The following is a 111,935-nucleotide window of genomic DNA, read 5'->3' as shown; positions in this document are numbered from 1 at the left end:
CGGGGCGCCGGCATCGCAGGGCCTCGGAGGCATCCTCGGCGATGGCAGCTCCGTGTTGGGCGAACAGCGCCTGCCTCAGGACGGTGGGTGTTGTGATGGCCAGCGGCTGCGCGAGCCGGTCCGACGCCGCGATCAGGCGCGCGACCGCAGCCCCGCGCGGCGCGGCCACGATGCCTACGGCTCCCCCGCCGCTGGCGAGCGGCGCCGCGCCCGCCGCGAAGCAGCGCGACCGGGAAACGCCCTCCGCCAGCGTCAGCGCTCCCTCGAGAAAGGGCACGCCGAGCCGGCGGGCGAGCGCGCGATAGAACACCGCCTCGGACACGAACCCCTCGTTGAGGAGGGTGGTGGCCGCGTCGGCTTTGCAGCGGCGGGCGATGAGGGCGGCCCGGCTCAGGATGTCGAGCGGAACACCTTCGGCGGCGAGGAAGCCGATTTCCGGCGGGAGCGCAGCAGCCCGGCTGCTCCAACGGCGGGCAAGGTCGGACAGGGGAACGGCTCCCTGCAAGCCCGCGCCGTGCTAGGGAGAAGCATGGGCCAGAACCTCTCCGTCGGCGTGTATTGCTCCACTCGCGCAACCGTGGCGTCAACGCGCCATCCTCGGCTGTGGTGGCTGGCCGGCCTGTCCATTTACTTTTTGTTAACCTATGTTGCTCAGGCACAACAGGCGCCGATCTCGACGCCCGCTCCGGCGATCGCCATCCCGAATTTCTGGAACCCGCGTGCCCGCGGCGAGCGGGTCGAGGCGCCGCAGACCGGGCGGGCGGTGCGCTTCATGACCGACGACGAGTTCCCGCCGCTGCACTTCGCGGGACCGGACGGCACGCCGACGGGCTTTGCCGTGGAACTCGCCCGCGCGGTCTGCGAGCGCCTGACGATCACCTGCACGGTGCAGGCGCGCCGCTTCGACACCCTGCTCGATGCGCTCGCCGACAAGCAGGGCGACGTGGTGGCGGCCGCCATTCCCCTGACCGCCGGTCTGCGGGCGCGCTTCCTGGCGACACGGCCCTATTTCCGCTGGCCCGCCCGCTTCATCAGCCGCAGGGACCGCAACCTGCCCGCGGCGTCGGCGACCGCTCTCGCCGGGCGGAGTATCGGCGTCGTGGAGGGCAGCGCCCACGAGGCCTATCTCAAGGCCTACTTCCCCAAGGCGACGCGCAAGACGTTCACCGAGCTGTCGGCGGGCGAGAGCGCTCTCAAGCGCGGCGAGGTCGAGTACCTGTTCGCCGACGGCCTGAGCCTCGCGCTCTGGCTCAACGGCCAGGAGGCGGAGGGGTGCTGCGGCTATTCCGGCGGCGACTACTTGGAGAACCGCTATTTCGGTGAGGGTATCGGCTTCGTCACCCGCACCGAGGACGCGGCCCTCGCTCGCGCCCTCGACGACGCGTTGCAGCGGGTGTGGGACGACGGGAAGTATGCCGAGCTTTATCTACGGTTTTTTCCAATCAGTCCGTTCTGACGCCGCACGGACCGGGGTACCTTTCGCGAAGCGGTGCGGTTGCCTAATTAAAAGGCGAATCCGGGCTCGAACGCTGGACCGAAGGGAGCGCCTGAATGCGGAAGCCGTACAGCACACCCCCTACGAAGGGGCAACGGCAGATCCGGAACGCACACCGCTTCCACCAGGGCAGCGAACTGACCTCTGAGAGACGGCAACAGCTCGCGCTCAACCGCTTCACCTACAGCGGCGGCTACGACGGCTTCGAGGGCCGCATGATCCTGGGTCCCATGGAAGACGAAGGGCTGGATCGCAAGAAGTAGATCTCCCGGCGCGCCGCCACGCCAGGATGCAGCCCCGCATCGGGCATCACGCGCGGCGGAACCTCAGGCGAGACCTGCCTCCCGCTCTTCCGAGGGGTCCGAGATGGGTGTCGTTGAAGCCGGTGCCATATTTGAGCCCGTACCCCACGGCGCGGTCGAGCCCGATATGGGCCAGCCAGATGAGGGTGAGACCGGCCGCCGCGTGACTTCCGAACGCCCAGGAGGCTGTCAGCAGCAGAAGCGGTACCGTGGTGGTGTGAGCCGCGTTGTAGCTCACCGCGCCGATCCTGGGACCGGCCAGATAACCGATCATGCTGAGGTCGGGGAGAAGGATGAGGGCAGCCAGCAGCCACCAGGACTGACCCGCCCAGGCATATCCGGCGAGAGCACAGACGAGTAACGACGCTCCCTCGATTCTCAGGAGCAGGCGCGGCGCGCCGCTGACGTCACCGGTCATGGTGCATCCTCGCTCGAAACGAACCGCCCTGCGGGCCGGTCGGCCTGCGCGGGATGATGGCCGATCGGCCGGCGCTCATCCCCCGCGATCCGGTCTTCAGCGGCGTCCGGCCGCCCGCCGCATCCCGCCGCCGCTGCGGGACACGCCGCCATCTTCCTCGAACAGCTCGGCGAGCTTCTCCGTCATCGCGCCGCCGAGTTCCTCGGCGTCGATGATCGTCACGGCGCGGCGATAGTAGCGCGTCACGTCGTGGCCGATGCCGATGGCCAGAAGCTCCACCGGCGAGCGGGTCTCGATCTCCTCGATCATGTAGCGCAGGTGGCGCTCGAGGTAGTTGCCGGGATTGACCGACAGCGTCGAATCGTCGACCGGCGCGCCGTCCGAGATCACCATCAGGATGCGGCGCTGCTCGGGCCGGGCCAGCAGGCGCTTGTGCGCCCAATCCAGGGCCTCGCCGTCGATGTTCTCCTTCAGCAGGCCCTCGCGCATCATCAGCCCGAGGTTCTTCCGTGCCCGGCGCCAGGGGGCGTCGGCGCTCTTATAGATGATGTGGCGCAGGTCGTTGAGCCGGCCCGGGGAGGGCGGCTTGCCGCCGGCGAGCCACGCTTCGCGAGACTGGCCGCCCTTCCAGGCGCGGGTGGTGAAGCCGAGGATCTCGACCTTCACGCCGCAACGCTCCAGCGTGCGCGCGAGGATGTCGGCGCAGGTGGCGGCGACCGTGATCGGGCGCCCGCGCATCGACCCGGAATTGTCGAGCAGCAGCGTCACCACCGTGTCGCGGAAATTGGTGTCCTTCTCCTGCTTGAAGGAGAGCGGCTGAAACGGATCGGTGACGACGCGCACCAGCCGGGCCGGATCGAGCTGGCCCTCCTCGAGGTCGAAGTCCCAGGCACGGCTCTGCTGCGCCAGCAGCCGGCGCTGCAGGCGGTTGGCGAGGCGGCCGACGACGCCCTGGAGATGGGCGAGCTGCTTGTCGAGATAGCTGCGAAGGCGCGTCAGCTCCTCGGCATCGCACAGCTCCTCGGCCTCGACGATCTCGTCGAAGCGCGGGTTGTAGACCTTGTAATCGGGGCCTGTACGCTCGTTGCCGCGCTGGCTCGGCGGGCGCCAGGATTCGGACGCCTCCTCGGATTCCGAGTCCTCGGCCTCCTCCGGCAATTCGCCGGAGGGTGCGTCGGCGGATTCGGTGGCGCCCTCGTCGAGATCGTCGGTCGCCTCGTCGCTGACCTCGATCTCGGCCCGGTCGCCCTGGGACTGCTCCTCGGCCTCGCCCTCGCTCGGCTGCTGCTCGTCGTCCTGGGCCTGGTTCTCGTCATCGTCGCTCTCGTCGTCCTGATCGAGCGGCGTCTCGTCGGCCATGTCGAGGGAGGAGAGCAGGTCGCGCACCGAGCGGGCGAAGCTGCGCTGATTCTCGATCGAGCCGAGCAGACCGTCGAGGTTCTTGCCCGCCCGCGCCTCGATATGCTCGCGCCACAGATCGACGATCCGGGCGGCGGCGGGCGGCGGCTTCTGACCGGTCAGGCGCTCGCGCACCATCAGCGCGACGGCATCCTCCATCGGCGCGTCGGCGCGGTCGGTGATGTTCTCGTACTTGCCGCCCCGGTGGTAGCGGTCTTCCAGCATCGCGGTGATGTTGGCGGCGACCCCGTCCAGCCGCCGCGAGCCGATCGCCTCGACACGGGCCTGCTCGACCGCGTCATAGACGGCGCGCGCCGCGGCGTTCTCGGGGGCGAGCCGGCGGTGGACACTGGTGTCGTGGCAGCCGAGGCGCAGCGCCATGGAGTCGGAATGGCCGCGCAGGATCGCCGCGTCCTCGGCGGTGATCCGCCGCGTCGGCTCGGGCAGCCGCGCCTTGTCGCCGATCAGCGCCGGCCGGTCGCTGGCATAGGTGACCTCGATATCCGGCCGCTTGGCGATGGCGCGCAGGCAGCCGGCCACCGAGCGCTTCAGGGGCTCGGCACCGGGTTCCTTGCGATCGCCGGTCTTGGGGCGGTTGGTCAGGGCCATCTCTTCGCCATGTCTTCGCGGCCATGTCTTCGCGGACGCGACCGGATCGAGTTCAAGGGCTCGGCCGGCGCATCGCCTCGATCCCGGAGGTGCGAGCGCCGTCCCCGCCGCGAGCGCAGCGCGGGGACGGGCACTCGATCAGCTCAGCGCGACATTGAGCGCGCTCTCGGGCAGCTCCTTGCCGAAGGCGCGCTGGTAGAACTCGGCCACCAGGGGCCGCTCCAGCTCGTCGCACTTGTTGAGGAAGGTCACCCGGAAGGCGAAGCCGATATCGCGGAAGATGTCGGCGTTCTCGGCCCAGGTGATGACGGTGCGCGGGCTCATCACCGTCGAGAGGTCGCCGTTCATGAAGGCGTTACGGGTGAGGTCGGCCACGCGCACCATCCGGTTCACCGTGTCGCGCCCGCTCTCGCTCTGGTAGTGCGGCGACTTCGAGAGCACGATGTCGACCTCGCGGTCGTGCGGCAGGTAGTTCAGCGTGGTGACGATCGACCAGCGGTCCATCTGGCCCTGGTTGATCTGCTGGGTGCCATGATAGAGGCCGGAGGTGTCGCCGAGGCCGACCGTGTTGGCGGTGGCGAATAGGCGGAAGGCCGGATGCGGGCGGATGACGCGCTTCTGATCGAGCAGCGTCAGGCGGCCGGAAACCTCCAGAACGCGCTGGATCACGAACATCACGTCGGGGCGGCCGGCATCGTACTCGTCGAAGACGAGGGCGACGTTGTTCTGCAGCGCCCAGGGCAGGATGCCGTCCTGGAAGGCGGTAATCTGCTTGCCGTCCTGCAGGACGATGGCGTCCTTGCCGACGAGGTCGATGCGCGAGACGTGGCTGTCGAGGTTGATCCGGATGCAGGGCCAATTCAGCCGCGCCGCCACCTGCTCGATATGCGTCGACTTGCCGGTGCCGTGATAGCCGGTGACCATGACGCGGCGGTTGCGGGCGAAGCCGGCCAGGATCGAGAGCGTCGTCTCGCGGTCGAAGATGTAGTCCGGGTCGAGATCCGGCACGTGCTCGTCGGTCTCGGAGAAGGCCGGCACCTTGAGATCAAGGTCGATGCCGAAGACCTCGCGGACGGAAATCTGGCGGTCGGGCAGGGAAGCGGGCGTATCGTCAGACAGCATACGGAACCTCATCGGGGCGGCCGGAAGCGTGCCTGAGCCCGCGCGACCGCGCATCTTCGTCGTCAACTCACCTGCCGGGCAGCCCGACCGGAAGCGGGCGGATGCCTTCCTTAATCGCCGCCCCTCGGCATCGCCAAGGGGGCTCAGCCAGAAAGAGGGATCGGACCGATGGACGGTTCATCCGGGATTCCCGCTCCGCGTGGAAGCGGTATTCCAACAATATAGGGCACGCACGGACATTTGCTGCCCCGGGCACCGCCTGACAGGCCGGCACTCGGTGCATTTCGGGCGCATCGCGGGTCTGCATCCCCTGTGCCAACATCACCGGCAGCGGCGGTCCGGCCAGCCGGGATGCCCGTTGCCCGGGATGTTGGCCGGGATTTTCCTCGCGGAGATCCCCCGTCGCGAGCGGCCGGAGCGGTCGCGCCGCGCTCAGCCCCTGCTCAGCACATCCCGGCGGCGCGCAGCGCGTCGTGGGCGCGGATGATGTCGCGCAGGCGATCCTCGAACGAGCGATCGCCTCCATTGGCATCCGGGTGGAAGCGCTTCACCAGCGTCTTGTACTGGGCCTTGATCGCCGCCGTATCGGCGTTCTCGTCGAGGCCCATTACATCGAGCGCCTTGCGCACCGCCGCCGAGTGGCGCGGCCGCTGCGGTTCCTGGGGCGCCTGGCGCCGGTTCGCACCGCCGCCGAGGCCGTTCGCCCGCAGGATTCCGAGCGGATCGGCATAGGCCCAGTCGCGCTCGGCCTCGGGCTTCGCTGCCTTGGCACCCTGGCCCTGGCCTTTGCCCTCACCGCCGGCCGCCGGGTTCACGCCCATCGACCATGTCGGCCGGTGGCCGATCATCGCGTCCTTCTGATAGGCCTCGACCGCGGCGTCGTTCATGCCGTCGAAGTAGTTGTAGGCGGCGTTGTAGGCGCGCACGTGATCGATGCAGAAGCGCCAATACTGCCCCTCCTGCTTGCGCCCCTTGGGCGCGCGGTAGAGCCCGGGATGCGTGCAGCCGGTCGCCTCGCAGGCGGCCTCGGCCGCGGCGGTCCCGGCGCCGGCACCCGTCCGCGCACCGGCCCGCGTTCCCGCCTTCGCTCCCTGCTTGGGATCGTCACAGGTGGGCTTGATGCGGATGCGGTCGAACAGCGGCGAGTTGAGATCCATGACGGGCCGATTATGAGGGGCGGACGCGCCGACACAAGGCCGTCGGGCCTGATGCCGCATGCATCGATCCGGGGTTGACGCTTTTATGTCCGGATCGGGCCGGACCGGCAGGTTCGCGGCGCGTCCGAGACCCCACTTCGCGCCGCGGGGAAACAGCGAGGAAACGATGACCGGGACCCTGAAGGACTGGATCGCCGGGCGGCTCGACGCCGAGCTGGCGCCGACCGCGCTGGAAGTGATCGACGAGTCGCACCTGCATGCCGGCCATGCCGGTGCCCGGCCAGAGGGCGAGACCCATTTCCGGCTCGATGTCGTCTCGTCGGCGTTCGAGGGCAAGAGCCGGGTCGAGCGCCACAGGCTCGTCAACGGGCTCCTCGACGAGGCTTTTAAACGCGGGCTGCACGCCCTGGCGGTGCGGGCCCGCACGCCGGGCGAGGCGGGTTGAGGCGGAACGCCGGACGGAAAGGTCGACCGCCGTGGCGCTCCGCTGCACGCCGCAGATCGAGATCGACGAGGCCGAGATCGAGGAGAGCTTCGTGCGCGCCTCGGGCCCGGGCGGGCAGAACGTCAACAAGCTCTCGACCGCGGTGCAGCTGCGCTTCGACGTGCGCCGCTCGCGCAGCCTGCCCGACGCCGTGGCGGTGCGGCTGATGCGCCTCGCGGGCCGGCGCCTGACGGGGGAGGGCGTGCTCGTCATCACCGCCCAGCGCTTTCGCACGCAGGAGCGCAACCGGGCCGATGCCCGCGAGCGGCTGGCGGCGATGGTGGCGGAAGCGGCGGTGCCGCCGACGCCGCGCCGCGCCACCCGGCCGACCCTGGCCTCGAAGAAGCGGCGCCTCGACGAAAAGAGCCGCCGCAGCAGCGTCAAGCGGCTGCGCGGCGGCCCGGGTGACGACGGATGAGAGATCAGCCGGCGGCCGGAACGGTCGCCGTCGGCTTCGCCTCGGGATGGGCGTCGGGCTGCGGGGCGGCGACGCCCGAGACGTAGGGCGTGTCCTTGAGCCAGACCGTCAGCACCAGCGCGACCACCGCCAGCAGCGCGGCAAAGCCGGCCGGGAACAGGAAGGCCCGCTCGCCGTACCATCCGTGGAGGAATCCGCCGACCACGGCGCCGACACTCAGCGCACCCCAGAGCGGCGCCTGCAGCCAGAAGGACGGGGCGGGCTTGTGCAGGATCAGGTTGGCGACGCCCGCACCGAAGCGCACCACCGTTCCCGTGACGTAGGTGATGGCGAGGCTGCGGCCCGCCTCGTCCTGAAGCGTCGCGTTCTGGATGCCGAGTGCCAGCACGATCGGGTAGGCATGGAGCGGGAAGGCCGTCGTGCCGAAGGGCACCAGCAGGCCGACGGCGAACAGAACCGCCTGGATGATGAGCAGGACCGACAGGCGGAAGCGCCCGGCCCAGGCGGCGATCAGCGTGCCGAGGAAGGCGCCGAAGCAGAACAGGGCGATCACGCTGGCGAAGCGGGTGGTTCCGTCCCAGTCGAAGCCGGACACGGCCACACCGAAGCGCGTGGTGTTGCCGCTCATGAACGACATGAAGAGTTGGGAGAATTCGAGGAAGCCGATCGAGTCGGCGGCGCCCGCTGTGCCTGCCAGCATCAGCGCGAAGGGTACCCGCGTCACCGGACTTGCTGGAAAAGCCTTGTTCGAGTCGTCAGCCATCGGTTTCCCTGGTTTTTGCTCCGCAGCACAACGGTATTACGGCTTTCCGGTTGCATCCATTTCATGAGTTCCGATCAAGTGTTTGTGCAGGATTAAGATCCGCCCGGGAACGTCTAGCCTCTTCTGGCGTCGGATCGCGGCCGAATGCATCTCGACGATGGTGAGCCTCGCCCTCTCCGCCTCGGCTTTCAGGTAGGTGTCGGCATGGGCGTAGCGGCCGTCGGCGCCGAGGACGACACCCGTTTCCCCCTCCGGCGGCGATTGGACGGTGAACACGGCAAACCCGCCGGGCCGCAGCACACGGGCCATTCCCCCGAGGGCGGATGCGAGGTGCCCCAGATAGATAAAGACGTCCGCCGCCACGATCAGGTCGGCCGAGGCGTCGGGTTCGCCGGCGAGGAAGGTGACGAGATCGGCCTCGACGAGGCGCTCGTAGAGCCCGGTTCGGCCGGCCAGAGCCAGCATCGCGGGGGAGAGGTCGCAGCCCGCCAGACGTCCGACACGGCCCGCGAGCGCCCGCCCCATCAGCCCGGTTCCGCAGCCGAGATCGAGCACGCTCGGAAAGTGTTGCGGCGCACAAGACGGGTCCGCCCCCGTCAGCGCGTCGAGCGCCGCGACGAGCAGCGCAGGCCCGCAATAGCCGAGCTCGTCGACGAGATGCTGCTCGAAGCGCGGAGCGTAGCCGTCGAACAGCGCGCGGATATAGGCCGGCGACATCGCCGCGAGCGCGTCGCCGCCGCCCAGCGCCGCCCGGTGCAGGCGGCTGCCGAGCGTGTCCGCCGGATCGAGGTCGAGCGCCCGCTCGAAGGCCGCCAGGCCCGCCTGCCGGTCGGCCTCGTCGCGGCTGAGCTCGAACAGGGCCTCACGGGCGCGGCCGAGCAGGAACCAGGCCGGCGCGTAGCCGGGCGCGAGATCGAGCGCTTGGCCCGCCATCTCCGCCGCCGCCCCGGGATCGCCGTCGGCAAGGCAGGCTTCGGCATAGGCGTAGCGGCGGTCGGCGAGAAGGTCACCGGAGGAGCGCTGGCGTGACATCGCGGCAGAATGGCGGGTGGTCGCTGTTGCGGAACGATCCGCCCTATATCCCGGCCGATGTCGCAGCGCGCCTCCGATCTCCTGACCCTGACCCGCGAGGGCCTCTATTGTCCGCTCGGGCGCTTTCACGTCGATCCGACGCGGCCCGTCGAGCGGGCGCTGATCACCCACGGCCATGCCGACCACGCCCGCGCCGGACACGGCACCGTGCTGGCCACGCCGGAGACGCTGCGGATCATGGCCGTGCGCTACGGCGAGGAGTTCTGCCGCGCCCGCCAGGAAGCGCGGCTGGGGGAGCGGATGCGCGTCGGCGACGTCACCGTGTTCTTCGCCCCCGCCGGCCACGTGCTGGGCTCGGCGCAGATCGCGATCGAGCGGGATGGCCAGCGGATCGTCGTCTCGGGCGACTACAAGCGCGCCCCCGACCCGACCTGCCTGCCGTTCGAGGTCGTGCCCTGCGACGTGTTCATCACCGAGGCCACCTTCGGCCTGCCGGTCTTCCGCCATCCCGATACGCGGGGCGAGGTGCGCAAGCTGATCGAATCGGTCACGCTGTTTCCCGAGCGCGCCCACATCGTCGGCGCCTACGCGCTCGGCAAGGCGCAGCGGGTGATGGCGCTGCTGCGGGAGGAGGGCTGGGACCGGCCGATCCACCTGCACGGGGCGATGGAGAAGCTGACCGAGCTGTACAAGCGCGAGGGCGTGCCGCTCGGCGAGACGCCGAAGGTCGTGGCCGCGGACCGAAAGGACCTGCACGGCGCCATCGTGCTGTGCCCGCCCTCGTCGATCCAGGATCTCTGGTCGCGCAAATTTCCCGATCCCGTCACCGCCTTCGCCTCGGGCTGGATGCGGGTGCGCGCCCGCGCCCGGCAGAAGGGCGTCGAGCTGCCGCTCGTCATCTCCGACCATTCCGACTGGCCGGACCTGTGCCGCACGATCCGCGACACCGGCGCCGAGGAGGTCTGGGTCACCCACGGTCAGGAGGATGCGCTGGTCCACTGGTGCGGGACGCAGGGGATCCGCGCCAAGCCGCTGCACCTCTTAGGGTATGGCGACGACGGCGAGGCCGAGCCCGATCCCGGGCACGATCCGAAGATGGAGGAGGCCTCGGCGTGAACGACTTCGCCCACCTCCTCGACCGCCTCGCCTACGAGCCGCGCCGCAACGCCAAGCTGCGCCTGCTCCAGGATTTCTTCGCTGGCACGCCCGACCCGGAGCGCGGCTGGGCGCTGGCCGCCATGACCGGCGGGCTGACGTTTCGCGAGGCCAAGCCGGCCCTGATCCGCGCCCTGGTGGAGGAGCGGGTCGATCCGGTGCTGTTTTCGCTCTCGCACAACTACGTGGGTGATCTCGCCGAGACGACGGCGCTGATCTGGCCGGGGCCGGATGAATCGCCGGACGCCTCCCCCTCTCCCCGCACGCGGGGAGAGGGTCGAGCTCCCCTCGGCGGGAGCGAGACAAGCGGCAGCGGGGGTGAGGGGGCCTCGAAGGACAAGGCTCATTCGGAATCGCCCCCTCACCCTCGGCTGCCGCCTCGCTCTGCCGACGACGAGGTCGGCACAGCCCTCTCCCCGCAAGCGGGGAGAGGGGAAACACCGGCCATCGGCCACAACAACCCGCCCCCGTCCGTCCCGACCCTCGCCGAGGTCGTCGAGACGCTGGCCACCACGCCGAAGCGTGCCCTGCCGCAGCATCTCGCCCGATGGCTCGATGCCCTCGACGAGACCGGGCGCTGGGCGCTCCTGAAGCTCGTCACCGGCAACCTGCGCGTCGGCGTCTCGGCCCGGCTCGCCAAGACCGCGGTCGGCGCGCTCGGCGGCCACGAGGCGGACGCGGTGGAGGAGGTCTGGCACGGGCTGAAACCGCCCTACACCGAGCTGTTCGCCTGGGTGGAGGGGCGGGGCGAGCGGCCCGAGAGCCGCAACCCGGCCCCGTTCCGGCCGCCGATGCTGTCGCACCCGGTCGAAGAATTCGAGGATCTCGACAAGCTCGATCCCGAGGCCTTCTCCGCCGAGTGGAAGTGGGACGGCATCCGCGTCCAGCTCGCCGGCGGGCGCGACAATCAGGGACGCCAAGTCCAAAAAATCTACTCGCGCACCGGCGAGGATATTTCCGACGCCTTCCCCGACCTCGCCGAGGCGATCACCTTCGAGGGCGCCATCGACGGCGAGCTGCTGATCCTGCGGGAAGGCCGGGTGCAGAGCTTCAACGTGCTGCAGCAGCGCCTCAACCGGAAGGCGGTGACGGGCAAACTCTTGGACGAGTTCCCCGCCCATGTCCGCGCCTACGACGTGCTGTCGGCCGAGGGCGAGGATCTGCGGGGTCTCCCCTTCGCCGAGCGCCGGCCCCGGCTGGAGGCCCTGGTGCGGCGGCTCGACCATGCCCGCATCGACCTCTCGCCCCTGGTGCCGTTCACGACCTGGGACGACGTGGCCGCGGCGCGCGCCGACCCGGCCTCTGCCGGGGCGGGGGCCGATGCGGACGCCATCGAGGGCGTGATGCTCAAGCGGCTCAACAGCGCCTATCTGCCCGGCCGCCCCAAGGGCCCGTGGTGGAAGTGGAAGCGCGAGCCCTACGTGGTCGATGCGGTGATGATGTACGCCCAGCGCGGCCACGGGAAGCGCTCGTCCTTCTACTCGGACTACACCTTCGGCTGCTGGCGCGAGGGGGCGGAGGGCGAGGAGCTGGTGCCGGTCGGCAAGGCCTATCACGGCTTCACCGATGCCGAGCTGCAAAAGCTCGACCGCTACGTCCGCAACCACACGACGAAGCGCTTCGGCCCGGTGCGCGAGGTCGCCTACGGCCGCGACGCCGGCCTCGTGCTGGAGATCGCGTTCGAGGGCGTGCAGCGCTCGACCCGGCACAAATCGGGCGTGGCGATGCGCTTCCCCCGCGTCAGCCGCATCCGCTGGGACAAGCCTCCGGCGGAGGCCGACCGGGTCGAGGTGCTGGAACGGATTCTGGCCCGCGGCGAGCGCGAGGTCGCGCCGGCGGCGGCGATGGAGGCATCGGAATGAGGCAGGTGGGCAGAAGCGCCGGGAAGATCGGGCCGCTCGAAGGGTTTTCGGCCGGTGACGTGACCCGGCAGGCGAGCGCGCGGGTGACGGTGGCCACCCCCGGCCCCGGCTTCACCGACATCACCGAGGCGGTGGCGGCCTTCGTCACCGAGAGCGGCATCCGCACCGGCCTCGTCAGCGTGTTCTGCCGGCACACCTCAGCCTCGCTGACGATCCAGGAGAATGCCGACCCGGACGTGCGCGTCGATCTGATGACTGCGCTCGACGGCTTCGCGCCCCGCCACGGACAGTATGTCCACGGCATGGAGGGGCCCGACGACATGCCGGCGCATATCCGCACGATGCTGACCGATTCGGGCCTCGCCGTGCCGGTGCAGGGTGGCCGCCTCGCGCTCGGCACGTGGCAGGGGATCTACCTGATCGAGCACCGCGACCGGGGGCATCGGCGGGAGATCGTGCTGCACGCCGTCGGCGCCTGACCCGCTTCAGCGCCGGATCAGGATCACGCCGCCGACCAGCAGCGCGACGCCGACGAGCCGCGGGCCGTCGAGCGGGCGCTGGGCGAGGCCCATCCAGCCGAAATGGTCGAAGGCGACCGAGGCCAGCATCTGCCCGGCCACGAGCAGGGCGATGAAGGCCGCCGCGCCGAGTTGCGGCACGAGGACGATGGCGAGCCCGATGAAGAGCGCGCCGAAGACGCCGCCGCTCCAGGCCCACCACGGCAGCCGGGCCGCCACGCTCGCGGAGGGCAGGGGATCGCGCAGCGTCAGGATGAGCAGCGCCATGCAGGCGAGGCCCACGGCGTAGCTCGCGAAGCCGGCCCAGGCCGCCGAGCCGAGATCCGTGCGCAGGCGCGTGTTCAGCACCTGCTGGACGACGATGCTGACACCCGCCGCGACAGCGAGAAGAGAGGGAAGCAGGAGGCGGAGCATCGGCCCTCGGTATCATCGATCGGTGGTCGAACCGCCGGTGGGATGCGGCCGCGGCATTGACACCATCGAAGGGCCATGCCGTCAAATGCCTCTCACAGTGGCTTCCATGCAGACGAGGCATGATGAACCCGGCTCATCTCGACCTGTTCCGGGCGGTGCTTCGCTACGGCGGCATGACGCGAGCGGCGGGGGCGCTGGGCATCGGCCAGCCGCATGTCAGCCGCGCCATCGCCGGGCTCGAAGCCGAGCTCGGATTCGCGCTGTTCGTGCGCGGCCACGGCGCTGCCCTGCCGACGCGGGAGGGCGAGGCCTTTGCCCGCGAGGTCGAGCGCAGCGATGCCGGACTCGAGCGCCTGCGCGAGGCGGGACGCCGGATCCGCGACCTCGGCACCGGCCCGCTGCGCGTGGCCTGCCAGCCCTCGCTCGCCGCCGGCCTGCTGCCCCGCGCCATCCGCGCGTTGAGCGAAGACAGTCCCGGCATCCATGTCGCGGTGCATGTGCCGAGCCCGGAGACGATCTGGTCCTGGACGGCGTCGGAGCAGTGCGACATCGGTCTCGTACGGCCACAACCAAGCCATGAGGGGGTCGTCAGCGAGCCCTTCCTGGCGATGGATGCCGTCTGCGCGCTGCCCCGCTTGCATGTGCTGACGGCCCAGACGACGATCACCCCTGCCGATCTCGCCGATGCGCCGCTGATCGCGGGCGCGCCGGGCCTTTTTCAGCACCGGGTCGAGGCGGCCTTCGCGGAAGCGGGCGTCACGCCGCGCATCGCCTTCACGGCGCAGTACACCGCCGCGCGTTGCGGTCTCGTGGCCGAAGGTCTCGGGATCGCCATCGTCGATCCGCTGCCAGCGCGGAACCTCGCCGGCCTGCCGATCGTGCTGCGGCCCTTCCGGCCGCGCCTGCCGATCGAGACCGTGATGATCCACCCGGCGGGCCGTCCGCCGGGGCGGATCGCCGAGCGGCTGATGGATCACCTCAGGGCGCAGCGGGACGTCCTGAGGGATGAGCCGTAGGTCTGCTCAGCGGTCGCGCAGCAGCAGGTAGAGCGCGTGGATCGAGCCCGGCAGGTAGAACAGCAGGCAGAGCAGGATGTTGAACAGGAACTGGATCCCGATCCCGTTCGTCATCAGCACCGAGATCGGCGGCAGGAAGAACGCGATCAGGATCTTGATGAGGGTCGACAAGGGGAACTCCGGTTCGCTCACTGCGGTCGGGCGGTGAACGAAAGCGGAGCGGTTGGGTTCCGTGCCGGGCGGCCTTCCCGGAGGGCGGCCGCCCATCGGTCGGTCAGGCTGCCTGCTTCAGCGCGTCGTAGAAGCGCCCGCCGGATTCGGCCATCGCCAGGAGGTTGTCCGGCGGGCTGAAGCGGGGGCCGTGCTTGGCTTCGAGCGCGCGGGCCAGCGCCACGAAGGCACCGGCCCCCATGAAGTCGATGTAGGATAGCGCACCCCCGGTGAACGGGGCGAATCCGAAGCCGAGGATCGAGCCGACATCCGCCTCGCGGGGATCGGTGACGACGCCCTCCTGCACCGTGCGGGCGGCTTCCAGCGCCTGCGCCACGAGGAAGCGGTGCTTCAGTTCCTCCACGTCGAGGCTGTCGGGATCGAGCCGGTTCGGCTGGATCTCGGCGAGCCCCGACCAGAGCTTCTTCTGGCCGCCCTCGGGATAGTCGTAGAAGCCGCGCTTGTTCTTGCGCCCGAGGCGGCCGTGGGTCTCGACCATCGCGACGAGGAGCTGCTTCTGGTCGGGATCGACGGCGCCCTCGCCGAGCTGCGCCTCGGTCGCCCGCATGATCTTGAGGCCGAGATCGAGCGCCACCTCGTCGTTGAGCGAGAGCGGTCCGACCGGCATGCCGGCCATCCGCGCCACGTTCTCGATCATCGCCGGGGGTACGCCCTCGGCGAGCATCTTGTGGCCCTCCCGGATGTAGGCGAGCACGCAGCGGTTGGCGAAGAAGCCGCGGGCATCGTTGACGACGATGCCGGTCTTCTTGATCGCCCGCACGTAGTCGAGGGCCGTGGCAACAGCGCGGTCGCCGGTCTGGTTGCCGCGGATGATCTCCACGAGAAGCATCTTCTCCACCGGCGAGAAGAAGTGGATGCCGACGAATTGCTCGGGCCGCTTCGAGGTCTGGGCGAGGCCCGAGATCGGCAGGGTCGAGGTGTTGGAGGCGAAGATCGCGTGCTCCGGCAGCGCCGCCTCGACCCGACCGATCACCTCGGCCTTCACCTTCGGGTCCTCGAACACCGCCTCGATGACGAGGTCGCAGTCCGAGAGCGCGGCATAGTCCGGCGTCGCGGTGATGCGGGCGAGCAGGGCGTCGCGGTCGGCGGTCTTGGCCTTGCCGCGGTTGATCTGGCCCGTGATGAGCTTGTGGCAATGCGCCTTGCCGGCGTCGGCCGCCTCCTGGTCGCGGTCGATCAGGACGACCGCCATCCCGGCCTGCGCTGTGACGTAGGCGATGCCCGCGCCCATGAAGCCGGCGCCGATCACGCCGACCTTGGCCACCTTCGTCGGCTCCACGTCCTTGGGCCGGCGGGCGCCCTTGTTGATCTCGCCCATGGAGATGAAGAGCGTGCGGATCATCGCCTGCGCTTCCCGCGTGCGCAGGATGTGGGCGAAGTAGCGGCTCTCGACCTTGAGGCCGAGATCCATCGGAAGTTGCAGGCCCTCATAGACCGAGGCCAGGATGGCCTTGGCGGCCGGATAGTTGTCGTGGGTCTCGCGGCGGTAGATCGCGTTGGCCGGCGGCCAGATCATCATGCCGGCGGGCGAATAGACTTTCCCTGACGGCGCCTTGAACTTCGGCACGTCCCAGGGCGCCACCGCCGAGCCGCCCTCGCGGATCCACGCCTTGGCCCGCTCGACGATCTCGGCCGCCGGGGCCACCGTATGGGCCAAGCCCATGTTCTTGGCCATGAGGGGCCGGATCTGCTCGCCCTTGAACAGCATCTGCAGCGCGTCGCCGGTCTGCATCAGGCGCGCCACCCGCTGCGTGCCGCCGCCGCCGGGAAACAGGCCGACCTTGATCTCGGGCAGCCCCACGCGGGTCTTGTCGTCGTCGGCGAGCACGCGGTGGTGGCAGGCCAGCGCCAGCTCGAACGCGCCGCCGAGGCAGAGGCCGTGCACCGCGGCGGCGAAGGGCTTGCCGCAGGTCTCGAGCTTGCGGAACACGAGGCTCAAGCGCCGCGACTCCTCGAAGAAGTGGCGCATGGCCACCTCCTCGCCCTCGGCCGCCTTGAGCCGCTCGTACTCGACCCCGAGGCCCTGGAGCATGGTGAGGTCGGCGCCGCCGGAGAAGTTGCTCTTGCCGGAGACGATCACGCAGCCCTTGACGCCCTCGTCGGCGACGACCGCGTCGACGATCCGCTCGAGCTCCGCCATCACCTCCATGGTGATGACGTTCATCGAGCGGCCGGGCATGTCCCAGGTCGCGAGCGCAATGCCGTCGGCATCGATCTCGAAGCGGAAATTCTCGGTGGCGGTCATCGCGGAACCTCGAAGGAAAAGAGCCTGGCCGTATCGGAATCTTAAGGGGAAGCGCTCGTCATGGCGGATGGAACGGATGCGCGAACCGCCCCGTCCCTCCATGACCACCTCCGGACAGACCATGACGACGGACGCCCGAGCGCGACACGCCTGCCGAGCCTGCCGCGACGGGGCGGAGCTCGACTTCGCCTTCACCATGGCCTTCCAGCCCATCGTCGACGTCGCCAACGCGCGCGTCTGGGGCTACGAGGCGCTGGTGCGCGGACCGGGGGGCGAGCCCGCCGGTTCGATCCTGTCGCGGGTCACCGAGGAAACCCTGTACCGGTTCGATCAGGCGGCGCGGGTCAAGGCGATCGAACTCGCCGGCCGGCTGTTCCCGCCGGAGGGCGATACCAAGCTCTCGATCAACTTCATGCCCAACGCGGTCTACGAGCCGGCCGCCTGCATCCGCGCATCGCTGGAGGCCGCCCGCCGCGTCGGCTTCGACAACGGGCGCCTTAATTTCGAATTCACCGAGAACGAGCGCTTCCACGACACCGCCCATGTCCGGCGCATCGTCGAGGAATACCGGCGGCAGGGCTTTCTGACGGCGCTCGACGATTTCGGCGCGGGCTATGCCGGCCTCGGCCTGCTGGCCAATTTCCGCCCGGACCTCATCAAGATCGACATGGACCTCGTGCGTGGCATCGAGGCGGATGCCGGGCGCCGCACCATCGTCGGCGGCATCACGCAGATCGCGCGGACGCTGGGCGTCGCGGTGATCGCCGAGGGCATCGAGAGCGCGGCCGAAGCCGAGACGCTGCACGGCCTCGGCATCGACCTGCTGCAGGGCTACCATTTCGCCCGTCCGGCCCTGGAGGCCCTGCCGCCGGTCGCGGGCTTCGCGGCCGACGGCGCAAAGGTGAAGCGCGTCGCCTGACGCGCCCCCTCCGAAGCTGCCCGTCGCACCGCTCATCCTCCGCCTCCGCCGGCTTACTTGGCGGGCGTCGGCATGCCGCCGGGCAGACCGCCCGGGGCGCCGCCCGTCTGGTCGTTGGCGGCAGCGAGCGTCAGCATGTGCAGGAGCCGCGTCACCACCGCCTGCGACAGCAGGTTCACCTCCGATTTCGGGTCGGCATTGACGGCCTGGAACTTCTGGTAGGTCTTGTCGTCGTAGATCTTGTCGAGTTCCTTCAGCTCGTCGAGGCTGAATTTCTCGGCGTATTGCTTGGACAGGCCCTCGAGCAGCGCCTGGCGCTGCTTGTCGAACTCGGCCTTGGCCTCCTTGCGCACCTTCTCGGCCTTGTCGTCGGGCATCGTCGAGACGGTCTTCTCGAGGGCGCCGCCGAAGCCGGTATCGAGGTTCTTGAGCACCGTCTTCTCGGTGAGCTTGGTGGCGACGGCGAGCTTGTCCGTGTTGTCGTCGGCCCGCGCCGCGAGCGGCAGGGCCAGCACGGCAGCGAGGCACAGGGCGGCTTTCGTCGTCTTCATCGTGGCGTCTCTCCCATGGTTGTTCTGGGACCGCACCCGGTCAAAAGGGCACGGCGTGGGAGGCCCTTAGCAGCGTTTGCGGGCGGATGGCAGGGCGGGGCGGCGGCATGACGCCGCCCGGCTCGATCACACCCGCTCGATGATCGTGGCGGTGCCCATGCCGGCGCCGATGCACAGCGTGACGAGCGCCCGCTCCTTGCCGGTGCGCTCCAGCTCGTCGAGCACGGTCCCGAGGATCATCGCCCCCGTGGCACCGAGCGGATGCCCCATCGCGATGGCGCCGCCGTTGACGTTCACCTGTGCCGGGTCGAGGTCGAAGGCCTGGTGGAAGCGCAGGACCACCGAGGCGAAGGCCTCGTTGATCTCGAACAGGTCGATGTCGGAGAGGCCCATGCCGGCCCGCGCCAGCACCTTCCGGGTCACGTCGACGGGGCCGGTCAGCATCAGCGCCGGATCGGAGCCGATATTGGCGAACGCCCGGATCCGGGCCCGCGGGCGCAGCCCGGCCCGATCGCCCGCCTCGCGCGAACCGATCAGCACGGCGGCCGCGCCGTCCACGATGCCCGAGGAATTGCCGGCGTGGTGGACGTGATCCACCGCCTCGACATCCGGGTGCGCATCGACCGCCACGGCGTCGAAGCCGCCCATCTGGCCCATCTGCACGAAGGAGGGCTTGAGGCTCGCCAGAGACTGCATGTCGGTCGACGGCCGCATGTGCTCGTCGCGGTCGAGCAGGGTGATGCCGTTGATGTCCTTGACCGGCACGACCGAGTTCCGGAACAGGCCCTCGTCCCAGGACTTGGCGGAGCGCTTCTGCGACTCGACGGCGTAGGCGTCGCAATCGTCGCGGCTGAAGCCGTACTTGGTGGCGATGAGGTCGGCCGAGACGCCCTGCGGCATGAAGTAGGATTTGACCGCGATCGCCGGATCGACCGGCCAGGCGCCGCCGGAGGCGCCGAGGCCGACGCGGCTCATCGATTCGACGCCGCCGCCGACGGTGAGGTCGTGCTGGCCGGCCATGACCTGCGCGGCGGCGAAGTTGATGGCGTCCAGCCCCGAGGCGCAGAAGCGGTTGATCTGTACGCCGGGCACGTGGTTCCCGTAATCGGCCACCAGCGCGGCGGCGCGGGCGATGTCGCCGCCGGCCTCGCCGACCGGATCGACGCAGCCGAGCACCACGTCGTCGACCTGACGGGTGTCGAGCCCGTTGCGGTCCTTGAGGGCGCGCAGCGCCGTCTCGGCCAGGCGGAGCGCCGTCACCTCGTGCAGCGAACCGTCGGGCTTGCCGCGGCCGCGGGGTGTGCGGACGTGATCGTAGATGTAGGCCTCGGGCATCTCAGCGCTTCCTCGTGTCCTTCATCACCGCCGGTGACGACCCTCCCCCCTCTGCGGGGCAGTGTGCCCGCGGAGCGGGCGGGAGAGGGGAACGACGGTGCAGGACTCGGCGCCCGTCATCCGCCCCACCCGATCCCCTTCGGGGGCCACCCTCACCCGCAGAAAGGGGGAGAGGGCTCGGTGTGGAGCGTTTAAAACGCCTCGGCCGGCAGCGCCATGGTCGTCTCGGCGCCGGCCTTGATCCGCGCGAGGCGCAAGGACGTCTCCGGCAGCATCCGCTCCATGTAGAAGCGGCCGAGGACGAGCTTGGCGTCCATCCGCTCGACGTCGGAGCCCTCCGCCTTCCGCGCCAGCGCGGCCTTGGCGATCCTGCCCCACATGTAGCCGAGCACGACGGTGCCGAGCAGATGCATCAGGTCGGTGGCCCCGGCACCGGCATTGTCGGGCTTGGCGAAGGCGTTCTGCATCAGCCACATCACCGCCCCCTGGAGGTCGTTGAGCGCCGGCTGGAGCGGGGCGACGAAGGGCTTCATCGCCTCGTCCTCGCCGTGGTCCTTGATGAAGGTCTGCACCTCGGTGAGGAAGGTCATCATCGCCCGGCCGCCATCCTTGGGCAGCTTCCGGCCGATCAGGTCCATGGCCTGGATGCCGTTGGCGCCCTCGTAGATCATGGCGATGCGGGCATCGCGCACGAACTGCGACATGCCCCATTCCTCGACATAGCCGTGGCCGCCGAACATCTGCTGCGCCTCGACCGCGTTGGCGAAGCCCCGGTCGGTCAGCACGCCCTTCACCACCGGGGTCATCAGGCCGAGCATGTCGTCGGCCGCCTGCCGCTCCCCCGCATCCTGCGAGCGATGGGCGATGTCGGAGTTGAGCGCCGTCCAGAGGATCAGCGCGCGTCCCGCCTCGTTGAAGGCGCGGATCTGCATCAGCGTGCGGCGCACGTCCGGATGGACGATGATCGGATCGGCGGCCTTCTCGGGCGCCTTGGCACCGGTCAGCGCCCGGCCCTGGAGTCGCTCGCGGGCATAGGCGACCGCGTTCTGGTAGGCGACCTCGGACTGGCCGAGCCCCTGTACGCCGACGGCGAGCCGGGCCTCGTTCATCATCACGAACATCGCGGCCAGCCCGCGATTCTCCTCGCCCACGAGCCAGCCCCTGGCGCCGTCGTAGTTCATTACGCAGGTGGCGTTGCCGTGGATGCCCATCTTGTGCTCGAGGGAGCCGCAGGACACCGCGTTGCGCTCGCCCAGCGAGCCGTCGGCGTTCACGAGGAATTTCGGCACCACGAAGAGCGAGATGCCCTTGGTGCCCATGGGCGCGCCCTCGATCCGGGCAATGACGAGGTGGACGATGTTCTCCGAGAGGTCGTGCTCGCCCGCCGAGATGAAGATCTTGGTGCCGGTGAGGCTGTAGGAGCCGTCGCCGTTCGGAACCGCCTTGGTCTTGAGGAGCCCAAGATCCGTGCCGCAATGCGGCTCGGTCAGGTTCATCGTGCCGGTCCAGGCGCCCTCCACCATCTTCGGCAGATAGGTCTTCTTCTGCTCGTCCGAGCCGTGGACGAGCAGTGCGGCCACCGCACCCTGCGTCAGGCCGGGATACATGCCGAGCGCGAGATTGGCGCCGGAGACGAATTCCTGCATCGCCGTGTTGAGCACGTGCGGCAGGCCCTGGCCGCCGAACTCTTCCGGAACCGAAAGCCCCATCCAGCCGCCGGCCGCGTAGGCGTCGTAGGCCGCTTTGAATCCCTTCGGCGTGGCGACGCTGCCGTCCTCGCGGCGCGTGCATCCCTCCTGGTCGCCGGACAGGTTCAGAGGCGAGAAGATTTCGGCCGCGAGCTTGCCGCCCTCGTTGAGCACCGCCTCGACCACATCCGCCGAGGCATCGGAGAAGCCCGGAAGATTATCGTACCGGTGGATCGCGAGAACGTCGTTGAGGAGGAAAAGGGTGTCCTCGACCGGAGCCCGGTAGCTCGGCATCGCGTCAGCCTCCCGCATCGTTTTCAGGTGAACCAAACCGGTCCGGCCGGCTCAGATCCAAGATAGTTCATATGTAAACTATCTCGCGGACGATCCGCAAGGCCCACCCCGGTTGTATTCTCGGAAATTGCACCCCTGGGCACCCTTTCGAGCGCACGCCCCGACCCGCCCGAGCGCTCCGCTGCCTGAAGGTCCCGGAAAAGCGCTCTCAACGCCCGGCTGTCTTAACTGAGCATTTACCAAGATTGGAAAAGGTCGGTCCTGTCCGTTCCGCAATCCGCCGCCTCACGCCCCCCGCGCGAATCGGCAGCCCGGCGGACACCGGAAGCCGCCGACTTCGGATCTCCGCGAGATGAAACAGACTGCCCCGATCAGCCTCGACAGCTTCGACCCGGAGGTGCTCGCGGCTGCCCGCGAGGTCGCCCGGCGGGCGGGGGTGCCGCTTGAGAGCTGGATCGCCTCCGTGGCCGCGCCCGAAACGTCGAAGCCGGGACCGAGGCGTCGGCGCGCGGACGCGTCATCTCCGGCCAAGGAAGCAGGCGCGGATCAGGCACGACAGGTCGGAGGACGTGCGGCGGACAAGACCGCTGCGCCCCGGAAGGAGCCGCCGCAGCACAAGCGCCGCGATGCGGCTCTCGCTGCTTCGCCGTCTGAGGCTCCCGCCGCGCTCCCGCCGGCAGCCTCGCTCGAAGCCTCGATCGGCGCGATGATGCGGCGCCTCGACGCGCTCGACCGTTCGATCAGCGAAGAGCGCGAAGCCTCGAAGGCCGAGGCCGCCCGGATGATCGGCGACATCGAGCGCAAGGTGGGGGAACTTGCCGGGCAGCTCAGCGCGCCCCGGCCCCTCGGCCGGCGCGGCCGCCCCCTCGCCACCGAGGTCCGCGACGCCGTCGCCGAGGTCCGCCGGCGCCAACGCGAGCTGGAAGAGGGCATTGCCGAGTGGAACGCCGCCGGCACGACCGGGCCGGAGATGGCTGAGACGGGAGCGCTCGCCGCCGGCCCGGACGCGGAGGGGGCGCACCGCCAGGAGCCGTCGCCGGCCATCGCCGAGTTGCAGCGCGAGACAAGCCGGCTGCGTGACGTGCTCGGCGGGCTCGCCACGGGCCGCGACGTGGGCGAGCTGGAGCAGACCATGCAGGCCGTCGCCAGCGATCTCCGGCGGGCACGCGACCCGCAGGAGCTCGCCGCCATCGCCGCACCGATCGAGCTGATGCGCGTCCAAGTGGACCGGCTGGCCGGGGACGTAGCCGACGACGTCCATGCCCGGATCGCGGGCGAAGTCGAACGCGTGGCCGCCAAGGTCGATGAAGCCCTGTCCGGCGCCCTCGCCGGCACCCTGTCGGGTCCGGCCGACCAGAACGCCCTCGACGGCGTGTTCCGCGAACTCGACGAGATCCGCCGCCTCGTGGCGGCCCTGGCCGGCCCGGAGCGGATCCAGAGCCTCGCTCAGGGCGTGCAGGCGATCAGCGCTCAGATCGCCCAGCTCCAACGGGACGAGGATGCGGGGATCGCCGCCATCAAGCCGCTGCTGGAGGAGATCCGCGGCGAGCTCAAGACGCCCGATCCCGCCCGGGCGCTGCCGAGCGAACTTCTCGGACGGTTCGAGGCGCTGGCCGAGCGGCTCGGCCACGCCAAGGCCGGCCCCGTCGGCGAGTTGATCGAACGGCTCGAGGCGGTGGCCGAGAAGGTCGATCGCGTCAGCGCGGGCGGCAGCGGGCTCGACGCCCTGGAACGCCACGTCCTCGCCCTGGCGAGCCGGCTCGACGCTCCGCGCGACACCGACCCGGCCGTGGCGCGGCTCGAACGCGCCATGGGCGACCTGCTCTCTCAGGTCGCCGCCCTGCGCAGCGGAGCCGACGTGGAATCCGCCGTCGAGCGTGCGGTCCGGGAGGCCGTGGCTGGCTCGGCCGCCCCGCTCAGGGACGCCGGCGGCGAGTTCGCGCTGCTGCGGGCCGATCTCGCGGAGCTGCGCGCCAACCAGAAGGGCTCGGACCAGCGCCTCCAATCGACGATGGAGGGCGTCCAGGCGGTGCTGACGCGACTGAGCGAGCAACTCGACCGGACCATGACCTCCGCCGCGGCGATGACCCTTGCCGCCCCGCAGGACCGCGCGCCCCGCGGGCTGCCGCCGAGCGAGCGCCCGTCCCAGAATCGGCCCTCGCAGGAGCGCCTCTCGCAAGAGCGCCTCTCGCAGGAGCGTCCCGCCGCTCCGAAGGCGGCTGCCGCGGCGCCGGCCCGCCCACGCCCGGCGGCGGCGTCCGAGGAGGCCGGCGGGATGGAGGCGAGCCGCCTGTCCGACGAGTTGCTGGAGCCCGGCGCCGGCCGGCCCGCGCCCGGCCGCCCGGCCATGCCGGAGGCCGGCCCGACGGTCGGCAGCACCGACATCAAGACGAGCTTCATCGCCGCCGCGCGCCGCGCCGCGCAGGCGGCCCAGGTCGAAGCCGCGGCCGAGGCCCCGCTGGCGGCTCGGCTGCGCGACAAGGTCGCCCCGGCGGCCCGTACGCCGGGCGCCGAGTCGGCGCCCCTGGCGCGGCTCCGCGGCGCCCTCGACGGCCGCCGTCGCACGCTGCTGCTCGGCCTCGCCGCCGTCGTCCTGGCGCTCGGCGCCTACCAGGCCTTCCTGGCCGGCAAGAGTGCGCCGAACGGCGAGGCGGCCCCACCGGACTCCCGTCCGGTGGCCGGCACCGCTCCCGCCGCATCCTCCGATGCTTCGGCGACCCGCAGTGCCGAGACCGCGGCCGAGCCGAACCCGGCAGCCCCCGCTCAGGCTCAGGCTCCCGCCGCCCCGGCTCCCGCCGAAGCGACGGTCCCGACCGGAGCTCCGACGAGCGTGGCCGATCCGGCGACGACGCAATCCCTCGCCGAGCCGAAGGCGGCCAAGCGCGGGCTGCCCCAGGTCGCCGGCATGGCCGCGCTCGGCACCGACCTCGCCGGCCTGCCGCCGGCCCTTGCCAAGCTCAAGCAGGACGCGCTCGACGGCGACGGGGCCGCCGTGTGGGAGATCGCCTCGCGCCAGGCCGAGGGCCGCGGCGTGACACGCGACCTCACGGTCGCTGCCCGGTTCTACGAAAAGCTGGCGATGGCCGGTTACGCGCCGGCCCAATTCAAGGTCGGCAACGCCTACGAGAAGGGCTCCGGCGTCACCCGCGACGTCGAGAAGGCGAAGGCCTGGTACGGCCGCGCTGCCGACCAGGGCAATATCCGGGCGATGCACAATCTGGCGGTCCTGCACGCGGAGAACCCGGCCGCCAACGGCAAGCCCGACTTCACGAACGCCGCGAACGCCTTCCGCCGGGCGGCGGAGCACGGCGTGCGCGACAGCCAGTACAATCTGGCCGTGCTCTACGCCCGGGGCCTCGGCGTCGGGCAGGATCTCGTCCAGTCCTATCTCTGGTTCTCCGCCGCCGCGGCGCAGGGGGATCAGGAAGCGGGGCGCAAGCGGGACGAGGTCGCCACGAAGCTCTCGCCGAAGGATCTCGGCGAGGCCAAGGGCCTTGCCGCGGGCTTCAGGGCGAGGGAGGTCGATCCGGCCGCGAACGAGGCACCGTCGCCGAAGGCCACCGCCGCGGCACCGATGTCCCTGATGGGCGCGCCCTCGCCGGGTATGCCGAACAGCACGTTCCAATCGTCGGCGCAGAAGCGCGTCGGGGTCTAGAGGCGTTCCCGCCCAGTCGCCGGCCCGTCACCGCGCAGACGACAACGAGATCGGACAGGCCGCATCCCGGACAGGGGCGCGGCCTGTCTTCGTCTCCGCACCGGGTCAGCCCGCATCGTCAACCCGCACCCGCCCCGGCCGAAGCGAGGCCAGGACGATCGTCCTTGAGAGTGGGTGCGCATCGCCGCAGGACCATCGTCGCGCGGCGCGATCGAGACACCCGAACAGCCGAGCGTCCGCCGAGGACGCCTGAAGCGGCATGACCAGAGCGCCGCAGCAACGCTCCGTATTTCCTGTATACGTCCGAGCAAAAGATCTAATCCACATCGATTTATTTATATTTCTGCGGATTAAAATTTATCACGACATTGTGCTCAATCGCACTTTTCTTGCCTAAACTGCATGTTACGTGTGCTCTTGCTTCGAAATTAAGCGACACTTGAACAAGAGAGGAGCACGACATGCTGCGCTTCGCGTCCTTCGCGTCAGTCTTTCTGATGGCGTTCGCGACCACGAGCCTGCCGGCTGCCGCGCAGTCGGCTCGCGCCAAGAACGGCACCTGGACCGCCTTGCCGTCGCAGGTCCTGCCTCCCGCCCCACCGCGCGTCGCCAATGGCGGCTTCGGCGCATTGCCGCTCGCAGTGGGCGGCGGGTCGGGCTACTGCGACATCGTGGTGAAGCGCGGCGGCGGCAATCCGACCCAGGACATGACCGGCTCGATCGGCCACGCGAAGAGCTACCAGGCCACCGGCGGCGGCCCGGCCCGCCAGCGGGTCTGCGCCCGCTAGAGCCGGATCCGACCGGTTGGCATCAGGTCGGCGCCTCGAAAGGCTTGCTTCGACATGCGTTCTTCCGACGAGCCGGTGACCGCCTCGTCGGGATGCGCTCCCGGGGGCCGATCCGTTGGAAAGCGATCCGGCGCCCCTTTCTCGAGGGGCGCCGCAGCGCGTCAGACCAGGGGCGCCATCTCCGCCTGGCGCACCGGCTTCTCCATCCCGGGCTTCTCGTAAGCCGCGACGTCGAAATCGTCGCTCGGAATGCGCACGAGGAAGCGCTCGGCCATTTCGAACATCAGAATGTCGGGGCGCACCCGCTCGACGTACCCCCAGTCGATGCTCGACGACCAGACGAAGTGCATCTCGCGAAACGTCTCGGCGAGGAAGCTCGTCAGCATGATCGGCGCGAAATGCGCGTAGGAATCCCCGAACAGCACCAGGGTGCGCGGGTCGGCCTGGGGGGAGGGGTTCCGGTAGATGACGTGGGCGCCGACATGCAGGTCGCCCGCCTTTCCCGCCGCCTCGTAGGATTCGACCAGCGGACTGGCATAGGCGCGCGACGCGTCGCGATGCACCGCCCAGTTCACCACCGTCTCCCGCGGCCGCTCGGGCAGCTTGTCGCCGAGATCCCACAATCCGTCGTGGGGAAAGCGCGGGCGCTCGGCGATATCGGGCGGCGCCACGGCACCGCAGGCGCGCAGCAGCGCCCGGTAGCCGATCAGGCAGCCCTCATAGGTCCAGTGGGAATCGGTGCGGCGGTAGAGCGGCTCCCCGTCGTCCCGGGCCGCGCGCAGGGGAGCGACGAGATCGACGTAGCCGCTCATCCGGGCGAGGCGCCGGGCGAGCCGGCGGGCCGGCGACAGGCGCGGATCGAAATCGAGGTCGAGGGTGCGGTCGTCGTAGATCGACAGCTTTTCCGGCACGATGGTGTGGACGTAGCGGATGCCGAGCGCCTGCGCCCGGGCGGCGCGCGCCTCGATCAGCCGGGCCCAGCGACGCAGGTGCCACCAGCCGGCGAGCGAACGCCGGTATTGCAGGAGCACCCCGTTGGTGCCCCCGATCAGGAACAGCCACCCGTCGCGTCCCCGGTGGATGATCTCTCTGTTCCTGCGGGCCATCCCCGTCTCCTAGACGCCGCAGGACCGGCTGAACAGCGCAGCCGCACCACAACCGGCCCGCTGGATACGCGTTCCCGCCGCACCATCTTGCCCGGGGTGCGCCGGGCGACCGGCCCCGATCCGAGAGTGCGAAGCGTTGTCCGAGGCCGCCCCGCTGATCCTGACGCTGCAGATGGACGCGGCGGCCTTCGCCACCTTCGACGGTTTGAGGCGGCGGCATTTCCCCGAGGCGCTGAACCACATCCCGGCCCACGCCACGCTGTTCCACCACCTGCCGGGCGAGGATGCAGCGGGCGTGACCGAGACGGTGACGGCGCTCGCCCGCACGCAGAGCGCGCCGGACGTGGCGGTGACGGGGGTGCGCTTCACCGGGCGCGGCGTCGCCTACGTGCTGGAATCGGAGGCGCTGTCCGCCTTCCGCGGGCGGATCGCGGCGGCGTTCCGCGAGCATCTCACGGCACAGGACCGCCAGGGCTGGCGCCCGCACGTCACCGTGCAAAACAAGGTCGCGCCTGACACCGCCCGCGCGCTGCACGCCGCGCTCAGCCAGGATTTCAGACCGTCGCACTTCCACGCCCCGGGCGTGCTGCTATGGCGTTACCTTGGCGGTCCGTGGGAGCGGGTCGCGACCATCGCATTCGGGGATGCGGCATGAGACTGCCCGGTATCGCGCGAAACAGCGGCGGCGCCCTCTGGCGCGGCTCGTCCGCCGTATGGCTGCGGCTCCACCTCAACGAGGTCGGGCCGCTGGTCTCACTGCTCCTCGTCAGTACCCTCGGCTACGGCTTCTTCGCGCTCGCCCGCGAGGTCGGCGAAGGCTCGACCGCGGCGCTCGACCGCAAGATCCTGCTGTCCCTGCGCAACCCCGCCGACCTGTCCGACCCGCTCGGCCCCGCCTGGCTGGAGGAGGCGATGCGCGACATCACCGGCTGGGGCAGCGTCGTCACCATCGTGTTCCTCACGGCGGCGGCGGTGATCTATCTCGCCCTCTCCGGCCGGCGGCGGGTGGCGGTGTTCGTGCTCGCCGCGGTCGGGGGCGGCGAGGCGGTCTCGACGGTGCTCAAGCTGTTCTATCACCGCCCGCGGCCCGATCTCGTGCCGCACGGCATGGAGGTGTTCACGGCGAGCTTCCCTTCCGGCCACGCCATGATGTCGGCGATCGCCTACCTCACGCTCGCCACGCTGCTCGCCCGCGTCGAGCGGCGGCGCCGGGTCAAGGCGCTGCTGCTGGTGCTCGGCATCGCCATGACCGTCCTGGTCGGCATCAGCCGGGTCTATCTCGGCGTGCATTGGCCGAGCGACGTGCTGGCCGGCTGGTGCGTCGGCGCCGCCTGGGCGGCCCTGTGCTGGTTCGTCGCCCTCCAGCTCCAGCGCCGGGGCGAGGTGGAAGACCCCGATCCGACGCCCGCGTCGACCGGCCCCGGCCAGATCAAAGGAACCACCGCCGCGGGCTGACGCGTTCCGGCCAGGTGCGAGCAAGGCACCCAATCAGCAAGGCCGGACCCGCTTCATGACCGATGACCTCCGACTGTCCCGTCGCCTCCTCCTCGCAGGAGGCGCCGGCCTGACCGGCGCGGCCCTCGGCCTGAGCGGCGGCGCGCGGGCCGCCTCCGGGCCGCCGGCCCCCTCGGTGCCGGCCGATACCGGTGCCCTGCAGGACGGCCGGATCGTGTTTCCGAACTGGCGCGATGCCGGCGACGCGCCGCCGCCGCCGCCGCCCGCACCGATGCCGCCCTCCGAGCGGGTCGGCTTCGCCGTCGTGGGGCTCGGGCGCCTCAGCCTGGAGGAAATCCTGCCGGCCTTCGGCGAGGCGAAGAAAGCGAAGCCGGTGGCGCTGATGTCCGGCTCGCCGGAGAAGGCGCGGCTCACGGCGGCGCAGTACGGCATCCCGGAGGATGCGATCTATGCCTACGATCAGTGGGACCGGCTGAAGGCCAACCCCGCGGTCAAGGTCGTCTACATCGTCACGCCGAACGGCCTGCACCGGGATCAGGTGCTCGCGGCGGCGGCGGTCGGAAAGCACGTGCTGTGCGAGAAGCCGATGGCGAACACCTCGGCCGAGGCGCAGGAGATGGTCGAGGCCTGCAACAAGGCCGGCGTCAAGCTGATGATCGCCTATCGCTGCCAGTACGAGCCCTTCAACCGCGAGGTCGTGCGGCTCGCCCGTTCCGGCGAGTTCGGGCGGGTGAAGATGGTCGAGGCCTTCAACGGCCAGACCACGGCGCTGCCAGAGCAGTGGCGCCTGCGCAAGGCGCTGGCGGGCGGCGGCGCGCTGCCCGATATCGGGATCTACTGCCTCAACGGCGTGCGGGCCCTGCTCGGCGAGGAGCCGGTCTCGATCCAGGCGCAGATCGTCACGCCCGAGAACGATCCGCGCTTCAAGGAGGTCGAGGAGAGCGTCGCCTTCACGCTCCGCTTCCCCTCGGGCGTGATCGCCCAATGCGGCACCAGCTACGGTGTGCATGAGAGCCGCGAATTGCGGGTCCACACCACCACCGGCTCGCTCGACCTGCACAACGCCTTCGCCTATCGCGGCCAGCGCCTCACGGTCGCCCACCGCGAGGGCAGCCACGTCCAGCGCGACGAACCGGTGCTGACGCACAAGAACCAGTTCGCGCTCGAACTCGACCACATGGCCGAGTGCATCCTCAAGGATCGCCGTCCCCGCACACCCGGAGAGGAGGGACTTCAGGACATGATCCTGATGGAGGCGATTTACGCGGCCGCCCGCTCGGGCCAGCCGGTCACGGTCGGTCCGCTTGCGGGTACGGGTCACGGGACCGATGCGACACGGGGACCGGCACTGGAAGACGGAAAATAGCCCGACGCACCCGTCGTCGCGAGGCGGAGCCGAAGCGATCCAGGGCTCCGCACTTTCGGGAAAGGACGCGGCGGAGGGAGGGCTTCGCTGCCGCGCGCAAGGACGGGCGCGCGCAAGGACGGGAGAGGCATGGGTTCCGCCGCTGCACGCCGACCGGGGAAGCGCCCCGTCATTCCCCCCAGCGCACGAACACCCCGATCGCGACGATGGCGAGGAGGGCGAGCAGCCACGCCTCGCCCACGGTCAGCGCGTAGGCGAGCAGACCGAAGAAGCCGAGGGCGATGCCGAGCATGGTCGCGACGGCAACAGGGTTCATGGCGGCCGGATTGTCTCCGAAACGGTTCTCTGTGACCCTGGAGGCGGAAGGGCTGGCCGTCGGCGTCACCCCCCGGATTTAGAGCGTCGTTAGGCCGCCTGAAGGCCTGCCGTCACGCGGGAGAGCGGCGGAAGCCCCTTGATCGGACCGATCGCCGCGAGCGTCGGAGCGCCGCGCAGCAGGTCGCGGCCGGCCGCGCGCACGTGCTCGACCTCGACCGCATCGATCTTGGCGATCAGCTCCTGCGGCGGGATCACCCGACCCCAGGCGAGAAGCTGGCGGGCATTGCGCTCGATGCGCCCGCCCGGCGTCTCCAGGGCCGAGAGCAGGGAGAGCTTGAGCTGCGCCTTGGCGCGGGCGAGTTCGGCCGTATCGAGCCGCTCCGCCGCCTCGCGGGTGGTGGCGATGGTGACGTCGACGAGTTCGGCGAGATCCGCGCCGGAGGTACCCGCGCCGATGCCGAACAGGCCGCAATCGGTGAAGGGCCAGTGGAAGGCCTGGATGTCGTAGGCGAGCCCGCGGGTCTCGCGCACCTCGTGCCAGAGCCGCGAGGTCAGCCCGCCGCCGAGGACTTGGCTGAACAGATGCAGCGCGTAGTAGCCGTCGTCGCGGAAGGAGAGGCCGGGCAGCCCGAGCACGAGGTTGGCCTGTTCGAGCCGCTTCTGCATCCGCCGCTCGCCGCCGCCGTAGACCCCGGCCACGACCGGCGGTGCCTCGACGGGGTTCAGAGCGCCGAAATACCGCTCGGCCGCCGCGACGATCTCGGCATGCTCCACCGCGCCGGCGGCGGCGAGCACCATGCGATCGGGGACATATTCGCGGGCGATGTAGGCTTCGATCGCCGCACGGTCGAAGCTCTGGATCGTGTCGGGCCGCCCGAGGATCGGCCGGCCGATCGGCTGATCGGGAAAGGCGGTCTCGATGAAGGCATCGTAGACGACGTCGTCGGGCGTATCCTCGACCGCCGCGTATTCCTGCAGGATCACGCCCTTCTCGCGGGCGAGCTCGCCTTCATCGAACACCGAGCGGGTCAGGATGTCGCCGAGCACGTCGAGGGCGACCCCGGCATCCTCGCCGAGAACCCGGGCGGTGTAGCTCGTGCTCTCGGTGCTCGTGGCGGCGTTGATCTCGCCGCCGACATTCTCGATGTCCTCGGCGATCTTTCGGGCCGAGCGCGTCGCCGTGCCCTTGAAGGCCATGTGCTCGATCAGGTGACTGAGCCCGTGCTCGTCCGCCCGCTCGTGCCGCGAGCCGGCCCCGACCCAGACGCCCAGCGTCGCGGTGGCGACGCCGGGGATGGTTTCGGTGGCGACGGTGAGACCGTTGTCGAGCCGGGTGACCGTGAGGCCCGGCGAGGCGCCGAAGGTCGAGAAGTGCTGGTTCATTTCACCTCAGGCGCCGCGGGTGATGCGGGCATGCTCCGTGATGTAGCGCTCGATCGCGGCCTGATCATTGGCCAGATTCGCCACGGTCTCCGGCCGGGTCATCAGGTCGGCGAGGTGGGGCGGCAGCACCGGCCGGCCGCCGCCGGTCGCCTGCGAGACCGCATCCGGGAACTTGGCCGGATGGGCGGTGGCGAGCGCCACCACCGGGGTCGCCGGATCCTTCTCCAGCAGCTTGCGGCCGGCGCGCACGCCGATGGCGCTGTGGGGATCGAGCACCATGCCGGTCTTGCGATAGGTGCCGGCGATCTCATCCACCACGTCGGGCTCGCGCACGGCGGCCGCGTCGAACTCGTCGCGCACGCTCGCCAGCACCTCGGGGCTCAGCGTGAAGCCGCCCGACTGCTTGAGGCCCGCCATCAGGCGCCCCAGCGCGGAGGCGTCGCGGTCCAGCGCCTCGAACAGCAGCCGCTCGAAATTCGACGAGATCTGGATGTCCATCGACGGCGAGGTCGTCGGCTGCACGCCACGCGGCTCGTAGGCGCCGTGCTCCAGGGTGCGGGCCAGAATGTCGTTGGCGTTGGTGCCGATCATCAGCCGCTCGATCGGCAAGCCCATGCGCTTGGCGACCCAGCCCGCGAGGATGTCGCCGAAATTGCCGGTCGGCACCGCGAACGAGACCTTCCGATGAGGCGCGCCGAGCGCCACCGCGCTCGTGAAATAGTAGACGGTCTGGGCGGCCACGCGCGCCCAGTTGATCGAGTTGACGCCCGAGAGCCTGACCGCGTCGGCGAAGTCGGCGTGCTGGAACATCGCCTTCACGAGGTTCTGGCAATCATCGAAATTGCCGTCGACGGCGAGCGCGTGGACGTTCGGCGCGTTGACCGTGGTCATCTGCCGCCGCTGCACCTCCGACACGCGCCCGTGCGGAAACAGGATGAACACGTCGACCTGATCGAGCCCCTTGAACGCCTCGACCGCGGCACTGCCCGTATCGCCCGAGGTGGCGCCGACGATGGTGGCGCGCGCGCCCTTCTGGCGCAGGACGTAGTCCATCAGCCGCCCGAGGAGCTGCATCGCCACGTCCTTGAACGCGAGCGTCGGCCCGTGGAACAGGTCCATCAGGAACAGGTTGTCGTCGATCTGCGTGAGCGGACAGATCGCCGGATGGCGGAAGGTCGAGTAGGCGTCCTCGATCATGCGATCGAGTGGCTCGTCCGGGATCTCGCCGTCGATGAGCGGGCGCAGCACGCGCTTGGCGACCTCGGCGTAGCGCAGGCCGGCAAAGCCCGCGATCTCGTCACGGGTCAGCTGGGGCCAGCTCTCGGGCACGTAGAGGCCGCCGTCGCGGGCGAGGCCGGCGAGCAACGCATCGGAAAAGCTCAAGGGCGCGGCGGCGCCGCGGGTCGAGACGTGCAGCAAGGATGCCTCCGGGAAGGCGCCCCCTCTACACGATCGATTTCGCCATGTCGAAGCGGAGCCGGACCGGTTTCTCGTCCCGTGACGTCAGATCCGCTCGCCCGGCGCCTTCTTCAGCTGGCATCCGGTGATGCGCCACTGGCCGTCGACCTGGCGCTGGAGCGTGTAGAGCGCCACCCAATCGAGACCGGCCTCGTCTTGGAGGCTCACGCCCTGGGCGATCTCGTCCTCGGCTGTCTCCTGCGCTGTCTCGAAGCGGTAGCTGCGCGGGCGCAGGACCGGGGCGTAGCCCTTCGCCACCATGGCGATGAAGGTCTCGGCCGAGGGAAACAAGTTGCGGATCTGGGGCGCGGCCTCGGCATAGGCGCCCACGGCGTCGTTGCGGCGGAAGGCATCGATCTGCCGCTCGATGGTGGCGCGGGCGGCCCTGCGGGCGGTGTCGCGGCTCGCGTCGTCGGCCCGGGCCGCGAGACCGGCCAGAACGAGGATGAGGAGGCTGGCAACGGTGCGCATCGAGGGCACTCCGCGGATCCTGCCGCGGGAGGCCGATCCCACGGGTGAGGCCGAGATCCCGGCATCACCCTTGCCAACGCCGTCAGCCGGCTTTCGGCTCCTCCGGTTCGTGCAGCCGTCGCCACGCGAAAACGGAAAAGACGCCGATCAGACAGGCGGCGATGCCGAACCATGTGAAGGCGTATTGCAGGTGGTTGTTCGGCAGATCGACCCGGAGCTGGCCGCCGCGGGGCCAGCCGCCGGGGTTGGGCGTGGCATCCGCCTCGATCAGGTAGGGGGCGACATCGGTCAGGCCGCGGGCGGCGCTGATGCCGGGAATGTCGCGGGTGAACCACGCGTCGCGTTTCGGGTCGGATTCCGGAACGAACAGGCCTCGGGCCTCGCTCGCCCGCAGCATGCCCGTCACCGTCGCCTCGCCCGCCACCTGACCGGCGGCGCGATCCTCGGGCCGCTTCAGCTCGGTCGGGATGAAGCCGCGGTTGATCAGGATCGTCGAACCGTCGTCGCGTTTGAGCGGAGTGAGCACGTAGAAGCCCTGGAGCGCGCGGCCCGGCTCGCCCGGCGCCAGCCCGTGCACCAGGGTCTCCCGGTCGTGGAGGAAGGTGCCCCGCACCCGCACCCGGCTGAACTCGTCGGCCTTGGCGTCCCACGCGTCGAAGGGGGGAGGGGCGGCCGGCGGCTCGGCGTGCGAGCGCTCGATGATGCGGGCGATCAGCGCCTCCTTCTCGCCCTTGCGGGCGAGCTGCCAGACTCCGAGGCCGAGGAGGATCGCGAGGCAGACCAGGGCCGCGAAGCCCGGTGCCCACAGGCTGCGCAGGCGCGCGCGGCGTTCGATCGCGGACAGCGCAGCCACTAGCGGAAGCGTCCCTGCTCGGCCTTGTTGACGAACTGCACCGCCGCGAGCAGGCCCTTGAGCGGGCGCACCAGGCCCAGGCTCAAACCGATGGCGAGGCTGCCCGCCACGAGCGCGTGGACCCAGACCGGCGGCTCGTAGGTGAATTCCAGCCATAACGCCGTGCCCGCCACGACGAAGCCGGTGATCGACATCACGAAGAAGGCCGGCCCGTCGGCGGAGTCGAAGGCGGAGAAGTCCTGGCCGCAGACCTCGCAAGACGGCCTGACGGCGAGGAAGCCGCGGAACAGGTGCCCCTCGCCGCAGGCCGGGCAGCGCCCGCGCAGGCCGGTCGCGATCGGGGAGGGGGGCGGGTTCGTGGCGACTCGGTTCACGGCATGCTCCTCGCTGAGCGCCGGTATGATGCACCGGGCGGCCCACCGCACGCGAAAAAGGGCGGCTCGCGCCGCCCTTCCGGGTTGCCGCCCGTGCCGGGCGGCCGATGAAGACCGGCTCAGTGAGCGGCGCTGCCGGCGCCCCACACGTAGATGGCGGCGAACAGGAACAGCCACACCACGTCGACGAAGTGCCAGTACCAGGCGGCGAACTCGAAGCCGAGATGCTGCTTCGGGGTGAAGTCGCCCTTGTAGGTGCGCAGCAGGCAGACGGCGAGAAAGATCGTGCCGATGATGACGTGGGCGCCGTGGAAGCCCGTCGCCATGAAGAAGGTCGAGGAGTAGATCGAGCCGGCGAAGCCGAAATGCGCATGCGCGTACTCGTAGGCCTGGCAGGCGGTGAACAGCACGCCGAGGATGATGGTGAGCCACAGGCCGTACTTCAGGCCCTTACGGTCGCCGTGCAGCAGGGCGTGGTGGGCCCAGGTCACGGTGGTGCCCGAGGTCAGCAGGATCAGCGTGTTCAGGAGCGGCAGGTGCCAGGGATCGAACGCCTCGATGCCCTTGGGCGGCCACACGCCGCCGGTGAACTCGAGGCGCTGGGGCTGGATCGGGTCGGCGGTGTAGAGGGCGGCCTCGAAATAGGCCCAGAACCACGCCACGAAGAACATCACCTCGGAGGCGATGAACATGATCATGCCGTAGCGGTGATGGAGTTGGACGACGCGGGTGTGGTCGCCGGAATTGGCCTCGTGGGTGACGTCCTTCCACCACGAGAGCATGGTGTAGAGCACGCCGAGCGTGCCGGCACCGAACACGTAGGGGCCGATGGCGAGGCCGCCGGCGGAGAGACCCTTCATCCAGAAGACGGCGCCGAAGGCCATCAGGAACCCGGAGAACGCGCCCAGCAGCGGCCACGGGCTCGGGTTGATGATGTGGTAATCGTGGTTCTTGGCGTGCGCCCCGGCCATCGCGATGCTTCTCCCTCGCCCCGGCCCGTCACCGCCTGACGGCCGGGCCCTGTTGCCTTGGAGGTCCGGCGGGACCGGACCTCGGTTGAAAACCCTCTACTTCGGCAGCCAAGGCATTGTCACGCTTGCGCCGTCGCACGATCCCTCAAAAATTGCGCGTGGGAGCGGGCTTGGCCGCCTGCGCCACCGGCGCGCCGTTCTTCGAGGGGTAGTAGGTGTAGGACAGCGTCATCTCCGAGAGAGAACCGATGTCCGGATCCTTGCGCAGGGCCGGATCGACGTAGAACACCAGCGGGAATTCCGCCGACTCACCCGGCTGCAGCGTGTGCTCGTCGAAGCAGAAGCACTGCACCTTGACGAAGTAGCTCCCCATCAGGTCGGGCTGCACGTTGAACACGGCGATACCGGTCGAGGGCGTCGGGCCGGTATTCGTCACCTTGAAGAACACGGTCGCCGTCTGGCCGGGTACCGCCTCGACCCGGGACTGCTCCGGCTGGAAGCGCCAGGACAGGGTCTTCGAGACGTTGGTGTCGAACCGGACCAGGACCGGCGCCAGGGCCTCGCCGACCGCGACCGTGGGCGCGGCGCCGACGAGGGGGGTGCCGCCATAGCCGGTCGCCTTGCAGAACATCGAGTAGAGCGGCGCCGAGACGGCCGCGAGACCGCCCATGCCGAGCACCACGCCGGCGCAGGCCAGGACCGTCCAGCGCGTGCCGCGCGCCGCCCGCACCCCTCTCTCGCTCACATCCGTCATCGGTTCGGGTCCTCAGAGCGGCCGCTGCAGGACCTGCGGCCCGAGCTTGGCGATCGTCAGAACGAAGAAGATCAGCACCAGGGCGCCGAGCGTCAGGGCGATCGCCACCGAGCGCTTGCGGCGGGTCTTGGCCTCTTCCGGCGTCAGCGGGCGCACGCCTTCCGGCAGATCGGACATGGCAGGCCTCACGCTGCGACCGCGCGGAACAGTCCGAGCCCCTGCTCGGCGAGCAGCGCCGAGAAGAGCAGGAACAGGTAGAGGATCGAGAAGGCGAACAGCCCCATGGCCGCCTTGCGCTCGGACTCGCCCTCGCGCAGGCGGTACACCTGCACCGCGCCCGCGAGCATGCCGAGCCCGCCGAGCACGCCGACGGCCGCGTAGAGCCAGCCGCCGAAGCCGAGCGAGACCGGCAGGAGACCGAGGGGCGCGAGCAGCAGGGAGTACCAGACGATCTGGCGGCGGGTCGAATCCGGGCCGGCGACGTTCGGCATCATCGGGATGCCAGCGCGGGCGTACTCACCGCTCTTGACCAGCGCCAGCGCCCAGAAATGCGGCGGCGTCCAGATGAAGATGATCGCGAACAGCACCAGCGACTCGATGCCGACATGGCCGGTCACGGCCGCCTGCCCGACCACCGGGGGGAGGGCGCCGGCGGCACCGCCGATCACGATGTTCTGCGCGGTCGCCCGCTTCAGCCACATCGAGTAGATCACGGCGTAGAAGACGATGGTGAAGGCGAGAAGCCCGGCCGCGAGCCAGTTCGAGGCGAGGCCGAGGATCAGCACCGAGCCGACCGACAGGACGATGCCGAAGGTGAGCGCCTCGTCGGGGCGGATGCGCCCGTCCGGGATCGGCCGCTTGGCGGTGCGGGTCATCAGCGCGTCGATGTCGGCGTCCCACCACATGTTGAGGCAGCCCGAGGCGCCGGCCCCGACCGCGATCATCAGCAGCGAGATCGCCGCGATCACCGGGTTCACGGTGGCGTCCGAGACCACCATCCCCACGAGGGCGGTGAAGATCACGAGCACCATCACCCGCGGCTTGAGCAGGGCGAAGAAGTCGGCGACCTCGCCGCCCGCGGCGGAGGGGAGCGACACGCGGCCGGCGTCGGCGCTCAGGCTGTTCGACAGGCTCGTCATGGAAACCGTGATCTGACGCTTGTTCTGATGGTCTCGGATCGCGCCGTTCGCGGCGCCGCCCTTTGCGGGAGGCCTCTCCGACGTGGGAGAGAGGCCTCCGGGAAAGAGCGAGGACCGCCTGGGCGGTCCTCGCGATCCTGTTGTATCCCGCCTGCCTTAGTGGGCCGGCTCGTCGACGATCTTGGGGAGCGTCTCGAACTGGTGGAAGGGCGGCGGCGAGGACAGGGTCCACTCCAGGGTGGTGGCACCCTCGCCCCACGGATTGTCCGCGGCGCGGGTCTTGGAGCGGAAGGCCAGCACGATGCCGATCACGAACACGACCATGCTCAGCGCGAAGACGTGACCGCCCAGCGTCGCGACCTTGTGCCAGCCGGCGAAGGCCTCCGGGTAGTCGGCATAGCGCCGCGGCATGCCGGCCAGACCGAGGAAATGCATCGGGAAGAACAGGACGTTCGCACCGATGAAGGCCAGCCAGAAGTGCAGCTTGCCCGCCCATTCCGGGATGACGTGGCCGGTCATCTTCGGGAACCAGTAGTAGACACCGGCGAAGATGATGAACACGGCACCGAGCGAGAGCACGTAATGGAAGTGCGCCACGACGTAGTAGGTGTCGTGCAGGTACTTATCGACCGAGGAGTTCGCGAGCACGACGCCGGTGACGCCGCCGACCGTGAACAGGAAGATGAAGCCCACCGCCCAGTGCATCGCCGCGGTGAAGCGGATCGAACCGCCCCACATCGTCGCGATCCAGGAGAAGATCTTCACGCCGGTCGGCACCGCGATCACCATGGTCGCGAAGACGAAGTAGGACTGCGTCTGGAGCGACAGGCCGACGGTGTACATGTGGTGAGCCCACACGACGAAGCCGACGACGCCGATGGCGACCATGGCGTAGGCCATGGCGAGGTAGCCGAAGACGGGCTTGCGCGAGAAGGTGGCGATGATGTGCGAGACGATGCCGAAGGCCGGCAGGATCATCACGTACACCTCGGGGTGACCGAAGAACCAGAACAGGTGCTGGTAGAGCACCGGATCTCCGCCGCCCTCGGGGGCGAAGAAGGTGGTGCCGAAGTTGCGGTCGGTGAGCAGCATCGTGATCGCGCCGGCGAGAACCGGGAGCGACAGGAGCAGCAGGAAGGCGGTGACGAGCTCGGCCCAGGCGAAGAGCGGCATCTTGTGCAGCGTCATGCCGGGGGCGCGCATGTTGAGGATGGTGGTGATGAAGTTGATCGCGCCGAGGATCGAGCCCGCACCGGCGAGGTGGAGCGAGAAGATGGCGAAATCGACCGCCGGGCCGGGGTGGCCGGCCGAGGAGGAGAGCGGCGGGTAGACGGTCCAGCCGGTGCCCGCGCCGCTGGCGCCGGGGGAGCCCTCGACGAACAGCGAGCAGACGAGGCAGGCGAAGCCCGACACGGTCAGCCAGAACGAGATGTTGTTCATCCGCGGGAAGGCCATGTCCGGCGCGCCGATCATCAGCGGGACGAACCAGTTGCCGAAGCCGCCGATGAGGGCGGGCATCACCATGAAGAACACCATGATGAGGCCGTGGCCGGTGACGAACACGTTGTAGGTCGCCGGGTTGGAGAAGTACTGGAGCCCAGGCTCCTCCATCTCCATGCGGATGCCGAAGGAGAGGAACGCGCCGATGATGCCCGCCATGAAGGCGAAGATCAGGTAGAGCGTGCCGATGTCCTTGTGGTTCGTCGAGAGGAACCAGCGGGCGAAGAAGGAGGGTTTATGGTCGTGGTGGGCGTCATGCCCGGCATGTGCTGTGGCGGTGGCCATCGATCCTTGCCTTAATCAGATGTCTGTCGCCTCTGGCGAATGGAGGATCGGCCGGGACGGCGGCGCCCCGGCCCGATGAAGTGTCAGCGGGCGTCCGCGAGGCGCGCACCGTTGTCGATGGCGGCGTACTTGGTCTTCGCCTCGGTCAGCCACTCGGCATAGGCCTGCTCGCTGACCACGCGCACGGTGATCGGCATGTAGGCGTGACGGGCGCCGCAGAGCTCGGAGCACTGGCCGTAATAGGTGCCCTCGCGGTCGGCCTTGAACCACCACTGGTTCAGGCGGCCGGGGATCGCGTCGATCTTGCCGCCGAAGGACGGGATCGCCCACGAATGGATCACGTCGGCGGAGGTGACCTGCACCTTCACGACCTTTCCGACCGGCACGACCATGTCGTTGTCGGTGGCGAGAAGCTTCGGCTGCTGCTCCTCGTCGACGTTGGCGTCGAAGGTGAAGCCGCCCTTATCGCCCTCGGCCGGGTAGTCGTAGGACCAGTACCAGGCATGGCCGGTCACCTTGACCAGCACGTCGGCCTTCGGGTCGGAGAGCTGGGTGCGCAGCGTGCGGAACGAGGGGATCGCCACCGCCACGAGGATCAGGACCGGGATGATGGTCCAGGCCACCTCGATCATCGTGTTGTGCGTGGTGCGCGACGGCGTCGGGTTCGCCTTCTCGCTGAACTTGAAGATGCAGTAGAGGATGAGGGCGAGAACGAAGACCGAGATGCCGAAGGCGAGCCAGTGCAGCCCGTGCTCGAAGTTGAGGAGGTCGACGGCCTCGGCCGTGACCGGGACCTGACGGCTCATCTGCCACGGCTCGGGCTGGCCGATGCCGGCCGCGAGAGCGGAGGAGGACGAACCGAGGAGAGCGCCGAAAGCGGCGAGCCCCCACGATGACCGATGTTGCGCCTGCGTCGTCCGCATATCCCCGCTTGGCTCCCCTGATGCCTATGGTTTGTTTGCCCTTGAATTCGCCGATCAGCGTCGCAAATCCGAGGACTGCCCGACCTTGTCGCGGGCCTTGCCGGTTCCGGCGCGACCGTGTTGCTGCCGGATGGGCGGTTGCGACGTAGAACCATACTGATCATCAAATCGCAACCGCAACAGCACCGCTAAGCGTCGCTTGGACGCGGGATCAGGCTTGCGCCACGAGCAAATTGGCTGCCTCTGGGGATACGAATGCGGGACCTGAGCCGAAAATCTGAGGATGACTTCGGCGGGGACAGCCCCGCGACGTCGAGCAAGGTCGGCACGCTCGTCGTCGCCTACGACGCCCCCGAGGCGCGGCCCGACTCCCGCTCGCTGGCCGTCGAGATGCCGGTCAACGTCGTCTACGGCACCGTGCCCTACGCCGTGATGATGCTGACGCCGGCCGATCTCGAGGACTTCGCCTACGGCTTCAGCCTGACCGAGGGCGTGATCGAGTCGTCCGACGAGATCCGCGGCGTCACCGTCGAGCCCGGCGAGGGCGGCCTGCGGCTCCTGGTCGACCTCGCCCCCGGGCGGCTGCGCGAGCATCTCGCCCGCAAGCGCGCGATCAGCGGCCGTACCGGCTGCGGCGTCTGCGGCATCGAGGACCTTGCCGCCTTGCCGATCGCCAAGACACGGTCCGGCAAAGGTCCGCAGGTGACGCTGGCGGCGATCCAGACCGCGCTCACCGCCCTGCACGACTGCCAGACCCTCAACCGCGAGACCCGCGCGGTTCACGCGGCCGGCTGGGCCGGACTCGACGGAACGCTCGTGGCGGTGCGCGAGGATGTCGGCCGCCACAATGCTCTGGATAAGTGCATCGGGGCGCTGCTGCGCCGGGGCGTGCGGCCGGACGAGGGCTTCCTCGTCATTACCAGCCGCTGCTCCTTCGAGATGGCGGAGAAGGCCGCGACCCTCGGCGCCTCGGTTCTGGTGGCGATCTCCGCGCCGACCTCGCTCGCCATCGAGCGGGCGCGCTGCCACGACATGACGCTCTGCGCCATCGCGCGATCCGATACGCTCACCGTATTCTCGGGGCGCGAGCGGCTCCTGCTGGCCGGGGAGGGCGGCTGAGCCGCCGCTCCCTGAATCGATCCCGGCTCAGAACGATCCCGGTTCAGTCGGTGCTGCTGGCCTCGCCGCCGGCGCCGCCGGGAACGACGGTCGCCCCGCCGATCACCCGCACGTTCTTGCGCGCGCCGTCGGCCGGCGGATCCTGCCAGCCTTTGCCCGCGGCCGGCGCGGGCTTCGACTCGGCGGTTTTCGTGGGCTCCTTGGGAGTGTCCTTGGCCGTTTCCTTGGACGGCTCCGACTTGGCCGCCTCAGCCTTTCCGACCTCAGGCCGCACCTCGCGCGCCTTCGGCTCAACGGCCTTCGCCTCCTTCACATCCGGCTTGGCCGGCTCGGTCTTCACCGACTCGTTTCTGGCCGGTTCGGACTTGGCGGGTTCGGACTTGGCCGCCGGCGTCATCGCAGTGGATCCGGCGGGGCCGGACCGGAGCGAAGGCTCCGGAGCCGCCGGTGCAATGCGCGCCTGGGACGGGAGCTTGGGCGCCGGCGCGGTCCGGGCGGCCGCGCGCCGGGGCGTTTCGGAGCGGCCCACCGCGTCCGGGTTCACGCCGAGGGGATTGGCTTCGGGCCGCGTTGCGGGCGGCGCGCGCTCGACCCGGACGTCGCGGGGGGCGCCCCGATCGCTCCCCGCAGGTGCGTTGCGCAGGCCGGGCACGGAGGGGATGTCGGCCGGCGGCACGATCCGCTCCGCCTCGCGGAGCGGACGGCGCGGGCGCATGTCGTCCTCGGTCCAGCCGTAGCCCGGCGCCGCCGGCCGGATGCGGTCGGAGGGATAGTAGACGCCGCCGAGCGGTTCGCGCCCGATCACGTCGCCCTCGCGGGCATCGACCACGAGCCGCAGCCGCTGGCCGCGCGGGCTCGTCGCCTCGACGCGGTAGTTCCGCCCGTCGTAGCGGGGGCGGGCGATCTCGGTGAAGCCGCGGTCGCGCAGGTCCTCGACGACCTCGCGCGGCGGCAGCAGGCCGTCCTCCTCGAAATACACCACCCGCGGCGGGCCGTAGATCCCGCGGTAGAAGCCCTGGGCGGCGGCGGCCTGCAGGCCGGCTCCGGTCAGAAGCGCGGCGGTCAGGCCGAAGCCGAGGCCGCGACGCAGCACCGCTCCCGTGAGACGACCGAAGGCATGACGGCTCGAAGCCATAGGACCTCGCGAACCAAGCTTTTGCAGAAGGGAAGGTCCCGGGAGCCCGCTGTTGACCGCGGGTCCCCCGGCGTCACGGCAGACGCGATCCCCGCATTCCTTCCGTGCCGGCAAGGTTTTCTAAACGATTGAATGGGGCGACATTGCGGACCGGGCCGGAACCTGCCAGGACCAGGGACGCCGCCGTGCCGCCGGATACGCCGCGCGCCGACGAACCTCGGCTGCGCCACGCGAATTCAAGGCATGTTCAAAAGGACGACGGTGGCCGCCGGCGGCCCCTTGCTGGAATGAATGAAATCTGGCAACGTCCGCCTATAGGACAGTAAGACTGTCCCATTTGTCGCGCTTACCTTTTGTCGCGCTTGGCCGTCGGGCGAGCTTTGGGGATCCATCACGTGATCGACGTGACGTCCGAACGAGCTGACAAACCGGTGATCGTCGAGGCGATCCGGGCGAGCGCCGGCTGAGCGAGCCGGGGCTTCAGCCCGCGGGTTGGCGGGCGATTCCGGCAGGAAGCACCCACCAGACCCGACTTGAAAGTGATGGCGACGGCCCGGGCATCGTTGGTGTTCGGGCATAAAACATGCTCGCGTGCGGGCAGGGGTCGGAGATCTGCGGACGATGCGTGAAATCCCGTCTGAACTGTCGGTGCCGGCCGTGATCGGCGAGACCGCCGCCCCGTCGCGGGCCGGCGCCACGCCGCTGATCCTGCGCGACCCGGCGCTGCCGCGGGCGCAGGGCGCCTACGATCCGGCCCACGAGCGCGATGCCTGCGGCGTCGGCTTCGTGGCGGACATGCACGACCGCCGCAGCCACACCATCGTCGAACAGGGTCTCAAGATCCTGGAGAACATCGACCACCGCGGCGCGGTCGGTGCCGATCCGACCATGGGCGACGGCTGCGGCATCCTCACCCAGATCCCGCACGGTTTCTTCTCGGAGGAATGCTCGCGCCTCGGCTTCGAGCTGCCCCCGGCCGGCCAGTACGCCATCGGCCAGTTCTTCCTGCCGAAGGAGACGGATGCCCGCGCCGCCATCGAGGCGATCGTCGAGAAGACGCTGGCCGACGAGGGCCTGCCGCTGCTCGGCTGGCGCGACGTGCCGGTCGATTCGAGCGACCTCGGCAAGGCGGTGAAGGAAACCGAGCCGCATCACCGGCAGGTCTTCATCGGCTGCCCGGCGAGCGTGACCGATCAGGACGCGTTCGAGCGGCGTGTCTTCATCGCCCGCAAGGTGATCTCGAACCAGGTCTACGGCCTGGACGATGAGCGGGCGAAGACCTTCTATCCGGTCTCCGTGTCGAGCCGGACCATCGTCTACAAGGGCATGGTGCTCGTGCACCAGCTCGGCCACTACTATCTCGACCTCAAGGACACCCGCTTCGTCTCGGCGCTGGCGCTCGTCCACCAGCGCTTCGCCACGAACACCTTCCCGACCTGGCGCCTGTCGCACCCCTACCGGATGGTCGCGCATAACGGCGAGATCAACACGCTGCGCGGCAACGTGAACTGGATGGCCGCGCGCCAGGCCAGCGTCGATTCGGAGCTGTTCGGCAACGACATCTCGAAGCTCTGGCCGATCTCCTACGAGGGCCAGTCCGATACCGCCTGCTTCGACAACGCCCTCGAGTTCCTCGTGCAGGGCGGCTACTCGCTCGCCCACGCGATGATGATGCTCATCCCCGAGGCCTGGGCCGGCAACCCGCTGATGGGCGAGGAGCGGCGCGCCTTCTACGAGTATCACGCCGCCCTGATGGAGCCGTGGGACGGCCCGGCCGCGGTCGCCTTCACCGACGGGCGCCAGATCGGTGCGACGCTCGACCGCAACGGCCTCCGGCCCGCCCGCTACATCGTCACCGATGACGGCCTCGTCGTGCTCGCCTCCGAGATGGGCGTGCTGCCGATCCCGGACGAGAAGATCGTCCAGTCCTGGCGCCTGCAGCCAGGCCGGATGCTGCTGATCGACCTGGAGAAGGGCCGCATCGTCTCCGACGAGGAGATCAAGGGCGAACTCGCCTCCGCACATCCCTATGCCGAGTGGGTCAAGAATACCCAGATCGTGCTGGAGGAGCTGCACCCGATCCAGCCGCGCGCCTCGCGCACCGACGTGTCCCTGCTCGATCGCCAGCAGGCCTTCGGCTACACCCAGGAAGACCTCAAGCTGCTCATGGCCCCCATGGCCGTGACCGGCCAGGAGGCGGTCGGCTCGATGGGTTCGGACACGCCGCTCTCGGCGCTCTCCGACAAGCCCAAGCTGCTGTACACCTACTTCAAGCAGAACTTCGCGCAGGTCACCAACCCGCCGATCGACCCGATCCGCGAGGAGGCCGTGATGAGCCTCGTCTCGTTCATCGGCCCGCGCCCGAACCTCTTGGACATGGAGGGCGCCTCCCGGCGTAAGCGCCTGGAGGTCCGTCAGCCGATCCTGACGAACGGCGACCTCGAAAAGATCCGCTCGATCTCGCATTTCGAGGATCGCTTCGACACCAAGACGCTCGACATCACCTACGCGGCCGAGTCCGGCGCGGCGGCGATGGAGGGTGCGCTCGACCGCCTGTGCGACCGGGCCGAGGTCGCGGTGCGCGGCGGCTACAACATCATCATTCTGTCCGACCGGATGGTCGGGCCGGACCGCATCCCGATCCCGGCGCTGCTCGCCACTGCGGCCGTGCACAACTACCTGATCCGCAAGGGGCTTCGCACCTCGGTCGGCCTCGTGGTCGAATCGGGCGAGCCGCGCGAGGTGCATCACTTCGCCTGCCTCGCGGGCTACGGCGCGGAAGCGGTGAACCCGTACCTCGCCTTCGAGACGCTCATCTCGATGAAGGACGAGTTCCCGCCGGATCTCACCGACGACGAGATCATCTACCGCTACATCAAGTCGATCGATAAGGGCCTGCTCAAGGTCATGTCCAAGATGGGCATCTCGACCTACCAGTCCTATTGCGGCGCGCAGATCTTCGACGCGATCGGCCTGAACTCCGACTTCGTGGCCAAGGACTTCTTCGGCACGGCGACGACCGTCGAGGGCATCGGCATGGCCGAGGTCGCCCAGGAGACGGCGCTTCGCCACCAGGACGCCTTCGGCGACGCTCCGATCTACCGCAACGCGCTCGATGTCGGCGGCGAGTACGCCTACCGCCTGCGCGGCGAGACCCATACCTGGACCCCGGACACGGTGGCCACGCTGCAGCACGCGGTGCGCCTCGGCGCGGCCGAGCGCTACCGCGAATATGCCCGGCTGGTGAACGAGCAGGAGAACCACCTCAAGACCCTGCGCGGTCTGTTCCGGATCAAGACCGCCGCCGATCTCGGCCGCGAGCCGGTGGACATCTCGGCGGTCGAGCCGGCTGCCGAGATCGTCAAGCGGTTCGCCACCGGCGCCATGTCCTACGGCTCCATCTCGAAGGAGGCGCACGAGACGCTCGCCATCGCGATGAACTCGTTCGGCGGCCGCTCGAACTCCGGCGAGGGCGGCGAGGAGCCGCGCCGGTTCGTGCCGGGGCCGGACGGACGCTCGCGCCGCTCGGCGATCAAGCAGGTCGCCTCGGGCCGCTTCGGCGTGACCACCGAGTACCTCGTCAACGGCGACATGGTGCAGATCAAGGTCGCTCAGGGCGCCAAGCCCGGCGAGGGCGGCCAGCTGCCCGGCCACAAGGTCGATGCCAAGATCGCCAAGGTCCGCTACGCGACCCCGGGCGTCGGCCTGATCTCGCCGCCGCCGCATCACGACATCTACTCGATCGAGGATCTGGCCCAGCTCATCTTCGACCTGAAGAACGTGAACCCGGCGGCCGACATCTCGGTCAAGCTCGTCTCCGAGGTCGGCGTCGGCACGGTCGCGGCGGGCGTGGCTAAGGCGCGCGCCGACCACATCACCATCTCCGGCTTCGACGGCGGCACGGGTGCGGCCCCGCTCACCTCGATCAAGCACGCGGGCGGCCCCTGGGAGACGGGTCTCGCCGAGACGCAGCAGACGCTCGTGATGAACGGGCTGCGCGGCCGCGTCGCGCTTCAGGCCGACGGCGGCATCCGCACCGGCAAGGACGTGATGATCGCGGTGCTGCTCGGCGCCGACCAGATTGGCTTCTCGACCGCGCCGCTGATCGCGGCGGGCTGCATCATGATGCGCAAGTGCCACCTCAACACCTGTCCCGTGGGCGTCGCCACGCAGGACCCGGTGCTGCGCAAGCGCTTCAAGGGCACCCCTGAGCACGTCATCAACTACTTCTTCTTCGTCGCCGAAGAGCTGCGGGAGCTGATGGCGTCGATGGGCTTCACGCGGTTGGAGGATCTGATCGGCCGCTCCGACCTCCTCGACAAGCGCGAGGCGATCGAGCACTGGAAGGCCCGCGGCCTCGACTTCTCGAAGCTGTTCCACCGGCCCGACGTCGGACCGGAGGTGGCCATCCGCCATGTCGAGACGCAGCACCATCCGATCGACACGGTGCTCGACCGCCGCCTGATCGCGGGGGCCGAGAACGCCCTCGCAACCGGCGAGCCGGTCGTGCTCACCGACGTGATCCGCAACTCGGATCGCGCGGCGGGCGCCATGCTCTCCGGCGCGGTGGCGAAGCGGCACGGTCATGACGGCCTGCCCGACGACACCATCGTAGTGCGGCTCAACGGCACCGCCGGCCAGAGCTTCGGCGCGTGGCTCGCCGCCGGCGTCACCCTCGATCTGACCGGCCACGGCAACGACTACGTCGGCAAGGGCCTGTCGGGCGGCAAGCTGATCATCCGTCCGAGCGACGCGCTGAAGGCGCCTCCCGCCCGCACGATCATGGCCGGCAACACCGTGCTCTACGGGGCGATCGCGGGCGAGTGCTACATCCGCGGTGCGGCCGGCGAGCGCTTCGCCGTGCGCAACTCCGGCGCGATCACCGTGGTCGAGGGCATGGGCGACCATGGCTGCGAGTACATGACCGGCGGCGTCGTGGTGTCGATCGGCGTGACGGGCCGCAACTTCGCGGCGGGCATGTCCGGCGGCATCGCCTACGTGCTCGACGAGGACGGCTCGTTCCGCGACCGCTGCAACCTGTCGATGGTCGATCTGGAGCCGGTGGAGGAAGAGGACGACATCATGCGCCGCTTCCACCAGGACGGCGATCTGGAGACCAAGGGGCGGGTCGACATCCTCGCGGACATGTCGGGCCACGACGAGGAGCGGCTGTCGCAGCTTCTCACCAACCACCTGAAGTATACCGGCTCGCCGGAGGCCAAGCAGATCCTCGACGATTGGGCGGGCTACCGCACCAAGTTCGTCAAGGTGATGCCGGTCGAGTACCGCCGGGCCCTGCGCGAGATGGAAATGGCGCGCATGCCGGTGGCTGCGGAGTAGTCACGCGTCACACGGCTGCGTTCTTTCGCGCCATACGGTCGGCGGCCCGTGCCGCCGACCGACTCACAGCGATGACGGACAGACGGCAAGGCCGCGTGGTCGAGGGATCCGCGCCTGCGAAGGGTTGATCGATGGGCAAGGTCACAGGGTTCCTCGAATACGACCGGCAGGAGCAGAAGTATCAGCTCGCCGCCGACCGCGTTCGGCATTTCCGCGAATTCACGCTGCCGCTCGATGAGCACGACCTGTCGAAACAGGCCGCGCGCTGCATGGATTGCGGCATCCCGTTCTGCCACGGCCCGACCGGCTGCCCGGTCCACAACCAGATCCCGGACTGGAACGACCTCGTCTACCAGTCGGACTGGGAGGAGGCCTCGCGCAACCTGCACTCGACCAACAACTTCCCCGAATTCACCGGCCGCATCTGCCCCGCGCCCTGCGAGGAGGCCTGCACGCTGAACCTCGAGAACCAGCCGGTCGCCATCAAGACGATCGAGCAGGCGATCGCGGATCGCGCCTGGAACATGGGCTGGGTGAAGCCGGAGCCGTCGGCGACCCGCACCGGCAAGCGGGTGGCGGTCATCGGTTCCGGCCCGGCCGGCATGGCCGCGGCGCAGCAGCTCGCCCGCGTCGGCCACGACGTGCACGTCTACGAGCGCGAGCCGAAGGCCGGCGGCCTGCTGCGCTACGGCATCCCCGACTTCAAGATGGAGAAGCGCCACATCGACCGGCGCGTGAAGCAGATGGAGGCCGAGGGCGTCGTCTTCCACTACAAGTCCAATGTCGGGGTGAACGTGCCCCTGGAGGAGCTGACGAGCCAGTTCGACGCCGTGCTGTTCTGCGGCGGCGCCGAGGAGCCGCGCAATCCGCAGCTTCCGGGCCAGGATCTCGACGGCGTGCACTACGCCATGCCCTACCTCGTACAGTCGAACCGCCGGGTCGGTGCCGAGCCGATGCCGGGCAACGGCGAACTGCCGATCCTCGCCGCCGGCAAGAACGTCGTCGTCATCGGCGGCGGCGACACGGCCTCGGACTGCGTCGGCACCGCCTTCCGTCAGGGCGCTCTCTCGGTGACGCAGCTCGACATCCGCCCGCGTCCGCCGGAGCGGGAGGACAAGCTCACCGTGTGGCCCTACTGGCCGACCAAGATGCGCACCTCGTCGAGTCAGGCCGAGGGCGCCGAGCGCGAGTTCCAGGCCGCGACCCTGCGGCTGGAGGGCAACCGCAAGGGCCAGCTCACCGGCGTGGTCTGCGCCCGCGTGGACGAGCGGCGCCAGCCGATCGAGGGCAGCGAGTTCGTGCTGCCGGCCGACCTCGTCTTCATGGCGATCGGCTTCGCCGGCTCGGTGCGCAAGGGGCTGCTGGAGGAATCCGGCGTGGCGATGGACAAGCGCGACAACGTCATCGCCAACGATCAGGACTACCTGACCTCGAACCCGAAGATCTACGTCGCCGGCGACATGCGCCGGGGCCAGTCCCTGGTGGTCTGGGCGATCCGCGAGGGCCGTCAGGCCGCCCGCTCCATCGACGAGGCGCTGATGGGCACGACCGTCCTGCCGCGGTAAACCGCGCCAGCTTCGAACGAGAGGGGGGTCATCGCCGAGAGGCGGTGGCCCTTTTCGTTGGGCTTCCGCGGTCTCAGCGGTAGGCGCCGTCTGAGCCGGCGCGGTCGCGGACCTCCCATAGGTAGCCCGCCCCGTCCCGGAGGATCCGGCCCCGACCGGCGAGGTGCATCCCGGCGACGTCCAGCCCCTCGCCGGCGGCCCGGTCGAGGATGCGGCGGCGGGTGGCGATCGCCTCCCCCGGATCGGCATCCCAGATCACGGTCCAGTCCGGATGCGGCATCTGCAGCAGGCGGGAATGGAGGATGTCGCCCCAGATCAGCAGCCGCTCCGATCCGTCCTCGATCAGCACGCCGGCATGGCCCGGCGTGTGCCCCGGCAGCGGCAGGAAGGCGACGCCGGGCACGAGATCGGCCCCGCCGGAGACCCGGCGCACCCGGCCGGCATAGGCGGCCAGCACCGCCTGCGCAGTGTCGAAGAAGACGGCCATCGCGGCCGGCGCCCGAGCGCGGGCGCCTTCATCCGACCAGAACGCCGCCTCCCGCTCCTGAACCACCAGCTCCGCCCTGTCGTAGCGGGCGCGGCCCTCGCTCGTGAGCAGGCCACCGACATGGTCCGCGTGAAGATGGGTCAACCAGACGGTGTCGATCTGATCCGGACCGACCCCTTCCGCCGCGAGCGCTGCCGTGACCCGGTCGAAGCCCGGTCCGAAGACCGTGCCGCAGCCGGCATCGAGCAGCCAGTGTCGGCCACCGCGCCGGATCAGGAACGCGTTGACCGGCTCCGGTGAGGGTCCCTCCGGCGGGAGCCCGGCTCGCTCCAGCAGGGCCCGCCCCGCCGCGCTGTCGGCGGACGGGATCATGCTGGGCTGGAGCGGGAACAGGCCGTCGCGCAGCGGCGTGACGGTGAAGGCGCCCACGCGGTAGGCGGGAGCCGGGGTGGCCTGGGCGCCGGTGATCCGGAGGAACGGCAGGCCGACGCCCGCGGCGAGGACGGATCGGCGTGTGAGCGAGAGGGGCATCGGCGACGGGACCGGCAAAGGGGAGCGGGGGCCGCGATCCTGGCGAGCCGGCCGGCTGTCGCCCAGGGACGCGCACCCGCCGCCGTCCGGGCATTTTTCCCGATGACGCCGCCTGCCTCTTGCACAGCGGCATGCCGAAGGTTCCAACTCGGCGGACATCTCGCACTCGGTCGCCCCGATGAGCCTGCCCGCGCACCTCGCCCTGCGCCTTCTGCTCGTGACACTGTTCTGTCTGGCCGGCGCCGCCGCCTGGACCGTGTGGGAGACCCGCACCGGTCTGCGCGAGGAAGCGGCGGTGTCGGCGGGGCGGATCGCGGCGCAGCTCGCGCGGCAGCCGGGACTCGGCAGCCTCGGGCCGGCGGCGCTGCCGGTCAGCGAGCCGCAGGCGGAACCCACCGTTCTGATGATCCTGCCGGGCATCTGTGCGGAAATCCGCCTCGGCGCCGAGGCTCCGCGCCGCATCTGCGGCGATTGGGACGGACTCGTCACGGCGCCGGCTTGGCTCACCGGCGTCCTGGCGGCGGAAGCGGCGGCACCGGCGATCCGCGGGATCGTCTATCGCGGACGGCGCCTGGGAAGCGTCGCGGCCTGGCCCGATCCGGTGGCGGCGGCGGGACGCGCGTGGCGGCAGGTCCGGTTCGCGAGCGGCCTCGCCCTGTCGCTCGCCGGCCTCACCGCGATCCTCGGCTGGCTCTGCGCCACCCGCCTGGTGGCGCCGGCCGGCCGGATCGTTCAGGGCCTCGACGGCTTCGATGCCGGCCGGTCCCCTTCGCCGCTGCCGCGCTTCAAGGCCGCCGAGTTCGACCGGATCGCCGACGCCTTCAACGCCTTCGCCGCGCGCTTGACCCGAGCCGAGGCCGAGCGCACCGCGCTGATGCAGCGGCTGGTCCAAGTGCAGGAGGAGGAGCGGCAGACCCTCGCCCGCGACCTGCACGATGCCTTCGGCCAATGCCTCGCCGCGGCAGGCGCGCTCGCCGCCGCCATCGAAGCGGGCGTGCCGGAGGATCGCGCGGACCTGCGTGCCGATGCCGCCGGCATCGAGGCGGTCGTCGCATCCATGCGCGGAAGCCTGCGCGGCGCCCTGGCTCAACTCGAATTGCCCGACCTCGCCGGAATCGGCCTGGGTGAAGGTCTGCGTGGCCTGGTCTCCGACTGGCAGGCGCGCCTGCGCGCCGGGCCGCGCCTGCATCTCGACGTGGCGGGCGATCTCACCGGCCTGTCGGCGCAGGCCTCCGCGAGCCTCTATCGGATCGCGCAGGAGCTCCTGACCAACGCCCTGCGGCACGGGCGGCCGAGCCGGGTCTTCCTGCGGCTGCAGCGAACCGAAGCCGCGGGGGGCCCGATCATGCTGACCGTCCACGACGACGGCGGAGGCGAGGCCGCGCGCGTCGCCAGCGCGGCGGGCCGCGGCCTCGCCGGGATCCGGGCGCGGCTCGCCGCGCTCGGCGGAGACCTGTCCTTCACCGGACATGGCAGCGGCATCTGTGCCTGCGCCACCGTTCCGGTCCTGGCTTGAGGTGCGCGATGCCGACACTCCTCCTCGTCGATGACCATCCCGTCGTACGGGAGGGCTACCGTCGCCTGCTCGAACGGCAGCCGGGCTTCACCGTCGCGGCGGAAGCCGGGACGGCGGCGGAGGCCTACCGCCTCTACAAGGCGGAGGCGCCGGACCTCGTCATCCTCGACCTGTCGCTGCCGGGGCCGAGCGGCATCGAGGCGATCCGGCATATCCGGCAATGGGACGGCGACGCCTGCATCCTCGTGTTCAGCATGCGCACCAGCGCTGCCGTCGCGCGCCAAGCCTTCGCTGCGGGTGCCAGCGGCTATGTCAGCAAGGCGAGCGCACCGCGGGATCTCCTGACAGCGGCAGCGGGCGTCCTGCGCGGGGAGCGCGCCATGAGCCACGACATCGCCCTGGCGATCGCGCAGGACGAGGTGTCCGGTGGACGGACCACCCTCGACGACCTCAGCCCGCGGGAAATCGAGATCCTCGGCATGACGGCGGCGGGCGCGACGGCGGCAGCGGTCGCCGAGGCGCTCTGCCTCAGCCTCAAGACGGTGCAGAACAATCTCTCGCTGATCCGTGCCAAGCTCGGTGCCCGCACGGACGCGCACCTGGTCTGGATCGCCGTCGGCGCCGGGCTCGTGGGGGGGCCGCCCTGGGCGGAGACGTGAAGCGGCCGCCGCGCACGAAAAAGAAGCTATCCCGGCGGCCAGCGGAAATCGTCGGCCCGGCCGGGCTGGGGCAGGGGGGCGGCGCCGCGCTGCAGGCTGCGCTCGCGGGTGCCGGTCGCGTCGCCCTCCTGCGGGCGGCCGGTGATCAGGGTGCCGCCGGGCGAAGTCTCGGGGCGGCCGAGCGGCACGATCGGCCCCGCTGCGGGCTTGACCGGCAGGCTCGGGATGCCGGGCGGCTCGGGCAGGCTCGGCAGCATCGCCGTGATCTTGCGATCGATCGCCGCCGTGTCCTCCACACCGAGACCGGCCCCGCCCTCGCCGGGCGTGGCCGCGATCGCGGCGGCGGGCTGCTCGGTGGGAAGGCCGCCCTTCGCCCCCATCAGCCGCTTCAGCTCCACGTCGGCGAAATGGGCGACCTTGCGCGATCCGGCGCTGGTGAAGTGGATGCCGTCGGACGTGCGCAGCCGCGCCTCCTGGCCGTCCACATCGGGTCCCGAAACGGTGAAGCGGTTGCGGTCGTCCACGAAGCCCTGCCAGACCTCGGCGTAGGACTGGCCGGCCCGCTGCACCCGCTCGCGCACGAGGTCGTTGATCGCCGCGAAGTCGCGGCTCAGAGATTCGCTGCGGACCGGCGGCAGGCCGACCCAGACGAGCGGCACCTTGTGCTCGGCGAACACCTTCGCGACCGCGTCGACGCGGTCGCCGTAGATCTCGCGCCACTTGTCGGACAGCGCCTCGTAGCTCTGATCGCCCTCGCGGATCGCCTGCCGGTCGTTCACGCCGACCATCATCAGGGCGTAGGACAGGTTGGGCGTGGCCTTGAGGAAGTCCTCGGCGCTCTTGGTCCAATCGACCAGATCCTTGCGCACGAGGCCGCTATCGGCCTTGGAGCGGTCGAGCACGGCGACCTCGGCATTGTCGGAAAACGCCTCGTCGACACCCTTGGCGAGATAGCTGGCGAGGGAATCGCCGAACACCGCGATCTGGGTCGTCGGCGTCGTCTTCGGGGTCTTGGCCTTGGGCTGCGCCACCGTGGGGGCGGGGCTCGGTCGGCGGCGGCGCGCGGCGCGCTCCTCGTCCGCGCGGCCGACGGCGGCGGGCGCCCGCGGACGCTGCGGCCGGGCATAGCCGGGGGCGGGTTGCGGCGGCGGGGCCGGCTGGGCGCGCGGCTGGTCCTCCCACGGCCAGTAGAACTGGCGCGGCGCCTCCTGCGGCGGCGGAGCGCGGCGAGCGGGCGCCCGGCCGTAGCCGTACTCGTCGGCGTAGGCTCCCCGGGCGCGGCGGCGCGGCGGCGGCGCGTATGAGGGGTCGGCGGCGGGCGCGTCGTAGCTGTCGCCCCATTGCGCCGCAGCCGGCTGCGGCAGAACACACCACGCCGCGGCGAGCGAGAGAACGGCGAGAGCCAGAAGGCCGAGGATCGCAGGCAGGGGCGGGAACGCGGTGCGATCGGTCGGGCGGCGTTGCATGCGCGAAGACTCGAGCGAAGGAGAGGGGCCGGCGCTGGTCCGGCCTCACATCCGACCAGGATAGCGCCTCGCGAGGCGCGCGTCTAAGGCCGCCCCTCCAGGCGCTCCAGCAACGCGGGCCGGGCGTAGCCGTCGGCGGGCAAACCCTCGCGGATCTGGTACTGCCTCACCGCCTCGCGCAGCTTCGGACCGGCCCGTCCGTCCTGTTCGCCGGCGTAGAGCCCTCGGGCGGCGAGGGCCGCCTGGAGACGCTTGAGGCCCGGCCCATCGAGGCGGGCGGCGCCGCTCGGCCAGGGCGCGGCGAGTGCCGGACCACCGGCCAGCCGGTCGGCGAGATGGCCGATCGCCAGCGCATAGGAATCGCTGGTGTTGTAGCCGCGGATCACCTCGAAATTGTCGGTGATGAGAAAGACCGGGCTGCCGAGTCCGCCCGGCAGGAACAGGCTCGCCTCGCCATCCGCCGGGAGGGGACTGCCGTCGGTGCGGCGCACGCCGCGGGCGGTGAAGTCGGCGAGGGGGCCGCGATAGCGGGTCAGGTCGAAATCCTTCGGCAGCCTCACCTCGTACCCCCAGGACAAGCCGGGTTTCCAACCGAGCGAGCGCAGGTAATGGGCGATGGACGCGAGGGAATCGGCCTCCGAGCGCCAGATGTCGCGCCGCCCGTCGCCGTCGAAATCGACTGCCTCCCGCAGATAGACCGAGGGCAGGAACTGCACCTGCCCCATGGCGCCGGCCCAGGAACCGACCATCCGCGCCGGCTCCACGTCGCCGTTCTCGAGGATCTGGAGGGCGGCCAGCAACTCGTCGCGAAACAGGCTGCCGCGATGCCGGGCGTAGGCGAGGCTCGCCAATGCGCGGATCGTCGGCAGGGAGCCGGCGCTGGCGCCGAAATCCGACTCGACGCCCCAGAAGGCCAGCACGACCGCGCGCGGCACGCCGGTCTTCGCCTCGATCGAAGCGAGCGTGGCCGCGAGCCGCTTGCCCTGCGCCTGCCCCCTGGCGATGCGGCCCGGCGACACGGCGCCGACGAGGTAGTCCCAGACCGGCCGGCTGAACTCGCCCTGGCGGCGGGTGCGGGCGAGCACGTCCGGATCCGGCCCGCGAAGCTCCGCGAAGGCCGCATCGAAGGTCTTCCGCGCGATGCCGCGGGCCTCGGCATCGGAGCGCAGGGACGCGACGAAGCCGGAGAAATCGCCGTCCTGTGCCAGTGCTGGCCCCGCCATCAGCGCAAGGGCGAGGATCAGGAGGGCGCGGGGCGCTCTCACCGCCGGTTCCGCTTCACCAGGGCGTCCTCCCAGGCGAGCGCCTGGGCGACGATGGCGTCGAGGTCGTCATGCTTCGGGGTCCAGCCGAGCTCGTTGCGGATGCGCTCGGCGCCGGCGATGATCTGGGCCGGATCGCCGGGTCGGCGCGGCGACAGGCGCACCTCGAAGTCGCGGCCGGAGATGCGCTTGACCACCTCCACCACCTCCAGGACCGAGTAGCCCCGGCCGTAGCCGCAATTGAGCGTGAGGCTCGCGCCCCCGCCGCGCAGGTGGTCGAGCACGACCATGTGCGCATCCGCTAGATCCGAAACCTGGATGTAGTCGCGCAGGCAGGAGCCGTCGCGGGTCGGGTAGTCGGTGCCGTACACGTCGAGATGCGTGCGCTGGCCGAGCGCGGCCTGCGTCGCGACCTTGATCAGGTGGGTGGCGGCCGGCATCGATTGCCCGGAGCGCCCGCGCGGGTCGGCGCCGGCCACGTTGAAGTAGCGCAGCACCCCGTAGGTGAAGCCGTGCGCAGCGGCGGCGTCGGCGAGCATCCACTCGCTCATCAGCTTCGAGCGGCCGTAGGGATTGATCGGATTCGTCGCCAGGGTCTCGGGTACGGGCACGACCTCCGGCTCGCCGTAGACGGCGGCCGTCGACGAGAAGATGAAGTGCCGCACGTTGGTGCGCGCCGCGGTCTCGATCAGCGCGCGCGTCTTTACGGTGTTGGCGAGATAGTAGCCGAGCGGGTCGGCGACCGATTCCGGCACCACGATCTTGGCCGCGAAATGGGCGACCGCATCGATCTGGTGGCGCAGGATCGTCTCGGTGACGAGGGCTTGGTCGGCCACGTCGCCGACGACGAGGCGCACCTCAGGGGGCAGGGCCCAGTCGTAACCGGTCGAGAGATCGTCGAGGACCACGACCTCCTCATGCCCGGCATCGACCAGCGCGAGCACCATGTGGCTGCCGATATAGCCGGCGCCGCCCGTGACCAGAACCGCCATCCTCTCCCCCAATCCGTCTTCCGCGAACCTTCCGCGGACACGTCCAGACCTGTTTAATGACGAAATCCTGCCAATCACACCCAAGCGGGGCTGTTAGTGGCGGTCCGTGTCCTATTTGATCTCCGTCGATCAGGGCTCGCCCCGACCAACGCCAAGAACGGGTCCCGCCACATGAAACGAATTCGCAAGGCCGTCCTTCCCGTCGCGGGCCTCGGCACGCGCTTCCTTCCGGCCACCAAGGCCGTGCCGAAGGAGATGCTCACCGTCGTCGATCGCCCCGTGGTCCAGCACGTCGTCGACGAGGCTCGGGAAGCCGGCATCGAGCACTTCATCTTCGTCACCGGCCGCGGCAAGGCGGTGATCGAGGACCATTTCGACATCGCGTTCGAACTCGACCACACCCTGCAGGAGCGCGGCAAGCACGCGGCCTACGAGGAACTGAAGAAGGATCTGCCCAAGGCCGGCCAGACCAGCTTCACCCGCCAGCAGGCGCCGCTCGGCCTCGGTCACGCCGTCTGGTGCGCCCGCGAGATCGTCGGCGACGAGCCCTTCGCCGTTCTCCTGCCGGACATGCTGAGCCGCGGCTGCATGGGCCAGATGCTGAAGGCCTACGAGCAACACGGCGGCAACATCATCGCCGTCGAGGAAGTGAAGCCGGAGGAGACGCACCAGTACGGCATCGTCGCCGTCGGCGAGACCTTCGGGCAGACCTTCGAGATCACCGGCATGGTCGAGAAGCCGAAGCAGGGCACCGCACCGTCGAACTTCATCATCTCCGGACGCTACATCCTGCAGCCCGAAATCTTCTCGATCCTGGAGCGGGGCGAGACCGGCGCCGGCGGCGAGATCCAGCTCACCGACGCGATGATCCGGCTGGCCGAACAGCAGAAATTCTACGGGATGCGCTACGACGGACGCACCTACGACACCGGCTCGAAGATCGGCTTCCTGACCGCCAACCTCGCCTACGGCCTCGAGCGGCCAGAGCTGGCGGACGCTCTCAAGGCGGAGATCAGGGCGCTCCTGGGCGACAAGTGAGTGGGCCCGGCGCCCGGCCTGCAGATATTCTGCCGCTGCAGCCGGCAGGCGGGCCCAGGCGACGTATGATGGGAGGGAAAAATCCACATATGCGGAAATGCCAGCGCCCCATGCGCTGGCCGCATATGAAAACGTTATCATTTCCCTTGCGATTTGTGCACCGCGATGCGATTTGTGCATTGCGAGATCGCGATGGCGTCGCGGTCCCGCAGCCCTTCTTGGGCGTTTCCTCCCTAGACTTCGGGCCGTCCTTCGGGGCGGCCTTTTTTCTTGGCCGACGCCGCGGCAAGGCGGGCCGTGCGCCTACTCGGCGGCCATGCGCAGGGACGATGCCTCGACCGTCTCGGCAGCGACCTCGGCTAAAACCCTGGCCAGGTTCTCCGCGAGCGCCGCGAAGCCGACCGTCAGCGCCAGCGACTGCTCGTTCATGTAGAGCGCGCGGTTGATCTCGATCTGCAATGCGTGCCGTCCGAGTCCCGGCTCGCCGTAATGCTCGGTGATGAAGCCGCCGGCATAGGGCTTGTTGCGCACCACCTTGTAGCCCAGCGCCCTCAGGCGGCCCTCGACGCCCTCCACCAGGGACGGCAGGCAGGCCGTACCGAAGCGGTCGCCGAGCACGAAGTCGGCCTGGGCGCTCTCGTCCCGTCCGAGGCTCGACGAGGGCATCGAGTGGCAATCGATGAGAAAAGCCCGGCCGAACGTGCGTGCCGTGCGGTGGATCAGGCCGCGCAGGGTGCGGTGATAGGGCTTGTAGAGCGTCTCGATGCGCCGCACCGCCTCCTCGACCGGCAGCCGCTCGCGATAGATCTCCTGTCCGTCGGCGACGATGCGCGGCACCGTGCCCAGCCCCCCGGCCACCCGCATGGAGCGGGTGTTGGCGAAGGAGGGCAGGCGGCCCGCGAACATGCGCGGGTCGAGCTCGTAGGGCTCGCGGTTCACGTCGAGATAGGCGCGGGGGAAGTTGGCCCGCATCAGGGGCGCGCCGAGGCCGACGACCGAGGCGAACAGCCGGTCGACATGGGCGTCCTCGGAGCGGCGCAGAGCCAGGGCGTCGAGCCGGGAGGCGGCGAGGAAGGAGCCGGGATAATGCGCGCCAGAATGAGGTGCGTTGAACACGAACGGAATCGTGTGCTGCGCTGGCTCGTCCACGCTGAAGGGTGGATCGAACGCCTCGGGGCCATCGGGCTGTGAAGGGCTCATCGAGACGCGGGGGCCTGAGCGTGGCGCGGAAGGAACATCACGCCACTTTGCGGCGCCTCGCCGGCCCTGTCCACCATGCGCCGCACAGAGGCGGGAGCGGGGCACGACAGGGCGCAGCGATTGTCGGGTGCGGCGCGACACCGGCCCGGTTTAATGCTCTGTTTACCAAGCCGACGCTTTATGAAATGAACACCCACCGAGCGTCTCTCGCGAAGCGCCGGCCGCGCTGTCACGGCCCGAGAGGGCATGCTAGCGACCGGGCGTTACCTGAGACACTCCAAGGCGCATGGGCACCGGGACGCCGTTCGATGAAGATCCTGCTCGCGGAAGACGACAACGACATGCGCCGGTTTCTGGCCAAGGCGCTCCAGAATGCCGGCTACGACGTGCTGTCCTTCGACAACGGCCTCTCCGCCTATAACCGCCTGCGCGAGGAGCCGTTCGAGCTCCTGCTGACCGACATCGTCATGCCGGAGATGGACGGCATCGAGCTGGCGCGCCGCGCCACCGAACTCGATCCCGACATCAAGGTGATGTTCATCACCGGCTTCGCCGCGGTGGCGCTGAACCCGGACTCGAAGGCGCCGAAGGATGCGAAGGTGCTGTCGAAGCCCTTCCACCTGCGCGATCTGGTCAACGAGGTCGAGAAGCTGCTGGCCGCGTGAACGGAGAGCCGGAGCGGCGATCCCGCCGCGCTGTGTCCCGGCCGCAGTAGGAAGATTCGGGCAGCTCGCTTATATCCGTCGCTTTCCTCACTCGGGCGCGCGACGGACCCATGCAGCCGGTCACGATCTACACCACGGCCTGGTGCCCCTACTGCTCGGCGGCCAAGAGCCTGCTGCGCGAGAAGGGCGTGTCCTTCAACGAGATCGACGTCGAGAAGACGGCGGGCGCCCGCGCGACCATGGTCCAGCGGGCCGGCGGCCGCACCTCGGTGCCGCAGATCTTCGTCGGCGACCGGCACGTCGGCGGCTGCGACGACCTCTACGCGCTGGAGCGGGCCGGCGGCCTCGATCCGCTGCTCGCGGCATGACGGACCATTCCGGATCCAGGCCGTTCGTGGCCGCCTGCGTTCAGATGCGCGGCGGACGCGACCCGGCCGCCAACCGCGAGAGCGCCGTGGCCGCGGTGCGCGAGGCGGCGCGGCGGGGGGCGGCCTATGTGCAGACCCCGGAGACGACCTCGCTGATCGAGCGCGACCGCGCCGCGCTGTTCGAGAAGGTCGGGCCGCAGGAGCATGACGCGACGCTCGCCGCCCTGCGGGAGGTCGCGCGGGCGGAAAAGATCGTCCTGCAGATCGGTTCGCTGGCGATCCGCGAGGGCGAGAAGATCGCTAACCGGGCCTTCCTGATCGATGCTGCGGGCGAGATCCAAGTCTCCTACGACAAGCTCCACCTCTACGACGTGGACCTGCCCAACGGCGAGAGCTGGCGCGAATCGGCGACCTACTCGGGCGGCGACTGCGCCGTGGTGGCCGAGACGCCGCTCGCCAGCCTCGGGCTGACGATCTGCTACGACATCCGCTTTCCCGCCCTGTACCGGGCGCTCGCCGAGGCCGGTGCCACGGTGATGACGGCGCCGGCCTGCTTCACCCGCCAGACCGGCGAGGCGCACTGGCACATCCTGCAGCGGGCCCGCGCCATCGAGACCGGCTCCTTCATGATCTCCGCTGCGCAGGGAGGCCGGCACGAGGACGGGCGCGAGACCTTCGGCCACTCGCTGATCGTCGATCCCTGGGGCCGCATCCTCGCCGAGGCCGAGGGCGACGCGCCGGGCATCATCCTCGCCGAGATCGACCTCGCGCGGGTCGCGGAGGCGCGCTCGCGCATTCCCACTCTGTCCCACGCGCGCAGCTTCGGCGTGCGCCGCGCCTGAACCCTCCCCATCTGTTCCTCATGATCCGTTTCACCCTCGCCTGCGACTCGGGCCACGAGTTCGAGACTTGGTTCCCGTCCAACGCGGCCTACGACGAGCAGTCGGCCCGCGGCCTCGTCACCTGTCCGTTCTGCGACTCCGCCCGGGTCGCCAAGGCGCCGATGGCACCGGCGGTGGCGCGCACCGACCGCAACCGGCCCGAGGCGCCCGCGCCGCAGCGTCACGCCCCGGCAGGTTCCGTTCCGGCAAGGCCCGGTCCGGCAAGTCCCCTTCCGGCAAGTGCCCTTCCGGCAAGTCCCGCCGAGATCCCGTCGCCGATGATCGCGGCCGAGCCGGAGCGCCAGTTGCGCGCTCTGCTGCGGGCCGTGCGCGAGCAGGTCGTCGCCAGCGCCGAGCATGTCGGCGATCGCTTCGCCGACGAGGCACGGGCGATCCATTACGGCGACGCGGAGGATCGCGCGATCTACGGCGAGGCGAGCCCGCAGGATGCGCGGGCGCTCCTCGACGAGGGCATCGATGTGATGCCCCTGCCGCCGGCCCCGGACGATCGCCACTGAGTTGCGACGGGGCGGAGCCCCGGCCGCGGTGCGCCGATCTGCCGGCGCGGGACATCGATCGCGGCCGGCCGCCTCGAGCGCTGCAGGAACGCCCGATCGCCGCTCCGTGCGGCAGCCAGCCGCAGCAACGCGAGGGCGGCGGCGAGGATCGGATCGTTGGGCCGGCGCGGCCCGTCCACGGGAACCGTCCCATGGCGATGCACGAGGGGTCGAAGGATGATGCCTGCCCGTCGCCAAAGCCGACGGAAATGACCATATTCGAGCGAGATCGAGCGCGGCCTCCCGGCCTGCCGGCCGCGCGCCGCTCCCCTGCGATCATCGGAGGAATCCGCGATGCTTCTGTTCCGTAAGCGGCCCGAGATGCCGACGCCGTCCGAAGCCCTTCCCGGCCGGCCGCATCCCCTACCGACCGCCGAGCGCCACTTCGTCAACGGCAATCCGCTGAAGGGCCCCTATCCGGACGGTATCGAGACGATCGTGCTCGGGCTCGGCTGCTTCTGGGGGGCCGAGCGCAAGTTCTGGCAGTTGCCCCGGGGCGTCCACGTCACCGCCGTGGGCTATGCCGGCGGCTTCACGCCGAACCCGACCTACGAGGAGGTCTGCTCCGGCCTGACCGGGCATAACGAGGTCGTGCTCGTGGCGTATGATCCCGCCGTGCTGCCGCTGGAGGCGGTGCTCAAGACCTTCTTCGAGAGCCACGACCCGACGCAGGGCTACCGCCAGGGCAACGATGTCGGCACGCAGTACCGCTCCGGCATCTACACGCGGGACGAGGCTCAGGCCGCGACCGCGCGGGCGGTGCGTGACGCCTACGCCCGGGCGCTGGATTCGCGCGGCTACGGACCGGTGACGACGGAGATCGTGCCGCTCGACACCTTCTACTTCGCCGAAGAATACCACCAGCAATACCTCGCCAAGAACCCCGGCGGCTATTGCGGGCTCGGCGGCACCGGCGTCTCCTGCCCCGTCGGCGTCGGCGTGGCGGCGGAGTAACGCCCGCCCGGCGCCCGCAGGGCGGCCCCGAGCTTGGCCGTCTTGCGGGGCCCGAGCGCCCATGCCAAATCCCGGCCGCCCTCAGATGGCCGGGAACAGAGAGACAATGCTGGAACGTGGCTTCGAACGTTTTCTCTTCGCCTGCCGGTGGCTGCTGGCGCCGTTCTACGCCGCGCTGACCGTCACCCTCGTCGTTCTGCTGGTCCGGCTGCTGATGGAGCTGGGCCACGTCGTTTCGCACGCGCTCGAATCGACCGAGTCGCAGACCATCCTCGGCGTGCTGGCCCTGGTCGATCTGACCTTCACCGCCTCGCTGCTGATCATCGTGATCTTCTCGGGCTACGAGAACTTCGTCTCGAAGTTCGATCACACCGACCACAAGGACTGGCCCACCTGGATGGGCACCATCGACTTCAGCGGGCTCAAGCTGAAGCTGATCTCCTCCATCGTCGCGATCTCGGCGATCCAGCTCCTGAAGTCGTTCCTCGACGTAAAGAACTACAGCGACCGCGACCTCTCCTGGCTGGTCGGCATCCACATGGTCTTCGTGGTGTCCGGCCTGCTGATGGCGCTGACCGACCGGCTCTCGGCCGGACACCACGAGAAGTAGGCGGCGGCTACCGCGCGTGCAGCACCGCGCGGCAGGCATCCGGCAAGCCCGCCAGCGTCATCGGCGGGCGGGGCTTCGGCGGCGTCTTGGGCTTGGGCGGGTTCAGCACCGCCGGGCTGAACCAGTAATCGAGCTCCGCCCCGCAGCCGTCGCCGGGGGGCGGCGGCGCCTGGTCGTCGCAGGAGGCCTCGCCGCCGGGGCAGGCGAGGCGGATGTGGTAGTGGTAGTTGTGCCCGTACATCGGGCGCACCTTGGTGAGCCAGCCGCGATCCCCGCCCGCCTCGCGGCACAGGGCCTTCTTGATCGCCGCGTTGACGAAGATGCGGGCCACCTCGGGCTGCTTGGCGGTCATGCGGATCAGCGCCGTGTGCTGGCGGGTCCAGACGTCGGGGTCGATGTCGAGCCGGTCGGAGCGCACCACGTTGGTGGCCGAGGTCTCCTCGCGCTCGGCCCGGCTCATGCGGTGGTCGGGCATCGGCGTGAGCCAGACGTCCACGTCGAGACCGAGCTGATGCGAGGCGTGGCCGGTGAGCATCGGCCCGCCGCGCGGCTGCGACATGTCGCCGACGAGGAGCCCCGGCCAGCCGGCCTGCGGCGCGCGGGCGGCGAGCCGCTCGATGAAGTCCACGAGATGGGGCGTCCCCCACATCCGGTTGCGCGAGGGGCGCATCACCTGCCAGTTCGCGCCGTCGAGCGGCAGCGCCTCGCCGCCGGCAAAGCAGCCCTTGGCGTAGGAGCCGAAGGACCGGGCTTGGCCGCTGGTCGGCCCGGTGACGCGGCCGAACAGGGCCTTGGCCGGCGTCGAGGGATCATCGGGATTGGCCAGCGGCGGCAGCGGCTTCGGATTGACGCTGCCGCGGTCCTGCGCCGCGGCCGGACCCATGAGGGCCGGCAGGGCGAGCGCGAGGGCGGGGAGGGTCAGGCGGGGCAGCGGCATGCGCGAGGGCTCATCCGGGTTTGCGAAGCGGGGCGGGGCGGGGATGGAAAGAAACGGAACGTGCCCGGCGGCATGGGCGTTTTTTATGGCAAGCTGTAACAACGTTGCAGGGTGATCGCCATGGATCCGGTTCGTTCCGAGGGTGCGGCCGATGTTGGGCTCGCGCCCCGCAGCCTGATCGCCAGCGACCGCGTCATCGGCACCGAGGTGCGCCGGGCCGATGGGACCAAGGTCGGCCGCATCGAGCGGCTGATGCTCGACAAGCGCTCGGGCCGCGTCGCTTACGCGGTGATGAGCTTCGGCGGCTTCCTCGGCATGGGCGAGGAGTACTACACGCTCCCCTGGGCGGTGCTGCGCTACGACACCGGGCTCGACGCCTATGTCGTCGACGTCACCGAGGAACAGTTGCGCGACGCGCCCGCCCGCTCGCCGGAGGGCGGCGACCCCGAGGACGAGCGCGCCTGGGAGGAGCACGTCCACCGCTACTACAACGCGGCGCCGTATTGGGGGATCTGACGGGCTGACCGCCGGCCGTCGCGGGCTCCGCACCGGCCGGCCCGCGCGGCGCTTCGGACGACAAGGTTCAGATCCGCGATTCCGACGGGGACCGCGCGAATCGGCTGCGGGAACGGCTCAGGGCCGCGTCAGGAATCCGATCGGCTCGCGGGGCGGCTGACCGAGCCAGACCAGCACCGCGCCCAGGCCGAGCCCGAACAGAGCCGCCGGCACGAGCCCGAGCGGGGTGAGCAGCACGGTCTCCGCCCAGGGGGCGGCCTGCCGGATCGAGGCACCCAGGGCGGTGATCCGCTCCTGCGGCAGGGATTGGATCAGCTGCGCGAGGCTCGTCACCCGCAGGCCGTTATTGGCGATGGACCGGGCGCCGTCGTAGCAGAGCTGCACGAAGCCCGCCGCCATCACCACGAGCCCGAGCGCCCGGCTGAGGAACGGCAGTCCGAGGAAACGGGAAACGGTTCGCAGCATGTTCGCCCTCGCGCGGAAGCGGCTCGCCTCCGCGACAGCTCTGTCCAGCCGTGACTAGGCCGTGGGGGGAACTCAGGCAAGAACTGGGACAAGAACCGGGACAAGAACTCGGGCCGGATCGCCGGCGGCGGGGCCGTTCGCCGCGCCCCTCGCCCGGGCCTTCGGCTGCCTGGGGGCGGACCGCGCAGGCTCGTCTGCCGGCTTGACGGCTTCGTCACACCGGGCGCGGCAACCCGGCCGCGCTCAGGCGCCGGTGCCGAGGGCGGCCCGGATCAGCCGCCTGCCGTCCTCGCTCGACCACTCGGCCGGCCCCTTCATCACGCCAAGGGTGCAGCCCTTGGCGTCGACCAGCATCGTCGTCGGCAGCCCCGTGGAGCCGACAGCGGACTGGATCGCCGGGAGAACCTTGCCCTCGGGACCGCCGTAATAGGTCAGGTGGGTAATGCCGTTGGCCTTGAACCAGGCCGGCGGCTTGTCGAGGTTGCGCGTCTCGACATTGATCGCCACGACCTGGAAGGCGTCGCCGCCGAGTTCCGCCTGCAGGCGGTCGAGGGCCGGCATCTCGGCCTTGCAGGGAGCACACCACGTCGCCCAAAGGTTCACCAGCAGCAGCTTTCCGCGCAGGGCCGCCAGATCGGTCGGCGCGCCGTCGGGGCCCCTGAACGCGACGTCCGGCGCGGGCTTCGGGGCGGCGGATGCGTCGAAGGCCGCGACCTCGCCGCGGGCGAGCGGGGCGAGCCGAGCCGCGGCCGGGGCGGCCTCGGCGCAGGGACCGGAGGCCGCGAGGTTGCCGAGGTTCGAGCCCGTCCCGTATAGGGCGAGGCCGCCGACGAGGACGGCGCCGGCGGCAAGAGTGACGGCAAGAGTGACGGCAAGAATTTTCGGGGTCGCCTTCACGGCCGAGCCTCGTTTCGCGTGCGGAAGGTGGGATCAGCCATGAGCAACCGGATGTGGGGCGGCCGCTTCGCCAGTGGCCCGGCCGAGATCATGGAGGAGATCAACGCCTCCATCGGGTTCGACAGGCGGCTCGCGCCCCAGGACATTCGCGGCTCGCTGGCGCATGTCGCGATGCTGGGGAGCCAAGGGATCCTGCCAGCCGAGGATGTGGCAGCCATCGAAGCCGGGCTCAAGTCCGTCGAGGCGGAGATCGAGCGCGGCGAATTCGTCTTCCGGCGCGAGCTGGAGGACATCCACATGGCGGTGGAGAGTCGGCTGACGGAGATCGTCGGCCCTGCCGCCGGGCGGCTTCACACCGCCCGCTCGCGCAACGATCAGGTGGCCACCGACATGCGGCTGTGGGTGCGCGACACCCTCGACGCGCTGGACGCGCAGGTCGCCGACCTGCAGCGGGCGCTGGCCGAGACGGCGGCGAAGCACGCCGAGACCGTGATGCCGGGCTTCACCCACCTGCAATCGGCCCAGCCCGTCACCTTCGGCCACCACTGCCTCGCCTATGTCGAGATGCTGGCGCGCGACCGCGGCCGGTTCCGCGACGCCCGGGCCCGCCTCAACGAGTGCCCGCTCGGGTCGGCGGCCCTCGCCGGCACCTCGTTCCCGATCGACCGGCACGCCACGGCCTCGGCACTGGGCTTCGACCGGCCGACCGCGAACTCGCTCGATTCGGTCGCCGATCGCGACTTCGCCCTGGAATCGCTCTCGGCTGCCGCGATCTGCGCGGTCCACCTCTCGCGCTTCGCCGAGGAACTGGTGGTGTGGACCTCGGCGCAATTCGGTTTCGTGAGGCTCTCCGACGGCTTCACCACCGGCTCGTCGATCATGCCGCAGAAGCGCAACCCCGACGCCGCCGAACTGGTGCGGGCGAAGGCCGGCCGCATCATCGGCGCGCTGACGGGTCTGCTCATCGTGATGAAGGGCCTGCCGCTCGCCTACTCGAAGGACATGCAGGAGGACAAGGAAGGCACCTTCGACGCCCTGCAGTCGCTCTCCCTGTGCCTCGCCGCCATGGCCGGCATGGTGCGCGACCTCGAACCCGTGGCCGAGACGCTCAAGCGCGCCGCGGGCTCCGGCTACGCCACCGCCACCGATCTCGCCGATTGGCTGGTGCGCGAGCTGAACATGCCCTTCCGGCAGGCCCACCACGTCACCGGCCGGGTCGTCGCCGCGGCCTCGGAGCGCGGCATCGGCCTGGAGGAGCTGTCCCTCGACGCGATGCGGGCGATCGAGCCCGGCATCACAGAGGCCGTCTTCGCGGTTCTCGGCGTCGAGAACTCGGTGGCGAGCCGCACCAGTTACGGCGGCACCGCGCCGGACAACGTGCGCCGGCAGGCCCAAGCCTGGCTGGAAAAGCTCGGTCCTGTGGAGAAGTAGGGGCTGCTCCGCGGGAACAGGCACGGAAAATGCCGCGTTCAGGTTTCAGCTAACTGAGCTTGGCTATCCGACCGTCCGAAGCCGCGGAGTGCCGTCGATGAACGTTGAGAGTTGGATCACCGTCGAGGAAACGCCGGCCCTGGCCGCGCAGGCGACGGCGCTCATCGACGCCCGCCTCGCACGCCTGACCGACGCGGAGCGGGACGCCTTCTGGGCCTCGATCCGCAAGGCCTACAACACGCCCTACAACGATCCGGCGAAGCCCGCTCAGCCCAAGCCGGTCGAGCCGGCCCCCGGCGCCGCCCCGACCGCCGTCGAGATCCATCTTCCCGAGATCGATCCGGCGATCGATCTTCCGGCGGCCGCGCTCGCGGCCGCGGCCCTGACGGCGGAGATGCGGGCGGTCTGACGCCGCACCGACGGAGACGGTCCATGCTCGTTTTCGGTTGATCGGGCCGGGCAGGGCTTTCCTGTTCCGCTTCGGCCCGTCATCCTGACGACGCGTGAAGATGGCCGGCCCGGCCGTCCGTACACCCGAGTAGAGATGCAGCGGCACCGCCCTTCGATCGTTCGCCCCGCCCCCCGTCCCGGCCGCTCGCTCGCAGCCTTCCTGCTGGGCACCGCGGCGGCCGCAACCCTGACGGCCCCATCCGAGCCGGCGCGGGCGCAGGACGGCATCCAGGGCGCGGAGGTCATCCCTGCCCGGGCGAGCCGCCGCAAGCCGAAGAGTTCGGCGCTGCCGCCGGGGATGCAGCAGGCCGTGCCCCTCGCCGTGTTCGGAGACTGGAACGTCTTCACCAACGGCGCGCAGGGCCGCGACAAGCTCTGCTACGTCATCGCCCAACCGGCGACCCGCAGCCCCAAGTCGCTCGCCCGCGACACCGGCTACCTGTTCGTGACCTTTCCCAAGGGCGCCGCCCAGGGCGAGATCGCGGTGATGCTCGGCTTCAAGCCGAAACCCGCCGCAGCCCAGGCCAAGCCCGGCGCCGCCGCCGCTCCGAGCGATCCCTATCTGTCGGTGGGGAACACCCGCTACGGCCTCGTGGTGAAGGACGAGAACGCCTGGATCCAGAACCAGGCGGACGAGCCGCGCATCGTCGCGGAGATGAGCCGTGCCCAGACCGCCACAGTCCGCACCACCTCGCAGCGCGGCAACCCGACCCAGGACGACTACGCGCTGGGCGGTTTCGCGGAAGCGCTCAAGCGCGCTCGCGAAGAGTGCAAGTAGCCTGCCCGGTCGAGGGAAACGGGCCGCCGCCCGCCACCACAGCTTCTAGAAGAGAGGCCGGCGGCTCCGAGGGGAGACGCCGGCCTCTTTCATATGCCGATCGGGATGGGACGGTCGGCGGGACGCCCTAGACCGCGCGCAGGCGCGGCTGGCGATCCCTCTCCCGCGCGGCGCGGGCGGCCTGCTCCACGGTGCGGAACAGGGTGCCGTCGAGGCCGTCGAAACGGCGCTCGGACGAGAAGAAGCGGACACCGCCGCGCTCGGGCACGGCGATGCCGGCGGTGACCTCGCCGATCTCGATCACGCGGGCGGGGGCGGCGTCCGCGCTGGAAAGGTCGAGCGCGTCATCGTCGAAATAGGCGGTCTGGACACGGGTCATGACGGGGTGAACTCCTGCGGCCATCGTCGGCCGGTTGTCGGCAAGGCGTTCGTGGGCGCTGGATCGCTGCATCGTCCGACCCCGGAAGCCGGGGTCGCCTTTCGGCGCGATGCTCTAGCCCACGGATGTGACCGTCCGCCGACAACACCCCCACATCCGGCCCTCCCAGGCGCCGGGCTGTTTCGAAGTTTTACAAATAAACAATCCGATCAAGGCAAGTCCTCCTCTCTCACGAGGACCACGGCGCAAGTGCGCCGTGATGCATTAGCGTTTGATAACGCGGCGCAAGCGTGCCACTACAAATCACCGCGGCGCGAAGTCGTTCGCACGCCCTCAAGATGAGTGGTCAAACCCCAACCGTCAACGGAATGTTCTTTCGAAGTTCAGCTTGACAGTGAAAGATCGCGCCGCGATTCGCGCCTCGCTTGGCGCGTCTTAGCTGTGGTGAGAAGCGCTTAGGCGCGGCCGCCCCGGCAGGGGTGCGGCGCTATTTCTGCCCGGCCGCTTTCGGGGCCGGCGCGAGACGCACGCCGAGCCCCGCCTGTTCGAGGACACGGTTCATCGCATCGAGGCTCTCGTTCTCCGGGCCGAAACGCGCCAGCCCGGCGACGAGGGCGGCGGCCGCCTCGACCTCGTCGAGGTCGGAGGCCATGACGAGGGCATCCGGGATCCGCTTCAGCACCGGTTCCAGCGCCTCGAAGACGGGCGGGAAGAAGAAGCATCGATCCTGCGGCACCTCGTTCAGAGCCATGCCGCTGGCCAGCGTCAGATTGGTCCCGGTCTGGTCGAAATCGAGATCGCCGGACGCCGTCACCGGCCATCCCGGCGGCAGGTAGGTCGAGCGATGCTCGGCGTTGAGCAGGACGCGCGCCGGGGCGCCCTCCTGTGGGGTCAGCTTGAAGAAGCGCCCGACCCTGCGAAACAGGCATGGCAGAGACAGCGAGACCCAGCCTCGAATCTCGATATCGGCCGGCGTCGTGGCGAAGAAGGTCGGCACCGTGATGTTCGGCAACAGCACGACGAGGGCGGTCTTGCCGGCCGGAACAACGAAGGACCCGACATAGCGGTTGCCGCCGGCCGGGCTGCGCGTCAGGCTGGTCGAGAAGACGTTGTCGGGCGAGGCGACGTCGGTGATGAACAGGGTGTTGCCGTCGAGGCGCCGGGCCGGATTGTCCGGATTCGGCAGGGTGATGTTGAAGGCGATCCGGAAGGTGAAATCGAACGCCTCCGTGTTGGCGATCGTGAGGAAGTAGCCCTGCAGAACGCGGCGGGCGATCGCCTCGGTCCCCGCCCCGAGCGGCGGCGTCAGCGGCTTGTAGAGGATCTCGAAGGTTGAAACGTCCATCGTGCCACTCCTCGAAAGAGGCGCGGGATCGGAGTTTCGGATCGCGCATCGGCCGGGCCCTCCGCCTGGGATGCGGCCCGGCGGCGGGAGCGACCGCGGCGGCGCCAGCGGAAAACCGCATGGCTCACGCCCGTCGCGGCGCCGTCAGCACCCCTGATCGCGATGACACTCCTGCGTGCGCCGAGGCATCCGGTACATCCTGAAGCACGGGATGGCACTGGAGGCTTCCGAGGTAATACGCATGCCGCGGGCATCCTCCTCCGCAGCGAGGAGGAGACCGGGGACGAGGGCCGGCCTGCCCTCCCGGCTGCGAGGCCGGGGAGCCGTGCTCAGCCCGCGGCGACGATGCGGCCGAGCTCCCCATGGGCGGAAAAGACCGTGAGCGCACCGGCCGCCAGGAGATCTCGCCCATCCCGATCGTGGCCCCAGTGGCCGCCGCCGGTGAAGCCGACGACCCGCATGCCCGCGGCGCGGGCCGCTTGAACGCCCGGCACGCTGTCCTCGATGACGAGGCAGCCCTCCGGCGCCACGCCCATCCGCTCCGCCGCGAACAGGAACAGATCGGGGAACGGCTTTCCGCGCGCCACCTGCGCGGACGAGAAGACGTGCTCGCCGAACAGCGGCAGCAGGCCCGTCAGACCGAGCGAGCGGCGCAGCCGCACCGGATCGCTGCTGGAGGCGACGCAGAAGGGCAGGCGCAGGAGGCCGAGGGCGTCCGCGATGCCGGCCATGGCGGTGAGTTCCGCCTCGAACGCGGCCAGCGTCTCCGCCTTCACCCGCTCGACGAAGCCGTCCGGAGCGGTGATGCCATCCTCGCGGGCGACGCGCTCCATGATCGAGATCATCGAAGTGCCGGCGAAGCGCTCGCGCACGGTGTCGAGATCGATGGCGAGTCCGATCCCGTTGAGGCCGCGCGTCAGGGTCGCGAGGCTGATCGGCTCGCTGTCGATCAGCACGCCGTCGCAGTCGAAGATCACGAGGGCGAGGGGAGGCGAGGCGGGGAAGGCGTCCGTCATCGGCGGCTCGTCTCGCACGGCGTTCCCCGCATCGCAACGCGGTTGTCGCCCCGCCTGCCGGCGTGTAGCCCGGCAGCATGCGCACCTATCTCGGCCTCGCCACGACCTTCCACGATCCGGCGCTCGCCCTCGTCGGGCCGGACGGCGCCGTTCTGTTCGCCGAAGCCGCCGAGCGCTACCTGCAATACAAGCGCGCCCCGAACTGCGAGCCCGATCCCGGCACCCGCATGGCGGGCCTCCTGAAGCATCACGTCCCCGAGGGGACGGAGCTCGTCGTCGCCACTTCCTGGGGCGAGCAGTTCTCGGAGTTCCTGAAAGGGCAGGCGGCCTCCGGCGCCTTCGACCTTCCGGCGCTCGCCGACCACCCCTCCACCCTCAACCGCTCCCTCGTGCCGGAGCGGGCCGAGCGGGTCTTCATCGCCGATCTCCACGCCATGCAGGCGCGGGCCGGCAACGGCACGGTTCTCGCGCTCGACAACGAGACCCGCGGCTTCGGCGGAAAGCCACGGGCGACCATCGCCGGGCGGAAGCGCTACGCCCACCACCTCGCTCACGCCGCCTACGCCCTGTGGGGCAGCCCGTTCGAGGAGGCGACCGCACTGATCGTCGACGGCATGGGCGAGACCGGCGCGGCGGCGATCTATCGCCTGAGGGACGGGCGGATCGAGGAGGTGCGGCGCCAGCGCGGGCGCGGCTCGGTGGGCTTCCTCTACGGCCTCGTCACCGACCTCGCCGGCTTCGACCAGATCAAGGGCGAGGAGTGGAAGATCATGGGGCTCGCGCCCTATGGCCGCACCGATCCGGACCTGATGGCAATCCTGCGCCGCCTCTACACCGTCGAGGACGGGCGCCTGAAATTTGCCGACGAAGCCACGGTCCAGGCGGTCGCCGCCGAGATCCTGGCGCGGCGCCCGAAGGATGTCGGCGAGCAGGGCTGGGCCGACCTCGCCCGCTGCGGCCAGGACATCTTTTCCGAACTCATGGACGTGCTGGTCGCCGAGGCCTGGCGCCTGGCGCCGTCGGACAACCTCGTCATCGCCGGGGGCTGCGGGCTCAACTCCTCCTATAACGGGCGGGTGCTCGGGCGCTCGGGGTTCCAGCGCCTGCACGTGCCCTCGGCGCCCGCCGACGACGGCAACGCCATCGGCGCCGCGTGGCTGGCGCTGGCCGAGGACGATCCCGACTGGAAGGGCCCGGCGCGCGCGGCCCGCCCGCTCACGCCCTATCTCGGCTCGACCGTCTCGACCGAGCCACTGGAGCGCATGGCCGAGTGGGAGCCCCGCGCCCGCCGCCTCGGCCACGAGGGCGTGACGCGGGAGGCGGCCAAGATCCTGGCCGAGGGCGGCCTCGTCGGCTGGGTGCAGGGGAGGGCGGAGTTCGGCCCGCGGGCGCTCGGCAACCGCTCGATCCTCGCCGATCCGCGCCCGGCCCACGCCAAGGAATCGCTCAACGCCAAGGTGAAGTACCGCGAGGCGTTCCGGCCCTTCGCACCCTCGATCCTCGCCGAGGCTGGGCCGGACTGGTTCGAGGACTACGCCGACAGCCCGTACATGGAGCGCACCCTGGTCTGGCGCGAGGCGATGCGGGAGCGGGTGCCGGCGGTGGTCCATGCCGACGGCACCGGGCGGCTCCAGAGCGTGACACGCGAGCGCAATCCGGCCTACGCGGCGCTGATCGCGGCATTTGCCGAACTGAGCGGCGTGCCGATCCTGCTCAACACCAGCTTCAACGTGATGGGCAAGCCGATCCTCCACACGGCGGAGGACGCGATCCTGATGTTCTACACCACCGGCCTCGACGCCATCGTGGTCGAGGACTGGATCCTGACGAAAGAGGCGCCGGCCTGAGGCGGGCGCCTGTCCTCGCACGCAGCGTAAACGCCAGAAAGCTACTCGCAGACCTCGACCCGGCGGTAGGTGAACTCGACCTCGTCGAGCCAGACCTTGCGGCGCTCATAGTGGCAGATCGGGCCGCGGCGCGGCGGAGGCGCGACGTAGACCGGCTCCTCCTCGACATAGACCCGGCGCGCCGGCGGAGGCGGCGGGGGCGCGGCACCGTTCAGAAGCGCGCCGACGGCGAGACCGCCGATCACGCCGGCCGCCGCACCGCCGATCAGGGCGCCGTTGCGGCCGTCACGGGCGGAGGCCGGGGCGGCGGACAGGAGGGCGGCGCCGAGAAGCGCCGCGCAGACGCCCTTCCGGGCGAGAACGGGGAGAGATAGGGCGGGCACGAGAACGGATCCTTTGGACAACCGGACGGATCAGACAAGGAAACGACAGGCACGTGCGTCCGAACTAATCCGGTCAAGCTTAAGGATTGGCGAACGGGCCGTTGGCGGCGGTTCAGATCACCGCAGCGAGGGACTTCACGACCGCGCGGGGCGGCAGGTCCGGGTACTCGTCGGGCTGCTCCGTCCGGTTCACCCACACCGCGTCGAAGCCGAAGGCCGTCGCCCCCGCGATGTCCCAGCGGTTCGAGGAGAAGAACAGCACCTCCGCCCGCGCGGTATCGAGCCGATCGAGGACCAGACGATAGGCGGCGGGCGCCGTCTTGAAGGTTTGCACGGGATCGACCGAGAGCACCGCGTCGAGCCGCTCGGCGAGGCCCGCCGAGGCCACCGCCCGCTCCAGCATCGCGGCGTTGCCGTTGGAGAACAGGGCGGTCTTCACGCCCCGCCCGCGCAGACGTTCCAGCACGCCGGGCACCTCGCCGTAGGCGTCGAGGGCGCGATAGGCGTCGAGGAGGTTTTCGCGATGGACCCGGTCGATCTCGGGATGCTTGGCCAGGGCGAAATCGAGGGCGCGCTCGGTCAGGTCCCAGAACCCGACATAGCGGCCCATCAGGCCGTGGACCCAGGAATATTCGAGCTGCTTGGTCCGCCACAGCTCGGACAGCATCGCCGCTCGCGGTCCGAGCGCGTCGGCATGGCGCGCGACCGCCGAATGCACGTCGAACAGGGTGCCGTAGGCATCGAAGACGGCGTGGCTCTTGCCGGCGAGGAGATCGGGGTCGCTCATGCGGCCTGAGATGGGGCGGGCCCGGCGAACCTACCTGCGGCGCAAGCGCACGCCGAAGGCCCCCATCACCGCGAGCAGGGTGCCGGCATAGGCCAGAGCCCCGGCGATGCCGAGGACGCCGAGCACGGCGATCTCGCGCAGGTGGGGCAGGGCGGGCACGATCCGCTCCGCGAAGGGCAGGCCGTAGACGGCGAGCCCCGCCAGCACCGCGCTCGCCACGACGACGGCGGCGACGGTAACGCCGAGCACGCGCCCCGGCGCGGTCCAGCCGCGGCGCAGCGCCAGTCCGTAGAGAAGGGCGAGGTTGATCCATTGGCCGATGGCGGTGGCGAGCGCGAGGCCGGCGACGCCGTAGGGGCCGGTGAGCACGAGTTTCAGCGCGACGTTGACGGCGATCGCGGTCAGCGAGGCGTAGAGCGGCGTCGTGGTGTCCTGCCGGGCGTTGAAGCTCGCCACCGCCGAGCGCACCAAGACCACGGCGGGCAGGGCCAGCCCGTAGGCCGCGAGCACCGAGGCCGCGCGGGCGGCGTCCTCGGCGGTGAAGGCGCCGCGCTGGAACAGGGCCGCCATGATCAGTCCCGGCAGGGTCAGGAAGGCGATCGTGAAGGGGGCCGAGAGCGCCAGCGAGAAACCGGCGGCCCGGTTCTGCGCCGCGTGCGCGCCGGCCACGTCTCCGGCTGCGATGCGTCGGCTCATCTCCGGCAGGAGCACGGTGCCGGCGGCGATGGCGATGACGCCGAAGGGCAGCTGGTAGATCCGGTCGGCGTAATAGAGCGCCGAGACCGCGCCGGTCGGCAGGAAGCTCGCGATGATGGTGTCGGCAAACGTCGCGATCTGGAAGCCGGCCGAGCCGATCACCGCCGGTCCCAGGATCTTGAAGAACCGGATCATATCGGGATCGCGCAGGACGGGCTTCGTCAGTTGCGGGGCATAGGCGTGGCGCCTCGCATCCCACCAGACTAGCGCAAATTGCAGCACCCCGGACACCGAGACGCCCCAGGCCGCGGCGTAGGCCGCGTTCGGGAACAGGAAGACCAGCCCCAGCGCCACCAGCATCGCGAGGTTGAGCAGGACCGGCGCGCCGGCCGCGGCGGCGAAGCGGCGATGCGCGTTGAGGATGCCGGAGAACAGCGTCACCAGCGTCATGAACAGCAGGTAGGGGAAGGTGATCCGCGTCAGGCTCACGGCGAGCGCAAACCGCGCCCCGTCCTCGGAAAAGCCCGGTGCCAGCGCCCGCACGATCCACGGCATCGCCGGGAGCGCCAGCGCCAGCAGCGCCACCTGCACGATCAGCATCAGGGTGAAGACGCGATCGGCGAAGCGCGCGGCGGCGCCGTCCGCGCCGGCCTGCTCCAGATGGGTGTAGGCCGGCACGAAGGCCGTGTTGAACGCCCCCTCGCCGAAGATCGCCCGGAAATGGTTGGGCAGGCGGAAGGCGACGACGAAGGCATCCGCCATCGGCCCGGCGCCCATCACGGCGGCGGTGACCACGTCGCGGGCAAAGCCCGTGACCCGCGAGACCAGCGTCCAGCCGCCGACGGAGAGGATCGAGCGGATCATTTTTTGAGCAGACGATCCCGTGCGAACAGTCGATCCCGCTCAAGCCCTCATCCTGAGATGCCGCGTAGCGGCCTCGAAGGATCCTCCCGTTCGCGCGCGGGATCTGAAGGATCCTTCGAGGCCGACGCCGCGCGCCGGCACCTCAGGATGAGGGCCTGGATAGGATGGCCTACCGGGGCAGTACGCCCGTCAGACGCGGCACGACAATGACCGGAGGGTCACGGCGCGCATGAAAAAGCCGCCCCGTCGGCGAACGGGGCGGCTGCATCAGACCGGTCTGCGAGGCCGATCAGGCCTTGGCTTCCCCGTACAGCTTCTCGACGTATTCCCAGTTCACGAGATTCTCGATGAACGCCTTGAGGTAGTCGGGGCGACGGTTGCGGTAGTCGATGTAGTAGGAGTGCTCCCACACGTCGACGCCGAGGATCGGCTTGGCGCCGTGGACCAGCGGGTTCTCGCCGTTCGGGGTCTTCAGGATCGCGAGCTTGCCGTCCTTGACCGCGAGCCAGGCCCAGCCCGAGCCGAACTGGCCGACGCCGGCCTGGATGAAGTCGGCCTTGAACTTCTCGTAGCCGCCGAGATCCTCGTCGATCTTCTTGGCGAGCTCGGCCGGGGGCTGACCGCCGCCGTTGGGCTTCATCCAGTTCCAGAAGTGGAGGTGGTTGTAGTGCTGGCCGGCGTTGTTGAAGAGCGCCTGATTGGTGTTGTAGCTCGCCTTGACGATCTCCTCGACGCTCTTGCCCGCGAGGTCGGTGCCCTCCAGCAGCTTGTTGCCGGTGTCGACATAGGCCTTGTGGTGCTTGTCGTGGTGGAACTCGAGGGTTTCCTTCGACATGTACGGCCCCAGCGCGTCGTAGGCGTAGGGCAGCTCGGGCAGGGTGAACGTCATGCGTGTCTCCTGGGTTGTCCGGTTCTCGCGGGGAGCGGAGGCGAAGCGCGCAGGTCGTTCGAAGCGCGCGGCCGGCGAGGTGACGGCCGGGTAGGTAAGTCGGCGGACCGGGCTCGGCAACGCCACCGGGGCCGTATCCACGCGCCTGTCACCGGCGAAAGCGCGGCATCCACCGTTTTGCGCAGGCCCTCGGCTGTGCAAGGAGAGGCGGAAGGGCCGGTTTCCAGGGACAACGGGGCCGGGCGATTTTGCAATGCGCGGGCCAGGGGTTATCTTGCTCCCCACACGCCGCCCGCGAGAGTCAGTCGAGAGTACCATGGTCGTCGCGCTGCTCGCGCTCAGTTCCGTCATGATCCTCGGGGGCATCGCCGCCGTGGTCCAGGGCTTCCCCTATGTTCGCCTGGAGAGCGGGCTGGCGATGGTGATCGGCGGCTCGACCGCGGCCTCGGCGGGCGTGGTCCTGCTCGGGCTCACCGCGATCGTCTACCGCCTGCTCAAGCTCCACGGCGCCGTTTCCGAGTGGCGCACCGCATCGCCCCAGATCGACATTCCGGCCGCGCCTTCCGCCGGGACGGTGCCCTGGGAGGCCTCGACGCCGGAGGCGCCAGCCTTCGCGGCTCCCGAGGTCGCGCCGCCGCAGCGCCCCTCGCTCGCCGGCATCGGCGCGGCCGGCGCGGGCGCAGCCGGTCTCGCGGGCCTGTCTCTGGGCGCGCTGCGGCCGGGCGGCCGGGGCTCCGAGCCGGTTTTCGAGGATCCGGCCCCGTCCGCCGAGCCGCAGCCGAGCGTCGCCGAACCGCTGCTGCCCGATCTGTTGCCGGAGACCGCGCCGCCGCGCGCGAGCGACGACGACCTCTTCCGCGCGCCGGAACCCGTACACGCACCCGCGCCGGCCTTTTCCGAGCCGGTGACGGCTTCGGTCGTCGCGCCGCGGGACGAGGAGCGGATCGAGGTTGATCCCCCCGCCGTGGGACCGATCGGCCTGCGCTCCTTCCTCGACGAGCCGGCGCCCGCTCCGACGGCGCAGGCGCCGTCGGCCCAGCCCGAACCATCGCCTGAGCCGGAAGCATCCGCGTCGCAGGAGTTGCAGGGATCGGGGCCGCAGGACGAGGCGCAGGAACCCGAGGCACGAGAGCTCGAGGTACAAGAGCCCGAGGCACAAGAGCCCGAGTCGGAGGCGACCGCCGCCGAGGAGCGGCACGCGGTCGGCTCCTACGCGTCGGGCGCCAACACCTACGTGATGTTCTCCGACGGCTCGATCGAGGCCGACACCCCGCGCGGCCGCTTCACCTTCGGCTCGCTCGACGAACTGAAGAGCTTCGTGAATGCCGGCGGCGAGGAGGCTCGGGGCGCGGCCTGAGGGCGGCGTCTACCGCCCCCCGCGCGGCCTTGCATCGGTCTACCCCACCCCCAACTGCCCGGGATCTCGGGCCGCGATCTTGGGGGCAGGGGTTCCGCCGGTGAGGGCAGGCGTCAGACCAACGGGTTGAGGGCCGGGTTGCGCTCCGGCAGCGGCGCGGCGAGCGTCAGGTGAAAGCCCTCCGGCGCGTAATCTGTGGTGATCTGCGCCTGGACCTGCGTCGTCAGCACCCGCTGCAGCAGGCGTGAGCCGAACCCCTGGCGGGTGGGCGGGGCCACGGGGGGACCGCCGCTCTCGCGCCAGTCGAGGTGCAGCACGCCGGCCTCGACCCTCCACGTGATCGCGACCCGGCCGCGGCCGGTCGAGAGCGCGCCGTACTTCGCGGCGTTGGTCGTCAGCTCGTGGATCGCCATGCCGATCGGCACGGCGATCTCGGAGGGAAGATCGACCGCCGGCCCGTCGAGGACGATGCGCAGATCCGGCGAGGTCTCCGTCTCGGTCTCCGCGTAGGGCATCAGCTCGGAGGCCAGCAGGTCGCGCAGGCTCGCGGTCTGCCACGTCGCCTCGGTGAGCACGCTGTGGGTGTGGGCGAGCGACTTGATCCGGCCGACGAAAGCCTCGTGGAAGCTGTCGATGCTGGTGGCGGTCCGGGCCGTCGAGCCGACGATGGCCTGGACCGTGGCGAGCGTGTTCTTCACCCGGTGGTGCAACTCGCGGATCAGGAGGCTGCGCCGTTCCTCGGAGAGGTGGCGATCGGTCACGTCGGCGACCACGCCGATCAGGCGCCGCGGCAGGCCGCCCGGCCGGGCCCGCTCGAACCGCCCGGCCATGTCGATCGTGCGCCACTGGCCGTCGTCGTGGCGGCGGATGCGGCCGGTGGCGTGCAGGATCGTGTCCTCGCGCAGCGCCCGCAGGATTGCCTGCCGGAAGACCGGGCGATCATCCGGGTGGAGGATCTCCTTGAGGAAGGTGGCCTTGCCGATGCTGCCCTCTTCCGGCCGGCGACCGAAGATCGCGAACATCCGCTCGTTCTCCCAGGTCGCCCGGTCGTCGAGGACGTGCCACTCGAAGATGCCGAGATTGGCGACCGTGGTGGCGACGCGCAGGCGCTCCTCGCGCTCGGCCAGCGCCTCCCGAGCCTCGACGCGGGTGGTGACATCCTGCACCACGCCGACGATGCCGACCGGCGTGCCGTCCGCGGCGAGAACGGCCTCGCCGCGGGCGCCGATCCAGATCTCGGCGCCGTCGGTGGCGCGGCGGAAGCGGGTCTGAAAGGCGTAGGGGCGGCGCTCGGCGATGGCGGCCGCGACCGTGGTCTGGATCCGCTCGGCCTCCTCCGGGTCGACCTGCCCCCGCATGCCCTCCCAGGTCACGGAGCGCCCCGGCGCGTAGCCGAGGATCTGCGCCGCGCGGCGCGAGAACGCCATCTGACCGGTGACGAGGTCCCAGCGCCACTCGCCGAGCCCCGCCGCCGTCAGCGCGTCGCGGTTCTGCTCCGCCCGGACCAGATCGTCGGCATCGACGAGGGTCACCACCGCGACCGGTTCCGCCGCGTCCTCGCCGGAGAGGGCGAGGCGCAGATCGATCGTGCCGCCATCCGCCCGCAGCCAGCGGCGGATGCCGGCCTGCAATCCGAGTTCTTCCGCGCCGAAGGCTTCGCGGCCGATCACCTGATCGATCGGGCGGCCGTCGAGGGTGCCCGGCGCGTAGCCGAGCCAGCGGCACAGGCAGGCATTGGCGGCGCGGATCCGGTGCCCGTCGGGCGTGAATACGGCGAGGCCCACCGGCGCGCCGTCGAAGGCCGCACGGTACAGGGCGGGTGACAGGTCCGCCGGTCGAGAGCCCTTGTCCGCGCTGTCTCGCAATCCGTTCCCCGTTCAGCCGCCCGCTGCGGGTGCAAGCGGGACCGTCCGGAGGGCGGCACCATGACGGAGGCCGCCGCGGACGACAAGACGCCCCGCTTCAGGCAAGCCTCATCGTCCACTGCGGGTCAACAGGCCCGGAAGGGCCGCCACGAGCATTCGTCCTGCGCGGATCACCGCACCCACATCCCCGGGCGCTCCCTGCGCCAGCGCCCGGCCGAGACGAACCGGCAGGTTGACGGCGAGCGCGGCGGCCAGCACGGCGAGAAAAGCCGCCCGGCCGTGATGCTTTCGCGCGTAGAGCGCCTGGGCCCGCAGGAAGTAGAACAGGCGCCGGTCCTTCACGGCCTCGGTGGTGCCCTGGCCGCGGTGGCGGATCTCGGCCTGTGCGACGTGGCACACGGCGAAGCCGGCAGCGGCGGCGCGGGCGCAGAGATCGGCATCCTCCCAGTAGACGAAGAAGCGCTCGTCGAACCCGCCGAGCCGGTCGAGGAGCGGGCGCCGGATCATCAGGAAAGCGCCCATCACCGCATCGACCGGGCGGGTCTCGGCATGGTCCCACTCGAGCAGGAAGTGCGGGCGAACACGGCCGGGCAGCAGCCGGTCGAGGAACAGGGTGTGGGCGATCAGGCTCCACCCCGTCGGGTGGCGGGCGCAGGTGCGGTGGGTATGGCCCGTCTCGTCGACCAGCCGCGCGCCGACGATCCCGGTATCCGGCTCGCAGTCGAGCCGCGCGCGGGCGATGGCGATGCCGTCCCGGCTCACCTGCGTGTCGGGGTTGAGAAACAGGACCGCGTCGGAGGATCCCAGCGCCGCGCCCTGGTTGCAGGCGCGGGCGAAGCCGAGATTCGCGGCGTTGCGCACGACCGTCAACGCGAGGCCGGGCACGTTCAGGTTCTCGGCCGAACCGTCGACCGAGGCGTTGTCGACGACGACGACACGCAGATGCTCCGCCCCCGCGCTCATCGCCAGGCTCGCGAGGCAGGCCCCGAGCTGGTCGCCGGCATTCCAGTTGACGATGACGACGTCGAGGGTCGCCCGGAGGAGCGCCGTCACGGGGGCGCGTCCGCTGGCCGGCCCAAACGCCCGCCCAGGCCCTGCGCCAGGGCCGCCAGCAGGTGTGCGAGCACCCGGGGCGAGAACCGGTGCCGGCTCCAGTACAGCCCGATCTGCAGCGGGAGGTAGGCGGCCTGCTTCACCTTCCACCGGAGCGGCACGTGCGGCAGGCGCCAGCCATAGGCGGTATTGCGCACGTAGACCGCCATGCGGAACAGCGGCTGGTCGGGCATCGTCACCGGCAGGAACCGCCCGCGAAGGGTGCCGCGGCCGACGCTGTGCGGAATGGCGGTGCCGGGGTCCATCCAGCAGCTCCAGCCCCGTGCCCAGGCGCGAAAGCACCATTCGAGATCGACCGCGTCGATGAAGAAGTCGTCGCGGAACGGGCCGATCTGCGCGTAGGCGGCCAGATCCACGAGCGAACCGGAGGTCGCCAGGAACTCCACCGGCCGAAGACTCTCGCGGGGCGGCACGCCGGGGCGCGGCGGATAGACCGGCGCCTTGTGGCCGGGCTTCGGCGCGGGGGCCGGCCCGACGAGAGCCGGGGGCGGCTGCGCGCCCGCCGCCCGGTCGAGGGCGTGGCCCAGGGCCCGCGCCGTCTCGACGGTCGTGTCGGCGTCCTGGTCGAGCAGGAACAGGCGGGAGACGCCCGCCGCGATCGCCGCCTCGGCCAGCGCGTTGAGGGCGGCGGCGATGCCGCGATTGCGCCCCTCGCCGAGGCGGACGACTCCCTGCGCAGCCTCCAGCCGCGCCAGCGCGTCGGGCGGAATGCCGCCGTTGTCGTAGACGAGAACGGGCATGCGGCCGGCGAAGCGCTCGACGATCCGCGCGACCTGCTCGGCCGAAGGACGGAAGAACACGACCGCGACGGCGGTGTCGGCAGAGAGATCGGAGGGCTTCACGTCGGACCCGTTGCGGCGAGGCATCGGCCTAGGCGCCGGACCGCGCACGCGCAAGGGCGCGACGGTCTCCGGCTCATCGCGCCGGGTTCCGCTCACCCGCCATCATCGCGAGCGCAGGCAAAGTGATCCGGCGGCGCGACCGTTCCGGAAAAAGCAGTGCCCTGGAGGCTTCGCCACGAAGGAGGAGGAAGCGAAAGGATCGCGGGGATGCCCGGAGCCTATTCCACCACGAGCTTGTAGCTTTGCCCGGGCCTGACCGCCGCGCCGCGCTGCAGGCCGTTGAGCACGAGGAAGCGGTCGACGGCGCGATCGGGCACGCTCATGCGGCGCGCCAAGCCCTCGACGGTGTCGCCGGGAGCGGCGGTGACGATCCGCAGATGCGCCGGCTTGAGGGCGGCGGCCTCCTCCGGTTCGATCGGGCGCAGGCTCTCCAGCCAGCGGCGGAAGGCCGGCTCGGGATCGGTCGCGCCCTTGGCCGCCATGATCATGCGATAGGTGGTCTCGCCCATGCGGATCGCCGCGAGGCGGAAGGTCCAATCCTTGCCGCGCGAGAGCGCCGTCGCGGTGGAGCGCCCGCCGATGATGCGGTTCTCGACCGACCCGGTCTCGATGGCGTCGTTCCAGGTGGCGCGGAGCACGTCCTCCAGGCTGCGGTCGCCGCTCGCCTCGACCTGATCGAACAGCAGGCGGCGGCTGCCCTCCGGCGTGGTGCCGAGCACGGCGTTGCGGGTGTTCTCGATCGCGAAGGCATCCGGCACCTCGAAGGCGATGCCGAGGCCCGGATGCAGGAAGCGGCGTCCGCGCACGAGGCCCTCGCCGGGATTGTCGCCGTAGGCGAGCCCGTCGATCGCCGCGAGATAGCGGGCGCGGTCGTCGGCGCCGAGGCCGGGGGCGCCGATGCGCCGGGCCGCGCGGGTGACGAGCGCGATGCGCTCGGCGGTCGCCGGATGCGTCGCCAGCATGTCGGGCTCGGCCGCGCTGCCGTTGCCGGATTTCAGCGCCATGGTGCGCTGGAGCGCGTCGAGGAAGCGGCCGGCGCCGAAGGGGTCGTAGCCGGCCTGGGCCAGCACGCGCACGCCGTTGGTGTCGGCCTCCAGCTCCTGCTCGCGGGAGAAGCGCGCCAGGGTGAACTTCGACTGGTTCTCGAGCTGAGCGCCCGTGACGGGATCGTTCAGCACGTCGGCGACCACGCGGCTCACGAGCTGCGAGCGCAGGGCCATCTCGCTGCGTGCGGTGGCGTGGCGCAGCGTCACGTGGGCGATCTCGTGGGCGAGCACCGCAGCGACCTCCGAGCTGTCGCTCGCGAGCGACAGCAACCCGCGGGTGACGTAGAGCCGGCCGCTCGGCAGGGCGAAGGCGTTGACGACGGGCGAGTCGAGCAGCGTGACCGCGTAGCTCTCCTCGGGCCGGTCGCTGGCGCGCACCAGGCGATCGGTGATGTCGGTGATCATCCGGTGGGCGGCCGGGGCGCGGTACTCGCCGCCGAAGGAGGCCACGAGCTTGGCGTGATCCGCCTCGTCCGAGCGGGTGCGGCCCGTCGTCTTCGGCGCCTGCTCGGGCACCTTGATGACCGCGGGCGTGAGCACGCTCCCGGTCTGGTCGGCGGCGCAGGCGGCGAGAACGCCCGCGAGCGCGAGCAGGACTCCGACCCGCGTGCCGGTCCTGACCCTGCGCGTCCGGCGGTGCCCGCCCGCGCTCCGCCGCTCCGATTCGTGCTGCCGATCCCCCGTCATGCCGTTCTAGCGCCGCAGCGCCCGCTCCCCCTCGACGACCTCGATGCCTTCGATACCGGCAAGATCGATGAGCGGTCCCCGCCCGATCTCGACCATGCCGCGGATTCTCACGAGGCGGCCCTTCAGCGTGGCCGCCGACAAACCATGTTCGCTCAGCGTGCGCCAAGTGCGTTTCTGCACCGTTACGGTCAAGCCTTGCTCCCCCCGGCGCGCGAAGTCGAGATAGGTCCGTGCCGACCGCTCGCCGACATGCAGGACGCGCCCCTCGATCACCGCGAAGCGCCCGGCCCGCGCGCTCAGGGCCGCCGCATCGGTCGCGGCGAGCGGCCCTCCGGCCCACAGGCCGAGCCCGGCGGCCCGGGGTGCCTCCTCGAGGGTGCGGAGCGCCGGACGGCAGAGCGCATCGGCCTCGTCGGGATCGGCGTAGGCGAGCCCGGCCGTGATCAGGCCGCCGGCAAGATCGACCGGCTCGGCCCCGTCCGCGATCCCGTCGGCCCGACGGCGGCCCCAGCGGTCCTCGGGGCCGCGCTCCGTCAGCACGAGGGGCACGCCCCGGAAGGACATCAGCCAAGTCCGCGCATCGGCGTCGAGCGCCGGCTCGTCGGGCCAGCGCAGGCCGGACAGCACCGCCCGTCGACCGGATGCGAGGATCAGTTCACCCCGGCGCCCGACATCGGCGAGACGATCCTCGCGCAGCGCGGCCGGCCGGCACGCCTCCTCGCCGCGCGGGGCCGACGCGACGCTGTGAGAACCGAGGCTGCCGCCACAGGCGGTCGCGAGGAGCCAAGCCCAGCCCGAGGCACCGCGGCGGCCTGATCGACGTCCCTTGAATCCCTCGCCGCGACCCAAACCGCGCACCATCGTCATCGCCCGCGCTCGGCCTCTCTTCGCCAGCCCAGGATGTCCCGCCAAAAGTGCCCGGATCGCGGCGCTCGAAGGCGTCGAGGCTCCACAATCGCGGATTGTCGCCCCCATGAGTCCGCCGCGCCACAGGCCGAGGATGCCGCGCGCGCAGACCGGCGGCGCGGTCCCATCCCGCAGGATCGAGGCGGTTGGCGGTCTCCTGCGATGATGCTAAGCCTGTACGGACGTCTCCGTAGCTCAGCTGGACAGAGCACAGGTTTCCTAAATTCCACAATTGGGCGCCGCGATGGGAAACCGCGCGGCGGATCCGCTCAAATTCGGGGAAAGCTTCCGGCGCCGCGGCGCCCTGCCGATCCCGAGCCAAGCCCAGGTCCCGCACGGAGCTTGGGAAGGTGTAGAGACTAGACGGGCGGCACCTAAAGGCCTCGCTCGGGCCCAGGGTGAAGGGATAGTCCAGGCCACGAACGCGCGGACTGCGCGGCGGCGAAAGCCGAAGTGGTATGAAACCTGGGGTCGCAGGTTCGAGCCCTGCCGGGGACGCCACTTTTCTTTGATCTTGTGATTGCAGATCTCAAGCCCGTCGCGCCTGGGTAATTCTGCGACACCACGCCGCACCATTAACAACTGACATATTCCGTATGTCGTCGCTGTTGCCGCTTGTGCCGGTCTTGCAACAGAAAAGTTTTCGTCCGAACCATCGCCCAATAGAGCGCGGGCAGAGTGAAGATGGCAGGCCAGAAGACCGATGAGCGCGACGTCCTTCTCGGACGTCGTATTGCTGAGCAGCGCAAACGCTCGAAGCTGACGCAACGCACCGTCGCCGACAGCTTCGGGATGTCGGCAGCTCAGCTCCAGAAGTACGAGAAGGGCGTCAACCGGATCAGCGCCATTCACCTCGCGATTCTAAGTCGCCTCACCAATACTCCGGTCTCCGACTTCCTCGACGGCATTCCTCATCCTGATCCAGAGATGGAACGCGGTTTCTCCGACAACGGGCAGCAATCTTACTCCACCGACCCCTGGTCTGATCTTGCCCGCGCCTTCGCGCGCCAGTTCGTCGAGACGTTCAGCGAAGAACAGCGCCGCGAACTCTCCGCCGCGGTCGAAACCCTGAGCCGCGAACTCAAGGCCTGACCGCCGCAGCCGCGAGGCGAATTCCCCGATGCCCCTGGATCTCGGTGCGGGGCGTGGGCTCCGGCCCTCGGGCGGAAGCCACAGCCGTTCGATAAAACGGACGATTTCGCCATTCCGGCTTGACCGTCCGAAAGGTCGATGCGACAAGCCGCGCCTCTGGAGACCGGGTCAAGCGCCGTTGCAAGACGAGGCGCGCCCGACAATCGGGGGTGCACGATGCCTCGTTCCGACTATCTCTTCACCAGCGAATCCGTCTCCGAGGGCCACCCCGACAAGGTGAGCGACCGGATCTCGGACACCGTCGTCGACGCCTACATCTCCGCGATGCCGGAGGCGCGTCTCGGCGTCGAGACGCTGACGACGACGAACCGCGTCGTGATCGCCGGCGAGGTGCGCGGCCCCGATTCCGTGACTTTCAAGGACCTGGAAGAACTGACCCGCGAGGCGGTGCGCGACATCGGCTACGAGCAGTCCGGCTTCCACTGGAAGAACAACGACGTCGCCATCCACCTGCACGCCCAGTCCGCCGACATCGCCCAGGGCGTCGATGCCGCGGGCAACAAGGACGAGGGCGCGGGCGACCAGGGCATCATGTTCGGCTACGCCGCCGACGAGACCCCGGCCCTGATGCCGGCCCCGATCTTCTACGCCCACAAGATCCTCAAGGACCTTGCCGACGCCCGTAAGGCGCGGCAGGGCGATGCGGCCAAGCTCGGCCCCGACGCCAAGAGCCAGGTCACCGTGCGCTACGCCAACGGCCGTCCGGTCGAGGTGACGCAGATCGTGCTCTCGACGCAGCATCTCGACGAGTCCCTCGACTCGGCCGACGTGCGCGCCATCGTCGAGCCCTACATCCTCAAGGCCCTGCCGGACGGCTGGGTCAACGAGGGCACCGTCTGGCACGTCAATCCGACCGGCAAGTTCGTGATCGGCGGTCCCGATGGCGACGCCGGCCTCACCGGCCGCAAGATCATCGTCGACACCTACGGCGGTGCGGCGCCCCACGGCGGCGGTGCCTTCTCGGGCAAGGACCCGACCAAGGTCGACCGCTCGGCGGCCTACGCCGCCCGGTATCTGGCCAAGAACGTCGTCGCCGCCGGGCTCGCCCGCCGCGCCACGATCCAGCTCTCCTACGCCATCGGCGTGGCCAAGCCCCTGTCGATCTACGTCGACCTGCACGGTACCGGGACCGTGGACGAGGCGAAGCTCGAGACCGTCCTGATGGACGCCCTCGACCTCTCGCCGCGCGGCATCCGCACGGCGCTGCAGCTCAACAAGCCGATCTATGCCCGCACCGCGGCCTACGGCCATTTCGGCCGCGAGCCCGATGCCGACGGCGGCTTCTCCTGGGAGAAGACCGATCTGGCGTCCAAGCTGAAATCGGCCTTCTGAGCCCGACCCACATGACGGGGAGGGATGACAGCGTCCCTCCCGAGGCGGGCGGGACGGCCGAGACCGAGCGGGCCTTCTACGGGCGCCGCAAGGGCAAGCGCCTGCGCCCGGGACAGGAGCAGCGCCTCGAGGGGGCGCTGCCCTCACTGCGCGTTGCGCTGCCGGCGCACGGCGAATTCCTCGATCCGCCGAGCCTCTTCCCTGTACCGGTCGACGAAGTCTGGCTGGAAATCGGCTTCGGCGGCGGCGAACACCTCGCGGCCCAGGCCGAGGCGCACCGCCAAGCCGGCATCGTCGGCTGCGAGCCCTTCGTCAACGGCGTGGTCAAGCTGCTGCGGGCGGTGGACGAACGCTCCCTGCGCAACGTCCGCGTCTGGGACGAGGACGCCACCGCTCTGCTCGCGGCGCTGCCGGATGCGAGCCTCGCACGCGTCTACCTGCTCTACCCCGATCCCTGGCCGAAGCGCCGCCAGCGCAAGCGCCGCTTCGTGTCGGACGCCTCGCTCGCCGAGATCGCCCGGGTGTTGCGCCCCGGCGGCCATTTTCGCTTCGCCAGCGACATCGATGATTACGTCGGCTGGACCCTGGTCCGCGCCGCCCGCTGCCCGCTCCTCCGCTGGACGGCGGAGAGCGCCGACGATTGGCGGCGGCCGTTCTCCGGCTGGCCCGGCACCCGCTACGAGGCCAAGGCCCTCGCGGCCGGCCGGCTGCCGAGCTACCTGACGTTCGAGCGCATCGAACCGGCCTGACTTCGAAGCATACCGCGCCCTGCGCCTTCCCTCTCCCCACCGCGGGAGAAGGGGCCCCCGAAGGGGGGCGGGTGAGGGGAACGACGTGCCCGGAAGAAACTGAGCCGGCCCTGCTCCCCTCCGCTCAGCGCACACCCTCCCCCGCAGAGGAGGGAGGGTAGTAAGCGTGCACCTCAGCTCGCCTTCGTCTTCGCCGCTTTCTTCGCGGCCGCCGGCTTGGCCGCGGCCTTCGTCGCCGTCTTGCGCGCGGCAGGCTTCTTCGCGGCCGTCTCGCCCGCGTCAGCCTTCTTCGCCGGCGCACGGGCACGCGCCGCCGTCTTGCGGACCGGCTTCTTGCCGCCCCCCGCGGCGCGCTTGGCGTTGACGAGATCGATCGCCTGTTCGAGCGTCAGGCTCTCGGCGCTCATCGTCTTCGGCAGCGTCGCGTTGACCGAGCCGTCGCTGACATAGGGCCCGTACTTGCCGGCCTTGACCACGAGGGCGGCACCGTCCGGATGCTGGCCCAGCGCGCGGCCCGGATCGGAGGAGGGCCTTCCGCGTCCGCCGCCCTGCTCCTTGGCGACGATGAGGTCGATGGCACGGTTGGCGCCGATCTCCAGCACGTCGTCGTCCTTGCCGAGATTGGCGTAGGTCTTCCCGTGCTGCACGTAGGGCCCGAAGCGGCCGAGATTGGCCAGGATCGGCTCACCGGTCTCCGGGTGCTTGGCCACCTCGCGCGGAAGCGAGAGCAGGCGCAGGGCGATCTCCAGGGTCACGCCGCCCGGCGTCATGCCCTTCGGGAGCGAGGAACGCTTCGGCTTCTCCGCTCCCTTCTCGGACGAGGCCTCGCCGAGCTGCACGAACGGGCCGAAACGCCCGTCGCGCAGGGTCACGGGCAGACCGGTCGCCGGATCGTCGCCGAGCACCCGCACGCCGGGCTGGCTGCCCTCGGCCGAGGACCCGTCGCCCTCGCCCTCGACGCCGGAGGCCGAGAGCTGTCGGGTGTACTTGCACTCGGGATAGTTCGAGCAGCCGATGAAGGCGCCGAACTTGCCGAGCTTGAGCGAGAGCTGGCCCGAGCCGCAGGTCGGGCAGGCGCGCGGATCGCCGCCATCCGCCTTCTCGGGAAAGATGTGGGGGCCGAGCAGCCCGTTGAGCGCCTCGAGCACCTCGGCGACGCGCAGCTCCTTGGTGCCGCCGATCGCCGCCGAGAAGTCGCGCCAGAAGTCGCGCAGCACCGCCCGCCAGTCGATCTCGGCATTCGAGACCCGGTCGAGCTGCTCCTCCAGGCTCGCGGTGAAATCATACTCGACGTAGCGCTTGAAGAAGCTCTCGAGGAAGCCGGTCACGAGCCGGCCCTTGTCCTCGGGCATCAGCCGCTTCTTCTCGATCTTGACGTATTCGCGGTCGCGCAGCGTCTGCAGGATCGCGGCGTAGGTCGAGGGCCGGCCGATGCCGAGTTCCTCCATCCGCTTGACGAGGCTGGCCTCGGAGTAGCGCGGCGGCGGCTCGGTGAAGTGCTGGGTCGAGGCGATGCGCTCGCGCTTGAGCGGATCGCCCGCCTTCATCGCCGGCAGGCGCTTCGAATCCTCGTCCTCCTCGTCGTCCTTGCCCTCCTGGTAGAGGGCGAGGAAGCCGTCGAACTTCACGACCTGACCGGTGGCGCGCAGGTCGATCCGGCGCGGGCCGACGCTCGCGGTGACGTCGACGGTGGTGCGCTCGAGTTCGGCCGATTCCATCTGGCTGGCGATCGTGCGCGTCCAGATCAGCTCGTAGAGCCGGGCCTGTTCGGGTTCGAGGAAGCGGGCGACCTGCTTGGGCAGCCGGCTCATGTCGGTCGGGCGCACGGCCTCGTGCGCTTCCTGCGCGTTCTTGGCCTTGACCGAGTATTTCCGCGGAGCGTTCGGGACATAGTCGTCGCCGAACTCGCGGCCGATCACCCGGCGGGCATCCGCGATCGCTTCCGGCGCCATGTCGACGCCGTCGGTCCGCATGTAGGTGATGATGCCGACGGTCTCGCCGCCGACATCGACGCCCTCGTAGAGTCTCTGGGCAACGCGCATGGTCTGTGCCGGCGCCATCCCGAGCTTGCGCGAGGCTTCCTGCTGCAGCGTCGAGGTGGTGAAGGGCGGCTGCGGGTGGCGCTTGGCGGGCTTGGCCTCGACGGACGCCACCTGGAAGGTCGCGAGTTCGAGGTCGCGCTTGAACGCCGCGGCCTCCTCGGCATTGTCGACATCGAGGCGCTGGATGCGCTTGCCGTCGGCGCCGACGAGGCGCGCCTCGAACACGCCGCCGTTCTCGGTCGCGAGCGTCGCCACGATCGACCAGTACTCGCGGGGCTTGAAGCGCTCGATCTCCATCTCGCGTTCGACGACGAGACGCAGGGCCACCGACTGCACCCGGCCGGCCGACCGGGCGCCGGGGAGCTTGCGCCACAGCACCGGAGAGAGGTTGAAGCCGACGAGATAGTCGAGCGCCCGGCGCGCCAGATAGGCATCGACCAGAGCCTGATCGATCTCGCGGGGCTTGCGCATCGCCGCGTCGACCGAGGCCTTGGTGATCGCGTTGAAGGTCACGCGCTCGACCGGGATGCCCTTGAGCGCCTTGCGCGCCGAGAGCGCCTCGATGACGTGCCAGGAGATCGCCTCGCCCTCGCGATCCGGGTCGGTGGCGAGGATGAGCTTCTCGGCGCCCTTCACGGCGCGCGCGATCTCGGAGACGCGTTTGGAGCCGCGATCCTCCAATTCCCAGACCATGGCGAAATCGGCGTCCGGATCGACCGAGCCGTCCTTGGCCGGCAGATCGCGGATATGGCCGAAGGAGGCCAGAACCTCGTAATCGCGCCCCAGGTATTTGTTGATCGTCTTGGCCTTGGCCGGCGACTCGACGACGACGACTTTCATGAACCTCTGCCTCTCGCCAGAGCCTCACCGCGGGTACGGTTTTGGGGATGGCGCGGATGCGTACCGGTCGGGAGCCGGCTCTCGCGCCGCGCAGAAGTGGGTGACCGGCGCGGCGTTGTCAAATCGGGAGAACGGATGGGGCCCGCTCTCAAATCCCCGCGTACCACTCGTAGCCGCGGTCTTCCCAGTAGCCGCCGCCACCCTCGCCGATGCCCTTCAACGCCTCGGTCACCTCGACACGCATGACATATTTCGCCTGCTTGTAACCGAGTTGCCGCTCAACCCTTAGGCGCAAGGGTGCGCCGTTCGAGACGGGCAGCGCCTTGCCATTGAGGTCGTAGGCCAGGATCGTCTGCGGGTGGTAGGCGTCGGTGAGATCGATGCTCTCGTAGTACCGGATCGGCGTGCCCTGCGCCTCCTCCGCCTCGGCTCCCGGGGCCTCCGACCCGGCCGCCTGCGAATCGCTCGCTTGGTTCTCGGCGCCCTCCGGCCGCGCCTCCATGTCGGGATTGGCGGTCTTGTCCGTCTCTGCTTCCTCGTTCTCGTCGGCGGCCGCGTACTCCATCGTGTCGGCACAGTGGAACACGATGTAGCGGGCGTTCGGCTTGAGCCCCGCGCGCTGGAGCACCTCCGCGAGCGGTACGCCGGTCCATTTGCCGATGGCGCTCCAGCCCTCGACGCAATCGTGCCGCGTCGTCTGGGTGCGGGCGGGCAGCGCCCGCAGGTCGGCGAGGCTCAGGTCCTGCGGCCGCTCGACCAAGCCGTCGACACGGAGCTTGAATCCTTCGAAGCTCCGGGCGGCGAGCGCCTTGTAGGCCCTGTCCGGCGGGTCGATCGTGCCGTTCGGCTTGAACCAGGGCGAGATCTGCGAATCCGGAAACTCCTTGGCGAGCGAGGCCGGCGTGAGCAGCAGGCGTTGCACGAACATGTTCGCGTCCTCGCCGGCTTTCAGCGCACGCCGACCCGTGGGACTCGCGGCGAAGCGCTCGCAACCGCCGAGGGCCGAGACGCCGAGCAGGCCGGCCGCCGCCGTGAGGAAGCCGCGGCGGTGAGGCTTCGGAAGCGACAGGCGGGGTCTCATCGGCTCTCTCCCGATCCGGCGGGAAGTTTCCGGCGCTCGATCACGAACCAGCCGGTGATCATGCTGCGCATGTTGTTGGCCACGCCGGAGAGCAGGACGAGCAGGACGTGGACGATCACGAACAGCACCAGCAGATTCGTGACGATGAAGTGGACCGTGCGGGCCGATTGCCGGCCGCCGAACAGGTCAGGCAGGGGCACCACCGCATTGACGCCGGGCGACATGGCGAGCCCCGTGAGCACCATCAAGGGCAGCAGCACGGCGACGACGATGAGATAGGAGAGTTTCTGCAGCACGTTGTAGCGCTTGGCTTCGTCGCCTTCGGGGAAGTGCAGCGTCAGGTGCTCGCGGATCGACGAGCCGAAGCCCCGCATCTGATCGCCGTCGGGGATGAGGCGGCGGCGCAGCTGTCCCGTTCCGATGCCGTAGAGCAGGTAGATCAGACCGTTGATGACGAAGGCCCAGGCGAACAGGAAGTGCCAGCGCCGCCCCGTGGCGAGATCCTGGTGCGCCGGCAGGGTCGCCCACGAGGGGAAGGCGCGCCCCGCCTGCTGTCCGTTGAGATTCGACAGGCCGAGCACGCCGGTGGTGTCGAAGGTCTGGCCGGCGACATAGAGGATGCCGCGCGGCGTGCCGTCGTCCCGCTGGTCGTTGGTGATGGCGACGAACGGCCTGTCGAAGGTCGAGGCCGATCCCCAGTACAGCGCCGGATGGGCGTTGAAGATCTGCAGACCGCTCATCAGCAGGATGGCGAGGCAGACCACGTTGATCCAGTGCGCCAGCCGGATCAACAGCGGGTGGCGGAACATCCAGCGCCGCCGCACCGTCTCCACGATGTCCGGTCCCGAGAACGTCGATCCTGCGGCCACCTGGGCTCTTCCCCGTCGAGATGCGCCCTCCGTCACGGCGGAGGCCGCCCGACAGAGGAGTCGAAAGCCCTTTCTCGAACGAAAAGGCCCACCCGGTTTAACCGGGTGGGCCATGGATCGCCCAGACGGCGACGAGGTCACAGTCGGGTTAGCGGTCGATCACATGCCGCCCGCGCCGGACTCCATGCCGGAGCCGGAGTTCATGCGCTTGGAGCGCATCATCTTCTTGCTCTTCATGGGCTTTTTCATCTTCTTGGAGCTGCGCTTCATCGGCCGCTGCTCCTGACCCATGTCGTCGCCCATCGCACCCTGCTGCATTTGGCCGCCCATCTGGCCGCCCATCTGCCCACCCATGCCGGGCTCCATGCCGCCCCGCTGCATGCCCTGAGCGTAGGCACCCGACGAGAGGGCGAGACCGAGCGAGAGGGCACCGGCCGTGAGGAGAAGTCGCGCGTTCATGGACATCCTTTCGGAGTTTTCAGGCGAGCATCGACGACCGGGGACGACCGGCGCGCTCAGGCCCGAACGATGTGCAAAAAACGGATTCGCACCGGGATCGTTCAAGATTTTCTCGATCACGGCCTCGCGAGCCTCAATAAATTCTGCGCGCTGCATCGAGAGAGGGGCATTCTTCCCCTCCATCCGGTGCGGAGCCGCATCCCGCACGGCTCACGCCTTGCCCGGCCCCGCCCGGACACCTATAGCCCTCGGCCGACCCTATGATCGCCGCATGACCGCTCAGACCGCACCCGCCTTCCCGCACCGGCACCTGCTCGGCATCGAAGGCCTGAGCCGTCCGGACATCGAATCGCTCCTGGAGCGCGCCGACGCTGCGGTCGCCCTGTCGCGGCAGGTCGAGAAGAAGCGCAACGTCCTGCGCGGCCGAACCCAGATCAATCTGTTCTTCGAGCCTTCGACCCGCACGCAATCCTCGTTCGAGCTCGCGGGCAAGCGTCTGGGCGCCGACGTGATGAACATGTCGGTGGTCTCGTCCTCGGTGAAGAAGGGCGAGACGCTGATCGATACCGCGGCGACACTCAACGCCATGCGCCCCGACATCATTGTCGTGCGCCACCATTCCGCAGGCGCCGTGCATCTGCTGGCCCGCAAGGTCGATTGCGCGGTCGTGAATGCGGGCGACGGCGCTCACGAGCACCCGACCCAGGCGCTCCTCGACGCGCTGACCATCCGCCGCAACAAGGGCGGCATCGAGGGCCTGCAGGTCGCGATCTGCGGCGACGTCCTGCATTCGCGGGTGGCGCGCTCGAACATCATCCTGCTCCAGGCCCTCGGCGCCCGGGTGCGGGTGATCGGCCCCTCGACGCTGCTTCCCACCGGCATCGAGCGCTTCGGCGTCGAGGTCTTCACCGACATGCGCGCGGGGCTGAAGGGCTGCGACATCGTGATGATGCTGCGCCTGCAGCGCGAGCGCATGAACGGTTCCTTCGTGCCGAGCGTGAAGGAGTATTTCCGCTATTACGGCCTCGACGGCGACAAGCTGGCCCTGGCGAAACCCGACGCGCTGGTGATGCATCCCGGCCCGATGAACCGCGGCGTCGAGATCGCCTCCGACATCGCCGACGGGGCACAATCGCTGATCCGCGAGCAGGTCGAGATGGGCGTCGCGGTGCGCATGGCCGTGCTGGAAGCGCTGGCGACCCACCTGCCGAACGGGTGAACCAAATGAGCGCTCTTCTCCTCTCCAACGCCCACCTGCTCGATCCGGAAACCGGCCGCGAGGGTCCCGGCGCCGTTCTCGTGCGCGACGGCCGTATCGCCGACATCGCCTTCGGTGCCGCGCCTGGGGCACCCGAGGGCGCTCAAACGATCGGTTGCGGCGGGCTCACCCTCGCCCCCGGCCTGATCGACCTGCGCGCCTTCGTCGGCGAGCCCGGCGCCGAGCACCGCGAAACCCTCGCCTCGGCGAGTGCGGCGGCGGCGGCCGGCGGCGTGACGACGCTGGTCTGCATGCCCGACACCAACCCCGTCATCGACGGGCCGGCCATCGTCGATTTCGTGCTGCGCCGCGCCCGCGACACGGCCAGCGTCAACGTGCTGCCGGCCGCCGCCATCACCAAGGGCCTCGCCGGTCGCGAGATGACCGAGTTCGGCCTGCTGACGGAGGCGGGCGCGGTGGCCTTCACCGACGGCCTGAAGGCGGTGACCAACGCGCAGGTGATGCGCCGCGCGCTCACCTACGCCCGCGATTTCGGCGCGCTGCTGATGCAGCATGTCGAGGAGCCGGACCTCGTCGGCGACGGCGTGATGAACGAGGGCGAGATGGCCTCGCGCCTCGGCCTGCTCGGCATCCCCCGCGAGGCCGAGACGGTGATGCTGGAGCGCGACATCCGCCTCGTGCGCCTCACCGGCGGGCGCTACCACGCGGCGATGATTTCCTGCGCCGATTCGGTCGAGATCGTGCGGCGGGCGAAGGAGGCGGGCCTGCCCGTCACCTGCGGCGTCTCGGTCAACAACCTCGTGCTCAACGAGGGCGACATCGGCCACTACCGCACCTTCTGCAAGCTCTCGCCGCCGCTGCGCCGTGAGGACGACCGGGCGGCGGTGATCGCCGCGCTCAACGAGGGCGTGATCGACGTCATCGTCTCCGACCACAACCCGCAGGACGTCGAGACCAAGCGCCTGCCCTTCGCCGAGGCCGCCGACGGCGCCCTCGGCATCGAGACGCTGCTCGGCGCGAGCCTACGCCTGCTCCACACCGGCGACGTGACGCTGCGGACGCTGCTCAACGCGCTCTCGGCCAATCCGGCGAGGCTGCTCGGTCGCGAGGCCGGACGCCTGGAGACCGGCGCCCCCGCCGACCTCGTGCTGATCGATCCCGATCTGCCCTACGTGCTGGACAAGCGGCAGCTGAAGTCCCGTTCCAAGAACTCGCCCTTCGACGAGGCGCGGCTCCAGGGCGCGGCGGTGCTGACGCTCGTCGGCGGCCGCATCGTCCACCGCTCCGATCTCTCGGCCCTCGCCGCATGACCACGTTGCTCGCGGCCGGCTGGCCGGCCCTCATCGCCGCTCTCGTTCTAGGCTACGCCTGCGGCGCGATTCCCTTCGGCCTGATCCTGACGAAGTCCGCCGGCCTCGGCGACGTGCGGGCGATCGGCTCGGGCAATATCGGCGCGACCAACGTGCTGCGCACCGGCCGCAAGGGGCTCGCCGCCGCGACGCTCCTCTGCGATGCGCTGAAGGGTACGCTGCCGGTGCTCGCCGCCGGCCATTGGGGCGAGGGACCGGCGCTGGCCGCCGGGCTCGGCGCCTTCCTCGGCCACCTCTTCCCGGTCTGGCTCGGCTTCAAGGGCGGCAAGGGGGTGGCGACCTTCATCGGCGTGCTGCTGGGCTTGAGCCCGCTGACGCTTCTCGCCTTCGCTGCGATCTGGCTCGGCCTGGCCTTCGCCCTGAAATATTCCTCGCTCGCGGCGCTCGCGGCCTCGGCCGCCACGCCCCTCGTGCTGTGGGCGCTCGGACACGGAACGGTTGCAGCGCTCTTCCTCGTGCTCGCAGCGCTGCTATGGTGGAAGCACGCGCCCAACATCCGCCGACTCGCCGCCGGCACCGAGGGCCGGATCGGGCAGAAGGGCTGAGGACGGCCCCCTCCCGTTAGGAGGGGGACCAGATGCAGCTCACTGACGGACAGCGCCTCGACTGGCTGCGGCTGATCCGCACCGAAGGAATCGGCCCGCGCACCTTCCGCGGCCTGATCAACCGATTCGGCAGCGCGGCCGCCGCGCTCGACGCCCTGCCGGACCTCTCGATACGTGCGGGCAAGCGCGCGGCCGTGCCCTCGAAGGCGGAGGCCGAGCGCGAGATGGCGGCGGCCGCCCGGCTCGGCATCCGCTTCCTTGCCATGGGGGAGGCGGCCTATCCGAAGGCGCTGCACGCCACCGAGACCGCCCCGCCGCTGATCGCGGTGCGGGGTGATCCGGCCGCGCTCCCGAGAGCCTCGGTGGCGATCGTCGGCTCGCGCAACGCCTCGACGGCGGGTCTCGCCTTCACCGAGCGGCTCGCCCGCGGCCTCGGCGAGGCCGGTCTCGTCGTGGTGTCAGGGCTCGCCCGCGGCATCGATGCCCGTGCCCACAAGGCGACGCTGGCCACCGGCACCGTCGCGGTCCTCGCCGGCGGCCAGGACCGGATCTATCCGGAGAACCATGCCGGCCTCGTCGAAGCGATCGTCGGCGCGGGCGGGGCGGTGGTCGCCGAGATGCCGATGGGCTGGGTGCCGCGCGGACGCGACTTCCCACGCCGCAACCGCATCATCTCGGGGCTCAGCCTCGGCACGGTCGTCGTGGAGGCCGCGCGCCGCTCCGGCTCGCTCATCACCGCCCGCTTCGCCCTGGAGCAGGGCCGCGAGGTTTTCGCCGTGCCGGGCTCCCCGCTCGATCCGCGGGCGGAGGGCACCAACGACCTGATCCGAGAGGGCGCGACGCTGGTCGGCGAGGTCGAGCACGTCCTGTCCGTTCTCGCCCCGCTGATGGCCGGGATCGCGCCGCCCGCGGATGGCCTGAACGATCGCCCCGAAACGTCGGCCACGCCCGATTACTGGGACGAGACCGATTTCGACGGCAGCGCGGGAGGCATCCGGCCGCCTTTGTCCGAGGCGGCGGATCCCGTCGACGCGGACCACGAGCTCCCGAACGACCGCGCCCGGCTGATCGCGTGCCTCAGCCCCACCCCGATCGGAACCGACGAGCTCGCCCGCTCGTCCGGCCTACCGGTGAGGATCGTTCAGACGACGCTGCTGGAGCTCGAACTCGACGGGAGGATCGAGCGGCACGGAAGCGGCACGGTTTCTTTGGCCACACGCGCATGAGCCGGGCGATCCGGTCGTGCAGTGGAGGCGATTCGCGAAACGGCCCTGTCATTAGTTGTCGGCCGCCATTTGCGAGCGGCCGCCCCTTCGCGGCCGCCCAACGTCCCCGCCGGCCGCGATGAGAGGCGGAAGCCCTTCAGACGCCGCGACGGTATCGAGCGCAGCGCTCGATAAACAAAAATCGTTTCATCCCGGGCTCGCACTTAAGACTCCATCAAACACCCTGCATTGCCCCTGTGACGAATCACGATTATTGGGCCGCAATCGAATTCCGGTTCGGCTACAAGTGTCGACGTCGGTAATCCCGCGAAGCCCCGGATAAGGCGGCACGCGGGCGGGGGCTCGAAAACGGTGGCGCGGTTACTTCGTCTTGCTCGGATGCGGAGGGTCCTCACGGGACATCCGCGGCGGCTCGTCGGCACAACGGCGCTGATGCTGGCCCTCTCCCTGTCCTCGACCGCGGTTCTCGCCTACGCCGACCTGCTGCCGGCGAGCCTCGAACTCGATCTCGGTCTGTTCGAGGACGCCGCCCCGGCCGGCCTTCCGCACGTCGCCCAGAAGATCGCGCTGGGCGGGCCGCTGACGATCGTCGCCTTCGGCTCATCCTCGACCGAGGGCATCGGCGCCAGCCATCCCGCCGCCGCCTATCCCGCCCGCCTCGAAGTCGGATTGCGGCGCGCCCTGCCGCATCTCGGCGGCCGGATCACGGTGGCCAACCGCGGCATCGGCGGCGAGGCCGTGGACGAGATGCTGGCCCGGCTCGACCGGGACGTCCTCGGGCCCCGACCCGACCTCGTGATCTGGCAGACCGGCAGCAACGATCCCCTGCGCGGCGTCTCGATCGACCATTTCCGCGAGGCGACCGAGACGGCGCTGGAGCGCATCCGCGCGGCGGGCATCGACGTGGTGCTGATGGAGCCGCAATGGTGCCCGGCCCTCGACGCCACGCCCGGTGCCGACCGATTCCGCGACGCGGTGCGCGCGCTGGGAAGCGAACTCGACATCCCGGTGATCCGCCGCTCGGACCTGATGCGCGACTGGATCGGGCAGGGCCGGCTGACGCGCACCGAACTGTTCGCGAGCGATGGGCTGCACATGGCGGATGGCGGCTACGCTCTGCTCGCCGAGGCTGCGCAGGACACGGTGCTCGACGGCGCCGAGGCGGCACCGGTCGCCGTCGCCGCGGCGGGGGCGGATTGAGTCACCCCGTCCGGCCGGTCCGCATCGCCCGCTGCCTCGCCGCCGGACTGCTGCTCGCCGCAGTTCCGGCGGGAGCCGCCGACACGCGCCTGCTGCCCGAGAACCCGCGCTATGCCCGCAACCGGACCTGCGCGGACGTGACCGTCGTAGCGCCCGGCCGCCGTCCCGGCACCCATCCGCTCGACGACAGGATCAGCCCCAACCCGGCCCTGTCGCCGATGAGCCAGGGCGACAGCGCGATCTGCTTCGCCTACGCCACCGCCGACATGATCTCGCAGCGCGTCGGCGTCACCGTCTCGGCACTGGATGTCGCCACCCGCTACTACTTCGCCGATCCGGCAGGGCTGCTGCACAGTCGCGACCGCGCTCTGCGGAGCTATCTGCGGCGCCATCCCGACCTCGCGGAGGAGATCGCCGAGAGCCGCAACGACACCGAGGCGAGCCGCGAGCGCAACCCTGGCCGTAAGCCCTATTTCGACAAGCTGGAGGACGGACAGGAGGAGGCGGCGGCGCTGCTCTACAATCTCGGCGGCCTGTGCACGGACCGGGACCTGCCTTCCTTCGACGGCTACGGCCAGCACGTCCGCACCTTCGGTGCCCTGCGCTGGCGCAGCCGGGTCGCCGCTCCCAGAATCTCCTGGCGCAGCCTCGGCGGGACGGTGCCGCGGCTGCGCGATCCGGCGACCGACGCCTTCAACGCCGGCTGGATCGCCCATGTCGAGCGGCGCTGCCGGCGAAAGCCGCTGCCGGTTCCGCTGATCCCGGTCTCGGACGCGATCGCCGACAACCAGCTCGACTTCATGGACAAGGCGGCCCGCCGCGAGCCCGGCCTCGCGGCCGGCACCGACCGGCTGATGGCGATGATTGACTACGCCCTCGACCACGGTCGCCTGCCGGTGATCGGCTATTCCTGGTACGTGCTGGAGGAGCGACTTCCGAAGGACCCGGACATCGCTGCCGACCATTCGAGCCCGATCATCGCCCGGCGGAAGGTGGGCGGGCGCTGCCAGTACCATCTGCAGGACAATACTGGCGAGTACTGCGCCCGGATGCGGCCCGGTATCGCCGAGCGCTGCGATCTCGGCCGGGTCTGGCTCGACGAGGACGAGCTACGCGCCTCGCTCTACAGCGTGATCTATCTGCGCTAGGTCTTTCGAAGCGCAGGATACGGTCCGGGATGGGGCACATGACGATCGAGATCGGCTTCCTCGTCTTTCCCCGGGTGCAGCAGCTCGACCTGACCGGTCCCTACGAGGTGCTGGCGATGGTGCCGGGCGCCCGCGTCCATCTCGTGGCGAAGACCCCGGAGCCGGTCGCGACCGCCACCGGCCTGGTGCTGACGCCGACGGTCCACTTCGCCGAATGCCCGGCGCTCGACGTGGTCTGCGTGCCGGGCGGCAGCGGAGTGAACCCGCTGATGGAGGATGCCGAGACCCTCGGCTTCCTGCGCCGCCAGGCGGAGGGGGAGCGCTATCTCACCTCCGTCTGCACCGGCGCCCTGGTGCTCGGCGCGGCCGGGCTCCTGCGGGGCAAGCGGGCCACTACGCACTGGGCGGCGCACGATCTGCTCGCCGCCCTCGGGGCGATCCCGACGCAGGGGCGCGTGGTGCGCGACGGCAACCTGATCACCGGCGGCGGCGTGACCGCGGGCATCGATTTCGGCCTCGCGCTCGCTGCCGAACTGGCCGACGAGGCGACGGCCAAGGCGATCCAGCTTCACTTGGAATACGCGCCGGCGCCCCCCTTCGACGCCGGCCGCCCCGAGACCGCCGCGCCCGACATCCTCGCGGCCACCCGCGAGCGGCTGGCGGCGACGCGGCGCGAACGGGAGGCGATCGTGGCGCGGATCACGCGGTCCGAAGCCTGATTGTCGAGGAATCGCGCCGGACGGCCGGATGGCGTTGGCCCAAGGCGCGTAGGAGCGGCGGGGATCTCCCCGTCACGGCGAGTCAGTTCAGGGCTCCGCCGCATGCGGAGACGTCGCGCGTCCGGATCGCCTCGGCTTCGCCTCGCGGTGACGAGAGGCGACGGCCTAGAATGCGTCGGACTCCTGGGCCTCACCCAGCAATCCGCCCATCACGTCGAGGCAGCTCTGCAGGATGTAGGCGGCGGCGAGCTTGTCCACGAGTTCGCCGCGCCGGGCCCGCGACGCGTCGGCTTCGAGCAGGGTGCGGGTGACGGCCGCGGTGGAGAGCCGCTCGTCGAAGAACAGGACCGGCAGCGGCAGCAGCGGCTTGAGGTTGCGGGCGAAGCTCCGGCTCGATTGCGCCCGCGGCCCTTCCGAGCCGTCCATGTTGAGCGGCAGGCCGATCACGAGTCCGCCGACGGCGTGGGTCGCGCAGAGCGCCACGATCCGCTGCGCGTCCGGCGTGAACTTCACCCGGCGGATGGTCTCCAGCGGCGAGGCGATCTGCCGGCCGACATCGGACAGGGCGAGCCCGATGGTCTTGGTGCCGAGGTCGAGCCCGATCAGGCGCGGGGCGCCGGCCGAGGCTTCGGCAAAGGCCGCGATCTCCTCCCGGTTCACGAAGCCGTGGCTCCGAGCTGCTCCAGGGCCGCCGCATCGTCGCCCTCGAAGGTCGCCGGCAGCGGGCCCTCCCCCTCACCGAGAATGTGCAGAATCTCGAGCCCCTGAAGCCCGCGCAGGAAGGTCGTCAGGTCGGCGCCGCCGAAATGCACCGTCTCCAGGTCGGCGCACAGCACCCAGATGTCGTATTCGGGGAAACCCGGTGTCACGTCGAAGAACACGAAGTCGCCCCGCTCGGTCTGCCCGAAGAAGCAGGCCCGCTCCATCAATTCGGCATCGGCGTCGCCCTCGATGGTGAAGCGGTGCGGCTCGTCGCTGTCTCCGTCGCGCAGGCCGTCGAGGGCGAGCGCGACGCCGTGCGAGATCAGGTGCGCGCGCGAGCTGAGATCGGCCGCCTCCACCGGAACGGGGGTGAAGATGCGCAGGTGACCGCCGACCCGCCCGGCGCCGCATTCCCGCGCGAAGCTGCGGTAGCTCTGGGGGAGGGGGAAGCCGAGCTCCGCCTCGGCGCGGGCGAGATCCGCCTCGCCCGACGTCAGCCCAGGACGCAGTTCCCGGAAGACGCTGTTCCACATGCCCCGTCCTCCCTGCAACCCGGATGAGACGGGGCTTACGCCCGCCCGCGCGGACTTGTCCACCGCGCAGATTAACCAAGCCGGAGGGTTGCCGGCCTGCAGGTGGAGCAACGCGGGAAAAGTGGTGTTAATGTTTCATTAACCACGCCGGAGCCGCCCCCGCCCCATGTCGTCCACCGCACGTCCCGGATCAGGCCGCTTGTCGCGGCAGCACGCGCTGATGCTGGCGCTCGCCCTGGAGATCCTCATCGTCGGTGCCTACAACGCCGACCGCTACCGCCGGCCGGGCATCAGCGTGGACATGCCGCTGACCCGGGGTCACGTCATCGTCTGAACGGTCCGAAGGGCGGCTGCCCGCCGGCGGCGTTGCCCCTGCGCGAAAGCGGGTGCTATAGCCCGGCGCATTCCGGGCCGGGCTGTTTCCCGCCCGAGGCAGGCAAGGCGGCATGTCGGTCGACGAAAAGACGGTACGGCGCATCGCGCATCTGGCCCGCATTGCGGTGGCCGACGAGGATGTCGCGCCGTTGCAGGGTGAACTCAACGCGATCCTCGCCTTCGTGGAGCAGCTCGGCGCGGTCGATGTCGCCGGTGTCGAGCCGATGACCTCGGTCACCCCGATGCGCATGAAGAAGCGCGAGGACGTGGTGAACGACGGTGGCCGGGCGAGCGACATCGTCGCCAACGCCCCCGAGACCGAGGACAATTATTTTCTCGTGCCGAAGGTCGTCGAGTAGGATTCTCGGCATCGTCGGAGCGGCTTCTCCGGCCCCCCGCGGAGGCGAACCAACGCCCGCGGGGCCGGGCGCGCAGGTCTGGAACGGGTATGACGGCACTCAACGAACTCACCCTGGCCGAGGCCCGCGACGGGCTGAAGGCCAAAGACTTCTCGGCCCGCGAGATCGCGCAGGCGCATCTCGACGCGATCGACCGGGCCAAGGCGCTCAACGCCTACATTGTCGCGACGCCCGACCGCGCCCTGAAGATGGCCGATGTGTCGGACCAGAAGATCGCCAAGGGCGAGGCGCGGCCGCTCGAGGGCCTGCCGCTCGGCATCAAGGACCTGTTCGCGACGCAGGGCGTCCACACGACGGCAGGGTCGAAGATCCTCGAAGGGTTCGAGCCGCATTACGAGTCGAACGTCTCGGCCCAGCTCTGGCGCGACGGCGCGGTGATGCTCGGCAAGCTCAACCTCGACGAGTTCGCCATGGGCTCGTCCAACGAGACCAGCGCCTACGGCAAGACGATCTCGCCCTGGCGCCGGCAGGGCTCCGACGCGCCGCTCGTGCCCGGCGGCTCGTCCGGCGGCTCGGCGGCGGCAGTGGCCGCGCATCTGTGCCTCGGCGCCACCGCGACGGACACCGGCGGCTCGATCCGCCAGCCGGCGGCCTTCACCGGCACGGTCGGCATCAAGCCGACCTACGGCCGCTGCTCGCGCTGGGGCATCATCGCCTACGCCTCCTCCCTCGATCAGGCCGGCCCGATCGCCCGCACGGTGCAGGATTGCGCGATCCTGCTCGGCTCCATGGCCGGGCACGACCCGCGCGACACCACCTCCGTCGATCTGCCGGTTCCGGATTTCGAGGCGGCGATCTCGCGGGGCGTGAAGGGGCTCACCATCGGCATCCCGAAGGAGTACCGGGTCGAGGGCATGCCCGCCGAGATCCAGCGGCTCTGGGACCAGGGCGCGGACTGGCTGAGGGAGGCCGGCGCGACGGTGCGCGAGATCTCGCTGCCGCACACGCAATACGCGCTGCCGGCCTACTACATCGTCGCCCCGGCGGAAGCCTCCTCGAACCTCGCCCGCTACGACGGCGTGCGCTACGGCCTGCGGGTGCCCGGCAAGGACATCGCCGGCATGTACGAGAACACCCGCGCCGCCGGCTTCGGCCGCGAGGTGAAGCGGCGCATCATGATCGGCACCTATGTCCTCTCGGCGGGCTACTACGACGCCTATTACGTGCGGGCGCAGAAGATCCGAACGCTGATCAAGCGCGATTTCGAGGCGGCCTACGCCTCCGGGATCGACGCGATCCTGACGCCCGCCACTCCGTCGGCCGCCTTCGGCATCGGTGAGATGGCCTCGGCCGACCCGGTCCAGATGTATCTCAACGACGTGTTCACGGTGACGGTGAACATGGCCGGGCTGCCCGGCATCTCGGTACCGGCCGGCCTCGACGCGCAGGGCCTGCCGCTCGGCCTCCAGCTGATCGGGCGCCCCTTCGACGAGGAGACGCTGTTCGCCGCCGCGCAGACGATCGAGAACGCGGCCGGGCGGATCAGCCTGCCGAAGGCGTGGTGGGCGTGAACGCGGCTCCCGTCGTCCCGGTCTATTCCTTCTCGGTCTGGATCCAGGCCGGGTTCGATCCCCTGCTGATCGCGGTCGCCGTCTTCCTGGGCTGGAAGGCGGACCAGTTCGGCAAGGTGTTCATCGCGGCGATCGCCGCGCTGGCGATCTCGGTTCTGTTCGCGTGGCTCGTCACGCGGATCGGCCTGCCCTGGCCGGCCCCTGTGGCGGCGGACCTACCGACCTTCTTCCCGGTGCGCACGGTGTCGGCGTTTCTGTGGGCGGCGCTCGGGTATGGGGCGCGGCGGGTGCTGAAGCGTTAGAGGCACGCTCCGATGCCGTCGCGATTCCTAAATCGCCCTCCGAGGCCGCTTCGCGGCGCCTCAGGATGAGGTGGTTGGGTGGGATAAGCCGGCTCGCGCAGACGGGCGCCTGGCCAGAAGCCGCACTCTGTCCCAATCCTCGACGATCAGTGCTTCCTTCTTGGCGCGGCTCCAACTCTTGATCCGGCGGTCGGGCGCGGTTGCATCGGTGATGCGATCGAAGCACTCGGCATAGATCAGCGTCACCGGGCGGCGGTGATCGTTTTAGCCGACATGCGTTCCGGCTCAGTGTTCCGAGAGCCGCTCGTCGAGTGCTTCACCGCGAGCCGGCATAGTCGCTGCCATCGGCACAACGCAGCATGTCGACGAAGGCGGTCGGATCAGCCTCGGCAGAACGCGGAAGGTTGCGTCCCTTTCCCGGATTCGCGCCCCCGGCTCAACCGCGATGGAAGTCGCTCCCGCTCCTCATGCTGAGATGCGCGCGGCACGCGCGCCTTGAAGCACGCGCGCCGCTCCTCCCATCCACTACTCCGCCGGCACCGAGTGACCGTGCCCGGCCCTGTGGGTGTCCTCCGGCGCGGCCTCGGCATTCTCGCCCGCGGCCACATCCTTGCGCCGGAACAGGCGCATCACCACGACGAAGAAGACCGGCACGAAGAACACCGCGAGAACGGTCGCCGAGATCATGCCGCCCATCACGCCGGTGCCGATGGCCTGCTGGCTCTTCGAGGAGGCGCCGGTGGCGATCGCCAGCGGCACCACGCCGAAGATGAAGGCGAGCGAGGTCATCACGATCGGGCGGAAGCGGAGCGTCGCTGCCTCGATCGTCGCCTGGACGATGTTGGTGCCCGGCTTCCACAGGTCGCGCGCGAACTCCACGATCAGGATCGCGTTCTTGGCCGACAGACCGATGATCGTGATGAGCCCGATCTTGAAGTAGACGTCGTTGGGCATGCCGCGCAGGTACACCGCCGCCACCGAGCCGATCACGCCGAGCGGAATGACGAGCAGCACCGAGACCGGGATCGCCCAGCTCTCGTAGAGCGCGGCCAGACACAGGAACACGATCAGCACCGACAGGGCCAGCAGCAGCGAGGCCTGGGAGCCCGCCTTCTTCTCCTGTTCCGACTGGCCGGTCCAGGTGTAGCCGAAGCCCTTCGGCATCCGCGTCATCAGCCGCTCCATCTCGGCGATGGCATCGCCCGAGGTGTAGCCGGCGGCCGGCTCGCCGGTGAAGCGGACCGACTGGTAGCCGTTGAAGCCGACGATCTGGCTCGGGCCCATGCTCCACTTCAGGTCGGCGAAGGAGGACATCGGCACCATCGTGCCCTGGCTGTTCTTCACCGCGTAGTTGAGGATGTCCGTCGCCTGCATGCGCTGCAGCTGCTCCGCCTGCACGTAGACGCGCTGCATCTTGCCGAGGTTCGGGAAGTCGTTGGTGTAGACCGAACCGAGATTGACCTGGATCGCGTCGTTGATGTCCTCGAACTTCACACCGAGCGCAGCCGCCTTCTCGCGGTCGATGATCAGCTCGGCCTGGGGTGCCGGCGGAAGGCCCTCGATCTTGACCGCTTTCAGGATCGGGCTCTGCCGGGCCATCGCCAGCAACTGGGCCTCCGCGGCGGCGAGCGCCGAGTAGCCCTTCTGCGCCCGGTCCTGCAGGCGGAAGGAGAAGCCCGCCGCGTTGCCGAGGTTGTCCACCGGCGGCGGCTCCTGGGCATCGACGACGGCGTCGCGGTAGCCCGCCATCGCCGCGTTGGTGGCAGCCACGAGGGCGGTCGCCGAGTTCGCCGCGTCGCGCTCGGCCCACGGCTTCAGGGTCACGAAGGCCTGGCTCAGGTTCGGCCCCTGGCCCGAGAACGAGAAGCCGTTGAGCGTGGTCACCGTGGCGACGCCCGGCTGTGCGAGCAGGAATTCCTCGACCTTGCGCACGGCGCCCTGCGTCCGGTTGAACGAGGCGCCGGGCGGCGTCTGGATGTCGACGGTGAAGAAGCCCTGGTCCTCGATCGGCAGGAAGCCCTCGGGCAGGCGCAGGAAGGCGAAGGCGGTGCCGGCCACCAGGATCAGGTAGATCACCATCACCCGCCCCGACTTCTTGATGCACCACGTCGCGCCGCGGCCGTAGCGGGCGGTCTCGCGGTCGACGATCCGGTTGAACCAGCCGAAGAAGCCGCCCTTGGCGTGGCCGTGGCCCTTCTCGATCGGCTTCAGGAGCGTGGCGCAGAGCGCCGGCGTCAGGGTCAGCGCCAGCAGCGCCGAGAAGGCGATCGAGGTCACCATCGCGATCGAGAACTGGCGGTAGATGATGCCGACCGAACCGGGGAAGAACGCCATCGGGATGAACACCGCGACCAGCACCAGCGTGATGCCGATGATCGCGCCGGTGATCTGCTCCATCGCCTTGGCGGTCGCCTCCTTGGGCAGCAATCCCTCCTCGTTCATGATGCGCTCGACGTTCTCGACGACGACGATGGCGTCATCGACGAGGATGCCGATGGCGAGCACCATGCCGAACATCGTCAGCACGTTCACCGAGAAGCCGGCGAGCAGCATCACCATGACGGTGCCCATCAGGGCGATCGGCACGACGATGGTGGGGATCAGGGTGTAGCGGATGTTCTGCAGGAACAGGAACATCACGATGAAGACCAGGACCACCGCCTCGACGAGGGTCATCATGACCTTCTTGATCGAGGCCTTCACGGCGGGCGTGATGTCGTAGGGAATGTCCCACTTCAGGCCCGGCGGGAAGAACTGCGACAGCTCCTCCATCTTGGCGCGGATGGCGTTGGCGGTCTCGAGCGCGTTGCCGTCGGGGGCGAGCGTCACTGAGATGCCGGCCGCCTCGCCGCCGTTGAGGCGGGTCGAGAACTGGTAGGCGTCGCCACCGAGTTCGATCCGGGCCACGTCGCGCAGGCGCACGTTCGAGCCGTCGGGGTTGGCCCGCAGCACGATCGCGCCGAAATCGTCCACGGTGCTGAGCTGGCCCTTGACGATGATGGGCGAGAACACCGCGTGATCGACCGGGCTCGGCTGCGCGCCGACGGCGCCGGAGGCGATCTGGATGTTCTGGTTGCGGATCGCCTCGGTCACGTCGCCGGGCGTCAGCGACAGGCCGCGCAGCTTGTCCGGATCGACCCAGACGCGAAGCGAGCGCTCGGTCGAGTAGAGGGTGGCGCGGCCCACCCCCGGGATGCGGCGGATCTCGTTGATCACGTTGCGCATCAGGAAGTCGCCGAGCCCGATCTCGTCCATCTTCCCGTCGGTCGAGACCAGGGTGATGATGTTGAGCGTGGCGGCCGACGCCTCCTCGACGAGGATGCCGTTCTGCCGCACCTCGGCGGGCAGGCGCGCCTCGACGCGCTTGAGGCGGTTCTGCACCTCGACCGAGGCGAGCGCCGGATCGGTGCCGGGCTCGAAGGTCGCCGTGATGTTGATCGAGCCGAACGAGTCGGTGGTCGACTCGAAGCTCATGATATTGGCCGCGCCGTTCAGCTCGTCCTCGATGAGACGGGTCGTGCCCGTGTAGAGGCTCTCCACCGAGGCGCCGGGAAAGGCGGTCGAGAGGGCGATCGAGGGGGGCGCGATCACCGGGTACTGCGCGACCGGCAGCAGCGGGATCGAGAGCGCTCCCCCCAAGATGATGAACAGGGCGACCACCCAGGCGAAGACCGGCCGGTCGATGAAGAAGCGGGCCATAAGGGGCTCGTAGCGTCGTGTCGGGTTCAAACCGGCGGAGATCAGGTCTTCCGCCGGCGGGACGGCATCGGGAGGGTCAGTCGGCGGTCGGTCGACGTTTAGTCGGCGTACTGGGCGACGGGCTGGGCGGTCGATCCGGTCGCCGCCGCGTCCTTGCCGCCGCTCTCGGTAACGTCGGTATCGTGGCTATCGGTATCGATCGGCTTGCCCTCGTCGGTGGCCGCTTCCGTCTTCCAGGGAACGGTCTTCACCTGGATGCCCGCGGTGATCTTCTGGAAGCCTTCGACGACGACCTTCTCGCCGCCCTCGAGCCCCTCGCGGATCAGCCAGTTGCCGCCGACGACCGGGCCGACCTCGACCGGCTGGAGCATGACCTTGCCGTCGGCCTTGACCACCCAGACCTCCGGCTTGCCGTCGCTGGTGCGCTGGATCGCCTGCTGCGGCACGGCGATGGCGTCCGCGTCGATGCCCTGCTTGATCCGGGCGCGGACATACATGCCGGGGAACAGCTCGTTGTGCGGGTTCGGGAACTGCACGCGCAGCGTCACCTGGCCGGTGCTCGGATCGGCGGTGACGTCGGAGAAGAGCAGACGGCCGGCCGAACCGTACAGCGAGCCGTCATCCATGATGAGGTGGACGTTGGCGGTATCGGCGGCGAGCTTGGAGAGTTCGCCCGAGGCGATGTCGCGGCGCAGCTTGTTCAGCTCGCCCACCGACTGCGTGATGTCGACATAGATCGGATCGAGCTGCTGGATCGTAGCGAGCACGCCGGTGGAACCGGACTCGATCAGCGTGCCCTCGGTCAGCAGCGCCCGGCCGATGCGGCCGGAGATCGGCGCGCGCACGTCGGTCCAAGACAGGTTGAGCTTGGCCCGGTCGCGGGCCGCCTTGGCGCCGGCGACCTCGGCCTCGGCCTGTTTCTTGGCGGCGAACGCCGTGTCGTACTGCGCCTGGCTCGCGGTGTTGCGGGCGAGCAGGGTCTCCAGGCGTTCCGCCTGCTGGTTGGCGAGCACCAGCGCCGCTTCCCGATTGGCCAGCGCCGCCTCGGCGCTGGCGAGCTCCACCTGATAGGGCGCCGGGTCGATCTTGTAGAGGACGTCGCCCTCGTTGACGTAGCTGCCCTGCTCGAACAGGCGCCTGACCACGAGCCCGGAGACCCGCGACCGCACCTCGGCGATCCGCATGGGCGCGACGCGGCCGGGCAGGTCGCGGACATAGGGGATCGGCTGCGGGCGCACGCTGACGACGCTCACCTCAGGCGGCGGCAGCGGCACGGGCGCGGCGGCCTTCTGCTCGTTGCAGGCCGAGACGGCAACGAGGACGGCGCCAACGAGGAGGGAGGCCGGCAGGGTCCAGCGGGAGCGGCTGCGGCCGGCCTTGACGAGACCGGGCCCGCTGCCGGGCGACTGGGTGGACGGCGTCACGATAAGGTTGCTCCTACGATGCTCAAGAGGTCGCATCGGCATCTCTCCGCTGGCTGGGCAGCCCTCGGGCCGATGGGCCGGGCGCGGGCGGCGATCTTCGCGAGAACGAAGCCACCCCGCGCCGCGGAGGCGGGCGGAGACCGGGTCGGTCTCGCGCACCGTTGCAATCACCGGGCCGCCGCGTCGACCGCGGATCGGATGGGCCCTGAAAGGAGGATGCCGGAAGCATCAAGGGATCGGCCGCACGGCACGACCAAGCGCGATCGGACGACATCCTGCGCGTGAAGTTTGGCAATCCGACGACGGCGGACCGCGCCATCGCACGAGGCTGCTCGTACGCGCTTCGAGAGGCCCGTGCGAGCGAAACCTCCCGCCGTTCAGGTCCGGGGCGGACGCTCGAACGGGCCGCGCTCCGCGGCGGAGGGATTCCGGTCCGAGGCCGGGCGCGGCAGGGACGCGGCATCCACGCCGTCCAGGCCGGGGAGGAGCGCGCTGACGCGCCCGTGGCTCGCCACCTCGTCGAGATCGAGCATCACCCGACCGGTGCGTACACTGGCGACCGGGTCGGTATCCGGCCGCTGCTCGAACGTCGCCTCGGTACGCGCCTGCGGGACCCCGCCGAGCGCCGCACCATCGGCCGGCAGGCCGACGACGACGAGCAGGCTCAGCAGCCCGACCAGTGCGGACAGGACGAGACGGGCGGAAAGGCCGGCATGTGCACGGCCCGGCGAGGCTGGGCGGGGCATGAGAGTCACGGTGACATCATTGTGGTGGATGAAACGTTGCCATTCAATCGCGTGCGACATTCTGGCCGGCTCTTCGGCACGGCTCCTCGGGTGATGCACCATGCGGACCATGCCGGGGCCGTCGATGGATGTGCCGGGCCGCACGGCACTCCGGTTGGATCCGGCATTTCGGCGCAGGCGTTGCCGAGATCCCACACCCTTGCCTTCCTCCTGCCCTGACCGACCGCCCAAAAGCTCCGATCGGCGCGCCGGACTTCGCTCGCGGCGCCGCCCCTTCGAAGAGGACTCCCGTCTTGACGCCCCGATCCTTGACGACCCGCTTCGCGCGGCCGCGCCTTGCCGCAACGATCGCGCTCGGCGGCGCCCTCGCGATCACCGCCATCGCGCCGGCCCGCGCCAACCCGCTCGACAGCGGCCCGCTCGCCGATTTCATCAACGTCTTCAAGACGCAGGCCATCCCCCGCGAGACGGTGGCCTATGCCGGCAAGGAGAAGCCCGGCACCATCGTGATCTCCACGAGCCAGCGCCGGCTCTACTACGTGCTCGGCGGCGGCGAGGCGATCCGCTACGGCGTCGGCGTCGGGCGGCGCGGCTTCTCGTGGTCGGGCACCAAGACGATCACGGGCAAGAAGGAATGGCCGGCCTGGCGCCCGCCGTCGCAGATGCTCGCCCGCCGCCCGGACCTGCCGCGCTACATGGCCGGCGGCCAGGACAATCCGCTCGGCGCCCGCGCGATGTATCTCGGCTCGTCGCTCTACCGCATCCACGGCTCGAACGAGCCGGAGACGATGGGCGCGGCGGTGTCGTCCGGCTGCATCCGCATGACCAACAAGGACGTGGTCGATCTCTACGACCGGGTGCGCGTCGGCACGAAGGTGATCGTGAAGGACTGACGCAGAACGCCCTCCACCCGGATCGGATGGAGGGCGCTCGGCCGCACGACGTCAGGTTCGAGCCCGAGGCGGGCTCAGCGCGGGTCGGGCGGACCCTCGCCCTTGCCGACGAAGGGGATGCCCTCGATCGGGCATTCCTCGGTGCCGACGCTGGACCGCGTGATGGCGCGCACCGCGTCGCGGGTGCCGTCGGGATCCTCGATCCAGCGGCGGTAGAAGTCGTAGGGGCATTCCGACATCCCGTGCCGGTTCTCCTTCGAGTTGATCATGCCCGTGTAGCCGCGGTGTAGCAGCTTGAAGAGGTGGTTCTCCGACTGGCCGTGGGCGCGGAAGTCGCGGATCAGGAATTTCGACAGCGCCGCGTACTGGATCCCCATCTCCTCCTCGCCGCACTCGCCGAGGGTGCGGCCGTCGAAGCCGATGATCGCCGAGTGGCCGAAGTAGCTGTAGACACCGTCGAACCCGGCGGCGTTGGCCACCGCGACGTAGGTGTTGTTGGCAAACGCCATCGCCTTCGAGATCAGGACCTGCTGCTCCTTGGCCGGGTACATGTAGCCCTGGCAGCGGATGATCAATTCGGCGCCGCGCATGGCGCAGTCGCGCCAGATCTCCGGATAGTTGCCGTCGTCGCAGATGATCAGGCTGATCTTCAGCCCCTTCGGGCCGTCCGAGACGTAGGTGCGGTCGCCCGGATACCAGCCCTCGATCGGGGTCCAGGGCATGATCTTGCGGTACTTCTGCACGATCTCGCCCTGGTCGTTCATCAGGATGAGCGTGTTGTAGGGGGCTTTGCGCGGATGCTCCTCGTGGCGCTCGCCGGTGAGCGAGAACACGCCCCAGACCCCCGCCCTGCGGCAGGCATCGGCGAAGATCTCGGTCTCCGCGCCGGGAATGGACGAGGCGGTCTCGTACATCTCGGCCGCGTCGTACATGATGCCGTGGGTCGAGTATTCGGGGAAGATCACGAGATCGAGGCCCGGTAGGCCGGCCTTCATCCCGATGATCATGTCGCCGATCTTCTTGGCGTTTTCGATGACCTCGGCCTTGGTATGCAGGCGCGGCATCTTGTAGTTCACGACGGCCACGCCGACGCTGTCCTGACTCGATGAAATATCGCCGTGCATCATGGCGGCGTTTCCTCCGGTTTCGGGTGAGGGGAGGGGCCCGACGCGCGGGCCCCCGGTCTTGCCTCGGGACGTCTCGGCGCGCGCCGCGCCCTAGCCTGGGGCGAGGCCGAGGAGTGTTCCGAGGGGAACGACGAGGGTGAAGCCGCCGTAGAAGCCGTCCTTGGCGCGGCGCGCGGTGTAGGGGTTC

Annotated in this window: 105 protein-coding genes (1 of these 105 running past the window's edge); 47 read left to right on the top strand and 58 right to left on the bottom strand. The window is 70.0% G+C overall.

The genetic code is table 11. From position 1 onward, the window contains the following. Positions 1-433, bottom strand: the 5' end (the start) of a protein-coding gene (locus HNR01_RS11800) for a glycosyltransferase family 2 protein (RefSeq protein WP_183667962.1). The gene continues 1,442 nt to the left of window position 1, outside the view; 433 of the gene's 1,875 nt are visible here — the first part of the coding sequence; the start codon lies at positions 431-433; its stop codon lies off the left edge, out of view. Positions 434-529: 96 nt separating this feature from the next. Here HNR01_RS11800 and HNR01_RS11795 point away from each other — a divergent pair, with 96 nt between their 5' ends. Further along, positions 530-1,456: a transporter substrate-binding domain-containing protein gene (locus tag HNR01_RS11795; protein WP_183667856.1), complete on the top strand. Its 927-nt coding sequence runs from the start codon at positions 530-532 to the stop codon at positions 1,454-1,456. A 95-nt stretch (positions 1,457-1,551) separates the two neighbouring features. Further along, entirely contained in the window at positions 1,552-1,758 is a 207-nt protein-coding gene (locus HNR01_RS11790; protein ID WP_183667855.1) for a hypothetical protein, read from the top strand. Between the two features lie 46 nt (positions 1,759-1,804). Here the strand turns inward: HNR01_RS11790 and HNR01_RS11785 are convergent, their stop codons facing one another. From HNR01_RS11785 to HNR01_RS11770, 4 genes are all read right to left on the bottom strand, one after another. Next, on the bottom strand, positions 1,805-2,215 hold the full coding sequence (locus HNR01_RS11785; RefSeq protein WP_183667854.1) for a DUF4260 domain-containing protein: 411 nt from the start codon (positions 2,213-2,215) through the stop codon (positions 1,805-1,807). 96 nt (positions 2,216-2,311) lie between these two features. Next, the gene (gene cobT, locus HNR01_RS11780) at positions 2,312-4,222 is read right to left on the bottom strand and encodes a cobaltochelatase subunit CobT (protein ID WP_183667853.1); all 1,911 of its coding nucleotides are present in this window, start codon (positions 4,220-4,222) and stop codon (positions 2,312-2,314) included. A 138-nt stretch (positions 4,223-4,360) separates the two neighbouring features. After that, the gene (cobS, locus tag HNR01_RS11775; RefSeq protein ID WP_183667852.1) at positions 4,361-5,344 is read right to left on the bottom strand and encodes a cobaltochelatase subunit CobS; all 984 of its coding nucleotides are present in this window, start codon (positions 5,342-5,344) and stop codon (positions 4,361-4,363) included. A 443-nt stretch (positions 5,345-5,787) separates the two neighbouring features. Beyond that, a complete protein-coding gene (locus HNR01_RS11770) occupies positions 5,788-6,501 on the bottom strand; it encodes a J domain-containing protein (RefSeq protein ID WP_183667851.1) in 714 nt (237 codons plus the stop codon). A 166-nt stretch (positions 6,502-6,667) separates the two neighbouring features. On the opposite strand from HNR01_RS11770, the gene HNR01_RS11765 reads away from it, so the two are divergent. Both HNR01_RS11765 and arfB read left to right on the top strand, forming a co-directional pair. Further along, positions 6,668-6,946, top strand: a complete 279-nt coding sequence (locus HNR01_RS11765; RefSeq protein ID WP_183667850.1) for a BolA family protein — start codon at positions 6,668-6,670, stop codon at positions 6,944-6,946. Between the two features lie 31 nt (positions 6,947-6,977). Continuing rightward, positions 6,978-7,403, top strand: coding sequence for an alternative ribosome rescue aminoacyl-tRNA hydrolase ArfB (gene arfB, locus HNR01_RS11760; RefSeq protein ID WP_017486475.1), 426 nt, complete (start codon positions 6,978-6,980; stop codon positions 7,401-7,403). 4 nt (positions 7,404-7,407) lie between these two features. On the opposite strand, the gene HNR01_RS11755 is transcribed toward arfB, so the two are convergent. Continuing rightward, on the bottom strand, positions 7,408-8,166 hold the full coding sequence (locus HNR01_RS11755; protein ID WP_096486163.1) for a YoaK family protein: 759 nt from the start codon (positions 8,164-8,166) through the stop codon (positions 7,408-7,410). Positions 8,167-8,202: 36 nt separating this feature from the next. Next, positions 8,203-9,198: a class I SAM-dependent methyltransferase gene (locus tag HNR01_RS11750; protein ID WP_183667849.1), complete on the bottom strand. Its 996-nt coding sequence runs from the start codon at positions 9,196-9,198 to the stop codon at positions 8,203-8,205. A gap of 57 nt (positions 9,199-9,255) precedes the next feature. Here HNR01_RS11750 and HNR01_RS11745 point away from each other — a divergent pair, with 57 nt between their 5' ends. Genes HNR01_RS11745 through HNR01_RS11735 form a run of 3 tightly spaced genes read left to right on the top strand, consistent with a single transcriptional unit; the run spans position 9,256 to position 12,694 of the window. Next, positions 9,256-10,314 (top strand): ligase-associated DNA damage response exonuclease, encoded by a 1,059-nt coding sequence (locus HNR01_RS11745; RefSeq protein ID WP_153873487.1) that lies wholly within the window; start codon positions 9,256-9,258, stop codon positions 10,312-10,314. Beyond that, positions 10,311-12,215 (top strand): cisplatin damage response ATP-dependent DNA ligase, encoded by a 1,905-nt coding sequence (locus HNR01_RS11740; protein ID WP_183667848.1) that lies wholly within the window; start codon positions 10,311-10,313, stop codon positions 12,213-12,215. Before HNR01_RS11745 ends, HNR01_RS11740 begins: the two co-directional genes overlap by 4 nt. Further along, positions 12,212-12,694, top strand: coding sequence for a secondary thiamine-phosphate synthase enzyme YjbQ (locus HNR01_RS11735; protein WP_183667847.1), 483 nt, complete (start codon positions 12,212-12,214; stop codon positions 12,692-12,694). Before HNR01_RS11740 ends, HNR01_RS11735 begins: the two co-directional genes overlap by 4 nt. A 6-nt stretch (positions 12,695-12,700) precedes the next feature. On the opposite strand, the gene HNR01_RS11730 is transcribed toward HNR01_RS11735, so the two are convergent. Continuing rightward, positions 12,701-13,147 (bottom strand): DMT family transporter, encoded by a 447-nt coding sequence (locus HNR01_RS11730; RefSeq protein ID WP_153873489.1) that lies wholly within the window; start codon positions 13,145-13,147, stop codon positions 12,701-12,703. Positions 13,148-13,266: 119 nt separating this feature from the next. Here HNR01_RS11730 and HNR01_RS11725 point away from each other — a divergent pair, with 119 nt between their 5' ends. After that, positions 13,267-14,163 (top strand): LysR family transcriptional regulator, encoded by an 897-nt coding sequence (locus tag HNR01_RS11725; RefSeq protein WP_183667846.1) that lies wholly within the window; start codon positions 13,267-13,269, stop codon positions 14,161-14,163. 6 nt (positions 14,164-14,169) lie between these two features. On the opposite strand, the gene HNR01_RS11720 is transcribed toward HNR01_RS11725, so the two are convergent. Both HNR01_RS11720 and HNR01_RS11715 read right to left on the bottom strand, forming a co-directional pair. Beyond that, positions 14,170-14,334 (bottom strand): YqaE/Pmp3 family membrane protein, encoded by a 165-nt coding sequence (locus tag HNR01_RS11720; RefSeq protein WP_012455304.1) that lies wholly within the window; start codon positions 14,332-14,334, stop codon positions 14,170-14,172. Positions 14,335-14,437: 103 nt separating this feature from the next. Continuing rightward, positions 14,438-16,639: an FAD-dependent oxidoreductase gene (locus HNR01_RS11715; RefSeq protein WP_183667845.1), complete on the bottom strand. Its 2,202-nt coding sequence runs from the start codon at positions 16,637-16,639 to the stop codon at positions 14,438-14,440. A 121-nt stretch (positions 16,640-16,760) separates the two neighbouring features. Here HNR01_RS11715 and HNR01_RS11710 point away from each other — a divergent pair, with 121 nt between their 5' ends. Further along, positions 16,761-17,558, top strand: coding sequence for an EAL domain-containing protein (locus HNR01_RS11710; protein ID WP_183667961.1), 798 nt, complete (start codon positions 16,761-16,763; stop codon positions 17,556-17,558). Between the two features lie 53 nt (positions 17,559-17,611). Here the strand turns inward: HNR01_RS11710 and HNR01_RS11705 are convergent, their stop codons facing one another. From HNR01_RS11705 to HNR01_RS11695, 3 genes are all read right to left on the bottom strand, one after another. After that, a complete protein-coding gene (locus tag HNR01_RS11705) occupies positions 17,612-18,109 on the bottom strand; it encodes a hypothetical protein (RefSeq protein ID WP_183667844.1) in 498 nt (165 codons plus the stop codon). A 126-nt stretch (positions 18,110-18,235) separates the two neighbouring features. Next, positions 18,236-19,444: an acetyl-CoA C-acetyltransferase gene (locus HNR01_RS11700; RefSeq protein ID WP_183667843.1), complete on the bottom strand. Its 1,209-nt coding sequence runs from the start codon at positions 19,442-19,444 to the stop codon at positions 18,236-18,238. Positions 19,445-19,635: 191 nt separating this feature from the next. Beyond that, positions 19,636-21,426: an acyl-CoA dehydrogenase C-terminal domain-containing protein gene (locus HNR01_RS11695; RefSeq protein ID WP_026105826.1), complete on the bottom strand. Its 1,791-nt coding sequence runs from the start codon at positions 21,424-21,426 to the stop codon at positions 19,636-19,638. A 352-nt stretch (positions 21,427-21,778) separates the two neighbouring features. Here HNR01_RS11695 and HNR01_RS11690 point away from each other — a divergent pair, with 352 nt between their 5' ends. Next, positions 21,779-25,081 (top strand): SEL1-like repeat protein, encoded by a 3,303-nt coding sequence (locus HNR01_RS11690; protein ID WP_183667842.1) that lies wholly within the window; start codon positions 21,779-21,781, stop codon positions 25,079-25,081. Between the two features lie 461 nt (positions 25,082-25,542). Then, positions 25,543-25,869 (top strand): hypothetical protein, encoded by a 327-nt coding sequence (locus HNR01_RS11685; protein WP_183667841.1) that lies wholly within the window; start codon positions 25,543-25,545, stop codon positions 25,867-25,869. Positions 25,870-26,030: 161 nt separating this feature from the next. Here the strand turns inward: HNR01_RS11685 and HNR01_RS11680 are convergent, their stop codons facing one another. Continuing rightward, positions 26,031-26,975, bottom strand: a complete 945-nt coding sequence (locus HNR01_RS11680; protein WP_017486490.1) for an alginate O-acetyltransferase AlgX-related protein — start codon at positions 26,973-26,975, stop codon at positions 26,031-26,033. Between the two features lie 136 nt (positions 26,976-27,111). On the opposite strand from HNR01_RS11680, the gene HNR01_RS11675 reads away from it, so the two are divergent. Genes HNR01_RS11675 through HNR01_RS11665 form a run of 3 tightly spaced genes read left to right on the top strand, consistent with a single transcriptional unit; the run spans position 27,112 to position 29,796 of the window. After that, the gene (locus tag HNR01_RS11675) at positions 27,112-27,630 is read left to right on the top strand and encodes a 2'-5' RNA ligase family protein (RefSeq protein ID WP_183667840.1); all 519 of its coding nucleotides are present in this window, start codon (positions 27,112-27,114) and stop codon (positions 27,628-27,630) included. Beyond that, on the top strand, positions 27,627-28,430 hold the full coding sequence (locus HNR01_RS11670) for a phosphatase PAP2 family protein (RefSeq protein WP_183667839.1): 804 nt from the start codon (positions 27,627-27,629) through the stop codon (positions 28,428-28,430). The genes HNR01_RS11675 and HNR01_RS11670 overlap by 4 nt, the downstream gene beginning before the upstream one ends. A gap of 55 nt (positions 28,431-28,485) precedes the next feature. After that, complete coding sequence (locus tag HNR01_RS11665; RefSeq protein ID WP_183667838.1) at positions 28,486-29,796, top strand: Gfo/Idh/MocA family protein; 1,311 nt, start codon at positions 28,486-28,488, stop codon at positions 29,794-29,796. 169 nt (positions 29,797-29,965) lie between these two features. Here HNR01_RS11665 and HNR01_RS11660 read toward each other — a convergent pair whose 3' ends face one another. The 12 genes from HNR01_RS11660 to coxB all read right to left on the bottom strand — a co-directional run bounded on the left by HNR01_RS11660 (position 29,966) and on the right by coxB (position 40,225). Beyond that, positions 29,966-30,112 carry a hypothetical protein gene (locus tag HNR01_RS11660; protein WP_017486494.1) on the bottom strand — a complete coding sequence of 49 codons (147 nt, stop codon included), beginning with the start codon at positions 30,110-30,112 and terminating at the stop codon, positions 29,966-29,968. Positions 30,113-30,201: 89 nt separating this feature from the next. Beyond that, positions 30,202-31,497: a M16 family metallopeptidase gene (locus HNR01_RS11655; RefSeq protein ID WP_183667837.1), complete on the bottom strand. Its 1,296-nt coding sequence runs from the start codon at positions 31,495-31,497 to the stop codon at positions 30,202-30,204. Positions 31,498-31,503: 6 nt separating this feature from the next. Beyond that, entirely contained in the window at positions 31,504-32,916 is a 1,413-nt protein-coding gene (gene thrC / locus HNR01_RS11650) for a threonine synthase (RefSeq protein WP_183667836.1), read from the bottom strand. A gap of 84 nt (positions 32,917-33,000) precedes the next feature. Further along, on the bottom strand, positions 33,001-33,426 hold the full coding sequence (locus HNR01_RS11645; protein ID WP_183667835.1) for a DUF4864 domain-containing protein: 426 nt from the start codon (positions 33,424-33,426) through the stop codon (positions 33,001-33,003). A gap of 82 nt (positions 33,427-33,508) precedes the next feature. After that, complete coding sequence (locus tag HNR01_RS11640; protein WP_183667834.1) at positions 33,509-34,279, bottom strand: SURF1 family protein; 771 nt, start codon at positions 34,277-34,279, stop codon at positions 33,509-33,511. Then, positions 34,279-34,653: a DUF983 domain-containing protein gene (locus tag HNR01_RS11635; RefSeq protein WP_183667833.1), complete on the bottom strand. Its 375-nt coding sequence runs from the start codon at positions 34,651-34,653 to the stop codon at positions 34,279-34,281. Before HNR01_RS11635 ends, HNR01_RS11640 begins: the two co-directional genes overlap by 1 nt. A 119-nt stretch (positions 34,654-34,772) precedes the next feature. Continuing rightward, complete coding sequence (locus HNR01_RS11630; RefSeq protein WP_017486500.1) at positions 34,773-35,624, bottom strand: cytochrome c oxidase subunit 3; 852 nt, start codon at positions 35,622-35,624, stop codon at positions 34,773-34,775. A 145-nt stretch (positions 35,625-35,769) separates the two neighbouring features. Further along, complete coding sequence (locus HNR01_RS11625) at positions 35,770-36,378, bottom strand: cytochrome c oxidase assembly protein (RefSeq protein ID WP_183667832.1); 609 nt, start codon at positions 36,376-36,378, stop codon at positions 35,770-35,772. Positions 36,379-36,390: 12 nt separating this feature from the next. Continuing rightward, the gene (locus HNR01_RS11620; protein WP_017486502.1) at positions 36,391-36,555 is read right to left on the bottom strand and encodes a cytochrome c oxidase system small membrane protein; all 165 of its coding nucleotides are present in this window, start codon (positions 36,553-36,555) and stop codon (positions 36,391-36,393) included. Positions 36,556-36,563: 8 nt separating this feature from the next. Then, on the bottom strand, positions 36,564-37,517 hold the full coding sequence (locus HNR01_RS11615) for a heme o synthase (protein ID WP_183667831.1): 954 nt from the start codon (positions 37,515-37,517) through the stop codon (positions 36,564-36,566). A 156-nt stretch (positions 37,518-37,673) separates the two neighbouring features. Next, positions 37,674-39,302 (bottom strand): cytochrome c oxidase subunit I, encoded by a 1,629-nt coding sequence (ctaD, locus tag HNR01_RS11610; RefSeq protein WP_017486504.1) that lies wholly within the window; start codon positions 39,300-39,302, stop codon positions 37,674-37,676. An 83-nt stretch (positions 39,303-39,385) separates the two neighbouring features. After that, on the bottom strand, positions 39,386-40,225 hold the full coding sequence (gene coxB / locus HNR01_RS11605) for a cytochrome c oxidase subunit II (protein ID WP_017486505.1): 840 nt from the start codon (positions 40,223-40,225) through the stop codon (positions 39,386-39,388). A 255-nt stretch (positions 40,226-40,480) separates the two neighbouring features. Between coxB and fdhD the strand changes: the two genes are divergently transcribed. After that, positions 40,481-41,344, top strand: coding sequence for a formate dehydrogenase accessory sulfurtransferase FdhD (gene fdhD / locus HNR01_RS11600; RefSeq protein WP_183667830.1), 864 nt, complete (start codon positions 40,481-40,483; stop codon positions 41,342-41,344). Positions 41,345-41,387: 43 nt separating this feature from the next. On the opposite strand, the gene HNR01_RS11595 is transcribed toward fdhD, so the two are convergent. Next, positions 41,388-42,479 carry a hypothetical protein gene (locus tag HNR01_RS11595; RefSeq protein ID WP_183667829.1) on the bottom strand — a complete coding sequence of 364 codons (1,092 nt, stop codon included), beginning with the start codon at positions 42,477-42,479 and terminating at the stop codon, positions 41,388-41,390. Positions 42,480-43,100: 621 nt separating this feature from the next. On the opposite strand from HNR01_RS11595, the gene gltB reads away from it, so the two are divergent. Both gltB and HNR01_RS11585 read left to right on the top strand, forming a co-directional pair. Beyond that, positions 43,101-47,819, top strand: a complete 4,719-nt coding sequence (gene gltB, locus HNR01_RS11590; RefSeq protein WP_183667828.1) for a glutamate synthase large subunit — start codon at positions 43,101-43,103, stop codon at positions 47,817-47,819. 131 nt (positions 47,820-47,950) lie between these two features. Continuing rightward, on the top strand, positions 47,951-49,384 hold the full coding sequence (locus HNR01_RS11585) for a glutamate synthase subunit beta (RefSeq protein ID WP_183667827.1): 1,434 nt from the start codon (positions 47,951-47,953) through the stop codon (positions 49,382-49,384). Positions 49,385-49,457: 73 nt separating this feature from the next. Here HNR01_RS11585 and HNR01_RS11580 read toward each other — a convergent pair whose 3' ends face one another. Next, a complete protein-coding gene (locus HNR01_RS11580; RefSeq protein WP_183667826.1) occupies positions 49,458-50,402 on the bottom strand; it encodes an MBL fold metallo-hydrolase in 945 nt (314 codons plus the stop codon). 178 nt (positions 50,403-50,580) lie between these two features. On the opposite strand from HNR01_RS11580, the gene HNR01_RS11575 reads away from it, so the two are divergent. Next, positions 50,581-51,918, top strand: a complete 1,338-nt coding sequence (locus HNR01_RS11575; RefSeq protein ID WP_183667825.1) for a sensor histidine kinase — start codon at positions 50,581-50,583, stop codon at positions 51,916-51,918. An 8-nt stretch (positions 51,919-51,926) separates the two neighbouring features. Continuing rightward, entirely contained in the window at positions 51,927-52,577 is a 651-nt protein-coding gene (locus tag HNR01_RS11570) for a response regulator (RefSeq protein WP_183667824.1), read from the top strand. A 26-nt stretch (positions 52,578-52,603) separates the two neighbouring features. Here HNR01_RS11570 and HNR01_RS11565 read toward each other — a convergent pair whose 3' ends face one another. The 3 genes from HNR01_RS11565 to galE all read right to left on the bottom strand — a co-directional run bounded on the left by HNR01_RS11565 (position 52,604) and on the right by galE (position 56,297). Then, positions 52,604-54,043: an SGNH/GDSL hydrolase family protein gene (locus HNR01_RS11565; RefSeq protein ID WP_183667823.1), complete on the bottom strand. Its 1,440-nt coding sequence runs from the start codon at positions 54,041-54,043 to the stop codon at positions 52,604-52,606. Positions 54,044-54,126: 83 nt separating this feature from the next. Continuing rightward, complete coding sequence (locus tag HNR01_RS11560) at positions 54,127-55,308, bottom strand: lytic murein transglycosylase (RefSeq protein WP_183667822.1); 1,182 nt, start codon at positions 55,306-55,308, stop codon at positions 54,127-54,129. Then, positions 55,305-56,297 (bottom strand): UDP-glucose 4-epimerase GalE, encoded by a 993-nt coding sequence (gene galE / locus HNR01_RS11555; protein ID WP_183667821.1) that lies wholly within the window; start codon positions 56,295-56,297, stop codon positions 55,305-55,307. Before galE ends, HNR01_RS11560 begins: the two co-directional genes overlap by 4 nt. A gap of 171 nt (positions 56,298-56,468) precedes the next feature. Between galE and galU the strand changes: the two genes are divergently transcribed. Beyond that, positions 56,469-57,335 carry a UTP--glucose-1-phosphate uridylyltransferase GalU gene (gene galU / locus HNR01_RS11550; RefSeq protein WP_017486516.1) on the top strand — a complete coding sequence of 289 codons (867 nt, stop codon included), beginning with the start codon at positions 56,469-56,471 and terminating at the stop codon, positions 57,333-57,335. Positions 57,336-57,638: 303 nt separating this feature from the next. On the opposite strand, the gene HNR01_RS11545 is transcribed toward galU, so the two are convergent. Further along, a complete protein-coding gene (locus tag HNR01_RS11545) occupies positions 57,639-58,535 on the bottom strand; it encodes an N-formylglutamate amidohydrolase (RefSeq protein ID WP_183667820.1) in 897 nt (298 codons plus the stop codon). 308 nt (positions 58,536-58,843) lie between these two features. Between HNR01_RS11545 and cpdR the strand changes: the two genes are divergently transcribed. The 6 genes from cpdR to HNR01_RS11515 all read left to right on the top strand — a co-directional run bounded on the left by cpdR (position 58,844) and on the right by HNR01_RS11515 (position 62,570). Further along, positions 58,844-59,200, top strand: coding sequence for a cell cycle two-component system response regulator CpdR (gene cpdR, locus HNR01_RS11540; RefSeq protein ID WP_003603128.1), 357 nt, complete (start codon positions 58,844-58,846; stop codon positions 59,198-59,200). Between the two features lie 110 nt (positions 59,201-59,310). Next, the gene (gene grxC / locus HNR01_RS11535) at positions 59,311-59,568 is read left to right on the top strand and encodes a glutaredoxin 3 (RefSeq protein ID WP_017486518.1); all 258 of its coding nucleotides are present in this window, start codon (positions 59,311-59,313) and stop codon (positions 59,566-59,568) included. Then, entirely contained in the window at positions 59,565-60,410 is an 846-nt protein-coding gene (locus tag HNR01_RS11530; RefSeq protein ID WP_017486519.1) for a carbon-nitrogen hydrolase family protein, read from the top strand. The genes grxC and HNR01_RS11530 overlap by 4 nt, the downstream gene beginning before the upstream one ends. A gap of 20 nt (positions 60,411-60,430) precedes the next feature. After that, a complete protein-coding gene (locus HNR01_RS11525; protein ID WP_183667819.1) occupies positions 60,431-60,967 on the top strand; it encodes a DUF1178 family protein in 537 nt (178 codons plus the stop codon). Positions 60,968-61,300: 333 nt separating this feature from the next. Next, the gene (msrA, locus tag HNR01_RS11520; RefSeq protein WP_183667818.1) at positions 61,301-61,960 is read left to right on the top strand and encodes a peptide-methionine (S)-S-oxide reductase MsrA; all 660 of its coding nucleotides are present in this window, start codon (positions 61,301-61,303) and stop codon (positions 61,958-61,960) included. Between the two features lie 106 nt (positions 61,961-62,066). Further along, positions 62,067-62,570, top strand: a complete 504-nt coding sequence (locus tag HNR01_RS11515) for a TIGR00645 family protein (RefSeq protein WP_096486206.1) — start codon at positions 62,067-62,069, stop codon at positions 62,568-62,570. A gap of 7 nt (positions 62,571-62,577) precedes the next feature. Here the strand turns inward: HNR01_RS11515 and mepA are convergent, their stop codons facing one another. Next, positions 62,578-63,507 carry a penicillin-insensitive murein endopeptidase gene (mepA, locus tag HNR01_RS11510; protein WP_183667817.1) on the bottom strand — a complete coding sequence of 310 codons (930 nt, stop codon included), beginning with the start codon at positions 63,505-63,507 and terminating at the stop codon, positions 62,578-62,580. Between the two features lie 120 nt (positions 63,508-63,627). On the opposite strand from mepA, the gene HNR01_RS11505 reads away from it, so the two are divergent. Next, on the top strand, positions 63,628-64,023 hold the full coding sequence (locus tag HNR01_RS11505; RefSeq protein WP_017486525.1) for a PRC-barrel domain-containing protein: 396 nt from the start codon (positions 63,628-63,630) through the stop codon (positions 64,021-64,023). 117 nt (positions 64,024-64,140) lie between these two features. Here HNR01_RS11505 and HNR01_RS11500 read toward each other — a convergent pair whose 3' ends face one another. After that, complete coding sequence (locus HNR01_RS11500) at positions 64,141-64,488, bottom strand: hypothetical protein (protein ID WP_017486526.1); 348 nt, start codon at positions 64,486-64,488, stop codon at positions 64,141-64,143. Positions 64,489-64,731: 243 nt separating this feature from the next. Beyond that, complete coding sequence (gene tlpA, locus HNR01_RS11495; protein WP_183667816.1) at positions 64,732-65,385, bottom strand: thiol:disulfide interchange protein TlpA; 654 nt, start codon at positions 65,383-65,385, stop codon at positions 64,732-64,734. Positions 65,386-65,424: 39 nt separating this feature from the next. On the opposite strand from tlpA, the gene argH reads away from it, so the two are divergent. The 3 genes from argH to HNR01_RS11480 all read left to right on the top strand — a co-directional run bounded on the left by argH (position 65,425) and on the right by HNR01_RS11480 (position 68,044). Continuing rightward, a complete protein-coding gene (gene argH, locus HNR01_RS11490; protein WP_183667815.1) occupies positions 65,425-66,816 on the top strand; it encodes an argininosuccinate lyase in 1,392 nt (463 codons plus the stop codon). Between the two features lie 97 nt (positions 66,817-66,913). Further along, on the top strand, positions 66,914-67,225 hold the full coding sequence (locus HNR01_RS11485; RefSeq protein ID WP_183667814.1) for a hypothetical protein: 312 nt from the start codon (positions 66,914-66,916) through the stop codon (positions 67,223-67,225). A gap of 135 nt (positions 67,226-67,360) precedes the next feature. Then, positions 67,361-68,044, top strand: coding sequence for an invasion associated locus B family protein (locus HNR01_RS11480; RefSeq protein WP_183667813.1), 684 nt, complete (start codon positions 67,361-67,363; stop codon positions 68,042-68,044). Positions 68,045-68,171: 127 nt separating this feature from the next. Here HNR01_RS11480 and HNR01_RS11475 read toward each other — a convergent pair whose 3' ends face one another. The 3 genes from HNR01_RS11475 to HNR01_RS11465 form a co-directional block, all read right to left on the bottom strand. Beyond that, positions 68,172-68,423: a hypothetical protein gene (locus HNR01_RS11475; protein WP_026105829.1), complete on the bottom strand. Its 252-nt coding sequence runs from the start codon at positions 68,421-68,423 to the stop codon at positions 68,172-68,174. Between the two features lie 487 nt (positions 68,424-68,910). Further along, positions 68,911-69,768, bottom strand: coding sequence for a hypothetical protein (locus tag HNR01_RS11470; protein WP_017486532.1), 858 nt, complete (start codon positions 69,766-69,768; stop codon positions 68,911-68,913). A gap of 329 nt (positions 69,769-70,097) precedes the next feature. Beyond that, positions 70,098-70,784: an HAD family hydrolase gene (locus tag HNR01_RS11465; protein ID WP_096486216.1), complete on the bottom strand. Its 687-nt coding sequence runs from the start codon at positions 70,782-70,784 to the stop codon at positions 70,098-70,100. A 77-nt stretch (positions 70,785-70,861) separates the two neighbouring features. Here HNR01_RS11465 and HNR01_RS11460 point away from each other — a divergent pair, with 77 nt between their 5' ends. After that, a complete protein-coding gene (locus HNR01_RS11460) occupies positions 70,862-72,631 on the top strand; it encodes a carbamoyltransferase family protein (RefSeq protein ID WP_183667812.1) in 1,770 nt (589 codons plus the stop codon). A gap of 41 nt (positions 72,632-72,672) precedes the next feature. Here the strand turns inward: HNR01_RS11460 and HNR01_RS11455 are convergent, their stop codons facing one another. The 4 genes from HNR01_RS11455 to HNR01_RS11440 form a co-directional block, all read right to left on the bottom strand. Beyond that, positions 72,673-73,014 (bottom strand): hypothetical protein, encoded by a 342-nt coding sequence (locus HNR01_RS11455; RefSeq protein ID WP_017486535.1) that lies wholly within the window; start codon positions 73,012-73,014, stop codon positions 72,673-72,675. A gap of 112 nt (positions 73,015-73,126) precedes the next feature. Continuing rightward, positions 73,127-73,801, bottom strand: coding sequence for a haloacid dehalogenase type II (locus tag HNR01_RS11450; RefSeq protein WP_183667811.1), 675 nt, complete (start codon positions 73,799-73,801; stop codon positions 73,127-73,129). 30 nt (positions 73,802-73,831) lie between these two features. Further along, on the bottom strand, positions 73,832-75,361 hold the full coding sequence (murJ, locus tag HNR01_RS11445; protein WP_183667810.1) for a murein biosynthesis integral membrane protein MurJ: 1,530 nt from the start codon (positions 75,359-75,361) through the stop codon (positions 73,832-73,834). 289 nt (positions 75,362-75,650) lie between these two features. Further along, the gene (locus tag HNR01_RS11440) at positions 75,651-76,250 is read right to left on the bottom strand and encodes a superoxide dismutase (RefSeq protein WP_012455364.1); all 600 of its coding nucleotides are present in this window, start codon (positions 76,248-76,250) and stop codon (positions 75,651-75,653) included. A gap of 316 nt (positions 76,251-76,566) precedes the next feature. Between HNR01_RS11440 and HNR01_RS11435 the strand changes: the two genes are divergently transcribed. Next, on the top strand, positions 76,567-77,607 hold the full coding sequence (locus HNR01_RS11435) for a hypothetical protein (protein WP_183667809.1): 1,041 nt from the start codon (positions 76,567-76,569) through the stop codon (positions 77,605-77,607). Between the two features lie 113 nt (positions 77,608-77,720). Here HNR01_RS11435 and HNR01_RS11430 read toward each other — a convergent pair whose 3' ends face one another. The 5 genes from HNR01_RS11430 to HNR01_RS11410 form a co-directional block, all read right to left on the bottom strand. After that, positions 77,721-79,472, bottom strand: coding sequence for a sensor histidine kinase (locus HNR01_RS11430; RefSeq protein WP_017486540.1), 1,752 nt, complete (start codon positions 79,470-79,472; stop codon positions 77,721-77,723). A gap of 108 nt (positions 79,473-79,580) precedes the next feature. After that, on the bottom strand, positions 79,581-80,525 hold the full coding sequence (locus tag HNR01_RS11425; RefSeq protein ID WP_183667808.1) for a glycosyltransferase family 2 protein: 945 nt from the start codon (positions 80,523-80,525) through the stop codon (positions 79,581-79,583). Beyond that, a complete protein-coding gene (locus tag HNR01_RS11420) occupies positions 80,522-81,427 on the bottom strand; it encodes a glycosyltransferase family protein (protein ID WP_183667960.1) in 906 nt (301 codons plus the stop codon). The genes HNR01_RS11425 and HNR01_RS11420 overlap by 4 nt, the downstream gene beginning before the upstream one ends. 218 nt (positions 81,428-81,645) lie before the next feature. Next, the gene (locus tag HNR01_RS11415; protein ID WP_017486542.1) at positions 81,646-83,160 is read right to left on the bottom strand and encodes a M48 family metalloprotease; all 1,515 of its coding nucleotides are present in this window, start codon (positions 83,158-83,160) and stop codon (positions 81,646-81,648) included. Between the two features lie 6 nt (positions 83,161-83,166). Then, positions 83,167-84,027: a DNA-binding protein gene (locus HNR01_RS11410; RefSeq protein WP_246417482.1), complete on the bottom strand. Its 861-nt coding sequence runs from the start codon at positions 84,025-84,027 to the stop codon at positions 83,167-83,169. Positions 84,028-84,750: 723 nt separating this feature from the next. On the opposite strand from HNR01_RS11410, the gene HNR01_RS11405 reads away from it, so the two are divergent. The 3 genes from HNR01_RS11405 (at position 84,751) to trmB (ending at position 87,299) form a co-directional block, all read left to right on the top strand. Beyond that, positions 84,751-85,158 carry a helix-turn-helix domain-containing protein gene (locus HNR01_RS11405; RefSeq protein WP_017486544.1) on the top strand — a complete coding sequence of 136 codons (408 nt, stop codon included), beginning with the start codon at positions 84,751-84,753 and terminating at the stop codon, positions 85,156-85,158. 216 nt (positions 85,159-85,374) lie between these two features. After that, positions 85,375-86,550 carry a methionine adenosyltransferase gene (metK, locus tag HNR01_RS11400; protein ID WP_183667807.1) on the top strand — a complete coding sequence of 392 codons (1,176 nt, stop codon included), beginning with the start codon at positions 85,375-85,377 and terminating at the stop codon, positions 86,548-86,550. Between the two features lie 11 nt (positions 86,551-86,561). Further along, complete coding sequence (gene trmB, locus HNR01_RS11395; RefSeq protein WP_183667806.1) at positions 86,562-87,299, top strand: tRNA (guanine(46)-N(7))-methyltransferase TrmB; 738 nt, start codon at positions 86,562-86,564, stop codon at positions 87,297-87,299. A 173-nt stretch (positions 87,300-87,472) separates the two neighbouring features. Here the strand turns inward: trmB and topA are convergent, their stop codons facing one another. The 4 genes from topA to HNR01_RS11375 all read right to left on the bottom strand — a co-directional run bounded on the left by topA (position 87,473) and on the right by HNR01_RS11375 (position 92,746). Next, positions 87,473-90,181: a type I DNA topoisomerase gene (gene topA, locus HNR01_RS11390; protein WP_183667805.1), complete on the bottom strand. Its 2,709-nt coding sequence runs from the start codon at positions 90,179-90,181 to the stop codon at positions 87,473-87,475. 148 nt (positions 90,182-90,329) lie between these two features. Continuing rightward, on the bottom strand, positions 90,330-91,262 hold the full coding sequence (locus HNR01_RS11385) for a molybdopterin-dependent oxidoreductase (RefSeq protein ID WP_183667804.1): 933 nt from the start codon (positions 91,260-91,262) through the stop codon (positions 90,330-90,332). After that, positions 91,259-92,131, bottom strand: coding sequence for a cytochrome b/b6 domain-containing protein (locus HNR01_RS11380; protein WP_183667803.1), 873 nt, complete (start codon positions 92,129-92,131; stop codon positions 91,259-91,261). The genes HNR01_RS11385 and HNR01_RS11380 overlap by 4 nt, the downstream gene beginning before the upstream one ends. Positions 92,132-92,290: 159 nt before the next feature. Next, on the bottom strand, positions 92,291-92,746 hold the full coding sequence (locus HNR01_RS11375; protein WP_246417481.1) for a hypothetical protein: 456 nt from the start codon (positions 92,744-92,746) through the stop codon (positions 92,291-92,293). Positions 92,747-92,861: 115 nt separating this feature from the next. On the opposite strand from HNR01_RS11375, the gene HNR01_RS11370 reads away from it, so the two are divergent. From HNR01_RS11370 to HNR01_RS11340, 7 genes are all read left to right on the top strand, one after another. Beyond that, positions 92,862-93,809, top strand: a complete 948-nt coding sequence (locus tag HNR01_RS11370) for an aspartate carbamoyltransferase catalytic subunit (protein ID WP_183667802.1) — start codon at positions 92,862-92,864, stop codon at positions 93,807-93,809. A gap of 5 nt (positions 93,810-93,814) precedes the next feature. Beyond that, positions 93,815-95,119 carry a dihydroorotase gene (locus HNR01_RS11365; RefSeq protein WP_183667801.1) on the top strand — a complete coding sequence of 435 codons (1,305 nt, stop codon included), beginning with the start codon at positions 93,815-93,817 and terminating at the stop codon, positions 95,117-95,119. Beyond that, a complete protein-coding gene (gene plsY, locus HNR01_RS11360; RefSeq protein ID WP_183667800.1) occupies positions 95,116-95,724 on the top strand; it encodes a glycerol-3-phosphate 1-O-acyltransferase PlsY in 609 nt (202 codons plus the stop codon). Before HNR01_RS11365 ends, plsY begins: the two co-directional genes overlap by 4 nt. A 32-nt stretch (positions 95,725-95,756) precedes the next feature. Next, positions 95,757-96,950, top strand: coding sequence for a DNA-processing protein DprA (gene dprA, locus HNR01_RS11355; RefSeq protein ID WP_183667799.1), 1,194 nt, complete (start codon positions 95,757-95,759; stop codon positions 96,948-96,950). 378 nt (positions 96,951-97,328) lie between these two features. Then, the gene (locus tag HNR01_RS11350; RefSeq protein ID WP_017486555.1) at positions 97,329-98,150 is read left to right on the top strand and encodes an SGNH/GDSL hydrolase family protein; all 822 of its coding nucleotides are present in this window, start codon (positions 97,329-97,331) and stop codon (positions 98,148-98,150) included. Then, positions 98,147-99,298 carry a hypothetical protein gene (locus tag HNR01_RS11345; protein ID WP_183667798.1) on the top strand — a complete coding sequence of 384 codons (1,152 nt, stop codon included), beginning with the start codon at positions 98,147-98,149 and terminating at the stop codon, positions 99,296-99,298. Before HNR01_RS11350 ends, HNR01_RS11345 begins: the two co-directional genes overlap by 4 nt. Positions 99,299-99,336: 38 nt before the next feature. After that, positions 99,337-100,017 carry a DJ-1/PfpI family protein gene (locus tag HNR01_RS11340; protein ID WP_183667797.1) on the top strand — a complete coding sequence of 227 codons (681 nt, stop codon included), beginning with the start codon at positions 99,337-99,339 and terminating at the stop codon, positions 100,015-100,017. Positions 100,018-100,182: 165 nt separating this feature from the next. Here HNR01_RS11340 and ruvX read toward each other — a convergent pair whose 3' ends face one another. Together ruvX and HNR01_RS11330 are read right to left on the bottom strand one after the other, a co-directional pair. Beyond that, positions 100,183-100,677, bottom strand: a complete 495-nt coding sequence (gene ruvX / locus HNR01_RS11335; protein ID WP_017486558.1) for a Holliday junction resolvase RuvX — start codon at positions 100,675-100,677, stop codon at positions 100,183-100,185. Beyond that, positions 100,674-101,252, bottom strand: coding sequence for an SMI1/KNR4 family protein (locus HNR01_RS11330; protein ID WP_017486559.1), 579 nt, complete (start codon positions 101,250-101,252; stop codon positions 100,674-100,676). The genes ruvX and HNR01_RS11330 overlap by 4 nt, the downstream gene beginning before the upstream one ends. Before the next feature lie 199 nt (positions 101,253-101,451). Between HNR01_RS11330 and HNR01_RS27895 the strand changes: the two genes are divergently transcribed. The 4 genes from HNR01_RS27895 (at position 101,452) to HNR01_RS11315 (ending at position 103,859) form a co-directional block, all read left to right on the top strand. Then, positions 101,452-101,586: a hypothetical protein gene (locus tag HNR01_RS27895; RefSeq protein WP_017486560.1), complete on the top strand. Its 135-nt coding sequence runs from the start codon at positions 101,452-101,454 to the stop codon at positions 101,584-101,586. A gap of 112 nt (positions 101,587-101,698) precedes the next feature. Then, on the top strand, positions 101,699-101,986 hold the full coding sequence (gene gatC / locus HNR01_RS11325; RefSeq protein WP_017486561.1) for an Asp-tRNA(Asn)/Glu-tRNA(Gln) amidotransferase subunit GatC: 288 nt from the start codon (positions 101,699-101,701) through the stop codon (positions 101,984-101,986). A gap of 89 nt (positions 101,987-102,075) precedes the next feature. Next, positions 102,076-103,557 (top strand): Asp-tRNA(Asn)/Glu-tRNA(Gln) amidotransferase subunit GatA, encoded by a 1,482-nt coding sequence (gatA, locus tag HNR01_RS11320; protein ID WP_153873535.1) that lies wholly within the window; start codon positions 102,076-102,078, stop codon positions 103,555-103,557. Continuing rightward, the gene (locus HNR01_RS11315; RefSeq protein WP_096487907.1) at positions 103,554-103,859 is read left to right on the top strand and encodes a hypothetical protein; all 306 of its coding nucleotides are present in this window, start codon (positions 103,554-103,556) and stop codon (positions 103,857-103,859) included. Before gatA ends, HNR01_RS11315 begins: the two co-directional genes overlap by 4 nt. 60 nt (positions 103,860-103,919) lie before the next feature. Here HNR01_RS11315 and HNR01_RS28020 read toward each other — a convergent pair whose 3' ends face one another. The 4 genes from HNR01_RS28020 to HNR01_RS11295 all read right to left on the bottom strand — a co-directional run bounded on the left by HNR01_RS28020 (position 103,920) and on the right by HNR01_RS11295 (position 109,728). Next, positions 103,920-104,105 carry a hypothetical protein gene (locus tag HNR01_RS28020; RefSeq protein ID WP_309236188.1) on the bottom strand — a complete coding sequence of 62 codons (186 nt, stop codon included), beginning with the start codon at positions 104,103-104,105 and terminating at the stop codon, positions 103,920-103,922. Positions 104,106-104,384: 279 nt separating this feature from the next. Further along, the gene (locus tag HNR01_RS11305) at positions 104,385-107,558 is read right to left on the bottom strand and encodes a multidrug efflux RND transporter permease subunit (protein ID WP_183667796.1); all 3,174 of its coding nucleotides are present in this window, start codon (positions 107,556-107,558) and stop codon (positions 104,385-104,387) included. A gap of 98 nt (positions 107,559-107,656) precedes the next feature. Then, on the bottom strand, positions 107,657-108,982 hold the full coding sequence (locus HNR01_RS11300; RefSeq protein ID WP_183667795.1) for an efflux RND transporter periplasmic adaptor subunit: 1,326 nt from the start codon (positions 108,980-108,982) through the stop codon (positions 107,657-107,659). 377 nt (positions 108,983-109,359) lie between these two features. Further along, positions 109,360-109,728, bottom strand: a complete 369-nt coding sequence (locus HNR01_RS11295) for a hypothetical protein (RefSeq protein WP_246417489.1) — start codon at positions 109,726-109,728, stop codon at positions 109,360-109,362. Positions 109,729-110,021: 293 nt separating this feature from the next. Between HNR01_RS11295 and HNR01_RS11290 the strand changes: the two genes are divergently transcribed. Further along, complete coding sequence (locus HNR01_RS11290; protein WP_246417480.1) at positions 110,022-110,621, top strand: L,D-transpeptidase; 600 nt, start codon at positions 110,022-110,024, stop codon at positions 110,619-110,621. A 74-nt stretch (positions 110,622-110,695) separates the two neighbouring features. Here the strand turns inward: HNR01_RS11290 and HNR01_RS11285 are convergent, their stop codons facing one another. Further along, positions 110,696-111,748 carry an aliphatic amidase gene (locus HNR01_RS11285; protein WP_183667794.1) on the bottom strand — a complete coding sequence of 351 codons (1,053 nt, stop codon included), beginning with the start codon at positions 111,746-111,748 and terminating at the stop codon, positions 110,696-110,698. Positions 111,749-111,935: the final 187 nt, after the last annotated feature.

Source organism: Methylorubrum rhodesianum, assembly GCF_014199985.1.
Classification (GTDB): domain Bacteria; phylum Pseudomonadota; class Alphaproteobacteria; order Rhizobiales; family Beijerinckiaceae; genus Methylobacterium; species Methylobacterium rhodesianum.
This window is presented reverse-complemented; position numbering and strand designations above follow the sequence as displayed.

What these genes read in the sequence shown, in the direction of transcription:
- HNR01_RS11690 (WP_183667842.1), top strand. Translation starts at nt 21,779, where the DNA reads ATGAAACAGACTGCCCCGATCAGCCTCGACAGCTTCGACCCGGAGGTG.
- HNR01_RS11685 (WP_183667841.1), top strand. Translation starts at nt 25,543, where the DNA reads ATGCTGCGCTTCGCGTCCTTCGCGTCAGTCTTTCTGATGGCGTTCGCG.
- HNR01_RS11615 (WP_183667831.1), bottom strand. Translation starts at nt 37,517, where the DNA reads ATGACGAGCCTGTCGAACAGCCTGAGCGCCGACGCCGGCCGCGTGTCG.
- HNR01_RS11665 (WP_183667838.1), top strand. Translation starts at nt 28,486, where the DNA reads ATGACCGATGACCTCCGACTGTCCCGTCGCCTCCTCCTCGCAGGAGGC.
- HNR01_RS11370 (WP_183667802.1), top strand. Translation starts at nt 92,862, where the DNA reads ATGACCGCTCAGACCGCACCCGCCTTCCCGCACCGGCACCTGCTCGGC.
- HNR01_RS11710 (WP_183667961.1), top strand. Translation starts at nt 16,761, where the DNA reads ATGACGACGGACGCCCGAGCGCGACACGCCTGCCGAGCCTGCCGCGAC.
- HNR01_RS11470 (WP_017486532.1), bottom strand. Translation starts at nt 69,768, where the DNA reads ATGGACGTTTCAACCTTCGAGATCCTCTACAAGCCGCTGACGCCGCCG.
- HNR01_RS11695 (WP_026105826.1), bottom strand. Translation starts at nt 21,426, where the DNA reads ATGCCGAGCTACCGGGCTCCGGTCGAGGACACCCTTTTCCTCCTCAAC.
- HNR01_RS11735 (WP_183667847.1), top strand. Translation starts at nt 12,212, where the DNA reads ATGAGGCAGGTGGGCAGAAGCGCCGGGAAGATCGGGCCGCTCGAAGGG.
- HNR01_RS11485 (WP_183667814.1), top strand. Translation starts at nt 66,914, where the DNA reads ATGAACGTTGAGAGTTGGATCACCGTCGAGGAAACGCCGGCCCTGGCC.
- HNR01_RS11765 (WP_183667850.1), top strand. Translation starts at nt 6,668, where the DNA reads ATGACCGGGACCCTGAAGGACTGGATCGCCGGGCGGCTCGACGCCGAG.
- HNR01_RS11755 (WP_096486163.1), bottom strand. Translation starts at nt 8,166, where the DNA reads ATGGCTGACGACTCGAACAAGGCTTTTCCAGCAAGTCCGGTGACGCGG.
- ctaD (WP_017486504.1), bottom strand. Translation starts at nt 39,302, where the DNA reads ATGGCCACCGCCACAGCACATGCCGGGCATGACGCCCACCACGACCAT.
- HNR01_RS11620 (WP_017486502.1), bottom strand. Translation starts at nt 36,555, where the DNA reads ATGTCCGATCTGCCGGAAGGCGTGCGCCCGCTGACGCCGGAAGAGGCC.
- HNR01_RS11750 (WP_183667849.1), bottom strand. Translation starts at nt 9,198, where the DNA reads ATGTCACGCCAGCGCTCCTCCGGTGACCTTCTCGCCGACCGCCGCTAC.
- HNR01_RS11745 (WP_153873487.1), top strand. Translation starts at nt 9,256, where the DNA reads ATGTCGCAGCGCGCCTCCGATCTCCTGACCCTGACCCGCGAGGGCCTC.
- HNR01_RS11545 (WP_183667820.1), bottom strand. Translation starts at nt 58,535, where the DNA reads ATGAGCCCTTCACAGCCCGATGGCCCCGAGGCGTTCGATCCACCCTTC.
- HNR01_RS11725 (WP_183667846.1), top strand. Translation starts at nt 13,267, where the DNA reads ATGATGAACCCGGCTCATCTCGACCTGTTCCGGGCGGTGCTTCGCTAC.
- HNR01_RS11480 (WP_183667813.1), top strand. Translation starts at nt 67,361, where the DNA reads ATGCAGCGGCACCGCCCTTCGATCGTTCGCCCCGCCCCCCGTCCCGGC.
- HNR01_RS11715 (WP_183667845.1), bottom strand. Translation starts at nt 16,639, where the DNA reads ATGACCGCCACCGAGAATTTCCGCTTCGAGATCGATGCCGACGGCATT.
- HNR01_RS11435 (WP_183667809.1), top strand. Translation starts at nt 76,567, where the DNA reads ATGGTCGTCGCGCTGCTCGCGCTCAGTTCCGTCATGATCCTCGGGGGC.
- HNR01_RS11415 (WP_017486542.1), bottom strand. Translation starts at nt 83,160, where the DNA reads ATGACGGGGGATCGGCAGCACGAATCGGAGCGGCGGAGCGCGGGCGGG.
- HNR01_RS11515 (WP_096486206.1), top strand. Translation starts at nt 62,067, where the DNA reads ATGCTGGAACGTGGCTTCGAACGTTTTCTCTTCGCCTGCCGGTGGCTG.
- HNR01_RS11730 (WP_153873489.1), bottom strand. Translation starts at nt 13,147, where the DNA reads ATGCTCCGCCTCCTGCTTCCCTCTCTTCTCGCTGTCGCGGCGGGTGTC.
- HNR01_RS11795 (WP_183667856.1), top strand. Translation starts at nt 530, where the DNA reads ATGGGCCAGAACCTCTCCGTCGGCGTGTATTGCTCCACTCGCGCAACC.
- HNR01_RS11350 (WP_017486555.1), top strand. Translation starts at nt 97,329, where the DNA reads ATGCGGAGGGTCCTCACGGGACATCCGCGGCGGCTCGTCGGCACAACG.
- HNR01_RS11375 (WP_246417481.1), bottom strand. Translation starts at nt 92,746, where the DNA reads ATGCAGCGCGCAGAATTTATTGAGGCTCGCGAGGCCGTGATCGAGAAA.
- metK (WP_183667807.1), top strand. Translation starts at nt 85,375, where the DNA reads ATGCCTCGTTCCGACTATCTCTTCACCAGCGAATCCGTCTCCGAGGGC.
- HNR01_RS11580 (WP_183667826.1), bottom strand. Translation starts at nt 50,402, where the DNA reads ATGCCCCTCTCGCTCACACGCCGATCCGTCCTCGCCGCGGGCGTCGGC.
- cobT (WP_183667853.1), bottom strand. Translation starts at nt 4,222, where the DNA reads ATGGCCCTGACCAACCGCCCCAAGACCGGCGATCGCAAGGAACCCGGT.
- HNR01_RS11790 (WP_183667855.1), top strand. Translation starts at nt 1,552, where the DNA reads ATGCGGAAGCCGTACAGCACACCCCCTACGAAGGGGCAACGGCAGATC.
- HNR01_RS11410 (WP_246417482.1), bottom strand. Translation starts at nt 84,027, where the DNA reads ATGACGATGGTGCGCGGTTTGGGTCGCGGCGAGGGATTCAAGGGACGT.
- trmB (WP_183667806.1), top strand. Translation starts at nt 86,562, where the DNA reads ATGACGGGGAGGGATGACAGCGTCCCTCCCGAGGCGGGCGGGACGGCC.
- HNR01_RS11475 (WP_026105829.1), bottom strand. Translation starts at nt 68,423, where the DNA reads ATGACCCGTGTCCAGACCGCCTATTTCGACGATGACGCGCTCGACCTT.
- HNR01_RS11365 (WP_183667801.1), top strand. Translation starts at nt 93,815, where the DNA reads ATGAGCGCTCTTCTCCTCTCCAACGCCCACCTGCTCGATCCGGAAACC.
- cpdR (WP_003603128.1), top strand. Translation starts at nt 58,844, where the DNA reads ATGAAGATCCTGCTCGCGGAAGACGACAACGACATGCGCCGGTTTCTG.
- HNR01_RS11340 (WP_183667797.1), top strand. Translation starts at nt 99,337, where the DNA reads ATGACGATCGAGATCGGCTTCCTCGTCTTTCCCCGGGTGCAGCAGCTC.
- HNR01_RS11285 (WP_183667794.1), bottom strand. Translation starts at nt 111,748, where the DNA reads ATGATGCACGGCGATATTTCATCGAGTCAGGACAGCGTCGGCGTGGCC.
- dprA (WP_183667799.1), top strand. Translation starts at nt 95,757, where the DNA reads ATGCAGCTCACTGACGGACAGCGCCTCGACTGGCTGCGGCTGATCCGC.
- HNR01_RS11330 (WP_017486559.1), bottom strand. Translation starts at nt 101,252, where the DNA reads ATGTGGAACAGCGTCTTCCGGGAACTGCGTCCTGGGCTGACGTCGGGC.
- HNR01_RS11565 (WP_183667823.1), bottom strand. Translation starts at nt 54,043, where the DNA reads ATGCAACGCCGCCCGACCGATCGCACCGCGTTCCCGCCCCTGCCTGCG.
- HNR01_RS11505 (WP_017486525.1), top strand. Translation starts at nt 63,628, where the DNA reads ATGGATCCGGTTCGTTCCGAGGGTGCGGCCGATGTTGGGCTCGCGCCC.
- HNR01_RS11785 (WP_183667854.1), bottom strand. Translation starts at nt 2,215, where the DNA reads ATGACCGGTGACGTCAGCGGCGCGCCGCGCCTGCTCCTGAGAATCGAG.
- HNR01_RS11405 (WP_017486544.1), top strand. Translation starts at nt 84,751, where the DNA reads ATGGCAGGCCAGAAGACCGATGAGCGCGACGTCCTTCTCGGACGTCGT.
- argH (WP_183667815.1), top strand. Translation starts at nt 65,425, where the DNA reads ATGAGCAACCGGATGTGGGGCGGCCGCTTCGCCAGTGGCCCGGCCGAG.
- gltB (WP_183667828.1), top strand. Translation starts at nt 43,101, where the DNA reads ATGCGTGAAATCCCGTCTGAACTGTCGGTGCCGGCCGTGATCGGCGAG.
- gatA (WP_153873535.1), top strand. Translation starts at nt 102,076, where the DNA reads ATGACGGCACTCAACGAACTCACCCTGGCCGAGGCCCGCGACGGGCTG.
- HNR01_RS11705 (WP_183667844.1), bottom strand. Translation starts at nt 18,109, where the DNA reads ATGAAGACGACGAAAGCCGCCCTGTGCCTCGCTGCCGTGCTGGCCCTG.
- HNR01_RS11460 (WP_183667812.1), top strand. Translation starts at nt 70,862, where the DNA reads ATGCGCACCTATCTCGGCCTCGCCACGACCTTCCACGATCCGGCGCTC.
- fdhD (WP_183667830.1), top strand. Translation starts at nt 40,481, where the DNA reads ATGCGGGACCTGAGCCGAAAATCTGAGGATGACTTCGGCGGGGACAGC.
- topA (WP_183667805.1), bottom strand. Translation starts at nt 90,181, where the DNA reads ATGAAAGTCGTCGTCGTCGAGTCGCCGGCCAAGGCCAAGACGATCAAC.
- HNR01_RS11660 (WP_017486494.1), bottom strand. Translation starts at nt 30,112, where the DNA reads ATGAACCCTGTTGCCGTCGCGACCATGCTCGGCATCGCCCTCGGCTTC.
- HNR01_RS11655 (WP_183667837.1), bottom strand. Translation starts at nt 31,497, where the DNA reads ATGAACCAGCACTTCTCGACCTTCGGCGCCTCGCCGGGCCTCACGGTC.
- HNR01_RS11500 (WP_017486526.1), bottom strand. Translation starts at nt 64,488, where the DNA reads ATGCTGCGAACCGTTTCCCGTTTCCTCGGACTGCCGTTCCTCAGCCGG.
- gatC (WP_017486561.1), top strand. Translation starts at nt 101,699, where the DNA reads ATGTCGGTCGACGAAAAGACGGTACGGCGCATCGCGCATCTGGCCCGC.
- HNR01_RS11625 (WP_183667832.1), bottom strand. Translation starts at nt 36,378, where the DNA reads ATGACGGATGTGAGCGAGAGAGGGGTGCGGGCGGCGCGCGGCACGCGC.
- HNR01_RS11465 (WP_096486216.1), bottom strand. Translation starts at nt 70,784, where the DNA reads ATGACGGACGCCTTCCCCGCCTCGCCTCCCCTCGCCCTCGTGATCTTC.
- cobS (WP_183667852.1), bottom strand. Translation starts at nt 5,344, where the DNA reads ATGCTGTCTGACGATACGCCCGCTTCCCTGCCCGACCGCCAGATTTCC.
- HNR01_RS11670 (WP_183667839.1), top strand. Translation starts at nt 27,627, where the DNA reads ATGAGACTGCCCGGTATCGCGCGAAACAGCGGCGGCGCCCTCTGGCGC.
- HNR01_RS11530 (WP_017486519.1), top strand. Translation starts at nt 59,565, where the DNA reads ATGACGGACCATTCCGGATCCAGGCCGTTCGTGGCCGCCTGCGTTCAG.
- grxC (WP_017486518.1), top strand. Translation starts at nt 59,311, where the DNA reads ATGCAGCCGGTCACGATCTACACCACGGCCTGGTGCCCCTACTGCTCG.
- HNR01_RS11700 (WP_183667843.1), bottom strand. Translation starts at nt 19,444, where the DNA reads ATGCCCGAGGCCTACATCTACGATCACGTCCGCACACCCCGCGGCCGC.
- HNR01_RS11585 (WP_183667827.1), top strand. Translation starts at nt 47,951, where the DNA reads ATGGGCAAGGTCACAGGGTTCCTCGAATACGACCGGCAGGAGCAGAAG.
- HNR01_RS11385 (WP_183667804.1), bottom strand. Translation starts at nt 91,262, where the DNA reads ATGAGACCCCGCCTGTCGCTTCCGAAGCCTCACCGCCGCGGCTTCCTC.
- HNR01_RS11295 (WP_246417489.1), bottom strand. Translation starts at nt 109,728, where the DNA reads ATGCCCCGCCCAGCCTCGCCGGGCCGTGCACATGCCGGCCTTTCCGCC.
- HNR01_RS11770 (WP_183667851.1), bottom strand. Translation starts at nt 6,501, where the DNA reads ATGGATCTCAACTCGCCGCTGTTCGACCGCATCCGCATCAAGCCCACC.
- HNR01_RS11645 (WP_183667835.1), bottom strand. Translation starts at nt 33,426, where the DNA reads ATGCGCACCGTTGCCAGCCTCCTCATCCTCGTTCTGGCCGGTCTCGCG.
- coxB (WP_017486505.1), bottom strand. Translation starts at nt 40,225, where the DNA reads ATGCGGACGACGCAGGCGCAACATCGGTCATCGTGGGGGCTCGCCGCT.
- galU (WP_017486516.1), top strand. Translation starts at nt 56,469, where the DNA reads ATGAAACGAATTCGCAAGGCCGTCCTTCCCGTCGCGGGCCTCGGCACG.
- HNR01_RS11575 (WP_183667825.1), top strand. Translation starts at nt 50,581, where the DNA reads ATGAGCCTGCCCGCGCACCTCGCCCTGCGCCTTCTGCTCGTGACACTG.
- HNR01_RS11440 (WP_012455364.1), bottom strand. Translation starts at nt 76,250, where the DNA reads ATGACGTTCACCCTGCCCGAGCTGCCCTACGCCTACGACGCGCTGGGG.
- plsY (WP_183667800.1), top strand. Translation starts at nt 95,116, where the DNA reads ATGACCACGTTGCTCGCGGCCGGCTGGCCGGCCCTCATCGCCGCTCTC.
- mepA (WP_183667817.1), bottom strand. Translation starts at nt 63,507, where the DNA reads ATGCCGCTGCCCCGCCTGACCCTCCCCGCCCTCGCGCTCGCCCTGCCG.
- HNR01_RS11450 (WP_183667811.1), bottom strand. Translation starts at nt 73,801, where the DNA reads ATGAGCGACCCCGATCTCCTCGCCGGCAAGAGCCACGCCGTCTTCGAT.
- HNR01_RS11305 (WP_183667796.1), bottom strand. Translation starts at nt 107,558, where the DNA reads ATGGCCCGCTTCTTCATCGACCGGCCGGTCTTCGCCTGGGTGGTCGCC.
- murJ (WP_183667810.1), bottom strand. Translation starts at nt 75,361, where the DNA reads ATGATCCGCTCGATCCTCTCCGTCGGCGGCTGGACGCTGGTCTCGCGG.
- msrA (WP_183667818.1), top strand. Translation starts at nt 61,301, where the DNA reads ATGCTTCTGTTCCGTAAGCGGCCCGAGATGCCGACGCCGTCCGAAGCC.
- HNR01_RS11525 (WP_183667819.1), top strand. Translation starts at nt 60,431, where the DNA reads ATGATCCGTTTCACCCTCGCCTGCGACTCGGGCCACGAGTTCGAGACT.
- HNR01_RS11680 (WP_017486490.1), bottom strand. Translation starts at nt 26,975, where the DNA reads ATGGCCCGCAGGAACAGAGAGATCATCCACCGGGGACGCGACGGGTGG.
- galE (WP_183667821.1), bottom strand. Translation starts at nt 56,297, where the DNA reads ATGGCGGTTCTGGTCACGGGCGGCGCCGGCTATATCGGCAGCCACATG.
- HNR01_RS11595 (WP_183667829.1), bottom strand. Translation starts at nt 42,479, where the DNA reads ATGGCTTCGAGCCGTCATGCCTTCGGTCGTCTCACGGGAGCGGTGCTG.
- HNR01_RS11570 (WP_183667824.1), top strand. Translation starts at nt 51,927, where the DNA reads ATGCCGACACTCCTCCTCGTCGATGACCATCCCGTCGTACGGGAGGGC.
- HNR01_RS11630 (WP_017486500.1), bottom strand. Translation starts at nt 35,624, where the DNA reads ATGGCCGGGGCGCACGCCAAGAACCACGATTACCACATCATCAACCCG.